The 115,343-nt window shown below is 40.3% G+C and carries 113 protein-coding genes and 2 tRNA genes (1 of these 115 running past the window's edge); 21 read left to right on the top strand and 94 right to left on the bottom strand.

Translation table 11 applies throughout. The features are described from left to right. The 22 genes from glgB to HMPREF1517_RS09860 form a co-directional block, all read right to left on the bottom strand. On the bottom strand, positions 1-551 hold the 5' portion of the coding sequence (glgB, locus tag HMPREF1517_RS09965) for a 1,4-alpha-glucan branching protein GlgB (RefSeq protein WP_037601788.1). 1,330 nt of this gene lie to the left of the window's left edge; 551 of the gene's 1,881 nt are visible here — the first part of the coding sequence; the start codon lies at positions 549-551; its stop codon lies off the left edge, out of view. Positions 552-720: 169 nt separating this feature from the next. Next, positions 721-2,916, bottom strand: a complete 2,196-nt coding sequence (pulA, locus tag HMPREF1517_RS09960; protein WP_051412011.1) for a type I pullulanase — start codon at positions 2,914-2,916, stop codon at positions 721-723. Between the two features lie 213 nt (positions 2,917-3,129). Then, positions 3,130-5,544 (bottom strand): FtsK/SpoIIIE family DNA translocase, encoded by a 2,415-nt coding sequence (locus HMPREF1517_RS09955; protein WP_037601785.1) that lies wholly within the window; start codon positions 5,542-5,544, stop codon positions 3,130-3,132. Between the two features lie 82 nt (positions 5,545-5,626). Continuing rightward, positions 5,627-6,625 carry an NAD(P)/FAD-dependent oxidoreductase gene (locus HMPREF1517_RS09950; RefSeq protein WP_002891413.1) on the bottom strand — a complete coding sequence of 333 codons (999 nt, stop codon included), beginning with the start codon at positions 6,623-6,625 and terminating at the stop codon, positions 5,627-5,629. A 1-nt stretch (position 6,626) separates the two neighbouring features. Next, positions 6,627-7,346 carry a tRNA (guanosine(37)-N1)-methyltransferase TrmD gene (trmD, locus tag HMPREF1517_RS09945; protein ID WP_037601782.1) on the bottom strand — a complete coding sequence of 240 codons (720 nt, stop codon included), beginning with the start codon at positions 7,344-7,346 and terminating at the stop codon, positions 6,627-6,629. Next, complete coding sequence (gene rimM, locus HMPREF1517_RS09940; protein ID WP_037601779.1) at positions 7,336-7,854, bottom strand: ribosome maturation factor RimM; 519 nt, start codon at positions 7,852-7,854, stop codon at positions 7,336-7,338. The genes trmD and rimM overlap by 11 nt, the downstream gene beginning before the upstream one ends. A gap of 220 nt (positions 7,855-8,074) precedes the next feature. After that, positions 8,075-8,146: transfer RNA gene (locus tag HMPREF1517_RS09935), tRNA-Glu, on the bottom strand. Positions 8,147-8,175: 29 nt separating this feature from the next. Beyond that, positions 8,176-8,247, bottom strand: a tRNA-Gln gene (locus tag HMPREF1517_RS09930). Between the two features lie 301 nt (positions 8,248-8,548). Beyond that, the gene (locus tag HMPREF1517_RS09925; protein ID WP_002891417.1) at positions 8,549-9,193 is read right to left on the bottom strand and encodes a response regulator transcription factor; all 645 of its coding nucleotides are present in this window, start codon (positions 9,191-9,193) and stop codon (positions 8,549-8,551) included. Next, the gene (locus HMPREF1517_RS09920) at positions 9,183-10,193 is read right to left on the bottom strand and encodes a sensor histidine kinase (protein ID WP_002891418.1); all 1,011 of its coding nucleotides are present in this window, start codon (positions 10,191-10,193) and stop codon (positions 9,183-9,185) included. Before HMPREF1517_RS09920 ends, HMPREF1517_RS09925 begins: the two co-directional genes overlap by 11 nt. Continuing rightward, positions 10,190-10,888, bottom strand: coding sequence for a cell wall-active antibiotics response protein LiaF (gene liaF / locus HMPREF1517_RS09915; RefSeq protein WP_037601775.1), 699 nt, complete (start codon positions 10,886-10,888; stop codon positions 10,190-10,192). Before liaF ends, HMPREF1517_RS09920 begins: the two co-directional genes overlap by 4 nt. A 162-nt stretch (positions 10,889-11,050) precedes the next feature. Then, a complete protein-coding gene (locus HMPREF1517_RS09910; RefSeq protein WP_037601772.1) occupies positions 11,051-11,809 on the bottom strand; it encodes a potassium channel family protein in 759 nt (252 codons plus the stop codon). A gap of 145 nt (positions 11,810-11,954) precedes the next feature. Next, a complete protein-coding gene (gene pknB / locus HMPREF1517_RS09905; RefSeq protein WP_037601769.1) occupies positions 11,955-13,829 on the bottom strand; it encodes a Stk1 family PASTA domain-containing Ser/Thr kinase in 1,875 nt (624 codons plus the stop codon). Then, positions 13,829-14,566, bottom strand: coding sequence for a Stp1/IreP family PP2C-type Ser/Thr phosphatase (locus HMPREF1517_RS09900; RefSeq protein ID WP_037601837.1), 738 nt, complete (start codon positions 14,564-14,566; stop codon positions 13,829-13,831). The genes pknB and HMPREF1517_RS09900 overlap by 1 nt, the downstream gene beginning before the upstream one ends. A gap of 43 nt (positions 14,567-14,609) precedes the next feature. Then, positions 14,610-15,932, bottom strand: a complete 1,323-nt coding sequence (gene rsmB / locus HMPREF1517_RS09895; protein ID WP_037601834.1) for a 16S rRNA (cytosine(967)-C(5))-methyltransferase RsmB — start codon at positions 15,930-15,932, stop codon at positions 14,610-14,612. Continuing rightward, positions 15,922-16,857: a methionyl-tRNA formyltransferase gene (fmt, locus tag HMPREF1517_RS09890; protein WP_037601766.1), complete on the bottom strand. Its 936-nt coding sequence runs from the start codon at positions 16,855-16,857 to the stop codon at positions 15,922-15,924. The genes rsmB and fmt overlap by 11 nt, the downstream gene beginning before the upstream one ends. A gap of 17 nt (positions 16,858-16,874) precedes the next feature. Beyond that, positions 16,875-19,271: a primosomal protein N' gene (locus HMPREF1517_RS09885; RefSeq protein ID WP_037601762.1), complete on the bottom strand. Its 2,397-nt coding sequence runs from the start codon at positions 19,269-19,271 to the stop codon at positions 16,875-16,877. 142 nt (positions 19,272-19,413) lie between these two features. Continuing rightward, positions 19,414-19,728: a DNA-directed RNA polymerase subunit omega gene (gene rpoZ / locus HMPREF1517_RS09880; RefSeq protein ID WP_002886855.1), complete on the bottom strand. Its 315-nt coding sequence runs from the start codon at positions 19,726-19,728 to the stop codon at positions 19,414-19,416. 21 nt (positions 19,729-19,749) lie between these two features. Further along, on the bottom strand, positions 19,750-20,379 hold the full coding sequence (gene gmk, locus HMPREF1517_RS09875) for a guanylate kinase (RefSeq protein ID WP_002884259.1): 630 nt from the start codon (positions 20,377-20,379) through the stop codon (positions 19,750-19,752). 235 nt (positions 20,380-20,614) lie between these two features. Next, positions 20,615-22,015 carry a signal recognition particle-docking protein FtsY gene (ftsY, locus tag HMPREF1517_RS09870; RefSeq protein WP_037601759.1) on the bottom strand — a complete coding sequence of 467 codons (1,401 nt, stop codon included), beginning with the start codon at positions 22,013-22,015 and terminating at the stop codon, positions 20,615-20,617. A gap of 10 nt (positions 22,016-22,025) precedes the next feature. After that, the gene (locus tag HMPREF1517_RS09865; RefSeq protein WP_037601756.1) at positions 22,026-22,844 is read right to left on the bottom strand and encodes a Cof-type HAD-IIB family hydrolase; all 819 of its coding nucleotides are present in this window, start codon (positions 22,842-22,844) and stop codon (positions 22,026-22,028) included. After that, positions 22,837-23,631, bottom strand: a complete 795-nt coding sequence (locus HMPREF1517_RS09860) for an HAD-IIB family hydrolase (protein WP_037601753.1) — start codon at positions 23,629-23,631, stop codon at positions 22,837-22,839. Before HMPREF1517_RS09860 ends, HMPREF1517_RS09865 begins: the two co-directional genes overlap by 8 nt. Positions 23,632-23,812: 181 nt before the next feature. Here HMPREF1517_RS09860 and HMPREF1517_RS09855 point away from each other — a divergent pair, with 181 nt between their 5' ends. From HMPREF1517_RS09855 to HMPREF1517_RS09845, 3 genes are read left to right on the top strand one after another with little or no spacing between them, the layout of a single operon-like run. After that, complete coding sequence (locus HMPREF1517_RS09855) at positions 23,813-24,190, top strand: GntR family transcriptional regulator (RefSeq protein ID WP_022496273.1); 378 nt, start codon at positions 23,813-23,815, stop codon at positions 24,188-24,190. Positions 24,191-24,194: 4 nt separating this feature from the next. After that, complete coding sequence (locus tag HMPREF1517_RS09850; protein ID WP_037601748.1) at positions 24,195-24,893, top strand: ABC transporter ATP-binding protein; 699 nt, start codon at positions 24,195-24,197, stop codon at positions 24,891-24,893. 11 nt (positions 24,894-24,904) lie between these two features. After that, positions 24,905-25,690 carry a hypothetical protein gene (locus tag HMPREF1517_RS09845; RefSeq protein WP_037601745.1) on the top strand — a complete coding sequence of 262 codons (786 nt, stop codon included), beginning with the start codon at positions 24,905-24,907 and terminating at the stop codon, positions 25,688-25,690. Between the two features lie 50 nt (positions 25,691-25,740). Here the strand turns inward: HMPREF1517_RS09845 and HMPREF1517_RS09840 are convergent, their stop codons facing one another. The 10 genes from HMPREF1517_RS09840 to HMPREF1517_RS09795 all read right to left on the bottom strand — a co-directional run bounded on the left by HMPREF1517_RS09840 (position 25,741) and on the right by HMPREF1517_RS09795 (position 37,971). Beyond that, positions 25,741-26,670, bottom strand: coding sequence for an ATP-binding cassette domain-containing protein (locus tag HMPREF1517_RS09840; RefSeq protein WP_021143812.1), 930 nt, complete (start codon positions 26,668-26,670; stop codon positions 25,741-25,743). Further along, the gene (locus HMPREF1517_RS09835; protein WP_037601740.1) at positions 26,663-27,748 is read right to left on the bottom strand and encodes an ABC transporter ATP-binding protein; all 1,086 of its coding nucleotides are present in this window, start codon (positions 27,746-27,748) and stop codon (positions 26,663-26,665) included. The genes HMPREF1517_RS09840 and HMPREF1517_RS09835 overlap by 8 nt, the downstream gene beginning before the upstream one ends. Positions 27,749-27,757: 9 nt before the next feature. After that, the gene (oppC, locus tag HMPREF1517_RS09830) at positions 27,758-28,684 is read right to left on the bottom strand and encodes an oligopeptide ABC transporter permease OppC (RefSeq protein WP_037601737.1); all 927 of its coding nucleotides are present in this window, start codon (positions 28,682-28,684) and stop codon (positions 27,758-27,760) included. Continuing rightward, positions 28,684-30,177, bottom strand: coding sequence for an ABC transporter permease (locus HMPREF1517_RS09825; RefSeq protein ID WP_013990225.1), 1,494 nt, complete (start codon positions 30,175-30,177; stop codon positions 28,684-28,686). Before HMPREF1517_RS09825 ends, oppC begins: the two co-directional genes overlap by 1 nt. 60 nt (positions 30,178-30,237) lie before the next feature. Continuing rightward, positions 30,238-32,208 (bottom strand): peptide ABC transporter substrate-binding protein, encoded by a 1,971-nt coding sequence (locus tag HMPREF1517_RS09820; protein ID WP_037601734.1) that lies wholly within the window; start codon positions 32,206-32,208, stop codon positions 30,238-30,240. 181 nt (positions 32,209-32,389) lie between these two features. After that, positions 32,390-34,360 carry a peptide ABC transporter substrate-binding protein gene (locus HMPREF1517_RS09815; protein WP_037601731.1) on the bottom strand — a complete coding sequence of 657 codons (1,971 nt, stop codon included), beginning with the start codon at positions 34,358-34,360 and terminating at the stop codon, positions 32,390-32,392. A 236-nt stretch (positions 34,361-34,596) separates the two neighbouring features. Next, positions 34,597-35,580, bottom strand: coding sequence for a phosphate acetyltransferase (pta, locus tag HMPREF1517_RS09810; RefSeq protein WP_037601729.1), 984 nt, complete (start codon positions 35,578-35,580; stop codon positions 34,597-34,599). 15 nt (positions 35,581-35,595) lie between these two features. Next, positions 35,596-36,492: an RluA family pseudouridine synthase gene (locus tag HMPREF1517_RS09805; protein ID WP_037601725.1), complete on the bottom strand. Its 897-nt coding sequence runs from the start codon at positions 36,490-36,492 to the stop codon at positions 35,596-35,598. Continuing rightward, the gene (locus HMPREF1517_RS09800; protein WP_002884507.1) at positions 36,489-37,325 is read right to left on the bottom strand and encodes an NAD kinase; all 837 of its coding nucleotides are present in this window, start codon (positions 37,323-37,325) and stop codon (positions 36,489-36,491) included. The genes HMPREF1517_RS09805 and HMPREF1517_RS09800 overlap by 4 nt, the downstream gene beginning before the upstream one ends. Then, positions 37,297-37,971 (bottom strand): GTP pyrophosphokinase, encoded by a 675-nt coding sequence (locus tag HMPREF1517_RS09795; protein WP_037601722.1) that lies wholly within the window; start codon positions 37,969-37,971, stop codon positions 37,297-37,299. The genes HMPREF1517_RS09800 and HMPREF1517_RS09795 overlap by 29 nt, the downstream gene beginning before the upstream one ends. 95 nt (positions 37,972-38,066) lie before the next feature. Between HMPREF1517_RS09795 and HMPREF1517_RS09790 the strand changes: the two genes are divergently transcribed. The 6 genes from HMPREF1517_RS09790 to HMPREF1517_RS09765 all read left to right on the top strand — a co-directional run bounded on the left by HMPREF1517_RS09790 (position 38,067) and on the right by HMPREF1517_RS09765 (position 42,841). Then, entirely contained in the window at positions 38,067-38,642 is a 576-nt protein-coding gene (locus HMPREF1517_RS09790; RefSeq protein ID WP_002886838.1) for a CYTH domain-containing protein, read from the top strand. Between the two features lie 273 nt (positions 38,643-38,915). Then, on the top strand, positions 38,916-39,887 hold the full coding sequence (locus tag HMPREF1517_RS09785) for a ribose-phosphate diphosphokinase (protein ID WP_002886837.1): 972 nt from the start codon (positions 38,916-38,918) through the stop codon (positions 39,885-39,887). A gap of 3 nt (positions 39,888-39,890) precedes the next feature. Continuing rightward, positions 39,891-41,003, top strand: coding sequence for a cysteine desulfurase family protein (locus tag HMPREF1517_RS09780; protein WP_037601718.1), 1,113 nt, complete (start codon positions 39,891-39,893; stop codon positions 41,001-41,003). A gap of 1 nt (position 41,004) precedes the next feature. Continuing rightward, on the top strand, positions 41,005-41,352 hold the full coding sequence (locus HMPREF1517_RS09775; protein ID WP_002884733.1) for a DUF1831 domain-containing protein: 348 nt from the start codon (positions 41,005-41,007) through the stop codon (positions 41,350-41,352). Positions 41,353-41,493: 141 nt separating this feature from the next. After that, on the top strand, positions 41,494-42,153 hold the full coding sequence (locus HMPREF1517_RS09770) for a redox-sensing transcriptional repressor Rex (protein WP_002884205.1): 660 nt from the start codon (positions 41,494-41,496) through the stop codon (positions 42,151-42,153). Next, positions 42,146-42,841: a gamma-glutamyl-gamma-aminobutyrate hydrolase family protein gene (locus HMPREF1517_RS09765; RefSeq protein WP_037601715.1), complete on the top strand. Its 696-nt coding sequence runs from the start codon at positions 42,146-42,148 to the stop codon at positions 42,839-42,841. Before HMPREF1517_RS09770 ends, HMPREF1517_RS09765 begins: the two co-directional genes overlap by 8 nt. Positions 42,842-42,898: 57 nt before the next feature. Here HMPREF1517_RS09765 and radC read toward each other — a convergent pair whose 3' ends face one another. The 15 genes from radC to dnaG all read right to left on the bottom strand — a co-directional run bounded on the left by radC (position 42,899) and on the right by dnaG (position 60,272). Further along, entirely contained in the window at positions 42,899-43,585 is a 687-nt protein-coding gene (radC, locus tag HMPREF1517_RS09760; protein ID WP_037601712.1) for a RadC family protein, read from the bottom strand. Positions 43,586-43,630: 45 nt separating this feature from the next. After that, positions 43,631-45,625, bottom strand: a complete 1,995-nt coding sequence (locus HMPREF1517_RS09755) for a DUF7657 domain-containing protein (protein ID WP_037601709.1) — start codon at positions 45,623-45,625, stop codon at positions 43,631-43,633. A gap of 17 nt (positions 45,626-45,642) precedes the next feature. Then, positions 45,643-47,070, bottom strand: a complete 1,428-nt coding sequence (locus HMPREF1517_RS09750; RefSeq protein WP_232219575.1) for a DUF2142 domain-containing protein — start codon at positions 47,068-47,070, stop codon at positions 45,643-45,645. An 11-nt stretch (positions 47,071-47,081) separates the two neighbouring features. Continuing rightward, entirely contained in the window at positions 47,082-48,008 is a 927-nt protein-coding gene (locus HMPREF1517_RS09745) for a glycosyltransferase family 2 protein (protein ID WP_037601703.1), read from the bottom strand. Continuing rightward, positions 48,005-49,786, bottom strand: a complete 1,782-nt coding sequence (locus HMPREF1517_RS09740; RefSeq protein WP_037601700.1) for a rhamnan synthesis F family protein — start codon at positions 49,784-49,786, stop codon at positions 48,005-48,007. The genes HMPREF1517_RS09745 and HMPREF1517_RS09740 overlap by 4 nt, the downstream gene beginning before the upstream one ends. Continuing rightward, entirely contained in the window at positions 49,783-50,829 is a 1,047-nt protein-coding gene (locus tag HMPREF1517_RS09735) for a glycosyltransferase family 2 protein (protein ID WP_037601697.1), read from the bottom strand. Before HMPREF1517_RS09735 ends, HMPREF1517_RS09740 begins: the two co-directional genes overlap by 4 nt. A 19-nt stretch (positions 50,830-50,848) precedes the next feature. Beyond that, on the bottom strand, positions 50,849-52,054 hold the full coding sequence (locus HMPREF1517_RS09730) for an ABC transporter ATP-binding protein (RefSeq protein WP_002891458.1): 1,206 nt from the start codon (positions 52,052-52,054) through the stop codon (positions 50,849-50,851). Continuing rightward, a complete protein-coding gene (locus tag HMPREF1517_RS09725; RefSeq protein ID WP_037598308.1) occupies positions 52,054-52,863 on the bottom strand; it encodes an ABC transporter permease in 810 nt (269 codons plus the stop codon). The genes HMPREF1517_RS09730 and HMPREF1517_RS09725 overlap by 1 nt, the downstream gene beginning before the upstream one ends. Further along, complete coding sequence (locus HMPREF1517_RS09720; RefSeq protein WP_037601693.1) at positions 52,847-53,803, bottom strand: glycosyltransferase family 2 protein; 957 nt, start codon at positions 53,801-53,803, stop codon at positions 52,847-52,849. The genes HMPREF1517_RS09725 and HMPREF1517_RS09720 overlap by 17 nt, the downstream gene beginning before the upstream one ends. Further along, entirely contained in the window at positions 53,800-54,948 is a 1,149-nt protein-coding gene (gene cps2T, locus HMPREF1517_RS09715) for a beta 1-4 rhamnosyltransferase Cps2T (RefSeq protein WP_037601691.1), read from the bottom strand. Before cps2T ends, HMPREF1517_RS09720 begins: the two co-directional genes overlap by 4 nt. 102 nt (positions 54,949-55,050) lie before the next feature. Then, positions 55,051-55,902, bottom strand: a complete 852-nt coding sequence (gene rfbD / locus HMPREF1517_RS09710; protein WP_037601688.1) for a dTDP-4-dehydrorhamnose reductase — start codon at positions 55,900-55,902, stop codon at positions 55,051-55,053. 119 nt (positions 55,903-56,021) lie between these two features. Next, positions 56,022-56,948: a glycosyltransferase family 2 protein gene (locus tag HMPREF1517_RS09705; RefSeq protein WP_037601685.1), complete on the bottom strand. Its 927-nt coding sequence runs from the start codon at positions 56,946-56,948 to the stop codon at positions 56,022-56,024. A gap of 10 nt (positions 56,949-56,958) precedes the next feature. Then, complete coding sequence (locus HMPREF1517_RS09700) at positions 56,959-57,294, bottom strand: metal-sulfur cluster assembly factor (RefSeq protein WP_002884757.1); 336 nt, start codon at positions 57,292-57,294, stop codon at positions 56,959-56,961. Positions 57,295-57,347: 53 nt separating this feature from the next. After that, on the bottom strand, positions 57,348-58,457 hold the full coding sequence (rpoD, locus tag HMPREF1517_RS09695) for an RNA polymerase sigma factor RpoD (protein ID WP_002884252.1): 1,110 nt from the start codon (positions 58,455-58,457) through the stop codon (positions 57,348-57,350). A gap of 3 nt (positions 58,458-58,460) precedes the next feature. Continuing rightward, positions 58,461-60,272 (bottom strand): DNA primase, encoded by a 1,812-nt coding sequence (dnaG, locus tag HMPREF1517_RS09690; RefSeq protein WP_037601682.1) that lies wholly within the window; start codon positions 60,270-60,272, stop codon positions 58,461-58,463. A 162-nt stretch (positions 60,273-60,434) separates the two neighbouring features. Here dnaG and mscL point away from each other — a divergent pair, with 162 nt between their 5' ends. Continuing rightward, a complete protein-coding gene (mscL, locus tag HMPREF1517_RS09685) occupies positions 60,435-60,815 on the top strand; it encodes a large conductance mechanosensitive channel protein MscL (RefSeq protein WP_037601679.1) in 381 nt (126 codons plus the stop codon). A gap of 158 nt (positions 60,816-60,973) precedes the next feature. Here the strand turns inward: mscL and rpsU are convergent, their stop codons facing one another. The 9 genes from rpsU to HMPREF1517_RS09640 all read right to left on the bottom strand — a co-directional run bounded on the left by rpsU (position 60,974) and on the right by HMPREF1517_RS09640 (position 69,513). Further along, the gene (rpsU, locus tag HMPREF1517_RS09680; protein WP_002884573.1) at positions 60,974-61,150 is read right to left on the bottom strand and encodes a 30S ribosomal protein S21; all 177 of its coding nucleotides are present in this window, start codon (positions 61,148-61,150) and stop codon (positions 60,974-60,976) included. 192 nt (positions 61,151-61,342) lie between these two features. After that, positions 61,343-62,137 carry a transporter substrate-binding domain-containing protein gene (locus HMPREF1517_RS09675; RefSeq protein WP_037601831.1) on the bottom strand — a complete coding sequence of 265 codons (795 nt, stop codon included), beginning with the start codon at positions 62,135-62,137 and terminating at the stop codon, positions 61,343-61,345. Positions 62,138-62,204: 67 nt separating this feature from the next. Then, positions 62,205-63,314, bottom strand: a complete 1,110-nt coding sequence (locus tag HMPREF1517_RS09670; protein ID WP_037601677.1) for an aminotransferase — start codon at positions 63,312-63,314, stop codon at positions 62,205-62,207. A 244-nt stretch (positions 63,315-63,558) separates the two neighbouring features. Further along, the gene (locus tag HMPREF1517_RS09665; protein WP_037601673.1) at positions 63,559-64,356 is read right to left on the bottom strand and encodes a transporter substrate-binding domain-containing protein; all 798 of its coding nucleotides are present in this window, start codon (positions 64,354-64,356) and stop codon (positions 63,559-63,561) included. An 11-nt stretch (positions 64,357-64,367) separates the two neighbouring features. After that, the gene (locus HMPREF1517_RS09660; RefSeq protein ID WP_037601670.1) at positions 64,368-65,180 is read right to left on the bottom strand and encodes a transporter substrate-binding domain-containing protein; all 813 of its coding nucleotides are present in this window, start codon (positions 65,178-65,180) and stop codon (positions 64,368-64,370) included. Positions 65,181-65,393: 213 nt separating this feature from the next. Beyond that, a complete protein-coding gene (locus HMPREF1517_RS09655; protein WP_037601667.1) occupies positions 65,394-65,858 on the bottom strand; it encodes an 8-oxo-dGTP diphosphatase in 465 nt (154 codons plus the stop codon). Positions 65,859-65,901: 43 nt separating this feature from the next. Then, complete coding sequence (uvrB, locus tag HMPREF1517_RS09650; RefSeq protein ID WP_021143783.1) at positions 65,902-67,893, bottom strand: excinuclease ABC subunit UvrB; 1,992 nt, start codon at positions 67,891-67,893, stop codon at positions 65,902-65,904. After that, positions 67,883-68,509 carry a hypothetical protein gene (locus tag HMPREF1517_RS09645; protein ID WP_021143782.1) on the bottom strand — a complete coding sequence of 209 codons (627 nt, stop codon included), beginning with the start codon at positions 68,507-68,509 and terminating at the stop codon, positions 67,883-67,885. The genes uvrB and HMPREF1517_RS09645 overlap by 11 nt, the downstream gene beginning before the upstream one ends. Positions 68,510-68,577: 68 nt before the next feature. Then, on the bottom strand, positions 68,578-69,513 hold the full coding sequence (locus HMPREF1517_RS09640; protein ID WP_037601663.1) for a CPBP family intramembrane glutamic endopeptidase: 936 nt from the start codon (positions 69,511-69,513) through the stop codon (positions 68,578-68,580). 199 nt (positions 69,514-69,712) lie between these two features. On the opposite strand from HMPREF1517_RS09640, the gene HMPREF1517_RS09635 reads away from it, so the two are divergent. Further along, the gene (locus HMPREF1517_RS09635) at positions 69,713-71,911 is read left to right on the top strand and encodes an ABC transporter substrate-binding protein/permease (RefSeq protein WP_037601660.1); all 2,199 of its coding nucleotides are present in this window, start codon (positions 69,713-69,715) and stop codon (positions 71,909-71,911) included. After that, the gene (locus HMPREF1517_RS09630) at positions 71,911-72,651 is read left to right on the top strand and encodes an amino acid ABC transporter ATP-binding protein (RefSeq protein WP_037601657.1); all 741 of its coding nucleotides are present in this window, start codon (positions 71,911-71,913) and stop codon (positions 72,649-72,651) included. Before HMPREF1517_RS09635 ends, HMPREF1517_RS09630 begins: the two co-directional genes overlap by 1 nt. A gap of 75 nt (positions 72,652-72,726) precedes the next feature. Here the strand turns inward: HMPREF1517_RS09630 and HMPREF1517_RS09625 are convergent, their stop codons facing one another. From HMPREF1517_RS09625 to HMPREF1517_RS09600, 7 genes are all read right to left on the bottom strand, one after another. Then, the gene (locus HMPREF1517_RS09625; protein ID WP_002884415.1) at positions 72,727-72,924 is read right to left on the bottom strand and encodes a hypothetical protein; all 198 of its coding nucleotides are present in this window, start codon (positions 72,922-72,924) and stop codon (positions 72,727-72,729) included. 127 nt (positions 72,925-73,051) lie between these two features. Then, complete coding sequence (obgE, locus tag HMPREF1517_RS09620) at positions 73,052-74,365, bottom strand: GTPase ObgE (RefSeq protein ID WP_002891491.1); 1,314 nt, start codon at positions 74,363-74,365, stop codon at positions 73,052-73,054. Between the two features lie 94 nt (positions 74,366-74,459). Beyond that, entirely contained in the window at positions 74,460-74,588 is a 129-nt protein-coding gene (locus HMPREF1517_RS10400; protein WP_002884629.1) for a DUF4044 domain-containing protein, read from the bottom strand. A gap of 80 nt (positions 74,589-74,668) precedes the next feature. Beyond that, a complete protein-coding gene (locus tag HMPREF1517_RS09615) occupies positions 74,669-75,400 on the bottom strand; it encodes a pseudouridine synthase (RefSeq protein WP_037601654.1) in 732 nt (243 codons plus the stop codon). Further along, on the bottom strand, positions 75,401-76,375 hold the full coding sequence (locus HMPREF1517_RS09610; RefSeq protein ID WP_037601653.1) for a GyrI-like domain-containing protein: 975 nt from the start codon (positions 76,373-76,375) through the stop codon (positions 75,401-75,403). Positions 76,376-76,388: 13 nt separating this feature from the next. Then, positions 76,389-76,772 (bottom strand): PaaI family thioesterase, encoded by a 384-nt coding sequence (locus HMPREF1517_RS09605; RefSeq protein ID WP_002891494.1) that lies wholly within the window; start codon positions 76,770-76,772, stop codon positions 76,389-76,391. A gap of 93 nt (positions 76,773-76,865) precedes the next feature. Further along, the gene (locus tag HMPREF1517_RS09600; RefSeq protein ID WP_037598323.1) at positions 76,866-77,231 is read right to left on the bottom strand and encodes an OsmC family protein; all 366 of its coding nucleotides are present in this window, start codon (positions 77,229-77,231) and stop codon (positions 76,866-76,868) included. A gap of 246 nt (positions 77,232-77,477) precedes the next feature. Between HMPREF1517_RS09600 and HMPREF1517_RS09595 the strand changes: the two genes are divergently transcribed. After that, positions 77,478-77,843 carry a hypothetical protein gene (locus HMPREF1517_RS09595; protein ID WP_037601648.1) on the top strand — a complete coding sequence of 122 codons (366 nt, stop codon included), beginning with the start codon at positions 77,478-77,480 and terminating at the stop codon, positions 77,841-77,843. A gap of 115 nt (positions 77,844-77,958) precedes the next feature. Continuing rightward, on the top strand, positions 77,959-78,849 hold the full coding sequence (locus tag HMPREF1517_RS09590) for a DMT family transporter (protein ID WP_037601647.1): 891 nt from the start codon (positions 77,959-77,961) through the stop codon (positions 78,847-78,849). 36 nt (positions 78,850-78,885) lie between these two features. On the opposite strand, the gene HMPREF1517_RS09585 is transcribed toward HMPREF1517_RS09590, so the two are convergent. The 13 genes from HMPREF1517_RS09585 to HMPREF1517_RS09520 all read right to left on the bottom strand — a co-directional run bounded on the left by HMPREF1517_RS09585 (position 78,886) and on the right by HMPREF1517_RS09520 (position 90,720). After that, on the bottom strand, positions 78,886-79,125 hold the full coding sequence (locus HMPREF1517_RS09585) for a hypothetical protein (protein ID WP_037601644.1): 240 nt from the start codon (positions 79,123-79,125) through the stop codon (positions 78,886-78,888). A gap of 225 nt (positions 79,126-79,350) precedes the next feature. Beyond that, positions 79,351-79,998 carry a phosphoserine phosphatase SerB gene (gene serB, locus HMPREF1517_RS09580; RefSeq protein WP_037601641.1) on the bottom strand — a complete coding sequence of 216 codons (648 nt, stop codon included), beginning with the start codon at positions 79,996-79,998 and terminating at the stop codon, positions 79,351-79,353. Between the two features lie 111 nt (positions 79,999-80,109). Next, positions 80,110-81,834, bottom strand: coding sequence for a septation ring formation regulator EzrA (gene ezrA, locus HMPREF1517_RS09575; RefSeq protein ID WP_037601638.1), 1,725 nt, complete (start codon positions 81,832-81,834; stop codon positions 80,110-80,112). Between the two features lie 96 nt (positions 81,835-81,930). Next, a complete protein-coding gene (gene gyrB, locus HMPREF1517_RS09570; protein WP_037601635.1) occupies positions 81,931-83,883 on the bottom strand; it encodes a DNA topoisomerase (ATP-hydrolyzing) subunit B in 1,953 nt (650 codons plus the stop codon). Further along, entirely contained in the window at positions 83,884-84,444 is a 561-nt protein-coding gene (locus HMPREF1517_RS09565; RefSeq protein WP_037601631.1) for an HAD-IA family hydrolase, read from the bottom strand. Positions 84,445-84,529: 85 nt separating this feature from the next. Beyond that, complete coding sequence (locus HMPREF1517_RS09560; RefSeq protein ID WP_002886784.1) at positions 84,530-85,225, bottom strand: LrgB family protein; 696 nt, start codon at positions 85,223-85,225, stop codon at positions 84,530-84,532. Then, positions 85,218-85,592: a CidA/LrgA family protein gene (locus HMPREF1517_RS09555; RefSeq protein ID WP_014634867.1), complete on the bottom strand. Its 375-nt coding sequence runs from the start codon at positions 85,590-85,592 to the stop codon at positions 85,218-85,220. Before HMPREF1517_RS09555 ends, HMPREF1517_RS09560 begins: the two co-directional genes overlap by 8 nt. Before the next feature lie 280 nt (positions 85,593-85,872). Beyond that, positions 85,873-86,226: an arsenate reductase family protein gene (locus tag HMPREF1517_RS09545; protein ID WP_014634868.1), complete on the bottom strand. Its 354-nt coding sequence runs from the start codon at positions 86,224-86,226 to the stop codon at positions 85,873-85,875. Positions 86,227-86,260: 34 nt separating this feature from the next. Continuing rightward, entirely contained in the window at positions 86,261-86,755 is a 495-nt protein-coding gene (locus HMPREF1517_RS09540; protein WP_014634869.1) for a methylated-DNA--[protein]-cysteine S-methyltransferase, read from the bottom strand. Between the two features lie 52 nt (positions 86,756-86,807). After that, positions 86,808-87,989, bottom strand: coding sequence for a 3-phosphoglycerate dehydrogenase family protein (locus tag HMPREF1517_RS09535; protein WP_037601628.1), 1,182 nt, complete (start codon positions 87,987-87,989; stop codon positions 86,808-86,810). A gap of 18 nt (positions 87,990-88,007) precedes the next feature. Next, on the bottom strand, positions 88,008-88,565 hold the full coding sequence (locus HMPREF1517_RS09530) for a GNAT family N-acetyltransferase (protein ID WP_037601625.1): 558 nt from the start codon (positions 88,563-88,565) through the stop codon (positions 88,008-88,010). 12 nt (positions 88,566-88,577) lie between these two features. Beyond that, positions 88,578-89,672: a 3-phosphoserine/phosphohydroxythreonine transaminase gene (gene serC, locus HMPREF1517_RS09525; protein ID WP_014632766.1), complete on the bottom strand. Its 1,095-nt coding sequence runs from the start codon at positions 89,670-89,672 to the stop codon at positions 88,578-88,580. Positions 89,673-89,826: 154 nt separating this feature from the next. Then, positions 89,827-90,720, bottom strand: a complete 894-nt coding sequence (locus HMPREF1517_RS09520) for an ROK family protein (RefSeq protein WP_037601621.1) — start codon at positions 90,718-90,720, stop codon at positions 89,827-89,829. A 116-nt stretch (positions 90,721-90,836) separates the two neighbouring features. Here HMPREF1517_RS09520 and gloA point away from each other — a divergent pair, with 116 nt between their 5' ends. Then, positions 90,837-91,232, top strand: a complete 396-nt coding sequence (gene gloA / locus HMPREF1517_RS09515) for a lactoylglutathione lyase (protein WP_037601618.1) — start codon at positions 90,837-90,839, stop codon at positions 91,230-91,232. Positions 91,233-91,275: 43 nt separating this feature from the next. Here the strand turns inward: gloA and HMPREF1517_RS09510 are convergent, their stop codons facing one another. The 8 genes from HMPREF1517_RS09510 to folB form a co-directional block, all read right to left on the bottom strand. Further along, on the bottom strand, positions 91,276-92,175 hold the full coding sequence (locus tag HMPREF1517_RS09510; RefSeq protein ID WP_004183097.1) for an SPFH domain-containing protein: 900 nt from the start codon (positions 92,173-92,175) through the stop codon (positions 91,276-91,278). Between the two features lie 309 nt (positions 92,176-92,484). Then, the gene (locus HMPREF1517_RS09505; protein WP_002884479.1) at positions 92,485-93,552 is read right to left on the bottom strand and encodes an ABC transporter substrate-binding protein; all 1,068 of its coding nucleotides are present in this window, start codon (positions 93,550-93,552) and stop codon (positions 92,485-92,487) included. After that, positions 93,545-94,321: an ABC transporter permease gene (locus HMPREF1517_RS09500; protein ID WP_002884421.1), complete on the bottom strand. Its 777-nt coding sequence runs from the start codon at positions 94,319-94,321 to the stop codon at positions 93,545-93,547. The genes HMPREF1517_RS09505 and HMPREF1517_RS09500 overlap by 8 nt, the downstream gene beginning before the upstream one ends. Next, positions 94,318-95,112 carry an ABC transporter permease gene (locus HMPREF1517_RS09495; protein WP_002884253.1) on the bottom strand — a complete coding sequence of 265 codons (795 nt, stop codon included), beginning with the start codon at positions 95,110-95,112 and terminating at the stop codon, positions 94,318-94,320. The genes HMPREF1517_RS09500 and HMPREF1517_RS09495 overlap by 4 nt, the downstream gene beginning before the upstream one ends. Beyond that, positions 95,096-96,250 (bottom strand): ABC transporter ATP-binding protein, encoded by a 1,155-nt coding sequence (locus HMPREF1517_RS09490; protein ID WP_002884517.1) that lies wholly within the window; start codon positions 96,248-96,250, stop codon positions 95,096-95,098. Before HMPREF1517_RS09490 ends, HMPREF1517_RS09495 begins: the two co-directional genes overlap by 17 nt. 46 nt (positions 96,251-96,296) lie before the next feature. Then, a complete protein-coding gene (gene murB / locus HMPREF1517_RS09485; protein ID WP_037601615.1) occupies positions 96,297-97,199 on the bottom strand; it encodes a UDP-N-acetylmuramate dehydrogenase in 903 nt (300 codons plus the stop codon). 188 nt (positions 97,200-97,387) lie between these two features. Beyond that, the gene (gene folK, locus HMPREF1517_RS09480) at positions 97,388-97,879 is read right to left on the bottom strand and encodes a 2-amino-4-hydroxy-6-hydroxymethyldihydropteridine diphosphokinase (RefSeq protein ID WP_037601612.1); all 492 of its coding nucleotides are present in this window, start codon (positions 97,877-97,879) and stop codon (positions 97,388-97,390) included. Beyond that, complete coding sequence (folB, locus tag HMPREF1517_RS09475) at positions 97,876-98,235, bottom strand: dihydroneopterin aldolase (RefSeq protein ID WP_037601608.1); 360 nt, start codon at positions 98,233-98,235, stop codon at positions 97,876-97,878. The genes folK and folB overlap by 4 nt, the downstream gene beginning before the upstream one ends. A gap of 222 nt (positions 98,236-98,457) precedes the next feature. On the opposite strand from folB, the gene HMPREF1517_RS09470 reads away from it, so the two are divergent. Then, positions 98,458-99,909, top strand: a complete 1,452-nt coding sequence (locus HMPREF1517_RS09470; RefSeq protein ID WP_037601605.1) for an alpha-amylase — start codon at positions 98,458-98,460, stop codon at positions 99,907-99,909. Between the two features lie 36 nt (positions 99,910-99,945). Here the strand turns inward: HMPREF1517_RS09470 and folP are convergent, their stop codons facing one another. The 9 genes from folP to HMPREF1517_RS09425 form a co-directional block, all read right to left on the bottom strand. After that, entirely contained in the window at positions 99,946-100,746 is an 801-nt protein-coding gene (gene folP, locus HMPREF1517_RS09465) for a dihydropteroate synthase (protein ID WP_037601602.1), read from the bottom strand. 8 nt (positions 100,747-100,754) lie between these two features. Further along, positions 100,755-101,318, bottom strand: a complete 564-nt coding sequence (gene folE / locus HMPREF1517_RS09460) for a GTP cyclohydrolase I FolE (protein WP_002884345.1) — start codon at positions 101,316-101,318, stop codon at positions 100,755-100,757. Positions 101,319-101,464: 146 nt separating this feature from the next. After that, the gene (locus tag HMPREF1517_RS09455; RefSeq protein WP_037601599.1) at positions 101,465-103,309 is read right to left on the bottom strand and encodes an APC family permease; all 1,845 of its coding nucleotides are present in this window, start codon (positions 103,307-103,309) and stop codon (positions 101,465-101,467) included. Between the two features lie 66 nt (positions 103,310-103,375). After that, entirely contained in the window at positions 103,376-104,638 is a 1,263-nt protein-coding gene (locus HMPREF1517_RS09450) for a bifunctional folylpolyglutamate synthase/dihydrofolate synthase (protein WP_037601596.1), read from the bottom strand. A 162-nt stretch (positions 104,639-104,800) separates the two neighbouring features. Continuing rightward, entirely contained in the window at positions 104,801-105,049 is a 249-nt protein-coding gene (locus HMPREF1517_RS09445) for a KH domain-containing protein (RefSeq protein ID WP_037601593.1), read from the bottom strand. Between the two features lie 11 nt (positions 105,050-105,060). After that, entirely contained in the window at positions 105,061-105,333 is a 273-nt protein-coding gene (gene rpsP / locus HMPREF1517_RS09440; protein WP_002884675.1) for a 30S ribosomal protein S16, read from the bottom strand. Between the two features lie 165 nt (positions 105,334-105,498). Further along, on the bottom strand, positions 105,499-106,878 hold the full coding sequence (locus tag HMPREF1517_RS09435; RefSeq protein ID WP_037601590.1) for a hypothetical protein: 1,380 nt from the start codon (positions 106,876-106,878) through the stop codon (positions 105,499-105,501). Positions 106,879-106,989: 111 nt separating this feature from the next. After that, complete coding sequence (locus tag HMPREF1517_RS09430; RefSeq protein WP_037601828.1) at positions 106,990-108,168, bottom strand: sensor histidine kinase; 1,179 nt, start codon at positions 108,166-108,168, stop codon at positions 106,990-106,992. 311 nt (positions 108,169-108,479) lie between these two features. Further along, the gene (locus tag HMPREF1517_RS09425; RefSeq protein WP_002891534.1) at positions 108,480-109,217 is read right to left on the bottom strand and encodes a LytR/AlgR family response regulator transcription factor; all 738 of its coding nucleotides are present in this window, start codon (positions 109,215-109,217) and stop codon (positions 108,480-108,482) included. A 213-nt stretch (positions 109,218-109,430) separates the two neighbouring features. Here HMPREF1517_RS09425 and HMPREF1517_RS09420 point away from each other — a divergent pair, with 213 nt between their 5' ends. Together HMPREF1517_RS09420 and tehB are read left to right on the top strand one after the other, a co-directional pair. Further along, the gene (locus tag HMPREF1517_RS09420) at positions 109,431-110,639 is read left to right on the top strand and encodes a matrixin family metalloprotease (RefSeq protein ID WP_037601587.1); all 1,209 of its coding nucleotides are present in this window, start codon (positions 109,431-109,433) and stop codon (positions 110,637-110,639) included. A gap of 413 nt (positions 110,640-111,052) precedes the next feature. After that, on the top strand, positions 111,053-111,931 hold the full coding sequence (gene tehB, locus HMPREF1517_RS09415; RefSeq protein WP_037601583.1) for an SAM-dependent methyltransferase TehB: 879 nt from the start codon (positions 111,053-111,055) through the stop codon (positions 111,929-111,931). A gap of 82 nt (positions 111,932-112,013) precedes the next feature. On the opposite strand, the gene HMPREF1517_RS09410 is transcribed toward tehB, so the two are convergent. Next, complete coding sequence (locus tag HMPREF1517_RS09410) at positions 112,014-112,766, bottom strand: DUF4767 domain-containing protein (RefSeq protein WP_037601580.1); 753 nt, start codon at positions 112,764-112,766, stop codon at positions 112,014-112,016. Between the two features lie 730 nt (positions 112,767-113,496). On the opposite strand from HMPREF1517_RS09410, the gene HMPREF1517_RS09400 reads away from it, so the two are divergent. The 3 genes from HMPREF1517_RS09400 to HMPREF1517_RS09390 form a co-directional block, all read left to right on the top strand. Continuing rightward, the gene (locus tag HMPREF1517_RS09400; protein ID WP_037601577.1) at positions 113,497-114,324 is read left to right on the top strand and encodes an exodeoxyribonuclease III; all 828 of its coding nucleotides are present in this window, start codon (positions 113,497-113,499) and stop codon (positions 114,322-114,324) included. A 73-nt stretch (positions 114,325-114,397) separates the two neighbouring features. Next, positions 114,398-114,877 (top strand): QueT transporter family protein, encoded by a 480-nt coding sequence (locus HMPREF1517_RS09395; protein ID WP_037601574.1) that lies wholly within the window; start codon positions 114,398-114,400, stop codon positions 114,875-114,877. A gap of 129 nt (positions 114,878-115,006) precedes the next feature. Beyond that, on the top strand, positions 115,007-115,343 hold a 337-nt coding region (locus HMPREF1517_RS09390; RefSeq protein WP_037601570.1), incomplete at its 3' end, for an ISL3 family transposase.

The raw sequence follows: 115,343 nt of genomic DNA, 5'->3' as shown, positions 1-115,343 counted from the left end.
ATGAATTCCACGTGAGTATAGTTCATCTCAACCAAATATGGAATCAACTCTTCTTTCAATTCTTTGAAAGTATAAGGTTGACCATCCTCTTTTAGTTTCCAAGATGATGCATGAGCTTCATAGATATTAACCGGACGTTTTTGGAAACCAAAGCGTTTACGACGACCCATCCAAAGGCCATCCTTCCACTTCTTAGTTTTCTTCTTACGAATCACAGCTCCTGTTCCAGGACGAGGCTCTAAGTAAGTCGCAAAAGGATCCATCTTTTCGACGACTTGACCTCCCTTACGTTTCACCAAGAACTTATAGAGTTGTCCTTCCTCTGGGAGAGCTGAAGTCGCCTCCCAAACACCGATATGGTTTTTGGTCATATCCAGAGGTTCATCAAACCAACCTGTGAAATCTCCAATTACCTGAATCTGCTCAGCATGAGGGGCCCACACACGGAAGATAAAACCTTCTTCTCCCTCTAATTCATGCACACCCAAATAATTCTGAAGGTGGAAGTTCTCACCTGTTCCAAATGTGTACATGGCTTCATCGAGATTCATACCATCACTCCTTTCTTAAACTAGCCTTGATAGTTCTAACTATCAAGAAATTAAAACATTGAAATATATGTAAATACACTAGAAAACCCTTCAGACCGATAGGGCTTACAAGTAAACAAAACCACTTATGTAAGCGTTTACTGTATTATAGCATTTTTTGACATTCTTGTCAGTAAATCTCCAAATCTTTTTTCATATTATCGAACACAAAAGTCTTACGTAATTTTCCAGAAATATGTAATTCAACAATACCTGAATCGTACTCAGCTTTTGCGACATAGAGATTATCGTAAATATCTGCATATGAACGATATGAAAATTCTTGTACGGTTTGCTTACGCTCAATTAATTTGGCAACTTTAGCAACCAAGTCTTTCTTAAGAGTCACTTGATTCCAATCCACCTGATTAACAGCATCAGGGGCATTGTAGCTATTCATGGCACGCTTAACATCCGCTTCCGTGTAATTTCCATCTTCACCTGTTGCAACCATCTTACTACGCTGGAATTCTTGTCCCAACTGCATGAAACACATCCCTTGCATACTTAGATTAAGAGCATTTGCCAAGTAAATACGTTTTTCAATATCTTCTGGCGAATCATGTGGATGCAAATGATGCATAAGGTCATTCAAATTGTAGTTGTCGTGCGCTTCGATATAGTTGAGGACCTGACCTGGCATGAGGTAGTTTACAAAACCACGGCTACCAAGCAGACTCTTGGCAATCTGGTCTTCCAATGGGGCTCCAGACACATAGCCGTTATTGATGTACCCATAGACCTCTGCCCCCTTGACCGCGTCACGCGCATTGTCATTGAAAAATCCGATTCTAGGCATCAAGGCTGCATTATCCTTCTTGCCCTTTTGGTCTACAGGAAGTCCAATTCCCATATCCCATCCTTCACCATAAAGAAGGATCCTAGGATCAATATCATCCATGGCCGAACGAATGGCATTCATCGTAGCAACATCATGTAAGCCCATAAGGTCAAAACGAAAACCATCCACTCCAAATTCTTCTGCCCAATAGGTTAAGGAATCAATCATATACTTACGGTACATTTCCTTTTCACTGGCTGTCTCATTTCCACAGCCTGATCCATCTTGGAAAGACCCATTGTCATGCATACGGTAGTAATAAGCCGGCACAGATAGTTGGAAAGGAGAGCTGTAAGATGAGTAAGTATGGTTATAAACCACATCCATGATAACCCCTATTCCTGCTTCATGGTAGGCCTGAATCATTTTCTTAAGCTCTAAAATTGGTGCCACGGGATTCTTTTGATCAGCAGCAAACTGACGATCCGGAACATTGTAATTTTCAGGATCGTACCCCCAGTTGTAGAGAAGCTTCCCACCTTTATCGTAGGTTTTATGGTGATCAAAGACCGGTTGCAGTTGGACATAGTTGTAGCCCATACGTTTGAGGTAATCAAAACAAGTCACATCTCCATGGGCATTTCTAGTCCCTTTCTGACAAGCACCTAGATAGGTTCCTCTATAGGACTTCTTAACCCCAGATGTCTCTGAGATTGAGAAGTCACGGAGGTGCATCTCACAGATAACGGATGAGCAAGCATTTGCCTTACGCCAGCTCGCTTTTTGCTTGGTAACCTTTTCATACCCTCTTGGAACAAGTCGCTGTGGATTGACCACCAAACTTTTTTTATTATCTAAGCTAAGGGCGATACTGTAGGGGTCTCTCGTATCCTGATAAAAACTTTCCTCATGATACACACGAAACTGGTAGGCTACCCCATCCAAATCCTTTTTAACAGTGGCACTCCAAACACCGTGAGTATTCATCTCATGACGGTCTTTATTGACACTGGTTCCTCGGCTCATCTTAATGATCTTAGGATTTTTACTGCCCTTTTTAAAAAGTAAGAGCTGCACACGACGAGCTAGAGGTGACCAAAGGCGAAACTCTGTGGCCCCTTTTTCATACTTATGACCTAACCAACCTTGAAAGCCCCACTTCTGGTCAAATTCCTGTCTTCGGAGAGCCATATCAAAGGCATGCTGGTCGCGACCTTCGAAACTATGGCTAGTCAAGGCTGCCTGTTTAGAATAATAAACAGTTGGATCACCTTCAACTATCCAAATAGCATTGGGAGCATCCCCTAGGAAGCGTCGGACACGGTAATCATGTGTTTGCCTCGACCAGTCTTCCGTTTTGACCAAAAGATTGACAGAATCAATAAAACGATTGGAGGGAGAAGTAACCTGACCAACAAGACCAAAATCATCCTCACGTGAAAAATGGGCTTCTTCGCCCCAATAACCATCTAGCCACTTCCACATACTGTATCTGGAATAGTCGCCATGCATACTATGAAAATGAACGGTTAATAAATTGTCCATTTTTTACTCCTTAGTTTTTGTTACTCACTTTTTCTCCTATTATAGCAAAAAATGTTCGTTTTGTAAGCGTTCTTATGGAATATTTTGCAATTTTTTGGTCTATTTTGAACATAAAAAAAGAATGAGAAAATAAATGGCAAAACACTCATTTTTCTCATTTCTTTTGTCGATTTTAATTCCTTTAGAACTAGGCTTGAGACTCTTTCCAGTCCATTATTCTTGAGTCATCAAAACCTTACGTGGTTTGGTACCTTCAGCTGGTCCGATAACACCTGCTTCTTCCAATTCTTCCATCAAACGAGTGGCACGGTTGAAACCAACTGACAGACGGCGTTGAATCATGGAAGCACTAGCTTTTTGTGTTTCAAGGACCAAAGCCTTGGCCTCTTCAAAGAGTGGGTCACCTTCTGAGCTACCACCATTGGCAGAGGAACCTCCACCAAAATCATTTTCAGAAACTTCACCAGGATCAAAGCTCTCATCATAGTCAGCTGAAGCCTGATCCTTGATAAAGGTCACAATACGTTCCACGTCATCATCAGAGATGAAGGAACCTTGTAGACGAACAGGGTGGTTCTCATCAATCGGTTTGAAAAGCATATCCCCACGTCCGAGTAGCTTTTCTGCCCCATTTTCATCTAAAATGGTACGACTATCTGTTCCCGAAGACACGGCGAAGGCCACACGAGATGGCACATTGGCCTTAATCAAACCGGAGATCACATCAACCGACGGACGTTGAGTGGCGAGAATCATGTGAATTCCCGCAGCACGCGCTTTTTGTCCCAAACGAATAATAGCATCTTCCACTTCCTTACTAGCTACCATCATCAAGTCAGCCAACTCATCAACGATAACCACAATTAAAGGCAAGGGAATCTGTTTTTCTTGCGACTGGGCATTCCAATCTTCCACCTTGGCATTGTAGCCAGCAATGTTACGCACGCCAAACTTACTAAAGAGTTCGTAACGATTTTCCATCTCATCTACCACTTTTTGAAGAGCCTTGGCGGCCTTACGTGGGTTGGTCACTACAGGGATAAGGAGATGAGGAATATCATTGTAAACCGAAAGTTCAACCATCTTCGGATCGACCATGAGGAACTTCACCTGGTCAGGACGAGCCTTCATAAGAATACTAGAGATGATACCGTTAACCGCAACCGATTTACCAGAACCTGTTGATCCAGCGACCAGTAAGTGAGGCATCCGACCCAAATCAAAGCTACGAGCCGAACCATCAACCGCCTTACCAAGAGGAACTTCCAAGAGCTTATTAGGGTCCGTCTTGGACTGTTCCCATAGTTCTCGGAAAGAAACCGTCGCAATCTCTGAGTTAGGCACTTCGATACCAACCAAAGATTTTCCAGGAATAGGTGCCTCAATACGGACATCTTTCGCAGCTAGAGCCAGAGCTAAGTCATCAGCTAAATTTGAAATGCGATTGACACGGACCCCAACAGCAGGCTTGACCTCATACTTGGTCACTGACGGTCCAATTTCAGCCCGCTCAACCTTGACATCAATATTGAAACTCTTGAAGGTATCTTCTAAGATTCGAATATTCTTTCGAACGATGTTCTTCTCTTTAGATTGACTCTTAGGCTTATCAGGTGCAAAGAGATCTATATGAGGTAATTTATACTGCAGGAGTTCCTTAGGCGTGAAATCAACCTCGACTGGTGCGTCATCTCCCTCAACCACCATAGATGGGGGAAACTCATCGCTTGGCACATCCTCTGGATAAGGTGCATAATCTTCTTGGAAATCCTCATAATCCTCTGGAGGCAGATTATCATAGTAATCCTCAGAGGCATAATCACTGATTTCAGGTTCAGGTGCAAAAATCTCAGCTTCTTGTGGCAAGGCCTCTGCCGCATCATCTAAGATTTCTCCCGTCTCCTCGTCAACAGTCAAATCAGCCAGACGCTCAGCTTCGGCACGTTCTTCTGCTTCACGTTCTTTCTGAGCCTGACGTTCTGCCTTCTTCTCCTGACGCTGAACCGTCCGTTCCAAACGCTTTTCAGCCCCTTTCTGCCAAGCTTCCTTAGCATACTCCATGATATCCAAGACATCCCAAGGGCTAAGAATGAAAGCACCCAGGAGAATGATCAATACCCCAATCATGAAGCTACCGATATTTGAAAAGAGGAAAGAAATAGGCTGATACAAAAGAGCCCCTAGCATACCACCACCCGCAAAACGAGCGACTTGCACACTCACAAGTTCCCCAAAAAGCAAGTCCTTGGTACCAGGGAAAATATCCAGACCACTCATGCGTTCTAGACTAAAGAGATAGGCGTGAAACTCCAACAAGAGCCCCGCAAAGACCATCCAAAATCCTGTGACATAGTTACTGTGTTTACGTAACCATTTAAAGCCAAAGAGATAAACATAGATAGCAAAAATTAAAGGGTAAGCCATACTCCCCACAAATACTCGAAAGATATTATAGAGGGTAACCCCAAAGAAACCCAATCGAAAGACTGGGAAAATTAAGACAAAGGCAAAAAAGAAGGTCCATAGCATTCGCTTAATCGCCTTCTGTCTGTCTAATTCTGCTTTTGTAAGACGCTTCTTACCGTTCTTAGAAGCCGCCCCTTTTTTCGTTTTTTTCGTTGTAGCCATAGGTGTATTATACCACGTTTTTAGACATGAAAAAAGAGAGACAAGTCTCTCCTTAGATTGAAGACAAAGTCTTCTTTTGACATTATTCTTCGATTAATGATGTTGAGTGAACCGGACGATTCTTACCATCTGGATCAATATATTGAATAGCTTGGTTGATAGCGATAGGGGCTTCACCCATTCCCACAGCAATCAAGTCAATCTTACCTTCATATTCTGCTGCATCACCGATCGCATAAACACCTTCTTGTGAGGTTTCAAACTGCGCATTAACAGTAACGCTAGAGCGTTTGTAATCAACATTCCAGTTACGAAGGTTTTTATTGTTGGTTGAGAAGCCAAAGCTAACAATAAGGGCATCAAGTGGCAATTCCACAACCTCGTCTGACTTCACTTTTTGAACTGTCAAACTTTGGGCAAGACCATTTTCACCCTTGATTTCAAGCGGCACATAAGGCGTCATCACATTAACTGACGATTGATGAAGAAGCTCTACACTATGCTCATGGGCACGAAAGGCATCACGGCGGTGAATCAAAGTCACGCTCTCAGCAATCCCATCCAAGTGATTAGCCCAGTCAACAGCTGAATCTCCACCACCAGCAATCACAACCTTCTTGCCGGCAAATTGGTCAAGACTATGCACATTATAGAACAAGTTATTGTCCGCATAATCTTCTTCATTGTCCACACCCAAAGGACGGGGAGCGAAGGCACCATTCCCACAAGCAATGACGATAGCCTTAGACAAGTGTTGGCCCTTACTAGTGGCAATTGTGAAGATGCCTTCTTTCTTTTCAAAGGTTTGCACTTCTTCTTTCAAATGAATGCTGACACGATCTTCAAAACGCTTAAGTTGAGTCAAGAGATTTTCTGTCAATTCCGCACCTGTCGTTTGCGGAAAGGCTGGAATATCGTAGATCTTCTTCTCTGGATAGAGAACGGCAGGTTGTCCACCAAGCTCTGACAGACTCTCAATAATATTAACAGTCATACCACGTAGACCGGCGTAAAAGGCAGCCCAAAGTCCTACTGGCCCACCACCGATAATGGTAATATCGTAAATCTTTTCTTCTGACATTTTATTTTCCTTCTGCTTTTATCTCTTCTAAAATCTGACGTTCTTCATCCGTAAAGTCATAGTTTTCCAAGAGGTCTGGTCGACGCTCCCAGGTCTTACGCAAACTCTGTTCTATACGCCAACGTCGAATATTGACGTGGTGCCCTGACAAGAGAACATCTGGCACCTTCATGCCACGAAACTCAGCTGGGCGCGTGTACTGTGGAAATTCCAAAAGCCCTGATGAGAAACTATCATCCTTATGACTAGCTTCCTTACCTAAAACTTCAGGAATCAAGCGGACAGTCGCATCTACAATAGTCATTGCAGCCAACTCTCCCCCAGTTAGGACAAAATCTCCCAAGGAAATCTCATCTGTCACTAAGGTTTTGATGCGCTCATCATAACCCTCATAGTGACCGCAGATAAAGACCAATTCCTCTTCTTGCGCCAATTCTTCTGCATAGGCCTGATCAAAGGTACGACCCGCAGGATCTAAGAGAATAACGCGAGGTTTTGTGACGTCTAACTTGTCAAAAGTATCAAAAATTGGCTGGGCACGTAGCAACATACCTTGACCGCCACCGTAAGGTTCATCATCTACGTGACGAGCCTTCTCCGCATTTTCACGAAAATTGTGATAGTTGATTTCTAGAAGGCCCTTATCCTTTGCCTTACCAACAATGGAATGCTCTAAGGGAGCAAACATATCTGGAAATAGGGTCAAGATATCAATCTTCATCGTCTAATCCTTCCATGAGCTCAACCTCAACACGTCCAGCTACAACATCAACATCGAGAACTACAGGTGGGATGTATGGCAAGAGCAAATCTTTTTTGCCTTTACGTTTTACTACCCAAACATCATTAGCGCCCGGTTGGAGAATCTCTTTGACCTGACCAATCAAAGTATCACCTTCGTAAACATCAAGGCCAATAATTTCATGGTAGTAAAATTCCCCATCATCAAGGTCTGTTAAATTTTCCTCAGCAATCTTGAGGCTGCAGCCCTTATACTTCTCCACATCATTGATATGGTAAAGCCCCTTAAACTTAACGATATCAAAGTTTTTATGTTTACGGTGACTCGCAATCTCAACATCCATGATGTAATTGTCTTTGTCATCAAAAAGGGCTAGGACACTCTTCTTCTTAAAACGCTCATCCGCAAAATCTGTTACAGACAAAACACGAAGTTCCCCGTGCAAGCCCTGTGTATTCACAATCTTTCCAACGTTATAGTATGTCATTGAATTTCCTTATTATATGTTTTCTTATTCAAATGAAACCACGACTCGACCAACTGCTTAGCATCATCTGATAACCATCACTAAACAAAGTTATTTCTTCGGGTCAAGGTCTTGTCATTTATGATTTTAAAGTGGTATAAAATGTCTGGCTTAGGCCAGTCAACCCCTCTATTTTATCAAAAAGGACACAAAAAAACCAGCTTTCTCTAGCTGGCACTCATAGTCCGTACGGGATTCGAACCCGTGTTACCGCCGTGAAAAGGCGGTGTCTTAACCCCTTGACCAACGGACCATAATCTGTGTCTCTACCCTCAGGTAGAACTGGGGTAGCTGGATTCGAACCAACGCATGAGGGAGTCAAAGTCCCTTGCCTTACCGCTTGGCTATACCCCAAAAGACTCTTATTATTCTACAGAAAAACTAGTTGGCTGTCAACACTTTTTTAAACTTTTTTCAAAAAAAGCAACCGGAAATACCGATTGCTAGGAGTTAGGAGATTTCATCATCTAAGCGAACTTAGATAGATGATATGAGGTCGCTTCAACCTCATATGAAAAAAGAAAAGTTTTAGGATAATTTCATTATATGTTTTGCTAGAAATAAAGTCAAAAGATTTGACTCGCAAAATCCGAGTAAGGGGTAAGAATTACGATAACTCTCCCTAGCCTCTAAATAACAAGGTTAGTTGATAACTTTATTCATCATCCTGTGAAACCAAATGATGTCTAAAGGCATAAACAACAGCCTGAGTACGGTCATCAACATTGAGTTTTCCTAGGATATTAGACACGTGAGTTTTAACGGTTTTCAATGAAATGAATAGCTCGTTAGCAATGGTCTGATTGTCATAACCCTTAGCCAAAAGTGCCAGGATATCACGTTCACGTGCCGTTAAGTCATCGTGTAGGTCCGGATGGCTATCGTGGTATTTAATCTTATTGTCCACCTCTGTTTCGATAGCTTCTTCACCACGGTAAACCTTACGGATACTATTGAGAATCTCTGCCGCACTGCTAGTTTTAAGCATATAACCTTTAGCACCAGCTTCAATGACTGGATAAATTTTTTCATTGTCCAAATAGCTAGTCAAAACCAAAATCTTGGCTTCTGGCCATTCTTTGAGCAATTCCAAAGTCGCTTGAACACCATCTAATTCAGGCATGACAAGGTCCATTACGACGACATCTGGACGAAGTTCCAGGGCAAGGTCAACACCTTCTCGGCCATTGCTCGCTTCTCCAACCACTTCGACATCTCCTTGGAGATTCAGGAAACTCTTAAGGCCCAAACGGACCATCTCATGGTCATCGACCAAAATCACATTTATCTTATTCGACATTGTCTTCTCCTCTTAATATCGGCACACGAACATCAATAGATGTTCCTTTACCTGTAGCAGATAGGAACTGCACAGTTCCCGCCATTTCATCGACACGCTCCTGGATATTTTTCAGTCCATAACTCATCTCGTCAGTCGACGCATTTAAATCATAACCAACACCATTATCCAACATTTTCAATTGAATTTCCTGACTATTTTGATAGAGATAAACCTCTATCTGGCTAGCCTTGGCGTGTTTAAGAGTATTAGAGATAAACTCTTGGGCAATCCTAAAGAGATTATTTTCAATACGCTTAGGCACTTTCTTAACCATATCCTTGTAGACGACATGGATATTGGATTTATCGGTTAATTCCTTAAGAATCATCTGCAAGCCTTCTTGCAAGGTCTTGTTCTCAAGCTCTGTCGGACGAAGATGCAAAAGCAAGACACGCATATCATTTTGAGCATCCGTCAGCATGGCCTCAACCGCCTGAATTTGATTATGCAAATCTTCTTTACTTAGCTGGTCCGCCATCTGAGAGACACCAGAAAGAATCATACTAGCCGCAAAAAGTTCCTGACTAACGGTATCGTGAAGGTCACGAGCAATACGTCCTCGTTCCTTCTTAATAATATCACGGCTTTGAAGAGCTTGAGCATTCTCAGTTTTCTGCAAGTCCTTAGTCAATTTACGCATCTTATGAGATAAGCGCATCATATTCTTGTCTAACTCAATATCTCCCTGACGTTTGACTGGTTGATTATTGATAATGCGGCGCAAATCCTGATTGACTGATCGCATACTGTTATCATTGGCAATGGCCCAAAGAATATAAAGCAAAATGAGCAAACTCAGAACCACAAAAAACATGTTAAAAAGAAAATGGAAGACCTGAGATAGATTACCAAAAACCAATGAAAAGTTAAGGTTAAAGCTATCCATAACCACTAGGGTAACGCCAACCAGAACAACAACTGAATAAATCAGAATCAAAAATAGGTACTGTTTCTTCATTTGCGACGTACCTCCACTGGTCCAGCTCCCACATTGAGAATCAATTTCACTGTTCGATGAGCATGTTCATACTCCGCCCCCTGCAAGGTCAATCTTTCGTAACGGAGGTCGTACTCATCTTCATTGAAGAAGGTGACAGAGCTATAAATCGCTGATATATTGAGCTTGACGGAAACATCAATTGGTACCAAGATAGTCGTCGGACCATAAAGTTTCTGCAAAATCACAACATTATCTCGCCCCGAGACGATAACCTGGGTCAAATCAATCACATCTGTTCCAAAGAAACGGATGATATTGATATCATCAAAGTCATAACGATCACTGACAGGTTCCATCCGAGTTCCAATCCACTGATTTCGCACAGCCTGAGGATCCAAGTCGTCTTCCTTGAATTGAATGAGAGCGTAGCGATTCTTTTTCTTAACCTGTGAAAAATGGTTAATCATGACATAGGCCACACCCACTAAAATCGCAAGTACCACATAGATATTCCACATGGAAACCAGAAAAAGTGAGATCAAACAGATGGTCAAGACAAAGTCACTTTTGGATTCCTTATTAAAAAAGCGAACCGCTAACAAGGTCAAAACCAGAATGAAAATAAAACTGGTAATATCATTATTAAAAATGGTAATCAGGCCCAGAGTCAAAAACAGGGCTTCCACCACTAAGAAAAAATTAAATTTGGTCATAAGGACCTCTCAAATAAAAGTATACAGGCTTCATTCTATCAAATTTTAAGGCAATTGACAAAAAGACCCAGTTTGAGCATTGAGTAATCAAGATAGAAAAGGGGCAGAAGAAAGCAAAAAAGTGCCTCCATTACAGGAAACACAGTCTTTCATTCAAAAATCTTAATCGTCAGTATCGTCCATTTTGCTTCTTATCATTAGCACTGTACTTCTGATTTCCTCCAGTATGACACGCTGCTCTGCTAATTCTTTCTTAAGCTCGGCTAATTTTCGTTCAGTCTGACGACCTGACCGCACAAAAATATTATTAAGAGAGCTAGTTAACAACCCTAGAGTGGCAATCCCACTAAACATGAGAATAACAGCGACTGCCTTACCTACAAGCGTTTTAGGGACGATATCTCCATAACCAACCGTAGTCACCGTTGCTACAGACCACCAAATAGCATCTATAAAATTATGGTGTTCTACTCGGGCAATAACAGCACTACTGATAGGAATGATAATACTATTAACCGAAAGTAGAAAATAAAAGCCATTTCTGCGATTGATACGATTGGAAATATGCTTGAGTTTGCTACTCAAACCAATTAAACGTGAGAGTTTGGCCAACCTGGCAAAGCGTCCCACTCTTGAAAATCGGAGGAAGGTAAAGACTTCATTATAGGGAATAATAGCCAACAAGTCCAACACATGTGTTTTAACAAAGATTCGCTTACGAGGTGCTAAGGAGAAACGAATCGCATAATCAATGGCAAATATGAGCGTTATAGACTGATCTATCACTCTAAAAGGTCGCCTTCCAATTGAAATTAAGCCAACTAAATCAAAGATAACCAAGCCAATGGAAATCAGGGCCAGGACTGTTATGACAATATCGTAGGTAATGATATACCTTCTCAGTTTTCTACGGTTTCTCATAGCGTCTCTCCTATATGTGATGTCTTCATTATAAAAGAATCTCTGACCTCTGGCAAGCAGGCTTTTTAGGCTATCGATAAGATCTCTAGGTAGCAAAAAAGAGAGATTAAATAACCTCTCTTTATTATGTCTAAGTTTTTTTAATCTATTGTAGTTCTGTGTGAGTAGCCTCTGTCGAGGTTTCAGTGCTTGAAGTTGTACTGTCAGTACTTGAGCTCGTTGATGACGAATGTGTCGTACTACTTGAGCTTGACTGAAGGTTTGAACTTGCTGTTGCAACCGAAACATAGAGAATCACTGTACCATCAACACTTGTACCAGCTTGTGGATCTTGATAAAGGACCTCCGTACTGCTAGGAACCTTATCCTTATCTAATTTGGCACCAGTATTATAGTCGTGGTACTCGATGCTACTACTTGAGATATTCTTACGATTCAAGGTTTGAATCGCTGTTGAAACCGTCAAACCAGTCACATCAGGCATGGTAACTGTCTTAGGAGTTGCCACACGGAACTTAATCTTAGCCTTACTATCCTTAGGATTGAAAGACTTGTTTTTCCCTGGACTTTGAGATAGGATTTCTCCCTCTTCAGCACTGTCGTCTTCGACATGCTGAATATCAATTTGGTCCTCAGAAACACCATAATTCGAAGTTAAGTCCTCAATGGCATCCTTATAGTTTTTACCCTTGTAGTCTTTCAAAGCGAAACCTTTACTACCAGAAGAAACATAGACATCAATGCTTGATCCTTCTTTTCGTGTGGTTCCAGCTGTAGGATCTGTCTTGATGACCTTACCCGTATCGACAGAGTCATCTTCCACTTCTTTGACTTCTCCTACCTTAAATCCAGCACCCTCAATTTTAGTCTGAGCTGTGGACAACTCCTGACCGACCACATTAGGTACTTGGACATTATCAGGATTGGTAAAGACTAAATAAGCAAAGATGATAATACCAATAAAGACAAGTCCTAGGAAAACCTTGAGTAAGGTTGAGAAGAAGTTCTTCTTCTTTTTCTTCTTAGCTGGTGTCGTTTTTTTCCTTGGTTGTTTACTTGGAGCAGGTGTAGGCTCTGATGGTTCAGCAGCAACGGCTTTTTTCTCAAGACTTGCTGATGGAACTGGATCAACCTTCGGCAAGGTCTTGGTATCCGTCATATCATCAAAGACTACCTTGGCATCACGTCGATGACTAGGATGCAAACTCGTTACCAAGTCACGGCTCATTTCCAAAGTACTATTGTAACGATTTTCTAGTTTTTTGGCTGTTGCTCGAATAACCACATTTTCCAAAGCTTGGGGAACGTTACGGTTCTCTGCCAAAATCGATGGTAGTGGTTTTTGGAAATGTTGGAGTGCAATGGTTACTGCACTATCGCCATCATAAGGAATATGACCTGTCAACATTTCAAAAAGCATAATACCCATAGCATAGATGTCACTTTGGATAGTCGCTTTAGATCCACGAGCCTGCTCTGGTGAGAGGTAGTGGACAGAACCCAACATAGAGTTCGTTTGAGTTAGACTAGTCTCTGCAAAGGCAACCGCAATTCCGAAGTCTGTGACCTTGGCTGTACCGTCCTTAGTTAAAAGAACGTTTTGTGGCTTAAGGTCACGGTGGATAATGCCCTTTTGATGGGCAAGAGTCATGGCGGAAAGGACCTCCCCCATGATACGCACAACATCTTGGTTAGAAAGTGGCGCATGGTCTTGAATGTATTTCTTCAAGTCCGAACCGTCCACATACTCCATCACCAAGAACTGCTGGCCGTCTTCTTCGCCAATATCTCGGATAGCAACGATATTAGGATGACTGAGTTCTGCCATGGCACGCGCTTCACGTTGGAAACGGGCCACAGCCACCTGATCAGTTTGGTAATTGGTACGAAGTACCTTAATAGCCACTTTTTCATTATCCAGAATCAGGTCATTAGCCAGATAAACATCCGCCATACCACCACGTCCGATAGATTTAAGGATTCGATAACGTCCAGCAAACAATTTGCCAACTTGGATCATTATCCTTCCTCACTTTCTACCTTAATGAGAGCAACGGTAATATTATCAAGTCCACCTGCCTCATTGGCTGCAGCTACCAAACGACTCGTTTTTTCTTCGACGAAACCAGGGCTGTTGACAATATGAACAATCTGTTCGACTGAAACCATGTTGGTCAAACCATCTGAATTGGCCAAAATATAGTCCCCTGGTTCCAATTGTTGAACACCAAGGTCAGCCTCAATCGGAGCAGCTTGCCCAATAGATTGCGTAATGATATTACGTTGTGGGTGAACTGCTGCTTCTTCTTCGGTCAACTGACCAGCCTTGATAAGAGCATTGACCAAAGAATGGTCATTCGTCAATTGCTTATACTCACCATTACGGATAAGGGCAATACGTGAATCCCCAACATGGGCAAAAATCACAGCATTATCAACAAAGGCAAGAACCTCGATAGTTGTTCCCATTCCCTTATATTCTTCGTTTTGGCCAAGTTCATAAATTTTACGATTTTCTGCATCAATGGCAGCAATCATCCAATCACGAATCTGACTCAACTCACGAAAATCAGTGTTAATCCAGTCACGACCAAGATCAGTCACTGACATCTCACTGGCAATATTTCCAGCACGGTGTCCGCCCATCCCATCTGCAACAACGACAAGGATAACACCAGCTTGGTTGACAAATTTATTAACAAAATCTTGGTTATTTGACCGTTTTTGGCCAATGTCCGTTAATAATGATATTTCCATAGTTTTCTTTCTGACTTGCGTCAGCATTTCCTCCTCTGTAACCCTAAGCTTTTTTTCGCAACTGTGCGATGAAAAAACCATCAGTTAGATACTGTTCGGGGGTAATTGCCAAACAGCCATTGACCACGATGTCTTTACATAGATGGTCTAAGGCAACTTGCTCAAAATCAGGATGGCTCTCAAGAAAGGCTTGAATCACCTCTTGATTTTCTTCTGCTATGATGGTGCAAGTACTATATGTTATTATACCACCTTTTCGTAGGGTTTGACAAACGCTGGATAGGATATCCAACTGCACAGCCTTAAGGGACTCAAAGTCTTGGAGATCCTTGTTATATTTGATATCGGGTTTCCGACGAATGAGTCCAATTCCTGAACAAGGTGCATCCACTAAAATCTTGTCAAAACTATCAGCTGGAAAGACTTGATGTACCTGACTAGCATCCAGTTTCTGAGTCTTAACCTTATCAGCTAAGCCAAGACGTTGTGCATTTTCTTCGATAAGAGCAAGCTTATGATCATAGAGGTCAAGCGCCGTCACATGTCCACTCGTCAAATATGAGGCCATATGGACAGTCTTACCACCAGGTGCCGCACAGGCATCCAGGATTTCTTCCTCACCTTGAATCCCTAAAGTTGGCGCAACCAGTTGACTGGTCTCATCCTGAATGGTCAACAAGCCCTCTTTGAAATAATCTGTCCCAGCAAAGTAACCTGAAGACTTAACAAGCCCGACTGGGGATAATACTGAACACTCAGCCCCAGTGGCGTCCGCAATCTCTTCCAAACGTGACGCATCCGTTACACGCACACTAGCCTTGTTTCTCACAAAAAGGCTTTGGAAAATAGCAAGGGCACGATCCTCTCCATACTGGTCGATAAGTTTTTTAACCAACCATACAGGTAGAGAATACTGAACAGAATAGCGTTTATTGACACGTTTGATTGTGCTTGGATCTGGCAAAGGCTGGCTAGATAGTTTACGAAGAACCGCATTGACCAGCTTCTCAGCCCCCTTTTTATTGCCACGATTTTTAGCAATAGAAACGGCATCATTAACCACCGCATGGGCTGGAATCTTATCTAAATAGGCCAACTGATAGAGGCTCAAAAGCAATAAGTCATAGACCCAAGGTTCAAGCTTGTCACGGTCCTCGATGACATGGGCTAGGACCCACTCCAACGTAATCTTACGAGCTACGGTCCCATAGACAATTTCCGTCACCAAGGCCTTGTCCTTATCTGTCAGATGCGACTTGCTCAGATGGGCATTGAGAGCAATATTTGAGTAAGCTCCTTCCTGGAAGACTTCTTCTAAGACTTCAAGTGCCTGTCCACGGGATGTTTTTTTCCAATCATTGGCCAAATGCATCACCTACTTCAAGATTGCGTCCGACCCCATTAAGGAAATCAGCAATAGCCATACGGGGTTTTCCTGCAGGCTGAACTGTCTTAAGTGAAATGGCTCCTTGACCAGTCGCAACTACCAAACTCTTCTTGGTCTTTTCAATGATATGACCAGCCTGTCCTTGACCTTCTACCAAGTCCGCTTCATAAATTTTGAAACGTTTGCTGTCAAACAAGGTATGTGCCACAGGCCATGGGTACATACCACGGATTTGATTGAAGATGTCACGAGACGATTTATTCCAATCAAGACGCTCCTCTTCTGGACTAATATTTGGCGAAAATGTTACCTGACTGGCATCTTGAGGAACAGGTTTGATTTCGCCAGCAATATAGGCAGGCAAGGTCTCAAGCAAAAGGTCACGACCCAAGACGGCCAATTTTTCAAACATGGTACCAACATTATCCTCGTCAAGAATTGGCAAGGCCTTTTGGCTAACCATGTCACCAGCGTCCATCTCCTTGACCATTTCCATAATTGTCACACCTGCTTCTGCATCCCCATTGATAATGGCATAATGAATAGGTGCCCCACCACGGTATTTTGGCAAGAGAGAAGCGTGGACATTCACCGCAAAATCCATGCTATTAAGCAACTTGCTTGGTAAAAATTGTCCATAAGCTGCAGTAACAATCCCATCAGCACCAAGTGCCATCAATTGCGCCATTTCTTCTGACCCTGACAATTTTTCCGGTTGATAAATTGGCAAGTCATGCACCAAGGCTACTTCCTTGACCGGTGTCATGCGAATTTCTTTTTTACGGCCGACAGCACGGTCTGGTTGCGTCACCACAGCAACAATATCGTAACGCTCATCTGTCAAAAGTCCTTCCAGCACTGTCGCTGAAAAGGCAGGCGTTCCCATAAATACTAATTTTGTCATATTCTTCCTTTTCTAGATTAGGTAAAATTCTGAGGTTCGTGATCGATAATCAAACGCAGGTCCTTGTTTTCAGGTTCCTGAGTCATGTCAAGGACCCTATTAAGCGTTTCTTCCAAGTTATCCTCAAAACGGTATTTGATAATAATCTGATAATGATAAAGGTTATGTGTTCGAGCAATAGGCTTAGGCGTTGGCCCTAGGAAGGTCACCTTGTCTGACAAGTGCTCTCTTAAATAAGCCATAACCTCATAGCTCTTGCGGACGACAAACTCTTCATCCTTGTGAGAAAGCGTGATTCCTACCGTATAAAAATATGGCGGATAGGCCAACTGACGTCGAATCCCCATCTCATATGCATAGAAAGCTTCATAATCCTGTTGTTGCGCAAACCGAATGGCATAATGACTAGGATTATAGGTTTGAATAATAACTTCCCCTTCCTTGTCAGCACGACCAGCACGACCAGCCACCTGAGTCAAAAGCTGGAAGGTACGCTCAGCCGAACGAAAATCTGGTAAATTCAAGGACGTATCTGCATTCAAGACCCCTACCAAGGTGACATTGGGAAAATCCAAGCCCTTGGCAATCATCTGAGTCCCAAGCAAAATGTCAGCCTTACCATTTCCAAAAGTCTCTAAGAGTTTCTCGTGAGCACCTTTCTTACGTGTCGTATCAACATCCATACGAATCACTCTGGCTTCTGGCAAAAGATCCGTTAACTGGTCATAGGCCTTCTGTGTCCCAGTCCCATAATAGCGAATCTGACGACTCTGACAGTTGGGACAGACATGTGGTATTGCTTTTTGAAAATCACAATAGTGGCAATTCATGGTCTTGGTATCCATGTGCAAGGTCAGTGAAATATCACAATTCGGACAATCATCCACATAGCCACAGTCACGACACATGACAAAAGAGGAATACCCACGACGGTTCAACATCAATACGACTTGTTCCTTACGTGCCAAACGTTCCCTGATTTTTTCCAAAAGAGGTGGTGTAAAATCACTCGCCTCTTGACGGCCCACAAAATCCTTGAAGTCCACCACTTCCACCTGTGGAATTTTAGCATTAGGATTAGCCCTTTGTGTCAACTCAAGAAAATGGTAAACCCTTTTCTGAGCTCTCGCCCGTGTCTCAATAGAGGGTGTTGCCGACCCAAGGACAAGCACAGCTCCATGACTCTTAGCCCTAAGCAAGGCAACATCTCTTGCATGATAGCGAGGATTGGATTCCTGCTTATAGGTCGCCTCATGTTCCTCATCGATAATGATAGCTCCGATATTGTCCAAAGGAGCAAAGATAGCCGAACGCGCTCCTACCACAACTTTTGCCTGACCAGATTTAACCTTACGCCACTCGTCAAATTTTTCACCGTCTGACAAGCCTGAATGCATAATCGCCACCAAGTCCCCAAAACGCGAAATGAAACGATTGGTCATTTGGGGTGTCAAGGAAATTTCTGGCACCAAGACAATAGCAGTTTTACCCATTGCCAAGGTCCTCTCGATAAGATGCAGGTAAACCTCTGTCTTACCTGATCCCGTCACTCCTTCCAATAAGAAAGGTTTGCCACCTTGTCCAATTTGGCGCGTCATTTCTTCAACAGCATGTGCCTGTTGAGCATTAAGCTCAAGAAAATCTGTCTTTTCTACCTTTTCAAAGTAGCTATCGGCACGATTGACCTCAACTTCGGTGATGACCAAGGCACCAGCTTCAATGAAAAACTTAACCACATCTCGTGAAAAAAGCTTGTGGAGATCCGTCAACTTGCCAGACTCACTCTTTTCTAGCAAGAAGTCTCGCAACTCCAATCGTTTCTTAGCCCTTTGCGAAATAGCCAAAGTCTCGAGAATACCCTTTTGAACACTATAGTGCTTCTCAGTCTTGATATTCTGCTTATCTTTAGCCAGGTAATCAACCGTTACACGCCCCGATTGGACCAGACGAGGAATGGCTTGACGTTGTACCTCTGACAACTGCGAGAAAAGAATATGATTCTGCCCTTGAAGGAGAGTCTCTTTTTCCTCTTCACCCAGTTTATCAGTTGCCATGATAACCTTATCGTACTGCGAATTAAGGAGACCAGGTAGCATTGACTTCAAGATGGAAATCTTATAAGAAAAGACCGTATGTCGCATCTGATCAGCCAAATCCAGCTGTTCCTGATTAAGCACTGGCTCATAATCTAAAAGCTCAGCGATGGGTTTTAGTTCAGGAAAATCTCTTAAATTTTCCTGCTCTTCCAAGCCAATAATAAAACCTTGAAGTAGACGATTTCCTTTACCAAAAGGCACATGAACCCGCATACCGATGGCGATTTGTTCTTGCATGGCTTCCGGTACCAGGTAACTATAAGGTCTGTCCGTCTGCATCAGAGGAACGTCGACAATAATATGTGCTACTAAAACCATAAATTCCCTCCTGTCACTTCCTTAAGACCAGTATCTTCCAAGCTCAAGAAAATATGAGCTGTCTATTATCGTCATAAAGAAGGAAGCTGAGACACTATGCCTCAGCTCCCCTCTCCTCATAAACCAAAGCATGACTTTGATTTTAGATTTTATCGCCTTCTTCTTTTTCTTTAGCGATTTGTTCTTTGATTTTACGTTCTTCTTCCTCAGCAGCAAGACGTGCTTGAATCACTTTCAAACGTGCCAATTCACGTTTAGATTCTGGATCTGGGTGGATAGTCACATTACCAGATTCAATTTCTTCAAGGGCTTGAAGGGTTGGTTTTACTGACGTAAACTCTTGAGTTGGTTCAGCACCAGCGGCTAATTCATGGGCACGTTTGGCTTGCAAAATAACCAATGAATATTTTGAAGGCACTTTATCCAAAAGTTTGTCAATAGAGGGTTTCAACATCATAATTCTATACCTATTTCTAATTTATTTATCTGATAATTTCTTTTCTGAAATCATATTACGATAGCGACCAATCACACGGTCAACTCGGAAGTGTTCTGCTTCAATAACACGTTTGACACGCTCAGCAGCCAAAGGCACTTCGTCATTAACAATGGCATAATCGTATTCGCTCATAAGAGCAATCTCTTCACGCGCACGCTCGATACGTTGAGCAATAACTTCCTCAGAATCTGTCCCACGACCAACCAAACGTTCTTGAAGCTCGTTCAAATCCGGTGGTGTCAAAAAGATGAAGACAGCATCTGGGACCTTTTTCTTAACCTGAAGGGCACCTTGAACCTCGATTTCAAGGAAAACATCAATACCTTTATCCAAGGTTTCATTAACATAAGTCAAAGGTGTTCCGTAGTAGTTACCCACATACTCAGCATATTCCAACATTTGACCATTACGAATAAGCTCTTCAAATTCCTCACGCGAACGGAAGAAATAATCCTTTCCATCAACTTCACCAGGACGTTGAGCACGTGTGGTCATTGATACTGAGTATTCAAATTTATGGTCAGGTGTTGAAAAAATCTCCTGACGAACAGTTCCTTTTCCGACACCAGAAGGCCCTGAAAAAACAATCAAAAGTCCACGTTCAGACATGTCTTCTCCTTAAACTAAGATTAAAAATCTTCTTATGACTCACCTTAAAAAAGAGAAAACAATCATCTCTTTTTTTTGGTTTAGGGGTTGTTCAGTGATTAAGTTACAGCTCACTTTTCAGAGCATGCGTTTTTCCTTACTATTTTACCAATAAAAGCGACTTTTTTCAAGGTGAGGACACCATTAAAAAGAGTGAATTCCTTTTCTCAGTACTCACTCTTTTTTAAATACTCTTTTAAACCAAACCAGTCAAGAGACCTTGCATGAATTCTTCTGAATGGAACTCACCAATGTCATCAATTTTCTCACCAAAACCAATTAACTTAACTGGAATATCCAACTCTTGGCGAATGGCTAGAACCACACCACCCTTGGCACTACCGTCCAACTTAGTCAAGACAAGGCCTGTGAGAGGTGTGATTTTTGAAAATTCCTTAGCCTGACTAAGGGCATTTTGACCTGTTGAGGCATCCAAGGCCAAGAGGGTTTCATGAGGTGCTTCTGGAACCACACGTTTGATAATACGACCAATCTTTTCAAGCTCTGCCATAAGATTGTCTTTATTTTGCAAACGCCCCGCAGTATCAATCATAAGGACGTCAACTCCCTCAGCAAGGGCCTTTTCCATACCGTCAAAGACCACTGAAGCTGGGTCAGCCTTCTCAGCACCAGTCACTACTGGCACATCAACACGGCGTCCCCACTCAACCAACTGAGCGACAGCTCCCGCACGGAAGGTATCGGCAGCAACAAGCATGACTTTTTTGCCTGCTTCTTTGTATTTATGTGCCAACTTACCAATAGAAGTTGTTTTACCAACCCCGTTAACACCAACAAAAAGCATGACTGTCAAACCATCTTGGAAATTAATCTGCTCCTTGTAGACATCATCCTTCTCGTAGATATCTACAAGTTTTTCAATAATCAAGCGTTGCAAGTCCTCAGTCTTTTTGACATTTTCAAGGCGGGCTTCATAGCGCAAATCTTCCGTTAATTGCGTTGCAACATTAACCCCAACATCGGAAAGAATCAGCATTTCTTCCAATTCTTCGAAGAACTCCTCATCAACACGACGGAAATTCGCAAAGAATTCATTCAAGCGAGCAGCAAAACCAGTACGCGTCTTCTTGAGGGTACGGTTATATTTTTCTTGTTCTGTTTCAGTTTTTGAAACCTGAACTTCTTCAGGTTTTTCCTCAACTTTACGGGTTTGAACGGCTTCAAAAGTGACAGTTTCACCTTTTTCTGCAGCAGCAGCTACTTGAGCCTTCTTAGCATAGTAATCAGCCATGACATCCGCAAAGTGGTTATCCACAGCAACTTGACTTTCTTCTGACTCTGAAACACCTTCTGCTTCGCTTGAAGCCTGATTATCAACAGAAAGGTCTTCGTCAGAAGACGCTACTTCACTTCCTTCTGTCACAGTAGAATCACTTGATTCAACAGATTCTTTGGATGAAATCTCTTCTACTTGAGTCTCTGACTCGCTAAGCTGTTCTGTTTGACTCTCGCTTATCCCTTCACTTGTTGACAAGTCTTGATTATCAAGAGCCTCAGTTTCTGAAATTTCGTGATTTGCTACAGTTTCCTGTGACTGGTTTTCCTCTTGTCCAAATAATCGATCAAATAGACCCATTTGGTTCTCCTTATTTCTCTAGAATATATTTGTGGATGGCCTCAGCCACTCCAGATTCCTCATTAGTTTTTGTTGTTACTGCCTTGGCAACAGCCTTGACCTTGGGAACAGCATTCGCCATAGCCACACCAAGACCAGCCCACTCCAACATTGTCAAGTCGTTTTCCTCGTCTCCCATAGCCATGACCTGACTTTTATCCAGAGCAAGGTAATCAGTCAAGAGTCTCAAACCTACAGCCTTATGAACACCTTTAGGCATGACCTCTAGGATAATTTCACGAGACTTAAAGACCTCAAACGCTTGGTGTAAATGGTCAGGTATTTTTGGAATTTGAGCATCCAAAAACGCTTCCTCACAGACCGTAACTACCTTATTATAGACGATATTTTCAGGAATGTCATCAATACTCTCCACATCAACGAAGGTCAAGGTAGGATTAGCCTGACGATAGAGAGAATGATTGCCTTTACTTGGCACACCATAGACAATGCCATCACTGATAACATCCATCGGAAGCCCCAGAGGCTCAAAAACAGCATAAATCTGCTTTAAATCTTCTTGACTCATCTCTTTCTTTATGAGGATATCCCCATTATTACGCTGAACTAAGCCACCATTGAAGGTCACACTATAGTGCTTATCATCCAACAAGCCCAAATCTTCCAAAATATGAGTAATGGCTGGCAGAGGGCGACCAGTCGTAATGACCACATGAACCCCCTTAGCTTCTGCCGCTTTCAGAGCAGCTCTATTTTCAGCTGTTACTTGCTTATCCTTAGTGAAGAGTGTCCCATCTAGGTCCAAGGCCAATAATTTAATCTCAGACATCTGAGTCCACCAATCCTTCCATGTAGTCAAAGACTGCACCGTCTTTATGGTGACCAATCACTTCGTCAGCTACTGCCTTAATCTCATCGCGGGCATTTTCCGTAGCAACCGCATGCCCAGCAAAGGTCAACATCTCCATATCATTGAGATTATCACCAAAGGCTACAACATCTGAAGCTTGACGCCCCAACTCTTGACAAAGATGGTAAAGACCAAAGCCCTTGTCCACACCTTTAAGGATAATATCCATAGAATCAAAGCCAGTTGTCACAGCTGTCATATCCTCAAAAATCGTGTTGAGGTAGTCACCACGTTCCATAATGGTATCCCCTTGGAACTTAGCAGTTACCTTGAAAATATCATCTGTAACCGCTTCAAGGTCCGTTGTCATAACATTTTCATAGTAACGTTCCATGGCCTTAAGATAGGCTGGATCTGCATCGTTTGGAGCATAGGCACCACGACGTCCCGACAAGAGAATTCCCTCGCAAGTTGGCAAGGCTAAAGTCGTATCTGCAATTTCCAAATAATCTTTAGGTTCTAGCTTGGACTCAAACAGGACTTCACCCTTGTACTGAACCAAGGCCCCATTCTCCGCAATAATAGCAATGCGGTCCACAAACCCATCAAAAAGCTCCTCCAAGGCCAAGAGAGCTCGACCAGAAGCTACTGTAAAAACGTAATCTTCAGCTTCACACGCATCCAAAAGGTTTTCCAAACGTGCCTTATCATAGGCACCAAGATGGTCTAGAAAGGTACCATCCATATCTGTTGCTAAAATTTTCAAAATAATCTCCCTTCAGGTCGAATATACTTGCCCCTATTGTACCAAAAATAGGAATATAAGTTTGGGAAAAGCCAAAGAAATTAGAGAAAATATGGCATTTTACTTGCAAATCCAGCATTTTAGTTGTATCATTATGGTAGTACAAAAATAATGCTATTATACTTTTAGAAAGGAGTCTCTTATGGCTTGGACATTTGATGAAAAATCACCAATTTATCTCCAAATCGCCTATCGCGTCAAACTGAAGATAGCTTCCAAGGAATTGAGTATGGGACAACAACTCCTACCCGTTAGAGAATTTGCTCAGGAAGCTGGGGTCAATCCTAACACTGTACAAAGAGCCTTCCAAGAACTTGAAAAAGAGGGGTTGGTCTACTCTGCCCGTACCTCTGGTCGCTTTGTTACCGAAGATGAAAAACTAATTGATCAAAAACGACACGAGATTGCCCAAAGTCTCATGAAAAACTTTGTCACTGAGATGACAGCCATTGGTTTTAGCTCACCTGAAATCAAATCTATCATCACTGACTACATCGAACAAACAGGAAAGGACTTGTAGACCGATGACTGATATTGTAACTTTAACAAATCTCACCAAGACCTATAATGGTATTCCAGCCCTTAGAGATGTGACCATGTCCATCCCTTCTGGTAAAATCATTGGTCTCTTAGGACCAAACGGTAGTGGTAAAACAACCCTAATCAAAATTTTGAACGGCCTCCTTCAACCGACTTCAGGTTTAGTGACCATTAATGGATTTCAGCCGTCACCTATCACTAAGGCGCAAGTGGCTTATTTGCCTGACACAACCTATTTAGATGAAAGTAAGACAATACAGTACTACTTGGATTTCTTCCAAGACTTTTACGCTGACTTCCGCTATCCTCTTGCCTTGCAACTCTTGCAGGATTTAATGCTCCAGCCTGATTTGCGCCTTAAAGACCTCTCAAAAGGTAACAAAGAAAAAGTTCAGTTGATTTTGGTTATGAGTCGTGAGGCTAAACTCTATCTCCTCGATGAACCTATTGGTGGTGTCGATCCCGCGTCACGTGACTACATTCTTAAAACCATCATCAACCAATACTCTGAAGATGCTTCTGTGATCATTTCAACCCATTTGATTGCAGATATTGAATCCGTCCTAGATGAAGTTGTCTTCTTAAAATACGGTCAGATTGAACTTCAGGGTGATGCTGATAATATCCGTCAAGCCCATGGCAAATCTATCGACAAACTCTTTAGAGAGATGTTCCACAACTAGGAGGTATGAGCATGTTTTGGAAATTAGTTAAATATGAATTACAATCGGTCCGTAAATGGTACCTTGGCATCTATGGTATTGCCATCCTACTCTCTATCCCCTTGGGTTTAATGCTTCGAAAATCTATTTTTGTAACTGAACAGAGCCACCAAGAACCTAGTCTACTCTTCTTTGCTTTCTTCACACTGATGGTTTTTGCTACCATTATCGTATGGGGAACCATTTATATAGCGACAATAGTCCTCATTGTCAGACGCTTTGCAAAGACTGTCTTTGGGAGAGAAGGTTATCTAACCAATACGCTCCCAGTTTCTGCTCACCAATTAATCTTGTCTAAACTCTTGGTAGCCTTTATTTTAGATATCATTTCATCACTCGTTATACTCCTTTCGATTGGAATTATAGCTGCTTTCTGCCTTGATATGAAAGATATCCTACTAGCTACCAGCTACTTTGGCCAGATCCTAAAAGAGATAGGCGCTTTCTACCTCTTCATCCCTTCTACAATCTTGTCAATGATTGCTGGTATCCTTTTCTATTACCTCTGTATTAGTATCGGAAATCTCTTCAACACTAACAAAGTTCTTATGGGATTTGTCGCCTATTTTGCCATTCAGGCTATCCTATTCTTTATTGGTTTCTTCTTTGGAATCGGTGCAGCCTTGACCGGAGATGCAACAAATACTGCAATTAATAACTCGTCATATATCTTTAGTCTAGTTCAGTCTCTCATTCTCATCGGAGCAAGTTACTTTGGTACCTACTATATCATGACCAAACGCTTAAATTTAGACTAAAGAAAAACCGTGTTCCTTCTGGAACACGATTTTTTTTGCATTGAAAAGACTTATTTACTTTGTTCTTTACGATAAGTCTCGATTTCGGCCTTGTTACCCCAAACAAAGTGTCCTGGACGTACTTCAACCATTTCTGGTTTATCGACAGAATAGTCGTGTTGGTTTGGATCATAAACCTTCAAGACTTTCTTACGTTCCAAGATTGGGTCTGGAATAGGAACAGCAGACAAGAGTGACTTGGTGTAAGGGTGGATAGGATTGTTGTAGAGTTCTTCTGTCTCAGCAACTTCCACGATTGTCCCCTTGTAAATAACAGCGATACGGTCAGAAATGAAACGGACCACTGACAAGTCGTGAGCGATAAAGAGATAGGTCAATCCCAACTCTTTTTGGAATTTCTTAAGCAAGTTCAAAACTTGGGCACGAACTGACACGTCAAGGGCTGAGATGGGTTCGTCAGCGATAACCAGATCAGGTTGCATGACCAAGGAACGTGCAATCCCAATACGTTGACGTTGTCCCCCAGAAAATTCGTGAGGGTAACGTGTCAAGTGCTCCTCAAGAAGTCCCACTTCTTTGATGATTTTCTTGATTTTAGCTTTACGATCTTCCTCATCCTTATAGAGATGGAAGTTATGCAAGCCCTCAGACAAGATATAATCGACTGTTGCACGTTCATTCAAACTAGCCGCAGGGTCTTGGAAAATCATCTGGATACGACGGATAAGGTCGTTTTTCTCAGAGTGAGACAAGTGTCCATTGATTTTCTTACCGTCAAAAATAATCTCACCATTACTTGTATCATTTAGACCAATAATGGCACGCCCGATAGTAGTTTTACCACTACCAGACTCACCAACGAGGGAAAAGGTTTCACCCTTGTTGATGAAAAAATTAGCATTGTGGACAGCAACGAATTTCTTGCTTCCTTCACCGAAGGAAATCTCCACATCTTTTACTTCAACTAACTTCTCAGGCATTGCCTTCCTCCTCATCTCCTAAATGTGCAAATCCCATATTAGTACGGATTTTTTCATGTAGATTTTGGATAACCTCAGGTTTTTCAACTTTTGGTGCATCCTCATGTAAGAGCCAGGTCTTAGCCCAGTGAGTATCTGAAACTTGGAATTGTGGTGCTTTTTCCTCGAAGTCAATTTGCATGGCATAGTCTGAACGCAAGGCAAAGGCATCTCCAACAACTGGTGTATAAAGTGATGGTGGTGTCCCTGGAATAGAGAAAAGCTCACCCTTATCGTCAGCCAACTGTGGCAAGCTTGAAAGCAAGCTCCAAGTGTATGGGTGACAAGGCTCATAGAAAATTTCCTCAACCGTTGCGTACTCGATGATTTCACCAGCATACATAACAGCAACCTTGTCAGCGATACTTGCTACCACACCAAGGTCATGGGTAATGAAAATCACTGAGAAACCATACTCCTCTTTGAGTGATTTCAAAAGGTCAATGATTTGAGCTTGAATGGTCACATCAAGGGCAGTTGTTGGCTCGTCACAGATAAGGACATCAGGACGACAAGCCAAGGCAATGGCAATGACGATACGTTGACGCATCCCACCAGAGTATTGGAAAGGATATTCGTTGAAACGTTTTTCAGCATCAGGAATACCAACCTTGTCCATGTAATCAATGGCCATTTTTTTAGCTTCTTTGGCTGATTTTCCTTGGTGTTTGACAATGACTTCAACAATTTGGCTACCGATAGTCTTAATTGGGTCAAGACTGGTCATAGGATCTTGGAAGATAGTTGCAATCTTAGCTCCACGAATTGCTGCCCAATCTTGGTGACTCTTAAGCTTGGTCAAATCTTGGCCACGATAATCAATAGAACCACTAGCGACACGACCATTTTCTTCAAGCATCCCTGTGAAGGTCTTGGTCAAAACTGATTTACCTGAACCAGACTCACCAACCAAGGCTAAAACTTCACCTTCAACCAAATCAAGGGAAACCCCTCGAATAGCTGTCAAAACACGGTCACGAACGTCAAATTCCACGACGATATCGCGAGCCGATAATATTACATTTTTATTTTCTGTCATATTGGACTCCTATCTATGCGTACGTGGGTCACTGGCATCCGCCAAGTTTTGACCGACAATAAAGAGAGAGAGGGAAACGAGGATCAAGGTAGTCAATGGAATCCAGAAGAGGTAAGCATTGACTGTAACGTTCTGTGCATAGTCTGAAATCAAACGACCAAGACTAGGCGTCGTAACGGGAAGCCCCAAACCAAAGTAAGAAAGGAAGGCTTCGTAAGAGATAAATCCTGGCAAGAGCTGACTAGCCATAGTCACGATAACTGATACAAGTTGTGGCATGATATTTTTAACCACAATCTTAGGAGTTGGTGTTCCCAAAGTACGAGAAGCCAAGTTGTACTCCAAATCACGGTAACGCATGATTTGAATACGGATAGTATAAGCAATACCAATCCAACCTGTGACAGTCATGGCAAAAATCATGTTCCAGAAACCTGCACCCAATGAGTAAGTCAAGACGATAACGACAAGGAGGGCAGGAATGTTTGAGATGATGTTGTAGATCTCCATCATAATCATATCAAAGGTCTTAGAAATCCCCCAAACAGCACCAACGACTAAACCAATAACAACGTTAAGGAAGGTAGCGATAACAGCAATAAGGATAGAATTACGAGCTCCAAACCAAACACTGTCAAAGAGAGACTTACCATTACTGTCCGTACCGAACCAGTATTGAGCATTTGGATGCACATAACGTACACTAAAGTCATTAACCTTAGACACGTCATTAAAGTCAAATTTTGAAAACATTGGGTAGATAAAGCTCATCAAAATGATAGCAATCAAGATTCCCAACATGACAGTTGTTGACTTTTTCTTGAAGAACTGACGCATCACCGATTTCCAGTATGAATAGGCCGGCGCATCAATTGTTTCAGAGGCAAAATCATCGCGCTTTACAAATTGGAACTTACTTTTATCAATTGAAGCCATTATTTACCTCCTTTAGATGTCAATTTGATACGTGGGTCAATCATAGTCATAAGGATATCACCCACAAGCAATGAGAAGATGGTGAGGGCTGTGAAAATAAATACAAGACCCACAACCATAGCGTTATTTGAAGCACGGACAGAGTCAATCAACATTTTACCCATACCAGGGTAGGCAAAGATTGTTTCTGTCAAGGTTGCCCCTGTGATAACACTAACGATAGATGCTGGGATCCCTGAAACCAAGGAAACCATAGCATTTTTGAAAATGTGTTTATTCGAAATTTCTTGTTCTGACAACCCTTTGGCACGTGCAAAACGAACGAAGTCTTGTGACTGCAAGTCAATCATGTAACGACGAATCCAAATGGCAAGACCTGGTGTAGACAAGAGACCGAGAATTACAGATGGCAAGACGTATGAACGCCAGTCACCCGCACCCAAGATAGGGAAAGAATCTGGAAGACCAATCTCAGAACCAATCAAACGAATGATATAAACCAAGGCGATGGTTGGTAGTGAAAGCAAGAAAGTTAAGATACCAGTTGACACACTATCAAAGAGTGTGTTTTTAAAGCGTGCCATGTATGATCCCAATGGAATTGCCAAAGCATAAGACAAGACCAAACCAATCAAACCAGCAATGGCAGAACTTGTCACCATTGATGGGTACTGGTAGCGACTCTTAGTAGCTGTGTAAGGGTCGTCACCATAGTAAGAACGATCCCTAGCATCAGCCTGACTTGGTGATTTATAAGTACGAGAGTAGATATCTACTGAAGATACTTTCTTACCAGTAGGGAAGTTGACCTCAGAGCTTTGTGTTTGCCCTTGTCCTTGTGTAATAACATCAAGAACACCCTGCTCAGCATAGGTTGGGTAAGATGTACCAAGGTTCATCTTCACAAAGTTTTGGTGAACAAATGGGAACTGACTGTTAAAGTAAAGCAAGTATTTATGCTTAGTCCCTGATCCGACAACTGACCAACCGATAGCTGGGTCATTTTCAATACGGATGTAACGCTTCAAGTTTGGATTTGTTTTATCTTTAACCCATCCAGTATTGTCAAATTCAAAGAGGTGCGTATAGAAGCCAAATACACGTTCAAGCACTGGAACATCACGTGTTGCATAGAATTGTTTACTTTGCTTGAATTGATGCAAACGCCAGCCATGTCCTAAACTATCCACATATTTTTGGTAAATAGCTTTATTTTCTTTTGTTGGCTTAGTGGTTACTGACTTATCAAGGGAGCTAGCTTTCTCCTGCAACTCCTTGGTGTCATAGTAATCAATGTAACCCATACGTTCATAGATTGTATTTTCATAGTTAGCCTTAGAATCAGCTGTCTTAGCAATCTTGTTGTAGTTAGGGTCCTGTCTGAAAATCAGACGCCTCGGCACCATGGTATAGATAATCGTGTAGGTCAAGGCCGTCACGACAAATATTGACAATAGAGAACGGAGGGTTCTCAATAAAATGTATTTTTTCATGTCTCTTCCTTTAATTCCAAAAGAACTTTCCCAATCTAATGAGAAAGTTCCATCGTCCTTTTATTTAACGTGTTTCTCAAGGTCTTTTTGAGCTTTTTCGTTGGACTTAGACTTTTCTTTAAGCCAGCTTTCACGGGCTTTATCATAGTTTTTCTTAGTGACAACATCTTTTTGAGGCTCAAGGTACTTGAAGTATCTGTCAGAACCCTTAGGTCCCACTTGAGAGTAAGCACCTGAGAATGGTGTCAAACGAGCTACCATTGGAGCAGCACCCTTGTTAACCATAAGTGGCATGAAGAGTGAGCTATCTTCCAACCAAGCTTGTGCCTCTGCATAACGTTCATAACGTACATTGAGGTCGCTTGTTTCTTTAGCTGCATTATCAACCAAAGCATCAAAGTCTTTAAGACCTACTTGAGCTGCTGCTGCATTGTTAGGATCGTCAAATCCCATGTAAGTTTTTGTGTTCTCACTAGCTGTTGTCTTGAAGATATCAAGGAATGTTGATGGGTCTTCGTAGTCAGGCGCCCAAGCAACTGAAATATTGATATCCCAGTCTTCTGCTGCTGCGTTAGCTGCATACAAAGTACTGTTAAGAAGATCATCTTGAGACATTTGATGAACGTCTACAACCACATTTTCTTTACCGAGTGTCTTTTCAACAGATTGTTTCAAAGATTGTGCACGTGCTACAGTTGGTTTTGCAGCTTGGTCAACTGGAAGGTCCAAGTGAATTGGGAATTGAACACCTTGTGCTTGGAGAGCTTCCTTAGCTTTATTAAATTCAGTCTTAGCCTTATCAGCGTTGAAGAGACCATCTTGACTGTCTTTAAGGTTAACACCTGACCACTCGTCACCATATGAAGGCATCTTTTCAGTTACCAAATCACCGAATGACTTGTCACCAGCATAAACAAAATCAGGTTTCACAAGAAGGTTACGAACAGCAAGTGCTGCACCTTTTTCACCATTAAGTTGTGCTGAATAAGCTGTACGGTCAATAGCAAAGTTAACTGATTGACGGAAGTCCTTGTTAAGAAGAGCTTTCTTAGTTGAATCTTTTTCAGCATCAGTCTTCTTAGATGTATGGTTGTAAGACTGACGGTCAATATTAACACCAACCCCACCAATATCTGCAGATGGTTGTGTATAGAAGATATTATCTTTATATTGTTTTTCTACTGAATTAAAGTTTGAGCTTGTTGGATATAAACGTGCTTGACTATAAGCGCCATCAGTGAAATTACGGACAAGTGATTCTTGGTCAGATGCATCGTAGAAAGAAAGTTTGATGCCATCAAAGTGAACATTCTTCTTATCCCAATAGTTTTCATTTTTAGTCAACTCAATAGATGATTTAGCTGTCAATGACTTAAGGATGTATGGACCATTATAAAGGATAGATGATGGATCTGTTGATTTACCAAAGCTATCCCCTTTTGACTTAAGGAACTCTTCGTTAACAGGCCAGAAGAGAGAATAAGTCATCTTAGAATTCCAGTATGGTTCTGGTTGTTTAAGAGTGTACTGAAGAGTGTAGTCATCAAGTGCTTTAACACCAACTTTAGAGAAGTCTTTATCAGTACCGTTGAAATAATCAGCAAGACCTACTACAGAATCTTTTGCCAAATAAATTGACTCTGTCTTCTTATCAGCAGCATGCTTAAGACCTGTTACGAAGTCTTTAGCTGTTACTTCCGCATACTCTTCACCGTCTGAAGTATACCATTTAACTCCCTTACGAAGTTTGTAAGTATAAGTCAAACCATCAGCTGAAACAGTCCAATCCTTGGCAATAGCAGGTACCAAGTTTCCATATTTATCATTTTCCAAAAGGCCATCGACACCATTTGTCACAGCATCAGTCGTTGAACCTTTATTGGAAATAAGGTAATCCAATGTCTCAGGATCAGCAGTATAAACATAGTTATAAGTATTGCTTGAAGTGTTTGATTTTGATGAACAAGCCACTAAAACCCCAACACTTAGGAGGGAAACACCCGCAAGGGCCAACCATTTACTTTTTTTCATAAGCATTCTCCAAAAAATCTTTTTTTATATGCCTACATTATACCATAAAAAATAAGATGAGTACAATTTTCAGAATATTTTGTCTTATACTGACTTTCTCACAATTATACCCCTTATGAACACTAGGAATTAGCCCTTTTTGGACAAAAGAAAAAGGCTAACTGCCTTCTCCTCAAGAATATTATTTAACGTGTTTCTCAAGATCTTTTTGAGCTTTTTCGTTAGATGCTTTCTTTTCTTTAAGCCATTTTTCACGACTTTGTTCATATTCTTTCTTAGTAACTACTTTTTCTTGTGGTTTCACGTATTTGAAGTAGTCTGATGAGTTCTTATCACCCACTTGCATGCTAGCACCCGTAAACGGTGTCAAGCGTGAGATAACTGGTGCTGCACCGTTACCAACAGTCAATGGAATGACAAGTGAGCTATCTTCCAACCAAGCTTGAGCTTGAGCATAACGGTCGTAACGAGCATTGAGGTCTGTTGTTTCTGAAGCTGCTGAATCAAGCAAGGCGTCATAATCTTTAAGACCCACTTGAGCTGCGGCAGCATTGTTTGGATCATCATACCCCATGAAAGTCTTGGTATTTTCACTTGAAGTTGTCTTAAAGATATCAAGGTAAGTTGATGGATCTTGATAGTCTGGACCCCAAACCACACCGTTTGAAATATCCCAGTCTTCTGCTGCCGCATTAGCCGCATTAAGAGTAGCATTTTGCATATCATCAGATGACAATTGGTTGATATCGATAACGACATTTTCGCTACCCAATGATTTTTCAATCGTTTGTTTCAATGATTGAGCTTGAGCAACATTAAGTTTAGAACTTTGATCAACTGGAAGGTCCAAGTGAATTGGGAATTGAACGCCTTCACCTTGAAGAGCTTCTTTGGCTTTGGCAAACTCAGTCTTAGCTTTTTCCGCATTGTAGAGACCATCTTGACCATCTGCAAAGTTAACACCAGACCACTCATCACCATAAGAGCTCATTTTTGCTGTCACAAGATCACCAAAGGTCTTATCGCCTGCACTGACAAAATCAGAAGGAACAAAAAGGTTACGTAGAGCAAGAGCTGCGCCATCTTTACCGTTTACTTGTGATTGATAGGCAGTACGATCAATAGCGAAGTTGATTGATTGACGGAAGTCTTTGTTTAGAAGAGCCTTCTTAGTTGATGTCTTTTCAGCATCTGTCTTCTTAGCTGAGAATTTATAGCTTTGGCGGTCAATGTTTACACCAATAGCCGATGTAGATGCACCTGGTGCTGTGTAATAAATATTATCTTTATATTTCTTTCCTACCGATGCATAGTTTGAACTCATAGGGAAGACACGTGCAATGCTGAGACCGCCGTCAGAGAAACTACGTTCTTGTGATTCTTGATCCGATCCATCATAATATGACAATTTGATAGAGTCAAAATGCACGTTTTTCTTATCCCAATAATTCTCATTCTTAGTCAACTCGATAGATGATTTAGCTGTCAAAGATTTAAGAAGGAAAGGACCGTTATAGAGGATAGAGGTTGGGTCCGTTGACTTACCAAAATCTTTCCCTTTGTTCTTAAGAAAGTCTTCGTTAACTGGGAAGAGCAAACCATAGGTTGTCTTAGAGTTCCAGTATGGTTCCGGTTTTTTAAGTGTGTATTGCAGAGTGTAATCGTCGATTGCTTTAACGCCAACATTTGAGAAATCTTTATTGGCACCAGAAAGGTAGTCAGACAATCCAGCAATAGAATCTTGTACCAAATAGAGGGCTCCAGCTTTGGCATCAGCCGCATGCTTAAGACCAGTCACAAAGTCCTTAGCAGTCACATCAGCATACTCTTCACCATCTGAAGTATACCATTTAACACCCTTACGGATTTTATAAGTATAAGTCAAACCATCTTGAGACACAGACCAATCTTCAGCTACTGAAGGAACAAGGTTCCCATATTTATCAGCTTCCATAAGACCATCTACACCATTAGTTACAGCAGTCTTAGTTGGTCCAGTATTTGATGTAATATAATCCAAGGATTCTGGATCTGAGTTATAAATATAACTATAAGTCGTTCCACTAGTACTTGACTTAGAAGAACAAGCCGCTAACACACCAACACTTAGAAGGGCGACACCCGCAAGGGCTAACCATTTGCTTTTTTTCATAAGATTTCTCCAAAAAATAAAATTTTACTCTTTCATTATAGCATAAATAATCAAGAAAAACAGTCACTATCAGAATATTTTGCACAAGCAAAGTACATAATGAAACACGGCAAACTCAACAGTCCATTGTATTTCCTGGATTTCTAGCTACTTTAATCGATTTATTTTTAATCACCAGTCATGCATAAAACAAAAAGGCCTAACCCCTTGGTTAAACCTCTGTTTCTAAGTTAAAATTAGCCATTAAGAGCTTGAGCAGCTGTGATAATCGCCAAATTGTAAATATCTTCAGCACTAGCACCACGAGAAAGATCGTTTACTGGTTTATTAAGACCTTGTAAGATTGGTCCGATAGCTTCGAACATTCCCAAACGTTGGGCAATCTTATAGCCGATATTACCAGCCTGCAAGCCAGGGAAGACAAAGACATTAGCATGTCCTGCTACGTCACTATCTGGAGCCTTAATAGCTGCTGTTGCTGGAACAAATGCTGCATCGAACTGCAACTCCCCATCAATAGCCAAGTCAGGACGCATTTCTTTAGCAATATTTGTTGCTTGAACAACCCTGTCAACTTTTGGCGATTTAGCAGAACCTTTTGTTGAGAAGCTAAGCATGGCCACTTTAGGATCAATACCAAAAACTTTAGCTGTTTCAGCAGTATTAATTGCAATTTCTGCCAATTCTTGAGCATTTGGTTCAATATTGATAGCACAGTCAGCAAACATCAAGCGATGATCGGTATTTTCACGGTTCATAAGGAAGACACCTGATGTACGAGAAATACCAGGTTTTGTTTTGATAATTTGAAGGGCCGGACGTACCGTATCCGCTGTTGAGTGAATAGCACCTGAAACCATCCCATCAGCAAGACCAAGTTTAACTAGCATAACACCGAAATAGTTGACATCATGAAGCAACTTTTCCGCATCTTCCATTGTCGCTTTCCCTTTACGGATTTCAACAAATTTTTCCTTCATTTCCTCGAAATCTTCATAGGTTTCAGGATTAATAATTGTATAGTTAAAGTCTGCAAAACCAAGATCGTTCAAGATTTTGTGAACCTCTGCTGGGTCTCCCAAAATAATAGGATCAACCAATCCTTCAAATTTCAAACGGGCTGCTGCACGAACCACACGGTCGTCGTTACCCTCAGGGAAAACAATCTTAACACCTTTCCCTGAAATATGTTCACGAAGTTCACCAAATAGACTACGCATAAAAAAATTCCTCAATCAATCTTTTTTAGTTTGTAAGTTCATGATAACGGTTTCAAAATCATCTGTCAAGGAAGATGCATGGACCATCTCTTTTTTGGTAAAAGGATCAACAAATGCAAGACGGTGACAATGCAAGGCCTGGCGCTCAATACCATAGTCTAGAGAACCACCATAAAGATCATCTCCCAAAAGGGGAAGGCCTAAGTGGGCAAAGTGGACGCGAATCTGGTGAGTACGCCCAGTATGCAAATTGATATCAACCAGTTTAACCCTACCATAATCACCTACCAAACGATAACTAGTGTGGGCATATTTCCCCGACTTATGGACTCGACGTGTGATAATGGAATCCACATCACGCGCAATCGGTGCAATGATTTCACCTTGCTTCTCAAGTTTGGTCTCACCTTCAACCAAGGCATAGTAATGTTTCTTGATAGACTTCTGTTGTAACTGTTTATCCATACGAGCATGGGCGTAACCATGCTTAGCAAACAGCATGAGACCAGAGGTGTCCTTATCCAAACGTGTCACAATATGCACACGCTGGTTGGGATAATTATTGCTAACGAAGTGATGTTTAACGAAATTAGCCATGGTATTGTCATGGTTAACACTTGGAATACTAGCATAGCCATAGGGTTTATTAATCACCAGGAAGTTATCATCCTCATAGACGATATCCAAGTCAAAAGGAATTGGCTTCAAGGTTTCATGCGGTGCCTCGTCAGGGATTTCAATGGCAACCACATCTCCTTCATGGACAGGATAAGTCGCAAACTGCTCCTCGCCATTGACCCAAATATGACCACCTTCAAACTTAATCTTGGCTAGAAGTCCTTTTGAAATATCGTGCTCCTTCAAAAAGGTCTTGACCCGACAGGAACGCCCTACGGTAAATTCATATCTCATTCTTCCATGTCTCCAATAAAGGAATCACGTACGCGTTCCCAGAAACTTGTGTGACTGGCACTAGCAACAAAAGAAATCTTACGTTGGTCGATTGAAAATTCTACCTTTTTCACATTACGGTTGGTATAGGTTTTATTATCAACGGATAGAGTGTAGCTTCCCATTCGGGTAGGATAAACGGTAATCTTCTCATGCTTGGGCACAATAAGGGGACTTCCTAAGGTCCGGTACACACGATTATTAAGACTGGCAATCTCTGTCAGTTGCAAGGCTTCAATGGTAGGATGAAGGACCGCACCACCCAAGGATTTATTGTAGGCCGTTGATCCTGTAGGCGTCGACACTGACAACCCATCTCCACGGAAGCTCTCAAACAAGACATCATTAAGGCAAACATCTGCTGCCATGGTTTTCTCATTACGCTTGATGGCTGCTTCATTGAGGGCAATCGACGTAAAAGAACGACCATCAGCCAGGGTCAATTTGACATTCAAAAGAGGGTAAGAAATCTTTGCACCACTATCTTTTCGAAGCGTCTCGATTAATTGATCCACTTCACTGTCCAAATAATCCGTATAAAAGCCTAAATGACCCGTGTGAATCCCTACAAAACGCACACGCGCAAGCTCTTTTTCATACATATGAAAGGCCGATAGCAACATGCCATCACCACCAATTGAGATGACCACATCTGGATTTTTCTTGGTCAAATAAAAATCAGGATCATCTCGAAAGGCATTAAAAAGTTTCGAGGCAACACGCCTACTTTGGGGTTTGCCATTGGCAATAATAGCTACCTTCATCTCATCCGAAGAGGTCTTCATCTGTGTCATCACTATTTCCTACACTATCCTTCAAAGTTCTATTAATTGGATCAAAGAGCAACTGGGCTTCTCTAATATCATCACGTATCTTCCGCATTTCTTCGTCAAGCTCATAAGCCATGCGGGCCGTAGTTTCCAAGCGAAGTTTAATCTCCTCAGGAAAATTCCCCTGATACTTGTAATTAAGGGAATGTTCAATGGTGGCCCAAAAGTTCATGGCCAAAGTCCTAATCTGAATCTCTGCAAGAATTTCCTTACGACCACCTATGGTATCAACGGGATAAGATATAATAACATGATAAGAGCGATAACCCGAATTTTTACGGTTTCTGATATAGTCTCGCTCTGAAACAATAGTCATATCACTACGATGACGAAGCAAAGCCAAAACCTCATCCACATCATCGACAAATTGGACCATGACTCGGAGACCAGCGATATCCTGCATATCTTGAGCCAAATTTTCAATCGAAAGGCCACGAAGGGCGATCTTCTCTTCAATGGAAGCCACTGACTTCACACGTCCCGTCACAAACTCAATGGGCGAGTGACGATTTTGCTTACGAAATTGTTTACGAATGCCTCGGAGCTTGATTTTGAGCTCACCTACGGCCTGAATATAGGGGTCTAGAAATTCTTCCCAATCCATGGTCAAGATAGGACTCCTCCTTGTCAAAAGCTTTAGTTTTTTATAAAATAAATACAATCTGTTATATTATACCACATTTGAAAGCACAAGGGAGGACACACATGAACCATTTAGAGATAGAGTACAAGACTCTACTCACCAAAGACGAGTACAATCGTTTAGCGATGCTTTTCTCCCATGTGACACCTGTTACGCAAACAAACTACTACATCGACACTCCTCAGAGTGACATGAGAAATAAAAAGTTGTCTTTGCGTATTAGGACACTTCCCACTCATGGTGAGCTGACCTTGAAAATCCCTGAAAAAGTCGGGAACATGGAGTACAACGTTACCATGGATTGTGCGGATGCTAAGGCTTTGACTAAGTCGCTGGACTTTCCTGATTGTCAAATCAAATCCATTCTTTTAGAACGTGGGGTTAAACTAGAGGACCTAACCATCCTCGGACATTTGACCACAACTCGTCGCGAGTACCAGACCAACATCGGCCTCATGGCTCTTGATGTCAATGTCTATGCTGACAAGAAAGACTACGAGCTTGAACTAGAAGTTTCGGATGCTGAGAAAGGTAAAGACGACTTTGATGCCTTTCTTAAAGAAAATAATATTGACTTTAAGTATGCCAAGAGTAAGGTTGCACGCTTTGTAGCTACCCTCAAGAGAGACAAAGACTAAAATTTAGACAAGGAGCTGGCTCCTTGTTTTTTTATTTTAAACACATGTAGCTTCAAATGCCACAAGTATTTAGAACTTCAGAGGGTAATAGATTTCTCTAAAAACGCATACAAAGGAATTTTATCTAACAAAGGTTCGGTATTTTTCACTAATATCATACTTTGATGGCTGAAATTTCTGCTTCTTTTTGCTAAAATAGAACTATCTGTAGTTTTATTACAATAGCCCTAACTGGGCTTAGCATCTTATTTTTTTAAAGGAGTCACCATCGTCATGGTACATCAAAAAGCAAACCCACAATTGAAATTGTTCTCGCTCAGCTCAAACCCAGAAATTGCTGAAAAAATTGCTGAGGCTACTGGATTGCCACTTGGTAAAGTATCTTCACGTCAATTTTCTGACGGTGAAATCATGATCAACATTGAAGAGTCTGTTCGTGGGGACGACATCTATATCATCCAATCTACTAGCAACCCTGTTAACGACCACCTTTGGGAATTGCTCATCATGATTGATGCCTGCAAACGTGCCAGTGCTAACTCTGTCAACGTTGTTATGCCTTACTTTGGTTATGCACGTCAAGACCGTATCGCTGCGTCACGTGAACCAATCACTGCTAAATTGATTGCCAATATGCTAGTTAAAGCTGGTGTCAATCGTCTCTTGACGCTTGATCTTCACGCTGTCCAAGTTCAAGGATTCTTCGATATCCCAGTAGATAACCTCTTCACAATGCCTTTGTTTGCTGAATACTACAACAAAAAAGGATTCACAGGAAGTGATGTTGTCGTTGTTAGCCCTAAAAACTCAGGTGTTAAACGTGCTCGTAGCTTGGCGGACTACCTTGATGCACCAATCGCTATCATTGACTACGCTCAAGATGATTCAGAACGTGAAGAAGGTTACATCATCGGTGAGGTTGAAGGAAAAACAGCAATCTTGGTTGATGATATCCTTAACACTGGTAAAACGTTTGCTGAAGCTGCTAAAATCCTTGAACGTGGTGGCGTTAAAGACATCTATGCAGTAGCTAGCCACGGTCTCTTTGCAGGAGGTGCTGCTGAAGTCCTCAACGCTGCTCCAATTAAAGAAATCTTGGTGACAGATTCAGTTGCAACTAAAGAAAAAGTTCCTACAAATGTTAAATACATTTCAGCAAGTAAGCTAATCGCTAACGCTACTACTCGTATTTTCGAACGTCAACCACTTAGCCCACTCTTTGCTTACACTGCAAACGAGGACTAAGCTATGGTTTATTTGGACAACGCAGCAACAACTCCTTTAAATACTGCTGCTATTTCAGCTATGACACATGTCATGACTGAAACCTTTGGAAATCCATCCAGCCTCCATGCTTATGGTCGTCAAGCTTCCAAGGAACTTCGTGAAGCCCGTGAAGAAATGGCCAAACAATTTGAAGTCCCTGCTCGTAAGCTCATTTTCACTTCTGGTGGGACTGAAGGAAACAATACAGCTATCAAAGGTTACGCCCTAGCCAATCAAGCTAAAGGTAAGCACCTGATTACAACTGCTATTGAACACCACTCTGTCCTTCACACCATGGCCTACTTGGAAGAGCGTTTTGGTTTTGAAGTAACCTATATTCAACCAGAAAATCAGGTTATTACTGCTCAACAAATCGCTGAGGCCTTACGTGACGATACCATTCTAGTTTCTGTTATGTATGCCAATAACGAGACCGGCCAATTGCTTCCTATCAAGGAAATTGGTGACTTGCTTGCCAATCACCAAGCTGCCTTCCACGTTGATGCCGTTCAGGTAGCAGGAAAACTTCCTATTCATCCAGAGGAACTTGGAGCCGATTTTCTCTCTATTAGTGCCCATAAATTCCACGGACCTAAAGGTGTCGGCTTGCTCTATCATAACGATTTGCATTTTGACAACCTACTCCACGGTGGTGAGCAAGAAGAAAAACGCCGTGCCAGTACTGAAAACCTGGTCGGGATTGCAGGTATGACCGCTGCTTACAAGCATGCTAGTGACCACTACCAAGACAATTACCAACATGTTGAAAAGATTCGTCAGGCCTTTCTAGATTCCCTTACCATTCCTTATGAAATCAATGGTGGAGGACCTAGCCTACCTCACGTCATCAACATCAGTTTTCCTGATAAGGAAAACGGCCCTCTCTTAACCTTGTTAGACCTAGCAGGCTTTGCTGTCTCAACAGGTTCTGCTTGTACTGCTGGAACTGTTGATCCAAGTCATGTCATCCAGGCCCTCTATGGCAAGGATTCTGACAAGCTAAAAACAGCCATTCGCATTAGTTTATCAGAGGAAAATACCGCTGAAGAACTCCAGGCCCTAGCAGAAAAACTTAATCAAATCATAGGAGACTAACATGGCATTTGAAAAAAGCATTCATTTGACTGACTGTAAGTACCGTTACACCATCAGTCCTAATGTCAAAAAATTCACTCTACGTGATACGACTTTTGTGCAAAATAAAATCGGAAACTACGAGTTGCACCGCCTTCTCGAAAAAGTGCCTAACTCAGGCGAAGGTTTCCCACTCAAAATCACTATTAACAAAGACTTGACAGGCTTCAAATTGTCTATCACAGACAAATCTGGCCTTCGTAACGTTAATATCTTTAAAAATGAAGATCACCACATCTTGCAAGAAAAATTCTACTTCTTGATGCAGAGTTTGGTTGATCGTAACGTTTTCGAGCAAGAAGAAGTCTAAATTTTTTCTTACTACATATAAATAGCCTATCCATGTGATAGGTTTTTTATATCGCCTCATCTACACTATTTTGTTGCAATCTTCACAAACTTTTCTTAAAATATAAGAGAATCATACTAATTGAAGAAAGGAAAGCGATCAATGACATTTGAGAAAAACATCCCAAACGCCACTGCCAAACGTCTCTCTCTCTACTATCGTATTTTCAAACGATTCCATCGTGAAAATATCGACAAAGCAAGCTCTAAACAAATTGCTGAAGCGATTGGGATTGACCCTGCTACTGTTCGTCGTGACTTCTCCTATTTTGGTGAGCTAGGTCGCCGTGGTTTTGGTTATGACGTAAACAAGCTGATGACATTTTTCGCTGAACTCCTAAATGACAATGCGACTACCAAGGTACTCCTCGTAGGTGTTGGTAATGTCGGGCGTGCCCTCCTCCACTACCGTTTTCAAGAGCGTAACCGCATGCAGCTGGTCATGGCTTTTGATACAGACGATAACGAATTGGTTGGAACTCAAACCGAGGACAAGATTCCTATCTATGGGATTTCCCAGATTAAGGACAAGATTGCCCAAGAAGATATCAAAACAGCCATCCTGACAGTGCCATCAGTTAAGGCCCAGGAGGTGGCTGATCTTTTGGTTGATGCTGGAATTGAAGGCATTCTCTGTTTCTCTCCGGTCAACCTCAATCTTCCACGCCATGTGGTAGTCCAATACGTAGACTTGACTAGCGAACTACAAACCCTACTCTATTTCATGAAAGAAGAAGAAAAATCAAGGAGAAACAATGACTAAACCAATTATCGGAATCACTGCCAATGTAAGGCCTAATCCAGCCCATGAAGACATCAACTGGTCTTATGCCCCATCTGGCTTTGTAGAAGGAGTTCAAAGAGCCGGTGGCCTAGCAATCCTACTACCAGTATCCGATCCTTCGGAAGCCAAGACCTACATCTCCATGATTGATAAGCTTATCCTGATCGGTGGGCAAAACGTTGACCCTAAATTCTACAACGAAGAGAACCATGCCAGTGAAGACGACTTCTTCCTCGAACGGGATATCTTTGAAATGGCACTCATCGAGGAAGCCACTAAGCAGAAGAAACCCATCTTTTCAATCTGTCGTGGAACCCAACTAATGAACGTCGCACTAGGTGGTAGCCTCCATCAAGATATTGAAAATCACTGGCAGGACAAGCCTTCTGATTACCTCTACCATGAGATGATTGTTGATGAGAACAGTAAGTTAGCAGAAATCTACGGACGTGGAACCTCTATCAACTCCTTCCACCATCAAAGTATCAAACACTTGGCCTCTGACCTTCGTGTCATTGCGCGTGATCCTGAGGACAACACAGTCGAAGCTGTTGAGTCAAATAGTCCAGACCTTCGCTTTCTTGGTGTACAGTGGCACCCAGAGCTTCTCCTAGACAAACGCGAAGAAGACCTCAAACTCTTTGAATACGTCGTTAACGAACTTTAAAAGCAACTGAGACTGCACTCAGTTGCTTTTCTCTTGTCTTTATCACATAGGTTCAACCTAAAGATCAAAATCCTCCCTCTCCTCACGAAAGGAATAATAGGTTGATTTTCCAACAATCAGATGATCAAGCAGACAAATCCCTAAGTCATCACAGGACCGCTTAATCTTTTGAGTAAAATCAATATCATTACGACTAGGATAGGCTTCCCCCGAAGGATGATTGTGAACCACAATCAAAGACGTTGCCATCAGATGACAGGCATAATGTAAAATCTCACGTGGCTCAGCAATCGAACGACGAACCCCACCAATAAAGACTGTCTTTTGCTGAATAATACGGTTCTGCGTATCCAAATAGATAGCCACCAGATGCTCCTGAGGCTTGTCTCCAATATCCAACATCATACGACGAGCCACCTGCTGACTGGACATAATCTGCTCAGAACGAGACAACTCAGCCTTCTGAATCCGCTTAGCCAACTCCACCATAGCCTTGAGCTCAATAGACTTCACACGTCCAATACCAGGAATCTCCTGAAGCTCATTCAAGGACAAACGAGACAAATCCGCCAAGCTCGTCATCCCTTTCAAAATACGATTGGCCATAGATAGAACCGACTCAGACTTGGTCCCTGTCCGCAGCACTATCGCCAACAGCTCTTGGTCAGACAACACCTCTGCTCCCTTCTGTAAGAGTCGTTCACGAGGCAAAAGCCCCGACTCCTCAGCTACAATACTATACATAAGAAAAAACCTCCTACTTACTTATTCGTAAGTGGGAGGGGGAAGTTAATTCAAATATTCAAAGATTCTATTATTATCATTATCCTGATAAATCTCTGTAAATGACGAACCAAATTCTTTATTTAAGTCTCTAGTTGTCAAAATATATTTTACATTTAAGTCTTTTAACTCATTTATATTTAAGTTAATATTTACATTATCGGGAACTGGTGTAGTCATAGATGTGTTCTCGTTCGTTAATGAATATTTTAAGTGTGCATATCTATTCCATACATCTTCATATTGATTTTGCTTATCAATTTTAGACATAAGTTGTCTATCGGGATAAAATCTAACACCATCTATACTTTTAGCACCAAACATTTGAACAAAGTGATAGAGATTTGTAGAGTCAGACATCCAAATCGCATTAGGATTTTTTCCTACAATGCTTTCAACTTCATGAGATAGTAATTTATTTTCAATAGCACCTATGCCATGTGTGAGTGGATTAACAGTCAATCCACTCACAGTTATAATGACTAACATAATAGGATAGAATACACGTTTTTTTCTATAAAGAATACAAATAAAAGCAATTAACATAATCACAATTAAAATAACGGATGTAAACCTTCCTAAATAATTCTTATAGATATCATCTGTTAGTCCTCTGTATAAGTAGAGTATAGTGACAATGAATAAAGATGGTAAAATTTTAGTTAACTTTACTCTCTCTAATTTATCCCATATAAAAGATATAAACCATATCGAAGCAAAAACTGCAATTACTGACATCGATTGCCACGACCTAGAAAATGGTACATAGCTAAACAATGTTAATTTAGATAGTACGGTTGGTATACCAACTATACTATAAAGCATCAGCATTAGTGAATAAACTACTAAGACAATCCCAAAGATGTTTTTATTGATATCTTTCCTTTTAATAACAAAAGGCAAGATTAGGAGTATGTAAAGTAAGAAATTAAATGAACTTGATAGTTCAACTTGGTTACTTACTTGAGGAGCCTTAAATGGCAGAACGATATTAAATAAGAAATCACTTAAATTTTTCCAAGTATATTCCCCACCAACAGAAATTCTTTTTCCCGGATATACAGTATGAAGAGTTGCTGATATTGCATCCCAACTCTGATAAATGGTCAATGCATCTATCGTAAGCGAAACAAATAAAGTTAATGTAATCACAATCACATCAAATAGTGTAACCTTTTTATTTCTTAATGCCTTGAAAAACTGTATTACTGTAAATAATAGAATAATATAAGCAAATGGGACTTGGAATGCTGGATATATAATTAATGGGAACCCAATAAGAGCAATTATCAAATTTATTGCCATTAATATTTTGAACATTTTCTTTTCAGAGTTAAAATAATGATATATAGACACCATTATCAATAATGAAAAGAATACCACATCGCCAAGATGTTGCATGAACCACCATTGTACTGTTGGTGTGAAAGTTATCCAAAAACTTGATACAGCTGATAATAGCTTACGCCTAGAGGTTAAAATCATAGCAAATTCATAAGCTAATAGTAGCATTGCTATAATTTTAAAACTCCAATACCAAGATAACCCTCTAGAGGCTCCTAAGAAAAGAAATCCCCAGTTAAATGGTTTCCCTATCGTTGAAATATGCCAGGATGAAACATTATAAGCAAGCATCATATTCTGACCTGTAACTTGATAGGATTTATTTGTAAAATGATTTCCTGTTTTTACCTGAGATAAGTAAAAAGGTGTTTGGACTAACCATTCATCAGATCTGATTGGTCTAGGACTACCTATGATAGTATCATCCGTACGATACAGTGATGGAACCCATAACTTTAATTTTTGAAAGCCTTGATAATCGTCAACTGTCTTTGTTTCAGACTGAACACCTGACACGGTTTCTCTAACACCAAAGTTATTCCAATTAGCAATTGAACTACCATTAAGATTCAGACTTACTGAACAAATAAGAGCAAATAGAGCGATTACGTAACGCCACTTGATAAAAGATATCCCAAAACTACGAGCTTTTTTCATAAAATTATTTTCCATTTCTAGAGTTGATTAAAAAGAATTAACCAGTAAGAAATCGCTGGTAAAATTGCCAATAACGAAATTATAGTCAGGTATAATCCAGATGATATTTTTCGTTTAGGAATTATGCTTAATAAAATGAAGTAAATTGGGATAAAATATCGTTCTTGAACTCCATCAATGGTATGACTACCAATTTCTGAGAACTGTAAGTAAAGTATGATAAATACCGAAACAATAAAAGCAAAAGAAATTAAATACTTTGAAATCTCAAACAACTTAAAATAAATATTTCTTTGTGCTTTCAGATAGTTTTGACTATTGTATTTAGCAAATACTGATAACACCAGTGCTGTAGCACTCAAGTAGGTAAACAACTTTGGAATTGCATGTACAGCTAAATCATTCGTATACCCAATAGTATATACAAAAAAATTATAGCCCAATAATGTACGAACAAGTAGGGTTAAAAAACTTGGAATATCTGATAAGATAAAACTCAACTGCTTGAACGTATCTACATTTCTACCAAAATAAGCACCTGTATTAATGTTCTTAACAATCAGTACCCACCATATAGTTACCAAAAAACTAAGACCAAAAAGAAGCAATAAATAAAAGTATGCCTTATGTTCAAAATTTGATCTTTTTTTAAGTAAGAACGCAAGCGGTAATAGCAAAAATAAATATAGGAATATTGGAATTTTTCCCATTGATAATAATATCGTTACAATCGAGACAGCTAGTACATCATTTAAAGTAATGTTTTTTCCTTGCTTTAAGGAATAAACCACTCTCAATATTACAGCAAAGAATAAAGCTGAGATTGCAACCATATAACCATCGGCAGAAATATTAGTCCAACTAACTATTACAGTCGGAATAGTAGAAATAAATGCTAAAGTAAACTTCCCAACTGGTGTAATTTTGATAGCAAATATAAACAAAAGAAAATAGGTTAAGAAACCAATAAGTCTCATTAACAAATATTCTGTAACAGGCTTTATTCCAATAATTTTCGACAAATAAGCTGTAAAAACATATGGTAAGTAAGAAAAAGGTGTATAGGGAACAGTATTTGTATTCACATAAAACCTTTTCTGATTAGTAAAAGGAATTGAAGAAAATTTATGATACCAATCTTTATCCGTCGCTTTATACTTAGTAGAATTACCCGATTGAACTTGCTTAGCTTTTTCTATAAATTCATATTGTGTATATGAAATTTTTCCTCCAGCAAGTGCAGGATTCCCATCCTGTAAACTAAGCAAATTACCATTTGAAAGTTCAATACTCCTTGCGTAATGCCCCATTTCATCTAATCCCACCATAGGGCTCCTCAAAGTAATAGACACTAATCCCGTAAGTAGAGTAACCATCAGAATGATCGTGAGTACAACATTACTATAACCTTTTCTACTAAAAAAATTATCTTTTATCGTTTCCATAATAGATTCTATCAATCCTTATAAAAGTCGTAGATTTTCAACTCATACTGCATTCTATTTTGTCTTACTAGTGTATCTAAAATAAACCCTGCAATAAAAGATAAAGCGGCAAGAATCATCACCCCCGTTGCTAAAATTGCTGATGGCATCTTAGCAATTAATCCTGTTTTAGCAAATTCAGTTACTACAGGAATTCCTACACATAGACCTAAAATAAATAATACAAGACTAACTAAGCTAAAGAACAAAAGAGGTTTATAATCTTTAAAAAGGTTAAAAATCATTTTAAGAACTTTGAAACCATCTGAGAAAGTATTTAACTTAGATTCACTGCCTTCTGGTCTATCTTGATAGGTAATCGGAACCTCGACCAATTTAAAACGTTTATCTAATGAGTGAATAGAAAGCTCTGTCTCAATTTCAAAGCCAGGGGAAAGAACTGGAAAGGTCTTAACAAAAAGTCGATTAAAGCCCCGGTAACCAGTCATAATATCTTGATAATTACCCTTATATAATTTATTCACTAGAAGTCTGACTAAATTATTACCGAAACCATGAAAACCTCGTTTATTTTCTTCAGCATAAGTACCATTTGATAATCTATCACCAATGGTCATATCAGCCATACCTGAACGTAACGGCTCTAAAAGTTTTTCTACCTCATCTGCGGGATAAGTGTCATCAGCATCAACCATAATATAGTAATCAGCATCAATTTCACGGAACATAGATCGAACTACATTTCCCTTACCCTGTCTAGGTTCAAAACGGACAATCGCCCCTGCTTCTCTTGCTAATTCATTAGTTTTATCTTTAGAGTTATTATCATAAACATAAATATCCGCATTTGGAAGTACCTTCTGAAAATCAGCAATAACCTTTTGGATAGTCACTTCTTCATTGTAAGCTGGTAAAAGCACCGCAATTTTTTCTGTCATAATTTCTCCTTCATATTATTAGATTTAAATTTTCTCTTTATTCTTCTCAAAATATACTTCACAGCGGTTCCTGGACCTACAATAATATACTTGAGAGCACCTTTTATACCACCGATATTATCAAAATTAATATAGGTATTTGGTAAAGTATCAGGTCGGATATTCAATACAACATTATCTACAAAAGGCGTAATATAGATATCATTTTTTGCAATGGCATAATCATAACGTCTTGCCCATGCAAGGTAAACCAGAATACGCTCAATTGAATGCAAAATGGTATGTTGAGGAATTGGTTCTGCTGGGATTTCTTCATCTTGCAAATCAAGGTCAAACAATGGTTTTAAAGCATCGTACTTGAACCAAATAAATGTTCCATAACTCATGATAAAAGTATTCATCTTATCAAAGTCAATATCTCGACCAAGATTCATACGCTCCCATAAATCATTCATCCCCTCAGCAAAACGATTCTCATTCCAAGGATCCACAATTTTAGTATAACGGAAGAAACTTGGAATATCAGCAATCACTAGACCTAGTCTATCATCACGTTCTAAGTTCGCAATAATGTTATCAGCAGGTTGAATTAACATTGAGAAAAGTTCATTTCGCCATGAATCTCCAACCCAATAAGGGTATTCTGGTGATTTTTTAGTATGGAAATGTCCAATATAATCATAAGCAGAAAGTTCATCTTTCAACTTAAGCATTGGAATAACATCACGTCCACGATTTCCAGTAATAAAGATTCGAGCTACTTTTCCATTCTTATCAAGGATAGACTGAATCTCTTCCTTCTTCTCTTCTGAATCCGTAGTTAGGAAGAGGTCATAAGTAAAATGAAAATTCTCAAATTGGTTTAAAAAGTCCTCAAGTAAATCAACATAGTAAGTATGGAGATGTACAGCAATTTTTTTTGTGTCTGAATATGTCTGTGAGCTTTCCTCAATAACTTTGCGATCAAGTAAATAAGGTGGAGTTGGTAAACTCATATCCGACATGTGAGACAAAATGAATTCTACCGGATAGTCTGTTCTATTCTCGATTTCCTTAAGCAAATAAGGAGCGAGGTGCTGGGTTAAATCGAATGTCTTAACCTTAATGAACGGAACCCCTGCATCAAGCAAAACATGAGGATAATGAATTGTAAAATTACTATGGAAAAACTTATCATTTAGTGGGATCGTATTAAGAATCGATTCATACTTAAATCCAGCATCCATAAATCTCTTGGTATAAAGAGTTTCATAATTATCAATTACCTTTTGAACATCTTCAAAACTCTCAACTGACTTCCAAAACTTTTGGAACACACTAGATTCAACTAAACGTTTTTTAAATGAAATAAAGTAAGATTGCAAATGTTCATGAATATAAATATCACCAGCCTTGATTCCTTGATGATTAGTCATACCCCAAAAATCTACATTTGAATTTGATTCATATTTATCATAGATTGGTGCCATATCCCATAGAGGACCAAAACAGGTATCATTCATAACAGTGACAGAATCATACTGTTTCAAGTTATCAAATCCAACAAATTCCATACCATCATGCCAAGCAGCAAAATCGTAACCTTTATTCTCACGTTGGATAAAATCATCAATCAAGTATTTATCACGAAGTTTCTGTACTTCACTTTCACTAAGACGACTATTTGAAATAAAAACCAATTTATCAAACAACGGTCTCATATGTTCAAGTTGATAAAATACATGTCGACTAATATGATCATATTTATTGAAATGAACATAAAGCAATAGACGTTTCATTTACTTCTCCTAAAGAAATTAATAATTTTAGTTGGTATTGTCCATCTTCTCGAAGTAACAACACTGTTATATTGGATTTGTAAGTCATCATATAGACTTTGTATACGATTCAACTCACTAGTCAAATTAGAACGTAACTCTTCTTTCTCTTTTTTCAAAACTTCAATATACTCGTTTTGGTCATGAGAAATCTGTGATACTTGATTTAATTTCAAATTCAAGTCTTCTATCTGACGATCTTTTTTAAAAACTAAGATATCCAAATCACGATCCTTAACAAGCGCTAAGTGTGAAATTCTTTGAATATCCTGATCTGGATACTTGTTGAGATATTTAATTTGAGAATCTAAGATACCTGTGAACCGCCTTTCAGCAGTCTCCAATGTCATGGGTTTTGAATCAGATCCCAAATTCATACGATATACAGTAGTGGAATCACTCAAAAAAGAAATTTTAGTGCGTTTGAATAATTCAAGTTGCAACTCAAATGTATCGTCTGAGGCTGTATCGCTAATTTGAGCAGATACATCTTGCATAAGAGTGGTATCAACCAACCAGGTTGAAGCCATTGTCATTCCTTTCATGACAAGCATCTCTTCGTAAGAATCAATTAAAGGAAGTGCCTTATTAGCAAAAGCATCTTTTTGGATAAGATTTCCGTCTAGGTCTACCATGTCAAATTCGGTATTTGACCATAGTGAATCTGTTGAAGCATCTAGCAAATCAACTTGCTTTTGAAGTTTTAATGGGTCCGTCCAAAAATCATCACTATCACATCTCGCGATGTACTGACCCTTAGCTTCTTGGCAAACTTTTTTCCAAGTTCTAGTAATGCCAAGATTCACTTCATTACGAAAAGTTCTAACTTTTTCAGGAAACTTATTTTGATACTCTTGAATAATCTCATACGAATGATCTGTCGAAGCATCATCAATGATAATAATCTCGAAATCAAAATTTGTTTTCTGATTGAGAAAGCTATCCATAGCTTCTCGTACCCAATCCCCCTTATTATAATTGGTACAAATAATCGATACTTTCATTCAAACTTTCCTTTTTCTCTTAAGAAAAACTCCACTTCCCATTTCTTTGAATAATACCAGTTGCAGAATCTTTGGCTGACTCGTCATCTTCATCAATATCATCCCTATTTAGAACAATAACTGGAATCTCATCAGCCGGAAGAAAGGCTAGAACTTGATTATTCGCATCCCTCACAGTAATTTCGAGTTTTAACTTAATATCGTTTAACCCTGCTAGTGAGCACTGGTAGTTTACTTTAACATCACCCTTGCCACTTGTTAAGTTGTCCATCGTATTATCATTGTAAATCCAAATATTACGATCAATATCTGTAAATGAGATAGCAATATAAGTAGGCACATCTTCTAGCAAAGTATACGTCAAATCAAATGAAATTGGTTCATTTGGTGTAGCCCTCTTAGAAGACAACAGTGATAACTTCAGATTTTCCACAAGCGAACCACTTCTTTCAATTCCTGATTGTTCTGAAGTGATTACTTGTTCTGTATTGTCAAAACTATATTGATTGGCAACGTCTCTTGGCTCGCCTTTGGCTTTAATGTAGCCATCCTCAATTAAAATAGCCTTGTTACAGTACTTCTTAACAGCCCCCATATCATGAGTTACAAGAATTGTTGTTTTCCCTGATTTCTTACGTTCCATAAAGTAGTCATTACACTTACGTTGGAAAGCCTCATCACCTACTGCAAGAACCTCATCAAGGATAAGAACATCACCCTGTGCCTTGATAGCCACAGAGAAAGCCAAACGGACCTGCATACCAGACGAGTAGTTCTTGAGTTTTTGGTTCATGAAATCTTCAAGTTCTGCGAACTCAACAATCTCATCATACATGGCGTCCACTTCTGCTGTCGTAAAGCCAAGCATTGCTCCGTTCATATAAACATTCTCACGTCCAGTTAATTCAGGATTAAATCCGACACCAAGTTCAATAAATGAAACCATTTTACCATTTACTGTAACCGTCCCTTGTTCAGGAACATAAATTTGAGAAATAATCTTCAATAATGTCGACTTTCCTGAACCATTTCGTCCCACAATTCCGAAGAAATCACCTTCCTCAACTTCGAAGTCAATATCCTTCAAAACATGTTGTTCTTTATAGCCTTTGATTCCTTTAAATCTATTTACTAAGGCAGTTCTAAGACTTTGAGTAGACTCAACCGGTAATTTGAAAAACTTACTTACATGGTCCACTTTAACTGCAATTTTCTTTTCTGTCATTAGAGAATCTCCGCGAATTTTTTAGCTTGATGATGGAAAATGTAGTAACCAATAGCAAAGATAACAAGTGGTAGGAAATACGGAATAATAGCAATAGCTTTATGTCCAATTAAATCCCAACCACGTAAGCTACCCGAGAAGACAATAAAGTGTCGCAAGTCCTGAATAATTTGTGCTAAAGGATTCAACATCATCAGTTTTGCAATCTTAACTTGTCCACGTTGCAAAATAAAGGTCAACGAATAGATAATAGGTGTCGCATACATACCAGCTTGCATCACTACTTCCCAAATCGGACCGATATCACGGTACTTAACAAAGAGTGTTGCTAAGACAAAGGCTATACCAGCTGAAAAAAGGAAGAGTTCTAGGAACAATGGAATAACAGTTAGCCATCCTACTGAAAAATTAACACCATTTACCAAGGCAAAAACGAAGACAACCAAGAGGTTAATCACATAGTTGATTGAAGCCCCAACAACAGATGAAATAACGATAATCTCTTTCGAAAAATTCAATTTTCGTAACAAGTCTCCCCTTGATACAATTGACATCATCCCCATACTTGTCGCTTCTGAAAAGAAACTCCATGTAACCATACCGATTAAAAGACCGATAGCATAATGCGGTGTCCCGTCATCAAAACGCAAGAAGCGAACAAACACTAGGTACATAATTGTAAAGAGCATAAGTGGTTTCAAAATCGACCACAAATGACCGATTAAACTACCTTGATAGCGCAATTTGAAATCGGTTTTAACCATTTCTCGTAACAAAATACGATTTTTCTGACTAAAAAAGTCTAACATCTTTCTCTCCTCTATATGCAAACTTTGTAAGAATCAATGTCGTAAACACAGTTGTGTGAAATGCTCTATTTTTTCGATAACCGTATTTTCGAATACGTGCTAAACGTTCTCTAAATGGAGCATCCATAATTGTTACAAAGTTTTCAATGATTTCCTTATTCTGTGAACTTAACGGGAGTTCCAGCAAATTTTTAGCCTGGTCTTGGCTAGCTTTGATAAGACTCCAATATTTGGCAAAAAGGATATGGGGTCTAACCCAATTTTTCATCCGCTTTCGCAAAGTTCGAGCTCCAAGGACATTACTACTATGTTGACGATAGAGCTCAGTTGCCTCATCAATATAGACTAAGTTACCAAAGGCAGAAGCTAGCAAACCTAGATACCAGTCATGCATCAGTAAATCATACTTTTCCTCACCAGTCCATAGTTCTGCTAAAGCGTGGTTAATCATAGCAACACCACCAGTAACTGTATTTTCAGTCAACTCTTGAATCAGCTCAGTATTGGCATGGTCAGACTGAGTACGAATCATACTATCATGAAGGACAGATAAATTTTCATCCACTACCTTTAAATCAGTGTAAATGAGTAAAGGCTTATCCTGAGAATACTTTTTTGCTTCTGTCACTTGAAGTGAGATCTTTTCAGGAAGCCAAAAATCATCTTGGTCACTGAAACAATATAGGTCTGCCTTACTATACTTAAGAAGTGCGTGGAAACTTTTGATAACACCAACATTCTCAACATGATTCTCATTAATAAAGCGAATACGTGAGTCTCGTGTAGCCAGTTGTTTAATAAGTTCAACTGTTCCATCAGATGAACCATCGTCACGTATGAGAAGTTCCCACTCCTGATAGGTTTGCTCTTGGATACTCTTAACCTGTTCCTCTAAATACTGCTCACCATTGTAGGTTGACAGTAAGATATTTACTTTCATGATAAAAATAACTCCTCGTACTCACCCACAATTTTTTTCCAAGTAAAGTTCTGTTTCATATTCTCCTTAGCTAACCTACCTAGTTCAGAAGAATCAAAAATACCGTCTACTTGGTCAATCAAATGAGACAGATTTCCCACTTCTTTTTTCCAGTAACGAGCCGTATCTTGAGCTACAGACTTGTTAAAAGAGACACCTAATACTAAATTCAAATCAGTTTGTGCCATGGCTTCCAGTAAGCCTGGGTTGGTTCCTCCAACCTCATGACCATGAATATAAGCAAAAGCTTCTTTGCGTATATATTTTAATAGGTCTTGATCATAAACTGTTCCAACAAACTTCACACGTGAATCCGTATCAAACTGTGTTTTGGAGCGCAATTCCTCAAAATAAGCATTGCCCTCATGATTACAAATAATAATTAAATCACGTTTTGTTGAGGAACTCATAAACTCACGAATAGCCGTTTCATAGTTATTTTCTGGAACAAAACGACCAAGAATCAAATAATAGTTTTTCTCGTAAGTATTCCATGTCTTGTAAATATCTCTAACTTTAGCATCCTGATTTGTTAGTGTTGTCGGTGATAAATCTGTTCCATAAGCAATATAAGTTGTCTTAGACCACGGATAGGCATCTTGAATATAAGTTTCAATTCCTGGATTATCCGAGATAACCAAGTCAGCATGTCTTGTCATCACTTTCTCAGAATACTTTAGATAAGCTTGTACTGGCTTGGGCCACTTAGCTCGTTTCCACTCCAAACCATCTGGATTAATGTAGAATTTACCACCAATTTTATGAATCTTGCCAGCAAAGGGAGCTACAAAGGCACCTATAGTATTTCCTAAAACATAGAAAATCGGTTCTTTTATATTTTCCTTACGGATTATCTTCAAAGCGTAATTAATAGCCATCATATCATAGGCAATAACGCGAGCAGGTCCTAATTTGGGTGCCTTAATCGTGAAACAATCTACACCTTTATATTCGAAATGCTCATAGGCCTTTTTATCAGAAAGGCAGGCAACATGGTATTTAATTTGAGATGAAACTTGGTTGGAGACTAATTGATCTACAAATGTCTCAAAACCACCGTATTTTGCTGGAAGTCCACGACTTCCGATGATGAATACGTGTTGCATAAATCCCCTTTCTAACAAGTCTATAATCTAATCAATTATACCATTTTACAAGGCTTTTGCCTAATACAAACAGAACAGCAGCCACAAAGGACTGCTGTGTTTTTATTTCACTTCTTGTTTGTAAAACTCTTTCAAAGCATCTTGCCAAGTTGGGATGACAAATCCTGTAGCTTTAGCTTTAGTCAAACTCATTGTTGAGTTAAGTGGACGTTTAGCCTTAGCTGGGAATTGGCTTGAATCAACAGGTTTCACTTCAACATCAGTATCTTTGAGGATTTCAACCGCAAAGTCATACCAAGTTGTATCTTCTGTTGCATCATTTGACAAGTGGTAATAACCATATTCCTTACGATTTTCAGCCAAATAAGTCATAAACTCTGCCAAAGTACGTGTCCAAGTTGGACGACCGTGTTGGTCATTAACAACTGTAAGTGTCTTGTGAGTCTTAGCAAGGTTTTGCATGGTGAAGACAAAGTTCTTACCATAGTTACCGAACACCCAAGCAGTACGTATAATGTAGTAGTTTGACACATGTTTTTCAACTAGCTCTTCACCCATACGTTTTGTACGACCATACTCTGTCTGTGGATCTGGTTTGTCATCAACTTCCCACTCTTGACCGACTGGTTTTTCACCATCAAAAACGTAGTCTGTTGAAATATAAACCAGCGTTGCACCATGTTTTTCAGCAGCCTTAGCGACATTTTCAGTACCAGTCACGTTGATAGCATAGTCAAGTTCTTTACCTTCATCTTCAGCAGCATCAACAGCTGTGTAGGCAGCACAGTGATAGACCAAGGTTGGTTTTACTTCCGCAAACACTTCATCTACTTTTTCAGCATCTGTGATGTCCATTTCTGCCACATCTACTGCTACATACTCTTCGTTACGCTCGTCAAGAAGGTGACGAAGCTCGGTTCCGAGTTGGCCATTTGCACCTGTTACTAGAATCATATTTTTCTCCTTGTAATTTTCATTAATAGCACTTTAATTTTATCAAAAAAAGCAGAAAAAATCTGCTTTCATTTATAATTCTATACAACAAATTTATTTGTATAAACAGCTGGTTATCTTCACCCTTTTTCTTTAATAACATACACTGGTCGTTTCTTGGTTTCTAGGAAAATCTTTGAGATGTAGTTCCCGATGATCCCCAAGGCTAAGAGTTGGATTCCTCCGATAAAGAGGATGATTGAGACGAGGCTTGCCCAGCCTGCAACACTCCCACCTATAGTTAGTTTTCGGATAACGACAAAGACAATTCCAACCAAAGAGATTAAGAATGAGAAGGTTCCTGCCCATGTGGCAAGCTTCAACGGTACTTCGGAGAAGTTAATAAAGCCATCAAGTGAATAGCTCAATAGGCTCCAGAAAGACCATGAGGTTTCTCCTGCCACACGTTCACGATTTTCATAAGAGACGTAGGCCACATCAAAGCCAACCCAAGAAAAGAGGCCTTTTGAAAAGCGATTCACTTCCTTGAGCTCAAGGATGGCGTCAACAACCTGACGCGTCATCAAACGGAAATCACGCGCCCCGTCTACCATTTCTGTGTCAGAAACTTTATTAATCAACCAATAAAATGCCTTAGCAAAGAGTGAACGAATAGGTGGTTCACCTTTGCGGTCTGCACGTCGTGTCCCGACAACGTCGTAACCTTCTTGGATTTTGGCATACATCTCGATAAGAAGTTCAGGTGGATCCTGAAGATCGGCGTCCATAACTGTGACGTAGTCGCCTTCAGCTGCTTCAAGTCCTGCAAGTAAGCCTGCTTCTTTCCCGAAATTACGAGAGAAAGAGAGATAGTGAACATTTTCAAATTGTTTTGAAACCTGTCTCAAAACCTCTAAGGTGCGATCTTTTGAACCGTCATTGACAAAATAATAGTTGAAAGTCAACTGATTGGTCATTTGTCGTTCAACTGCCTGACAAACCTCTAAAAAAGGATGGATGGTCTCTTCCTCGTTATAACAAGGAACAACGATAGCCAGTGTTTTCATAAGCCTTCTCCTAACGAATACCTAGGGCGATACGGGCATAGCGGCTCATCTTTTCGATAGTCCATGCTGGTGTCCAGACCAATTTAACCTCAGTCTTAGTGACTTCAGGCACTTCTTTCATAGCGTCATAAATTTGGTCTGTCAAAAGATCTGCCAAAGGACAGCCCATAGTCGTCAAGGTCATGTCGATTTCAGTATAGCCATCTTGCTGGAAACGGATATCGTAAATAAGGCCTAGGTTGACAATATCAATCCCCAACTCTGGGTCAATGACCATTTCTAAGGCTTCCAAGATACGGTCTTTGATTTTTTCAATTTCTGCTTCAGTGTATTTTACTTCAGACATAGCTTTTCCTCCAAAATCAGGGCCTAATAATCAGGCCCCTTCCATTTACTATCTTAGTCTTCAATAAAGTCTTTAAGTTGTTTACTACGGCTTGGGTGGCGTAATTTACGAAGGGCTTTAGCTTCAATCTGACGAATACGTTCGCGAGTGACGTTGAAGACTTTACCAACATCTTCCAAAGTACGCATCTTCCCATCATCAAGACCGAAACGAAGACGAAGAACATTTTCTTCACGGTCTGTAAGGGTATCAAGCACTTCGTCCAATTGTTCACGAAGAACTACACGAGTTGTGTAATCTACTGGATTTTCGATAACTTCATCCTCGATAAAGTCACCCAAATGGCTATCATCTTCTTCACCGATAGGTGTCTCAAGAGAAACTGGCTCTTGAGCAATCTTAAGGATTTCACGAACCTTATCTGGAGTCATATCCATACGTTCAGCGATTTGCTCAGGCGTTGGATCTTGTCCCAACTCTTGCAAGAGGTTACGTTGTTCACGGACCAATTTATTGATAGTTTCAACCATGTGAACTGGGATACGGATGGTACGTGCTTGGTCTGCGATAGCACGTGTGATTGCTTGACGAATCCACCATGTCGCATAAGTTGAGAATTTGAAACCTTTAGAGTAGTCAAATTTATCAACGGCTTTCATAAGCCCCATATTACCTTCTTGAATCAAGTCCAAGAACTGCATACCACGTCCCACATAACGTTTTGCGATTGAGACTACCAAACGAAGGTTAGCTTCTGCCAAACGTTGTTTAGCTTCCAAGTCACCATTTTCAACAGCGATAGCCAATTCTTTTTCTTCTTCGTTACTCAAGAGAGGCACTACCCCAATCTCTTTGAGGTACATACGAACAGGGTCATTGACCTTAGCTGAGTTTGAACCAAGAAGCTCCTCGTCTGTCAACTCTTCTGGTTTTGGGGCTTCAACAACATATTTAGATGAAGGATTTCCGTCCTTATCTGTGATAGAGATACCACCGTCTGTCAAACGTTCCAAAAGGTCATCAATCCCATCAGCATCAAGAACAAATGGGATAACTAGTTTCTCTGTGACTTCATCATCAATTGCTGTACCAGCCTTTTTGTGGTTACGGATGAAATCAGCGACTTGAACGTTAAATGCTGTATTTTGTTTTTTCTTTGCCATGTGTTACTCCATATCTCGTTTTTGGTCGATGAGCATTTGCAGGGCTTCCACCGCTGCATCCACATCACCGTGGTTACTTGATTCTCTTATTTGTTTACTTTGCCTACGAAAGTCCTGTTCCCTCAGAAAATGATTTCTACGCTCTTCAATAGCCTGGACTTCCTCTAAACTGGTTTCAGGGGGTAAAATCTCCTCTAAAACCTGATAATAGGCTGTTTGCACCTCTTGAGAAAGTACAGACAAGGCCACCGTATCGATTTGACCATCTTGCTTCAGAATATGATAGAGCTCCTCTAACTCAGGTGTTTGGAAGAAAAACTCCTCTCTCATGCGATAGTCATTCAAAATCATCGGATGATTTAACATGCGATGGAAGAGTTGGTTTTCCGCGCGACGAAGGCCTGTAATCTTAGGTGTAGAAGGTAGTTTGACCGTCCCTCTGAATCCTGGCGCTGAAGACTCATAAGCACCATTACTAGCAGCCGATAATTGAGCCGTCTGCTGATTCCTCATAGTCAATCGTTCGTTATTGACCGCTTGCTCGACTTGGAAAAAATCAAAATCTGGCAAAAGGTCAGCCACCTTAGAAATGTAGGAATTTTGTGCCGTCACAGAAGGGGACTTGGCAATAATCTTAGCAATCTGCTCGACATAGGCAATCTCTGCTTGAAGATTGTCTACATTGGCAGGCTTGAGCTGTCCTATCCAAAACTCCACATCTGAAATGCGGGATTCGACCAAGAGTTTACCCAAAGCCTCTTCAGATGTTTTCTGTAGATATTCATCAGGATCCATATTATCTGGAATTTTAACAATATCGACTTGAAAATCCGATAAAAGCTCAAGAGACTTGGCAATCGCATTTTGCCCAGCCTTATCACCATCATAGGTAAGAACAATTTTCTTGGTTAACTTACGAAGGCGATTGACATGCTCAGGGGTCAAAGCCGTCCCCATAGAAGCCACAGCATTAACATGCCCAGCTCTATAGGCAGCAATAACATCCATGAACCCTTCCATCAGATAGACCTCATGGGTTTTCTGTATCACTGGCTTAGCCTGATCGAGGTGGTAGAGTTCATAGGACTTATTGAAAATACGAGTAGCCCTTGTATTTTTGTACTTGGCTTGTCCTTTTTCAACATCTTCCTTAGTCCAAACACGCCCTGAAAAACCGATGGTCTTTCCAAACTCATTTTTAAGCGGAAACATGATTCGATTTTTAAAGGTATCGAAAAGACGATTACTTTCAGAAAGATTAAAAAGTCCTGATTCTGTCAGTACCTCTTCGTCATATTTTTTTGATACAGACTGATAGAGGTAATCTGGTTCGTCAGGGGCTAGACCAATCTGGAAGGTCTTAAGTAAATCGTCAGTCATGCCACGTTCATAGAGGTAGGCACGCGCTGCTTCTCCTATCTTAGTCGTCATCAAGACTGCGTGATAAAACTTAAGCGCATCCTCATGAAGATCATAGAAAGGTTGATTAGGAGAATTCTGCTGCTGAGCCTGTCTTGGTGCGTCTATCGTAACTGCAATACCTAAGCGGTCTGCCAGAACCTTGACACTTTCTTGGAAAGAAATCTGACGGTATTCCTCTAAAAATTTAAAGACATCTCCAGACTTTCCACAACCAAAGCAATGGTAAAACTGCCTATCCTCAATAACGTTGAATGAGGGAGTTTTTTCCTTATGGAAGGGGCATAAGCCAAGGTAATTACGACCTGCGCGATTAAGACTGACAACTTCACCAATCACGTCGACGATGTTGGTGCTGCTCTTAATATCTTCTATTAAAGCTTTATCAATCACCATCTAATCGCCCCCTATCTTACCATAATTGCATTACCCCTAATTATAACACGATGAAAAATGAAAGTAAAATAAAATTGATTTTACATGAGCAAATCTCTTGTCAAGATTTACAAAATCAGATAAAATATTAAAAGTAAATAAAAGAAAGGATTCATTGTCAAAATGATTAAAGAACTTAAAGACTTTTTGTTCAAGGGTAACGTCCTTGATCTTGCTGTAGCCGTTGTTATGGGGGCTGCTTTCAACGCTATCATCACTTCACTTGTTGGTGATATCATCACACCACTTATCCTTAACCCAGTTGTTAAGGCCGCTAACGTTGAAAACCTCTCTAAATTGTCATGGAACGGTATCGCATACGGTAGCTTCTTGAGCGCAGTTATCAACTTCATCATCGTTGGTACTACTCTCTTCTTCGTTGTTAAAGCTGCTAGCAAAGCAACTGCTCTTAGCAAAAAAGAAGCTGAAGATGCTGCTGAAGCAGCAGGTCCATCACAAGAAGAATTGCTTACTGAAATCCGCGACCTTCTTGCAAACAAATAATCTTTATTTGTTCAACTAAAGACATATGAAACTTAAGACGTCTGAAATCTCAGACGTCTTATTTTTTATATCTCATACCTACTAACCGACTTCTTTATTCGATGAAAAGAAAAAAACTTGAGAAGACTCAAGCTTTTTTCTGTTAATTTCATTCTTAATTAGAATTTTTTACGTTTGCGAGCTGCCTCTGATTTACGTTTACGTTTTACAGAAGGTTTTTCGTAATGTTCACGTTTACGAGCCTCTTGAAGAGTACCAGCTTTAGTCACAGAACGTTTGAAACGACGAAGAGCGTCGTCAAGTGATTCGTTTTTACGTACTACTGTTTTTGACATTGAATTCACCTCCTCAAGATAATGTAACATTTTACACGTTCTATTCAAGTATACAAGACTCGCCTTTTTCTGTCAAGAAATATATTTAAGTTTAGGAATTTTTGCTATTACAGTTGACTTCTAAGTCTACTAAAACTATCCAAGTTTTTTCCTATACAAAAACTAGAGGAGGCATCTCCCCTAGCTACTGATTTATTCAACTGCTGTGTATTTAGAAGCATCCTTGATGTACTCGTCGTAAGTACCATCTGCTTTCAATTTCTTGACGACTTTGTTGACTACTTCTTTCAATCTTTCGTTGCCTTTAGCCATAGCGACTGCTTTTGCATCGCCATCATCAACTTTGAGGGCAACGCTTGCCAAAGCCAAATCTGAATTTTGTGCCACGTAACCTTCTGCTACTGGTTTTTCAAGGTCAACAGCATCAACTTGGCCAGATTTCACCTCGTTAATCGCCTCACCCATTGCTGTAAGTGATACGACTGTTGAATCTTTCAATTGTTTCTTAGCAAGGCCTTCTTCAATGGTACCTTTTTGAACTGCTACTTTCTTACCTTTGAAAGCATCAAGACTTGAGTAAGTAGACTCTTGATCTTTGCGAACGATGATAGCATTTTGTGTTTCGTAGTAAGGATATGAGAAATCAAAGGTTTTCTTACGTTCGTCTGTTACTGAGATACCTGAAATAGCAAGATCAGCCTTACCTGATTGAAGGCTAGAAAGGACATTGTCAAAGCTCATTGTTGTAACTTCAAGCTTAACACCGAGTTCATCAGCGATAGCTTGTGCCAACTTGATATCTGAACCAACTACTTGGTCTTTACCATCTACCAAAGTTTTGAACTCAAATGGAGCATAGTCTGGGCTGACAGCCACGACAAGTTTTTTATTTTCTTTAATGGATAAGTAAGCATCCTTTTTTGACCCACAAGCTACTAAAGTCACAGTAGCAAGGAGAGCCATAGCCCCAAGGAAAAGTTTTTTCATTTTCATAAGAAACTCCTGTATAAATATAATTTTTCGCTTGTTATTTTACTTAAAATTAGTAGCATTGTCAACATTTATTAAGAAATTGCGACAGTTTTTCCAAGCCCTTTTGAAGGACCTCCTTATCGCAACAATAACCAATGCGGACATGCGACTCCTTGTCAAAACGGTTACCTGGAACCACAAGCACACCGTACTCCTGAAGAAGCTCTAAGGCGAACTCTTCAATGGGACGGTCAACATCTAATTTGACGAAGGAAGTTGACACACTGGCAGGACGAATCCAGCTAGCCTTAGGCTCTTTGGCAATCCACACGTCCATAAGAGCTAGATTTTCCTCTACAATCTGACGATTACGTTCCAAGATGGCTTCTTTATTTTCTAAAACAAGGGTAGCCACCATATCGTCGAAGACACCTGCACAAATCATTGTGTAATCGCGGTAGTCCCGCAGAATGTCTGCCACCTCAGTATTAGAAGCTACCCAACCAACTCGAATACCAGGAATCGAATAGGTCTTTGACAGACTATTGACGGCAATGCCCCTTTCATACAAATCCACAATAGAAGGCGTAGGCTGGTCAAAACTGAGATAGACCTCATCTGAGAAGATATAGCCGTCTACTTCTTTAGCGATAGCCACCAGCTCCTCGAGGTAAGCAGCGTCCATAAGGGCACCGGTAGGATTGTTGGCGTTGTTAATACAGATCATCTTGGTATTAGGGCGAATCAGACGACGGAGTTGGTCCAAATCAGGCAACCAGCCCTTGTCCTCTTCAACCTCCCAGAGATCCACGTCTGCCCCTAGCGACTTAGGAATGTCATAGAGCTGTTGATAGGTCGGATACATGGAAATGACATGGTCGTCAGGCTCAATAAGAGCGTAAAGAGCTAGCATCGTCGCTCCTGTAGCCCCATTGGTTTGGAGGATATTATCAACCGGCATGTTCTTGTATAAGCTAGCCACTTGAGTCTTGAACTCTGGTGACCCCTCAATCCAGCCGTAATCCATCTTTTTCTTTAGTAGTTGGGCAAAAAAGGCGTCCTTATCAAGGCCTGACAGGTCAAATAATTCTTCCATTGTGAGGGCCTTAATTGAAACTCCTGCGATATCATATATGGCAGATTTTTCATGGACATTAAGCCATTCTTCAACACCAAAACGTGGTAGCTTCATAGTTTCTCCTTGCTTTTCTTAAGCACTCTATACGATGTCATTTGTCTATTTTGACAGACTTACCTACTTTGATAATAACTGTTTTTAACAGAGAATTCAATAAAAAATGGGGGATTGCCCCATTTTAGATTTAAGACTATTTTTGAGACTCTCTTTAGTGGGCAAAGCGAGTGTCAAACGAAACCTTCCACCGTGATAAAAGCACCTGAAATTTACTATTTTCAGGTGCTCGGAAGTTTTAAATTTACTTACTTTGTTTGTAGGTTGATGCTTCTTTCAACCATTGGTCAAATTTTCCAGAGTCCTTAGTCTCTTTGATGACGGCATTGATTTCTTTAAGCAAGTCATCTGAACCCTTACGTGTTGCGACGGCATAAGCATCTGTGCCATCTGACTTGAGATTAAAGTTGGCAAGGGTTAAATCATCATTTTGAGCGATATAACCTTCTGCAATGGCCTTCTCAAGTACAACTGCTTGAAGCTGACCTGACTTGAGTTCGTTAATCATTTCACCATTTGAAGACAGTGATACGACACTTGCCTTAGGGATTTGTTTCTTAGCAACGGTTTCTTGGACAGACCCTTTTTGCGTACCGACCGTTTGTTTTGCGAGACTATCAGTGCTTGTGTAGTCATTTACCTTGTCTTTTTTGACAATCACTACATTTTCTGACGTATAGTAGCTGTCAGAAAAATCATAAACCTTCTTACGTTCGTCTGTCACCGAAATCCCTGCAATGGCGATATCGGCTTTACCACTTTGCACGTTAGCAAGAACATTATCAAAAGACATCACTGAAAATTCAACCTTTACACCAAGTTTTTCACCGATAGCTTTGGCCAATTCGATATCTGCTCCAACCAGCGTATCTTTGCCGTTAACCAACGATTTGAACTCAAAAGGCGCAAATTCAGATTCTGTTGCCACGACAATTTTCTTCTTTTCCTTAATCGTTTTGGGACTTACTCCCTGACTTCCGCTACAAGCAACTAGAAAGCACGTGGCGACTAGAGCTGTAAGGATAAACCAAACTTTCTTCATATAATAACTCCTTATTTGCTAGAACTCTTAAGTGAAAGAGTGTAGGCATCTTGAACATAGCTGTCAATCTTACCTTCTTTTTTGAGTTTAGCGATAACCTTATTAACCTTTTCTTTTAGCTTATCGCTTCCTTTAGGCATTGCTACAGCATAGGCATCTTTTGAATCAGACTTGAGCGTGATGTCTGACACAGCTAGGTCACTGTTTTGATCTACATAACCTTGTGCAATGGCTTTTTCAAGAACCACTCCTTCAACTTGACCAGACTTCAATTCATTGATGGCTTCACCAGGTTGTGCCAAGGATACCACATTAGCATCTGACAAGTTTGCTTTGGCAATATTTTCTTGAATAGAACCTTTTTGAACGGCTACAGATTTTTTAGCAAAATCACCTGTTTCTTTGTAAGTTCCTGTCGCATCTTTTTTGACAACAAGAACCGTTTCAGACTCATAGTAGGTATCTGAGAAATCAAAGATTTTCTGACGTTCCTTAGTGGCAGAGATTCCGGAAATGGCGATGTCTGCTTTACCAGATTGAACATTTGCTAAGACATTATCAAAAGACATTTCAGAGAATTTGACTTTTACGCCAAGCTCATCTGCAATAGCCTTGGCAATTTCGATGTCTGCTCCAACAATAGTATCCTTACCATCTTGGATTGTTTTAAACTCAAAAGGAGCAAAGTGCGGATTAAGAGCGACAGTCAAAGTCCCCTTATCTTTAACTTTATCTAAAGTGTTAGTCGATGAAGAACAAGCCGCTAAAGCTGTCAAAGCAAAGACACCTGCAAGTCCCAATAAAAGTTTTTTCCATGGTTTCATAATCAATCTCTTTTCTATATTTATTAACTATGTAAGTATAATAATGCATTATTATGCATTTGTCAACGAAAAAATGGACTTTTATTGATTATAATTTTTATTTTTATTAATATTGGCATTGCTATAAATCTTGTAATTCGTTCATTTTAAAGCCTTCTATCTGATTTTAAGACAAAAAAACTATTCATTCATTTGAATAAATAGTTCATTTTATTACCAAAATTCTCGGACGAAGTCATCTTCAAGGCGCTCCCGATAGAAAAGTTCTGAGAGATTGTCTTCTTCAAAGACACGTAGCAGATTGAGCATGTCATAAGCCAAGTCCATCTTAGGCACATCCTCCCTGGCAACCCAGCGAACTTCGCCCTCCTCTGTTGAATGGATTTCTCCTTCAAAATCTGAGGTCCTATAGAGGAAAACCAAGTACCGTTCGTTATCTGTCGTGTAAAAATGCTTCATACCAACTAATTTAGGGTTTTTGATGGTCAAGCCAGTTTCTTCCTTGACCTCACGAATAACTGACTCCACTAGCCCCTCGTGTGCTTCAATATGGCCACCAGGTAGGGCAGCACCCGACCAAGAATAACGCTTGGGATCGCGGATTTGCATGACAATATTTCCATGACCATCTTCGATGAGACACATATTGGTCAGAATAGTTGCTTGTGAACGTGACATATAGTTCCTTTCTTATTACATTTCCTAAGTGATGTAACTAGCCTTAATCCATACTCTTCAGCTCCAGCACCATGTCACGGATTTGAGCCGCCAATTCAAAGTCAAGTAGTTCTGCTGCTTCGTGCATTTGTTTTTGAAGTTTCTTGATGGCTTCTTGGCGTTCTTTCTTGTTCATGGCACTGTAGTCCACAGTATCCTCTGCTACCTCTGCTTCATTAGCCTTGGTAATCGAAATAAGGTCACGAATTTCTTTCTTAATCGTTTGTGGAACAATACCATGCTCCTTATTATAGGCCATCTGGATTTCACGGCGACGAGCTGTTTCATCCATGGCTTTTTGCATAGACTCCGTAATCTTATCTGCATACATAATAACGTGACCTTCGCTATTTCGGGCAGCACGTCCGATCGTTTGGATAAGTCCACGTTCGTTACGAAGGAAGCCTTCCTTATCCGCATCCAAAATAGCAACCAGACTAACCTCAGGAACGTCAATCCCTTCACGAAGAAGGTTAATACCGATAAGAACATCAAAGACACCTAGACGCAAGTCACGGATAATCTCCGTACGTTCCAAAGTCTTAATGTCAGAGTGCATGTATTTAACCTTGACACCCATTTCCTTGAGATAGTCAGTCAAGTCTTCAGCCATCTTCTTAGTCAAAGTGGTTACAAAGACACGCTCGCCTTTTTCAGTTCGGGCATTGATCTCACCAAGGAGGTCATCCATTTGTCCCATAGTTGGACGCACTTCGACTTCTGGATCAAGAAGCCCTGTCGGACGGATGATTTGCTCAACGACAGTCTCAGTTTGCTCCATCTCATAGTCCCCTGGAGTGGCAGACACATAGACAATCTGATGAACATGACTCTCAAATTCTTCACGTCGAAGTGGACGGTTATCAAGCGCTGATGGCAAACGGAAACCGTAATCAACCAACATCTTCTTACGGGCCTGGTCCCCGTTATACATTCCCTTAATCTGACCCATGGTCATGTGACTTTCATCAATCATGATAAGGAAATCTTCTGGGAAGAAATCAAGCAAGGTGAAGGGGGGCTCGCCTTCTTTACGTCCATCCATGTGTCGTGAGTAGTTTTCAACACCATTGGTGTAGCCCATTTCACGAAGCATTTCAACATCGTATTCAGTCCTCTGGCGGATACGTTGAGCCTCGATGAGCTTACCCTCAGCTTCAAATTGCTTAACCTGGGCTTCCATCTCTTCCATAATATTCTTGATGGCTTCTTCCATATGCTCTTCATTGGTCATAAAGTGAGTCGCCGGGAAAAGAACAAGGTGCTCAACCTCGCCGAGATTGCGTCCTGTCAAACTTTCAATCTCACAGATACGGTCAATCTCATCACCGAAAAATTCCACACGAAAGGCGTGTTCATCGCGGCTGGCAGGGAAAATCTCGACTACATCACCGCGTACACGGAATTTCCCACGTTGGAAATCAATGTCATTTCGCTCAAACTGGATATCAACTAGGTCATTGAGCAACTTGTCTCGAGAAATCTCTTGCCCTGGACGAAGACTAACCGCTGAATCGGCATATTCTTTTGGCGAACCCAAACCGTAAATACAAGAAACGGAAGCCACAACGATAACATCATTACGCTCAAGGAGGGCAGATGTCGCTGAGTGACGGAGCTTATCAATTTCATCATTTACAGAACTATCTTTTTCGATATAGGTATCTGATGACGGTACATAGGCCTCTGGCTGATAGAAATCATAGTAGGAAACGAAGTATTCTACAGCATTGTCTGGGAAGAACTCCTTGAACTCTCCATAAAGCTGACCTGCCAAAGTTTTATTGTGGGCAATAACCAAGGTTGGTTTATTGACGCGCTGGATGACCTGACTCATGGTATAAGTCTTACCTGTCCCTGTCGCCCCCTTTAGAATTTGAGCCTTCTCACCACCTTCAATATTGTCCACCAAGGCTTCGATGGCCTGAGGTTGATCCCCAGAAGGTTCATATTTAGAAACCAAATGGAATTGGTTGTCTTCTTTTCTATCTATCATTCTTTTTCCTTTCATTTATGTAATCATTCATCTCTTGGTCGGAGAAGATTTCCCCACTTGTAAGCGGAATTTGAATCATTCGCATCTTAGCGACATAGGCACGTTTCTTCCGTGATTGATGACCAAGTTTTTTGTCATAGGTAACAGCTGTCTCACCATTTTTGAAGAAGATAAGCAACACCTGATATCTCTTTTTATCATCAACCTCGGCATCATAGTCGAAGACATGCTCGATGCGTTTCAAAGAATATCTCACTGTCGAAGAGCGTCCAATATCCTCCATCCGTGTTGTCCAAGCTTTCTTGACAAATTCAATCTCGGATAAGGGAATGTCAAAAGTTTTCCGTCCAAATGCTTGGCCATAGTAGGTCAAGGAATTGTCATCCAGTTCCAAGAGCTTTCCATGACCTTTGAGATTTACGATACCGTCTATAAGGTGAACAATGGATAATAAAAGCCAAAATAAAACAATGACAGCAAGGAACTGCTTGACTGGATTATCACGAAGAGAACCTCTAATTAGCTCAGGACAAAGAATCCATAAAGACAAGACAGAAAATATAAGGCCAACGACTATTTTCAATTTCAACATGACCCTATCAAGCTTAACTATCATATTGTCTCCTCCAAGTGTTTCTTCTATTTTAACACAGAAGTAAAAAGACCGAGTCTTTGAACTCAGCCTTAAAAGTTTTCATTCTTCAATTGTAATCGAAGAATGATGATACCTACCACCAGAACCACACAGGTAACAATATTCCCTTCTAGGCCAAAGGCCCCACCTGACAACCAATCAGGCACACCTGACCTAGCCTGAAAATGCAATAAGCTGCCACCTGCATTCTGGCCACTAACTGACACGCCAACTAGATTTCCTTGTGCAAAGTTCCAAGCACCGTGAAGGGCAGCGACCCCCCATATATTATCTGTCTTGAGCATGTAAAGAGCCATGAGAACCCCTACTAGAACAATACTGATGAGAGACAAGGCGGTAACACCTTGATTTCCTAGGTGTAATATTGAAAAGAAAGAACTTGAAATAGCAATTCCCCAAGAAAGGTTGAATTTATTAGTCACCGTCTGAAGCAACCAACCACGTGTCACCAGTTCCTCGGTTCCACCTTGGATAAACCAGAAAGGTATTAGGGATAGTATATATAGGATTGTTCTCTGAGAAAAGTCCACTTTTACAAATTCTAACCCTCCAAGTAAATAAGTTCCAAGGAAACTAACTAACAAGAGTAGAGTCCCAAATCCCCACCCCTTAAGCAAGTTCAACCAAATATGACCCTTAAAAAATCCTAGTGTACGAATGGGGCGTTTTTCAACAACTTTAACCCAGAAAAAGATAGCTAAGGCAGTAAAGGCAAAGGTTCCCAACTGAAAATACAAGGTTGAAAACAATTTATAGGAAATCGTATTTATATCTTGGAACTGAATGTTGCCATTTAATACTAAGAACCAAAGGACAATAGCCATTGGAATTCCCACAACAATCCCTGATAGAAATCCACTTATAAGGAAATAACCAAAGGCAATAAAACAGGACAGCATAATCATCAGCCAACTTGGGACTTTATCATATAGGCTAGTATATTTCTCAAGCATACGTTTCTTCATTTTTTTAGCTCCTGTAACAAATCTTACATGTATTCGATTACAGTGTAACTAATTGACACAAGCTTGTCAAATTCTTCTAAAACTCTTCTCATATCTAACGAGCTTTGTTAGATTTTCTAACATCAAACTCCAAGAAGTTTGATAACAAGACCTTTTTTTGATAGAATAGGAAGGTATTTTATAAAGGAGACTTTTTATAATGAAGAAAAAACTTCTGACACTCTTCTTGAGTGTCATGTCAGTTTTCTTTGTTTTCGGAGCTAAGGTATCTGCCGAGACTATCTCAGTCGTTTCAGATACAGCCTATGCCCCATTTGAATTCAAAGATTCTGATCAGACCTACAAGGGTATCGACGTTGATATCATCAACGAAGTTGCCAAACGTAAAAATTGGGACGTTAACCAAACCTTCCCTGGTTTCGACGCAGCTGTCAATGCTGTTCAATCAGGCCAAGCTGACGCCCTTATGGCCGGTACTACTGTTACCGACGCACGTAAGAAGGTCTTTACTTTCTCAGACACTTATTACGACACCTCAATTGTTATCTACACACGTAGTAGCGATAAAGTCAGCGACTACAAACAATTGAAGGGTAAAACAGTCGGTGTTAAAAACGGTACCGCTTCTCAAACTTGGCTTGATAAAAATGCTAGCAAATATGGTTTCACTGTTAAAACTTTTGACACTAGCGACTTGATGAACAACAGCTTGGATTCTGGTTCTGTCGATGCAGCTATGGACGACACACCAGTTGTTAAATACGCTATTGGTCAAGGAAAAGACTACGCTATCAACATTAAGCCTGAATCTATCGGTAGCTTCGCTTTCGCTGTTAAAAAAGGTGGAAAACACGAAGATCTTATCAAAGATTTCAACGAAGCTCTTAAGGAAATGAAGAATGACGGCACCTATGACAAAATCATGAACAAATGGTTGGGTGACTCATCAAAATCTTCTTCATCAAAACCTTCAGCAGATCTTAAATTGACTGGTGATGCCAACGCAAAAGCCACTCCTGCTAAGGAAACCTACACTATCTCAATGGACTCATCTTTTGCTCCATTCGAATACCAAAATGGTTCAGGTAAATATGTAGGTATCGATGTCGATATCATCAATGCCATTGCTAAAAACCAAGGTTTCAATGTCAAATTGACAAACCCTGGTTTCGATGCATCACTTAATGCTGTACAATCTAGCCAAGCTGATGCCGTATTGGCTGGTATGACCATCACTGATGCTCGTAAACAAATCTTTGACTTCTCTGATCCTTACTACACATCAAACATTCGTTTGGCTGTAGCTAAAGGAAGTAAGGTTAAATCTTACAAGGATCTCAAAGGTAAGACTGTAGGAGCTAAAAATGGTACGTCATCTTACTCATGGTTGGAAGACCACGCTGATGAATATGGCTTTACTGTTCGTGCTTACGATGAAGCTTCTACTATGTACGACAGCTTGAACTCTGGTTCAATCGATGCTCTTATGGATGATGAAGCCGTTCTTCTATACGCTATCCAACAAGGGCGTAACTTTACAACACCAATTGAAGGTATTGCTACTGGTGAAGTCGGCTTTGCTGTTAAAAAAGGTGCTAATCCTGAGTTGATTGAAATGTTCAACAATGGTTTGGCTGCTATCGTGAAAGATGGTACTTACGATAAGATTATCAATAAATACCTCGATAGCAACAAATCAAAAGAAGGAAGCACAAAAAAAGCTACCGATGAAACAACCATCGTAGGCTTGATTAAAAACAACTACAAACAACTTCTCCAAGGTCTTGGAATTACCCTTGGTTTGACTCTTCTTTCATTTGCTATTGCCATGATTATCGGTGTTATCTTCGGTATGATGGCAGTTGCACCAAACAAGACACTTCGTGTGATTTCACAAGTCTTTGTTGACGTGGTTCGTGGTATCCCATTGATGATCGTTGCAGCCTTCATCTACTGGGGTATTCCTAACTTGATTGAAAACATCACTGGTCACCAGTCACCAATCAATGATTTTGTGGCAGCGACAATTGCCCTTTCACTTAACGGTGGTGCTTACATTGCCGAAATTGTACGTGGTGGTATCGAAGCTGTCCCAATTGGTCAGATGGAAGCCAGCCGAAGCTTGGGTGTTCCTTACAATACAACAATGCGTAAGGTCATCTTGCCACAGGCGGTCCGCTTGATGTTGCCAAACTTCATCAACCAATTTGTTATCTCATTGAAAGATACGACTATCGTATCAGCTATCGGTTTGGTTGAACTTTTCCAAACTGGTAAAATCATCATTGCTCGTAACTACCAATCATTCCGTATGTATGCAATCTTGGCCATCCTTTACTTGGTCATCATCACATGCTTAACGAAATTGGCTAAACGACTAGAAAAGAGACTTAAATAATGGCTGAATTGAAAATCGATGTGCAGGACTTGCACAAATCATACGGCGACAATGAAGTCCTTAAAGGCATTGACGCCAAATTCTACGAAGGTGACGTTGTATGTATCATCGGTCCTTCAGGTTCAGGTAAATCAACCTTCCTTCGTACGCTTAACCTACTTGAGACAGTGACATCTGGTAAAGTAGTCGTTGATGGCTATGAATTATCAGATCCTAAGACAGACCTTGACAAAGCCCGTGAAAATATCGGGATGGTCTTCCAACATTTCAACCTCTTCCCACACATGACAGTCCTTGAAAACGTAACATTTGCACCTGTTGAACTTGGACGTATGAACAAGGAAGAAGCTGATAAATTAGCTATGGATCTTCTTGATCGTGTTGGACTTGCTGACAAAGCCGATGCTACACCTGATAGCTTGTCAGGTGGACAAAAACAACGTGTAGCAATTGCACGTGGTTTGGCGATGAATCCTGACATCATGCTCTTTGACGAACCTACTTCTGCCCTTGACCCTGAAATGGTCGGAGACGTTCTTAACGTTATGAAAGAATTGGCAGAGCAAGGTATGACCATGATTATCGTTACTCACGAAATGGGATTTGCCCGTCAGGTAGCCAACCGAGTAATCTTTACTGCGGACGGTGAGTTCCTCGAAGATGGTACGCCAGATCAAATCTTCGATAACCCACAACACCCACGTTTGAAAGAATTCTTGGACAAGGTTCTAAACGCTTAATCATCACAACAGTTACTCTTGCTAGAGTAACTGTTTTTGCTTACCAATTTGGATAAGAAAAAAACAGAGCAAGTGCTAGACTTGCTCTGTTTCTTCATTTAATTCAGGGTGTTTTGCTGCTTCTTCCCTTGCCAAACGTTCACGCTCAAGACGGAGTTTTCGGTTAGGATTTAAGCGCGTAAAGAGTTCCTCAAGTTTCTTTGGATTCCAAACATCGGCCGCAGAAACAAAGTTCCCATCTTTATCCCTGAAGGATATCGGTTTATCTCCCATTGTAAACCTCTTATTTCAATATTTTTATATTTCAATGACCTTACGCAGTTAGTGAGGTTGATAGGCAGTCCGCCATAGCGGCTGCCGTAGACTATCAAGTGCTTGGCACTTAGAGAGTCTTTCAACGTCAATCCACAAACTCAAATTCGAAGTTACCGATACGAACGATGTCGCCATCCTTAGCACCACGTTCACGAAGTGCTTCATCAACTCCCATTCCACGCAATTGACGTGCAAATTTCATGATTGATTCGTCACGTTCCATGTTGGTCATAACAAAGAGTTTTTCAAGTTTCTCACCAGAAAGTACCCATGAGGCATCGTCGTCACGGCTAATTTCAAATGGACGTTCATCCTCGTTAAAGCCGTAGTAAACTTCTTCTTGTTCCATATCATCTTCGCTATAAAGCAAGAATTCGTCTGTCTCATCAAGCAATTTTGCAGTAGCTTCTAAGAGATTTTCCAAACCTTGGTGAGCCAAACTTGAAATTGGGAAAATTTGTGGCAACTCATCGAATTCATCGTAGTTAGCAGCCAATTTTTCCTTAAACTCTTTCAAGTTTTCCTCAGCCTCAGGCATGTCCATCTTATTAGCTACAATAATTTGTGGGCGTTCCATCAAGCGTAAGTTGTAAGTTTCCAACTCTTTATTGATTTGAAGATAATCCTCGTAAGGATCACGTCCTTCGCTCGCTGACATATCAATCACATGAAGGATAACACGTGTACGCTCAATGTGGCGAAGGAACTGCGTTCCCAAACCAACACCCTGACTAGCCCCCTCAATCAATCCTGGAAGGTCAGCCATAGCAAAGCTCTCACCTGACTTAGTACGAACCATTCCCAAGTTAGGAACAATTGTCGTAAAATGATAGGCACCAATCTTTGGTTTTGCTGCCGTTACCACACTGAGAATCGTTGATTTACCAACAGATGGGAAACCAACCAAACCAACATCAGCCAAAATCTTCAATTCCAATTGAAGTTCACGTTCTTCACCTGGTTCACCATTTTCAGCGATTTCAGGAGCAGGGTTACGAGGTGTTGCAAAACGGATATTTCCTCGACCACCACGTCCACCGTGAGCAATGACAAACTCTTGGCCATCTTCAACCAAATCAGTAATAACTTTGCCGGTCTCAGCATCACGAACTGTCGTACCTGGCGGGATGCTAACGATGAGGTCTTCAGCACCTCGACCGTGCATTCCCTTGGTCATCCCTTTTTCGCCATTCTTAGCCTTGAATTTACGGTTATAACGGAAATCCATAAGGGTACGCAGACCTTCGTCAACCTTGAAAATGACTGAGCCACCCTTACCACCGTCACCGCCCCAAGGACCGCCATTGGGTACATATTTCTCACGACGGAAAGCGACCATCCCGTCACCACCACGACCAGCTTTGACACTAATCTTGGCTGTATCTAAAAACATACTCATCTCTATATCTCTCTTTCTGACTAGTGCGTCCTATATCAAGACATTCTCATATAAAAGAATTTCTGACAGACACAAAAAAACGCTTGATAGCGTCTTAAAGGACAGCTGCGACTGCTTGGAAAATCAATGCCCCAACTGTTACTAATAGCATAATCAAAACGACCAATACTGTTAGACGTTCAAAAAATGATTTCTTACGTGGTCCGTTATCTCCAAATGCCACTTGAATTTACCTCGTTTTTTCTTCTATTATTTCACAATAATAGTAACAAAAATCTGCCCATTTCGCAACTCTTAACTAGCTTAAGCCAAAGGAATTCCAAAAACAGCTAAAGCTTCCAACTCCTCCTCGCTTAAACGTCGCCAAGCACCAAGTTCTAAATCATCTGGCAGACTTAAAGGCCCCATACTCATACGTTGTAACTCTGTCACTTCCTTACCACAAGCAGCTACCATACGCTTAACCTGATGGAATTTCCCCTCAGCAATGGTAATCTGAACCAAGCTAGTCCCAGCATCCCTATCTACGGATACAATCTCTAGTTTAGCTGGTTGGCAAGTGTGGTCTTTGAGTTCAATACCTTTTTCAAAAGCCAGAATATCCTCCTGATCCATGATACCATCCACCTTGGCTTGATAAATCTTGTCCACATGTTTCTTTGGAGATAGCATGGCGTGAGCTAAGTCACCATTATTGGTCAATAGAAGAAGACCATGAGTGTCAATATCCAAGCGACCAACTGGAAAAATTTGCTTATGTCTTGCTGTGTCATCGAGTAAATCGAGCACTGTCTTGTGACGGGCATCCTCTGTTGCTGAAATGACACCCTGAGGCTTATTTAAAAGATAGTAAACAAAGGTCTCATGTGTCAGCTCCTGACCCAAGTAAGCAATTCGGTCTTTATTCTCATCAATCTGAGCCTTAGGTGACGTCTCCACTTGACCATTTACAGTCACTTGCTTCTTTTTAAGAAAGGTCTTGACCTGACTACGACTCCCGACACCACAGTCTACCAAAAACTTATCCAGACGCATCTAAACTTCCTCCTTTATTGGAATCCAAACTTCCATTTCATAATCTTCAGCCTGACGATTTCCTGGGAGATAAACCTCTACAGTGGGCTGGTCAATCATTTCAAAATGGTTCTTAGCATAGTGAAAACTCTCCCAAACAGCTGCCGTTGCAGGCCCTCTAAGTTTAAATACCGCATAAGTAGCTGGTGCTAGAGCAATCATTTCCATACTATCATCCTCACCAGCCAAGGCTGTTACATAAGTCTTGCGACTGCCATCATTGATCCGAATGCCATAGGTAGGAACAGCCAAATCATCTTGTTCTGCTAAAAAAGGTACCCAAAGGAAGTCTGTTGGCTTACCTAATTCCTCGCCTTCAAAAGCCATCCCTGAAAAACTCAAAAATCCCTTCCGAACAACCCTCACATCATAACGAACGGTTACTAAATCCAACTTTTGAATCACCTTTTTCAGTTTTGTCAGCTCAACTGGAACCTCGTCCGCTAGGACATAGGAAATCTTTTCTACAAATGCTTCTTTTTCGGCATTACCAGAGCCTATAGGAACCAAGACCCAATCTTCTGCTGCAACACTTTGATCTTCACAAAGGTAGGTAAAGTGCTTTCCTCCTTCATTAAAAGACACATCAGCTAAACGAAAAAGAGGTTCAGGTAAATCGACAACCACCATCTCAAGCCCGTTTGCCTTAAACAAGAGCTCTTGATCCCTTAAACGAGCCTTCATAGCCAAGCTATCACTATCAATAGAAAAGCTGTTATCCGAGTCCATTACAGACTGAAAGAAGGCCTGGTGTAAACCTGAAAAAGTCCAGACAGTATGCCAACGACACATCATCTCATAATCATCAATGGTCACCAGAAGAGAGAGCTCCTGCTGGTCAGAAGCATAAGAATAGGCTTGAACGCTCAGTTGGTTTGGTGTCAGGTAGTCATTAACAAAGACCGCAAAGTCATCCATGGTTTGAAAATCTGACATAAACGCTCCTTTTCTATTCCTCGACCGAGCCTGTCACATACATAGTAAATGTAGCCCTTGTAAGAATTTTCTCTTCCTGATTAGTAATGACAACTTCCACCACCTTGGTCGTCTTGCCATTATGAACACACAATCCCTCAATCTTGAGTTGGTCAGACAAATGACCTGCCTTGAGATAATTGATATTAGACTGAAGCGTCACCGCATAGTCACCTGTTGAAATGGCCACGAGCCCTGCGATCTGGTCACAAAGCGTAAACAGATATCCCCCATGAGCATTACCAAAATAATTCAGGGACTTCTCGACTACCTTAGTTGTCACGATAACATGTCCCGCTTCAAATAGTTCTTCTTGAAAATTCTCAAATACACGGATCTCATGTAGTTTGTCTTCCATAGCAAGCCCTCCTATCGTTGCTCATTCCACACCTAGTGAAATGACACGTCTTTATCTACTAGTATAACACGAAGTTCATAAAGGATAATAAGCTTATTTGGCTAAGCTAATATCAACCTTAATATCTTCACGAAAAAGCTTCTTCACTCGACAATAATTATCCACAAAAGCCAAGAGTTCTTGTTCATTTTCCAAAATCAGATCCTTAGGTAAATGAATAGCAAGTGTGAAATGCCCTTCTTCATAGTTGGAATCAACCTGAATAGCAAGCTCCTCAATTCCCTGATACTTGGCAAAATAACTCTGTAGACACATGGTCACACAAGAAGCCAAAGCAATATTCACCAGGCTCATAGGTGTTTCCCCATCTTCCGTATAGCCAAAAAGTTCCACAGGTGCTCCATACCCCTCTGAAAGTGAATGGAATCGTTTGTCACCTTTAATTGTTGTTTGATACATCATGTCACCTCAATCTATTTTTTATTATTATAACAAAGAGAGGGCTAAGGACCGAGCTGAACGATTTGAAATATCTATCAAAAAACAGAAAGCGTAAGGGTTTTTAACTCTTATTTTCCAATAGATTAGTCTTGTACAACACTGAGATTACCAAGGGGTTACAGTTGAGTAAAAACGACTGGAAGCGCTTTTAATATTATGGTTTTTCATTTAAAATGAATTTACTAAGAAAAAAGGGAGACTATTATGAAAACATTTTCTAAATTAACTTTAGCCTCTGTCTCAGTTCTTGCCTTGTTGACCTTAGCAGCATGTGGCAACTCTAAAGACAAAACTGACTCATCATCTTCAGCACCATCATCAAGCAAGGTGACCAAAGAATCTTCTTCAACTGATTCAAGTGCTTCAGTAAAAGTCAACAAAGATGGATCATCTGAAGTCAGCGACGGAAACGCTAACTCAGCAAAAACAAACGGCAATAACACTGTAGAAGCTAACGATAGCGAAGGTAACAGCGCAACAGTTGGTCAAGATGGTTCAGTCGATGTTAATAGCCAAGACGGTACAAACGTCAAAGTCGGATCAGACGGAACTGTCTCAATTGGTAACTAAATAAGATAAAAAAGGCTAGCTATTCTGCTAGTCTATTTTTTAGATTTAGATTGATGTAAACGCTTCCTGAAAGTGTTATAATAGGCGTGGAAATCCAAATTCAGGAGGTGAGACAATGAAAAATAAAATCATCTTGGGATGTTTGGCTGCAGCGACTTGTGAGATTCTCTTTGGGCTCAGTTTTATCTTTACCAAATCTATTACAGTACAGGTCAGTGACCTGGCTTTAATCTCTTGGCGTTTTGTCACAGCCTTCCTTTTTATTAACCTCTATTTTCTCATCAGTCGACGTCGGATAACAATTAATGGTAGAAATCTTAAACCTCTGACACGTATTGCCATCCTCAATCCGATTATCTATTTTATCTGTGAAACGATTGGCATTCGTATGACGACGGCTTCTGAAAGTGGAGCCTTTCTCGCCTGCATCCCAGTCGTTGCCCTTATCATGTCTAGCCTTATTTTAAAAGAATGGCCCAGCCGTTGGCAGGTGGTCGGTGTCATCACAACCCTCGTCGGTATCATCATGGCTGTCTTTGCTGCTGGCGGTTCTACCCACTTCTCCCTGGTGGGCTACTTGATTCTAGGTCTAGCAGTTGTCTCCTACGCCCTGTATTGCGTTGATGTTGAAAGGGCTAGTCAATTCAGTAGTCTTGAGATTACTTATTTTATGCTTGCCAGTGGTTGCCTGACATTTGGACTCTTTGCACTCAGCCAAGGCTTTCTAGCAGGCGATTTGAAAGAGCTCTTGCTACTCCCTGTGACCAATACAAAATTCACTATCACCATCCTTTATCAAGGCTTGGGATGCAGTGTTCTGGGCTATCTTCTATCAAATTTTGCCATCGCAAATATCGGGGTTAACCGAACAGCATCCTTTATTGGGATTTCGACAATTATCTCAATTCTAGCGGCTGTCGTCGTCTTAGGAGAACCCTTCTCGTATTTACAAATTTTTGCAGGTATTTTAGTCGTCTTGGGCGTCTATGTGGCCAATAAAACCTAAAACTCTCGGGAATTAATCTTCCGAGAGTTTTTAGTCTTAATCAAGCTCTGTTTGGATTAACACGACGAGTTCTTCCTCATTAGGAATGCTGCTTACCGCAGTCGGCTTAGGTAAAGCCTTATCTCCATACCCCTTAATAATATGTGATAAGAACACAGACGCTTTTGTCATGGCAAGAGGTAAAGAATCTGCCCTAATGCTACGACCAAAGTCAGGAAAACTAATTTGATAACCTTCCTCAATCGTGTGAAAAATCGCTGGATATTCGTATAACATGTCTCTTCCCCCATTTCAATACTAGACTCCTCTATGATAGGATGTGTTTGAGGATAAGTCAACCAAAAATTGTTACAAAGAGAGAGTGAAACCATTCGAAACAAGGCAGCAAAGTTAAAATAAGGCTTAGTCCGTAATCAACTTGAGAAAGTGGCACCGATTCGGTGCTTTTTTTGATATATAAATAGTCCTTTGGATGATTCCAAAGGACTATTTATATATCTACTATTTCTTGACCTCATCCAAAATCTCGATTACCTTATATAAATCTGGTTCTGTGATTTGGTAGGGAGCTTGTTCACGAACAATTGGTTTGGCACAAAAGGCGATGCCGATACCAGCTGTCTTAATCATAGGCAAATCATTGGCACCGTCACCCATTGCAATGGTTTGCGAGAGTTCGAGACCATTTTCTACCGCCCAATCTTTGAGTTTGGCTACCTTGACATCTTTGGTAACAATCTCACCATACACCTTACCAGTTAAGACACCATCAACAACCTCTAGGTGATTAGCCTTGACATAATCGATTCCTGCTTCAGCTGCTAGTCTATCCACAGTCTCATGGAAGCCTCCAGAAACCAAGCCTACCTTAAAGCCACGGGCGTGAAGTTCATCCACAAGTTCCTTGGCTCCCTTGTTGAAATGAATACGAGCATAGACCTTATCAAATATACTCTCTGGCAATCCCTTGAGGGTCGCTACACGCTCATTTAAGGCCTGTCTAAAATCCAATTCTCCACGCATGGCACGCTCTGTGATTTCAGCAACTTCTTGACCAACGCCTGCTTCTTCTCCCAATAAATCGATAACTTCTTCTTGGACTAGCGTTGAATCTACGTCCATAACTAATAAACCCTTAATTTCTGACATAATTACCTCGATTCTTTGATGCCTATCTAAGCCTTCACTAGATTTAATTTTAACATGAAATGAAAAACGGACCTTACAAAAAATTCTGGACCCTAGTCCAGAATCTTTCTCTTACATACGAATTTGTTCGCGCGTCTTCTCGTAAGATGATACAAAACGATCTGTCACACCTGGTTCAACTGTTTCCAAGGCGTAAGAGATTTCTTCCAAAGATGCATCATAATCATGATCAACTTCAAACAACTTAAGCGCATGCTCAAAGCTGCTTTGAACAGCAGGTTCGAATGAACGGTAGCGGTTTGAGTATTGCAAGAGTTGCTCAGTCAAGGTTGCATTTTGAACAACCAAGTAGGCAGTCTCTTCCAAATGATCAATGGCATTTTTAGATGTTTCTGTCAAACGCATTACCGCATCGATATTGATACGTCCACGGCTGAGTTCATCCATAAGGGCCTCAATTTGAGCACTTGTTGAGAAGAAGACACTCAAGAAGGATTGAGGAATACCTGGCAGGTTACGTTTTTCCATGTAACGTTTGATAACATGCAATTTATTAACATAAACATCAAGCTCTTCACGTGCCTTAGCTTCGTTTTTCTCAATAGCCTGAAGTTTTTCAAAGACCTCAACCTGACCATTTTCAACAGCAGACAAGGTATTGAGACTCTTTTCAAAGATCTTTTCAAGTTCTGAGAAAGGTTTCACCTGAGTTTCAAAATTTTCAAGGGTTGGAAGCACAGCTGTCTCCACACCTGAGATATCAGATGCAAAGCTACGAACATCTGCCGCATAGGTTTCATCGAAAATGTAAGTCAACATGAGACGCTCAAGCTCTTCTTGAAGTTTCTTGTTGTTTTCTTTAGCATGCTTGAGATAATCTGGCAAAATTTTCTTTTGACGCATAACAACCTTGTATGATGCAATTTCACGTTCGAAAATGCTATATAAGTTGTCAATTTTTTCTTGAATCTCAGCGTTTTCTTCTTCCGCACGGTCCAAATCAAGAGAAACCAACTCACTTGAGTTAGAACGGATAGCTTCACGAATTTCTTGGAAGCGACGTTCGATATTTTTTTCAGGGAAGTGATAATTTTGCTCAATCAACTTGCGGTAGCCAGACTCCAAATCATCCAACTGATCTGGGAAATCATCTTCCAACTTAGCTACAATAGCAGGAATCTTCTCTGAAATTTGCCCCAATGCAATGGTGTGCTCTTCTGCACGATCCAAAATACTTGATGCCTCAACAGGGTCACCTGATGAGTTAAGCGTCACAAATTCTGCAAACTCAGCTTCAATGTTTTTAAGCTGTTTATTGATTTCGGTCATGGTAGAACCGAAATTATCAGAGTTTTCCTCGATTGAGTTTTGCAACTCTTCGTACAAGTCTAATGCATGCTTAACGCGAGCACTGTTCTTTTCTTCTTGTTCTTTCAAGGTTGAGAGTGCTTCGCGGATAGACTTGATGTCTTCTTCCACAAGATCCAACTGGCTCTCAATGTTATTGATTTCACCACTAGCCTTGAAGAAATGGAAGGTATCGTTCATATTTTCAGCTTCGAAAATATGATTCTCAATATCTGCGAATGAATTTGTCGAGATATCTATCCATTTCTGATTCCATTCACGGAAGGTTGTCTGACTTTGTCCAATCAAGTGAAGCTTTTTGACTTCTTCAATTTCTTCATTGACTGGCAAGTCAAATAATCTTTGCTTGCGTTCTTCAAGCTCTGCAATCCGCGAATCATTTCGTTTTCTAATAAGAATACCGACTAAGTAAGCGATAATTACGAGCATAACTACCACTACAATCAGTAAAACAATTCCGCTAGACATAGTTTCTCCTTAATCGTCTATTATGTTCATAAATGTAGAATAACATTACGATTATATCATAGTTATCCTAGCATTGCACCCTTTTCTAAAAGAATATTAGATATCTAGAGTACTGTAAACGGCATTTTCTTCGATAAATTCGCGGCGAGGTTCAACCTTGTCTCCCATCAGCATATCGAAAATCTTATCTGCTTCTGCAGCATCATCCACAGAAACACGTGCCATCAAACGATTTTCAGGGTCCATGGTTGTTTCCCAAAGTTGGTGGTCATCCATTTCACCTAAACCTTTATAACGTTGTACCGTAGGTTTTGAACGTCCCACACTATACTTTTCAAGAGCAGCACGCAATTTGTCTTCTTGATCTGCACCAGGTTGGATATATTCTTTAATCTCAGAGCCAACCTTAACCCCATAAATTGGTGGCTGTGCAATATAGACATAGCCTGCTTCCAAAACAGGACGCATAAAGCGATAAATCAAGGTCAGAAGCAAGGTACGAATGTGAGCCCCATCGACATCGGCATCGGTCATGATAACCAACTTATGGTAACGAGCCTTGCTGACATCAAATTCAGCTCCAAAACCGGTACCCATAGCTGTAAAGAGCGAACGAATTTCTTCATTGGCTAGAATCTTATCCATGCTAGCCTTCTCAACGTTCAAAATCTTACCTCGAATTGGCAGAATGGCTTGGAATTCACGGTTACGACCTGACTTAGCAGAACCACCGGCTGAGTCCCCTTCGACGATGAAAAGTTCATTCATTTCGGCATTATTTGATGAACAGTCTGCCAACTTCCCTGGAAGGTTAGAAATTTCAAGACCTGACTTCTTACGTGTCACTTCACGGGCACGTTTAGCAGCGATACGGGCCTTAGAGGCCAAAATCCCTTTTTCAACAATCTTCTTAGCGATGGCAGGATTTTCCAAGAGGAATCGGCTTAGAGCTTCGCTGAAGAGACGATTGGTAATCTTAACCACTTCTGAGTTTCCAAGCTTGGTCTTGGTTTGTCCTTCAAACTGTGGGTTTGGATGCTTGACAGAGATGATGGCAGTCAAACCTTCACGAACATCATCCCCAGTCAAATTATCATCTTTTTCTTTGAGAATCTTATTCTGACGTGCATAGTCATTAATAACACGCGTTAAGGCTGTACGGAAACCTTGTTCGTGGGTACCACCTTCATGGGTGTGAATGTTGTTAGCAAAACTCATCACCGTTTCATGATAGCCAGTTGTATATTGCATAGCAACTTCAACTGAAATACCATCCATCTCACCATCAGTGTAGATAGGTTCATCAAAGATAACATCCTTGTTTTCATTGATGTATTTCACATAAGATGTGATACCACCTTCGTAGTGATAATGTTTCTCTTGTTCGAGACCCTCACGCTTATCTGTGATAGAGATACGGAGCCCCTTGTTCAAAAAGGCTAGCTCTTGGATACGTTTAGCCAATTTTCCAAAATCAAACTCAGTTGTTTCTTGGAAAATCTCTGGGTCTGGCGTAAAGTGAACAGTCGTACCATGTTTCTCTGTTTCACCAATTACTGCTAAATCTGCTACCACGACCCCACGTTTATACTCTTGGAAGTGGATATGGCCATTTTTATAAACCTTAACATCAAGTTGTGTTGAGAGGGCATTAACGACCGAAGAACCAACCCCGTGCAAACCACCAGAGACCTTATAACCGCCTCCGCCGAATTTACCACCAGCGTGAAGTACTGTAAAGACCGTTTCAACTGCAGGACGGCCAGTTTTTTCTTGGATATCGACTGGAATACCACGACCATCATCGACAACCGTGATAGAATTGTCCGGCTCAATAAAGACCTGAATATGAGTGGCGAAACCAGCCAAGGCCTCATCAATTGAGTTATCGACAATCTCCCATACCAAATGATGCAACCCTTCTTTTGAGGTTGACCCAATATACATACCTGGGCGCATACGTACCGCTTCAAGCCCCTCTAGGACTTGAATCTGGCTGGCATCATATTCTTGCGCTTTTTCTTCAAGATTTTTTAATTCATCAGTCATTTATGTCACAATCTCCAATAATGATTTATGGCCGTCAACAAGCAAGGTATCCAGACCTGCTGCTTTTCCTGCCTCTATATCTATCTGGCGGTCACCAATGACCAAGCCGTGTTTAATATCGTATTTGTTAATTAAATAAAGGAAACTATCTGGACTCGGCTTTCTAGCAAAGCCATTTTCAGAAGTTACAACCTCTGTAAAATAAGAGGCAATTTCTGCTTTGTCAAGGATTTCTAGCACCAAGTGATTACGGTGGCTAACCAAAAAATTACGCCCACCCTCAGCCACAATCTTAGCTAGGACAGCCTTAGCACCTTCAAAAAGAACAGGTTCCTGTAGATGCTTGGCTTCCTCCTGCTTATATAGGGTTCGAAAATCAGCTATATCAGGCGCAAACATAGCAATGGCAGTACTCGTTGATACCTTAAGGGCATCATAGACTGCTTGAGGTTCTGCTGTACGCTCAAATTGTTCTAAAGTTGCTAGAAAGGCTTGGGTTGATACCTGGTAATTATCCAACAAGGTACCACCCAAATCCCAGATATAATCTCCATAATTCATAACCTTAATTATAACATAAAAGGTCAGATTTTGCTTGTTTTTCACAGCTAAAAAGGCTTGGAAAACCTATCCAAACCTTAATTTTTTATTTCAGAATCAAACTTGCCACAATAGGACTAATAAAGACATATAATATCCCTGTTACAGCGATCGAAAGACCACCCATGGCACCTGCAACCTGACCATATCTGAAGGCAGCTCCGGTACCTACGGCGTGTCCAGTTCCTCCTAGTGAAAGTCCGATAGCAACTGGATCTTTAATGCCAATCATTTTTAAAAAGACAGGACCCAAGACAGAAGTTAGGATACCCGTAATAACAACGACAACTAAAGTCACTGTCGTAATCCCCTGCATTTTTTCCGAAATCCCTACAGCCATGGCAGTCGTTACAGACTTAGGAAAGAGAGAGATGGCTAGGAAATAATCCATACCAAAAAGCTTAGCAATCAAGGCCGTATAACTCGTATTTAGAACACAGGCAACAGTTGATCCAATTAGAATACTCTTATAGTGATGGCGCATGAGGTGTAGATTCTTATAAAAAGGAACTGCTAGCGCGACTGTTGAAGGAATAATCAAACTGTTAAGGTAAGAACCACCTACATAGTAATCCTTATAGGAAATACCTGTATAGTGCAAAATGACGATAATCAAGGCAGTCGATACAAGAAGAGGCGTTGTCAAAGGATTAGGAAAACGGCGATAAATCAAAAGCCCTATTGTGTAAGCTAGTACAGAAAGTGTTAGCCCAAACAAGGGTGTATTAAAAAAATTAGCCACGTTTAACCTCCTCGTAATCACCTTCAAAATGTTTTTTGATGAAACCGACAACTACTGCAATCACTACAATATTAAGAACCAAGGCTCCCATAATAATCAAAATAATAGGGACAATATTCGCTGAAATAGCATTCCATCGTTCCATAATACCGACACCTGCTGGCAAAAATAGAATGGTCATATTGGTAATTAAAAACTCTGCTACTGCATGAATATGACGTAGACGAATCCACTTAAGCTGAAGAGCAATAAGAAGCAAGAATAAACCAATAATGCTTCCAGGAATAGGTAATTTGAAGAATGTTGAAATAGCTTCACCAATAACGGCAAACAAACAAATCAACATGAATTGAACGTAGTATTTCACGACTTGCCTCCTAGGTTTAATCACCTATTAGTCTACTCCTTTTTTTTTGAATTTCAAGAGTTTTCAGTAAATTCTTTTGAAAAATTGAGAGGTATAAATCAGCCTCTTTGAACATAAAAAAATCCAACCCTAAGGCTGGACTTTATCACAGATGCCACCACCGAGAATTGAATTCGGAACGGAGCATTACCATTGCTCTATTATACCATTTAACTATAGCGGCAACTGTTTTAATCTTACCATACTTCTATTTACTGTGGCAAGATTTTTTGCTTATTTTTTATAAATTTAAGTCTTGGTAAGGGGTACGGTAACCAACCTGTAAAACCTTACCATCTTTAATCAAGATAGGACGTTTAATCAACATACCATCTGAAGCCAAGAGTTCAACAGCTTCATCAAGAGATAGGGTTGGCAACTTATCCTTTAGACCTAGAGAGCGGTAGGATTGACCACTCGTATTGAAGAATTTCTTAAGTTCTAAATCTGACCCTACCAAAAGCTCTTTTAAAAATTGAGCTGAAGGTGGATTTTCCTTAATATTAATAGATTCAACATCTAAACCTAATTGATCGAGTTCTGCCTTTGCCTTACGACAAGTGCTACATTTGGGATATTCATAAAAAGTGTACATAATTTTCTCCTTTTTTCTAGCATAAGATATCTATCTAGGGATTGTCAAACCTAATGCCTTCTAAATGAAGTAAGAAACGCTTGGCGTCTTCTCCTGCGGCGTAATTTCCTATATGACCACTACTAGGAAGAACCCGATGACAAGGGATCAGAATCAACCAGGGATTCTTACCAACAGCAGTTCCTACAGCCTGAGCTGATTGACATGAAATCACTTTACCAATCTGACTATAAGTTATGCTCTGCCCCGCAGGAATGTCCCGTAAAGCTAACCAAACCTTTAGCTGGAAGGCCGTCCCTCTATCAGCTAGAGGCAGTTTATCTGGATTTGGATGTTCTCCTTTAAAATAAGCCTCTAACCAATTCTTGGTCATTTTCAAGATAGGATTTGAGGTGTCTACTAACTCCTCTTCCTTGATACCTGCCTGAAAATGTTTTTGCCCCTCCAACCAAATACCATAAAGCGCTTGGTCACTTGCCACCAAGCACAAGCGTCCAATAGGAGATAAATAATACTGACGATAAAGCATGTCTTTATTATAACAAAAAAGACAGGAATCTCTTGTTCCTGTCAATTAACTCTTATGATTTACCTTTAATCAAACGCACACGAACGATATTGTCACTAGCTTCAAACTTAGCAACCAATTCATCAATCTTAGACTTGTCTGTTTCATCAAGGTCAAGAAGTGTATAGGCATAGTCACCCTTAGAACGGTTGATGATATTATCGATATTGATATTAAAATCAGAAACCGCAGTAGAGATACGAGCCACAATATTAGGCACGTTTTTATTAATCAAAGTGATACGGTATGGGGCACTCAAGGCCTGTTGAACACGTGGGAAGTTGACAGAGTTAACAATTTCACCTGTTTCCATGAAACGACGAATGGTTTGACCTGCCATAATCGCACAGTTAAGTTCTGCTTCACCTGTTGATCCACCAACGTGTGGGAAGACAGTCACCTTAGGTTTGTTAAGGAGATCTTCTGTACCAAAGTCTGTGATATAGCGTTTAACCACACCTGTTTCCAAAGCATCAAAGAGGACATCGTTATCTACCAACTCTGCACGGGCAAAGTTAATGATAGTTGTCCCTTTTTGCATGAGGTTAAAGGCATCCGCATTGAAAGTACCTTTTGTATCTGGTGTCAATGGAACGTGAACAGTGATATAGTCACAGTTTTCAAAAATCTCTTTAAGATCAGAAACACGTTTTACATGGTGAGAGATATTCCAGGCAGCTTCAATAGAAACATATGGGTCGTAACCATAGACCTTCATTCCCAAACGGTAAGCATAATTGGCAATACGTGCACCAATCGCACCAAGCCCGATAACACCCAATGTCTTACCAGTAATCTCGCTACCTGCAAACTGTTTCTTACCTGCTTCAATTTGTTTAGGAACATCGTCACCACTAAGTGTGTTAACCCAAGCATTAGCCGCAATATAGTCACGTGCTGAGAGTAAGATAGAGGCCAAAACAGCTTCTTTAACAGCGTTAGCATTGGCACCTGGAGTATTGAAGACAACAATCCCTTTTTCAGTTGCTTCGTCAACTGGGATATTGTTAGTACCTGCACCAGCACGCGCAATAGCTTTCAAGTTGTCAGGGAAGACAGTATTATGGAGATTTTGACTACGAATGATAAAGGCATCCGGATTTTCCGCTAAATCACCATCAATTTGGAAATGATTTCCAAGTTCCTTCAAACCAATCTGGTTAATATTGTTATACGTTTTTACACTAAATACCATAATTTTATTCCTCTTAAATCAATGTATCCCGTGGTGAACTGCTTCATCAAGTTCTTGATAAAAGGCTTTCTCTCGCTTAGTTTTGATTTTCTGATAAGCAAGACGTTCACCATCAATAGGAACCTTGCCACAATAGACATAGCCAAGCTTCTCCAAAATATGCTGCATGACAGCATTCTTTTCATGCGTATCGCAACGGAAATCATGAGCATCAGTTCCCTCAATAAGACCCTGAATGAAGGTTTGAGCAATGCCCTGACCCGAAAATTCACTTAAAACGGCGATTCTATGAAAAGTAATGTAGCGCTTATTGTGGTGTTTCCAGTCCCCGTCATAGATTTTGTCGTAAGCAGGGTCTCCATCAACAATCACCGCAGCATAAGAAACGATTTGACCATCAACAATTCCTACATAGGCCTGCCCATTAAGGACATCGTCAAAGATAGTTTCTTCAGTAGGGTAACCATCAGCTCCTTGCCATTGGGTACTCCCCGTTTCTGCTAAAGCAGTTCTAGCACTCTCAATCACAGTCATGATAGCCCCAATTTCATTTGGGAAGGCTTGTCTAATTTCCATCTCTTTACCTAATTATTTATTTTCGGCTTCAAATTTCTTCATAAAGTCAATCAAGTCAAGTACACCCTGACGTGGGAAAGCGTTATAAACACTAGCACGCATACCACCTACCGAACGGTGTCCTTTGATATTCTTGAAACCAAGAGCATCTGCTTCTGCTACAAATTTAGCATCCAACTCTTTACTTGGTGTTACAAATGGGATGTTGCAGACAGAACGATCCTTAGCATCTTTGACAGGATTTGTGTAGAAATCAGATGATTCAATGTAGTCGTAGAGAAGACCTGATTTCTCACGTTGAATTTCAGCCATCTTGTCCACGCCACCAATTTCATTTTTAACCCAGTCAAAGACGAGTTTTGAAATATAGATGTTGAAACATGGTGGTGTATTGTAAAGTGATCCTGCTTCAGCTTGAATACGGTAATCCAACATGGCAGACAATTGTGGTTGGTCGTTAAGGAAGTCTTCACGAACGATAACCACTGTCACCCCAGCAGGTCCAATATTTTTCTGAGCACCAGCATAGATAAGGGCAAAGTCCTCAACATTGTAACGAGCAGCCAAAATATTTGAAGACATGTCAGCTACAATTGGCACACCATTAGTATCAGGCAAATCGTAGATAGATGTTCCTTCAATGGTATTGTTCGTTGTCAAGTGAACATAAGCAGCTTCTGGATCAATTGTTGCTGGGTCAAAGCTTGGGATGTGATCGTAAACAGTTTCTTCTGAAGAAGCCAAAAGGATTGGTTCAAAAGGAATAGTTTTTGAAAGTTTAACAGCTTCTGTATAAGCTTTTTTACCCCATGAACCACCTACAAGGTAGTAAGCTTTCTTACCTTGAGCGAGGTTAAGTGGGACCATTGTAAATTGTGTTGAAGCGCCACCTTGCAAGAAAATAACCTTATAGTTATCAGGAATGGCCATAAGCTCACGAAGTGTCGCTTCCGCATCTTTAACGATTTTGTCAAATTCTGGAGAACGGTGGGACATTTCTAGCACGGACATACCGGAATCTTGATAGTTAAGCAATTCAGCTTGGGCTTTTTCAAGCACTGGTTTTGGTAATGTAGCAGGTCCTGCTGAGAAATTATAAATTGTCATAAAGACACCTCCAAAATTTTAATGGTCCTATTATAGCGAATTTTCTGAATATTGTAAAGTGTTAACAGTAAAAAACGAACGGGATTAACCGATCGCCTCAAAAAAGTTAGGTATTTTATGTATATTTTCATCAGTAATTGATTTTAGTATCCGTTTATTTTTGCTTAAGAAAATAGGCTGCCCCAATTAGATTAGCTCCATTATGATGATGACAAGCAACAATCTTGGGACGTTTAATAATTTTACCGATAAAGTCAATCTCATGGTGAACCTTATCAAACTGGCGGTTGACCTCCTCGATAAGTATCGGCTGGGCTGAAATACCACCTCCAATAACAAAGGTTTCCATATCAAAGATGGTTTGAAGATTCAAAATGGTGATGGCTAGGTTACGGCAATAGTTTTCAAAAAGCGGATAGACTGTCTCATCTCCTGCATTTATGGCCCTAAACGCCGCTAAACCATCCTTTAAATCAGAGTTACCCAGCACTTCATTTACCTTGGTAATTAAACCAACAGCCGACAAAGTCATGCCTCGCATCAATGAAGGATCAACTTTTTCCATTTGAACTGGTAACAGAAAGGTCAACTCACCCGCTTGAAAGTGGCTTCCTTGAAAAAGTTTACCATTAATAATGAATCCACCACCTAGACCTGAACCCAAAACAAGGGCTGCACCATTGGTCACTCCTTGCAAATGACCTGTGGCTAGCTCTGCCAAGGCCGCTGCTTTACCATCATTAAGAGCCATCACAGGCAGATGGTACTTGGCTTCGAGGACCTCTTTAATACGAAAGCCGTGAAAGAATCTCAATAAGCCACCATGATAAATGACACCCTCCTCAGTATCAACCGTCCCTGGAACACTAATTGCAATACCTGATAGGTCTGCTTCAACCGAAGTAACTATCTGATCAATCACGTCAATTGCTTGTTCCAAGGTTTGTGGTGATGACTGCGTCGGCAGACTCTTTTCAATAGCAAACTCCTCCGAAACAAGTGCGGACTTCACCTGTGTTCCCCCAAAATCAATCGCTAAAATCGTCATAAGCATCCTCCACAGATTGTTATTCGTCATTATAACACAAAATAGCAAAAACTAGAAAAAACGGTTCCAAAATGCTATCATAAACTTACAGAATTAGATAAAAGGAGTTATCTCACATGACTAAATTTCTACACACTTGTGTCCGTGTCAAGGACCTAGAAGCCTCACTTAAATTTTATAAAGAAGCTCTTGGTTTCAAAGAAGCTCGTCGCAATGATTTTCCAGAATATAAGTTCACCCTTGTCTACTTGCAACTCGAAGATGATCCTGATTATGAGTTGGAATTAACCTACAACTACGACCATGAAGCTTATGATCTCGGGGATGGATATGGTCATATCGCCGTTGGTGTTGATGACCTAGAAGCTACACACCAAGCTCACAAAGAAGCTGGCTATACTGTTACAGACCTCTCAGGTCTTCCTGATAAACCAAAAATGTACTACTTTATCACTGATCCAGATGGCTATAAGATTGAAGTTATCCGTTTGACGCAATTCCTAGAAAAATAAAACAAAAAAAGTCAGATCGTATAGATCTGGCTTCTTTTTGTGCTTAATTTTTATTATCTGTCTTTAAGGCTGACAAAATTTGGGTACGAATATCATCCACACCGTTTGGATTATTTGGTAGGAATAAGGTTTGATTGCCTTTAGCCGCAAAAGTATTAAGCGTATCTAAGTATTGGTTAGTCAAAAGAATAGACATAATCTGCTCTTCAGACATACCCACATTGGCCTCTTTAAGTTCTGCGATTGATTCAGCCAATCCATCAACGATTGCCTTACGTTGTTGGGCAATACCGACCCCGTGGAGACGATCTTTTTCAGCTTCGGCTTCGGCTGCTGTGACAATCTTAATCTTATCAGCTTCTGCCAATTCTTGAGCTGCGACACGCTTACGTTGAGCAGCATTGATTTCGTTCATAGACTGTTTAACTTCAGCATCTGGTTCAACTTTGGTAATCAAGGTCTTAACAATGATATAACCATAAGTTGTCATTTCTTCGGCCACTTGGTGTTGAACCTCAAGGGCAATTTCATCTTTCTTCTCAAAGAGTTCATCAAGCGTCAATTTAGGAACTGATGAACGGAGAGCATCCTCAATGTATGATTTAATTTGAGCTTCTGGACGCATGAGTTTATAGTAAGCATCTGTAACATTTTGCTCATTAACACGATATTGAGTGGCCACATTCATCATGACAAAGACATTGTCCTTTGTCTTAGTCTCAACCACAATCTCGCTTTGAAGTAAACGTAGTTGAATACGAGCGGCAATTTTATCGATACCAAATGGTAAACGCATATGAATCCCACTCGTTGCAATTTTTTGATAACGTCCAAAACGTTCAACGATAGCCACTGACTGTTGACGTACAACGTAAAGCATACTGATGAGAATTCCCAAAATAATCAGGAATGAAAACAGTAAAAAGAGAAGTGCTGCTTGCATGTTAAGTCCTCCAAAATAAACATTAAAAATTTCTTTGCTTTATTATAGCACAGTGATACAATTTTTCAAGAAAAATAGCATAGCTCGTTCGAAATAGTGTAAAAGAGACACTTTCTTTATCGCTTATATGTCAGCACTCTTGAAAACTTGGAAACTCCTGTTAATCGAGAGAGTTGTACTCAACAGGCGAGACTTTTCGATATAAGAAAAAGGCTGAAACGAAATCGTTTCAGCCTCTTAGTATTTTCGAAAATAAAATCGTTTGAAGAATCATTCTAGATGGCATCCAAAACTCAAATCTCAAAAGACTTACTTACGATACATTTTAACTTGAAGGTAAATATCGTTATAGATTCCGAGCCATTTTTGACCTAAGTTGTTATAGACTTCAAGGTTTTTAATGGTTGATTCTGATGGGTAAAAGGCCTTATCATCAGTGATACTCTTTGGAAGCAAGGCTTTAGCTGCTTGGTTAGGTGTGGCATAACCGATATATTCAGCATTTTGGGCTGCATTTTCTGGTTTAAGCATGAAATTGATAAAGGCATAGGCCTCTTTTTCATGCTTTACAGTCTTAGGAATCACCAGATTATCAAACCAAAGATTTGAGCCTTCAGATGGGACAACATAACGTAGGTCCTCATTTTTATCAAGCATCTCACTGGCTTCCCCTGAGAAGGTTACTCCAATGGCCGCATCACCTTGAACCATGTAGCCCTTCATCTCGTCACCAACAATAGCCTTGATATTTGGTGTTAGACTATTAAGTTTAGTTTCAGCCAAACGTAATTCAGTCATGTTCTTCGTATTCAAGCTATATCCCAGGCTATTGAGTGAGAAACCAAGGACTTCACGCGCGCCATCCACAAGCATAATCTGATTTTTGTAATCTGGTGACCAAAGATCATCCCAGTGCTGTGGTGCTTTTTTCACCAATTTTGTATTATAAACAATGCCGACAGTTCCCCAGAAATAAGGGATGGAATAGTCATTGTGAGGGTCAAAACTAAGTCCTTTAAAGCTTGAGCCAATCTGGTCAAAACCTTTGATTTTAGATTTATCCAACTTCACCAAAAGGTCTTCCTTAACCATTTTATCAATGGTATAGTCTGATGGCACAGCAATATCGTAGGTTGTTCCACCCTGCTTAATCTTGGTATACATGGCTTCATTGGAATCAAAGGTTTCATACTGGACCTTGATACCCGTTTCTTTTGTAAACTTGGTCAAGAGGTCTGGGTCAATATAATCACCCCAGTTATAGATAACTAATTTGTCCGACACATTTCCTGTACGACTCTGCATGTAGGCAGAGATGCCCCAAAGGAAGAAGATAATGGCTAAGATACCTGCCAGAAATTGATAGAGTCTACGCATCCTGCTCCTCCTTCTCCTTGGTAATCGCATAATAACCTATCACTAAAAGAATAGAGAATAGGAAAACAACGGTTGACAAGGCATTGATTTCCAGAGAAATCCCTTTACGTGCACGTGAGTAAATTTCCACAGCAAGTGTTGAAAAACCATTCCCCGTTACAAAGAAGGTTACTGCAAAGTCATCCAATGAATAGGTAAAGGCCATGAAATAACCAGCAATAATACCAGGTGTCAAGTATGGCAACATGACCTCACGTAACATCTGCCATTGAGTTGCACCTAGGTCATAAGCGGCATTCACCATATCTCGATTCATTTCCTTGAGACGTGGCAACACCATGAGAACCACGATTGGGATTGAAAAGGCAATGTGACTCAATAAGACAGATACAAAACCTAGTTGGAAACCAATCAAGGTGAAGAGAATCAAGAAACTTGCACCAATCATAACGTCCGGTGCAACCATGAGTACGTTATTTAGGGATAAAATCCCAGTCTGTTGCTTCTGTTTACTCTCATAGATAAAGATAGACCCAAAGGTACCAATAATCGTTGCCAGAAGAGCACTAAGGAAAGCTAAAAAGAAGGTTTGAGCCAGAATTAACATAAGACGGCTATCTGAAAACATGCTTTGGTAGTTATCCAGAGTAAAACCTGTGAAACTATTCATATCGCCACCACTATTGAAAGAATAGGCAATTAAATAAAAGATTGGCAGGTAAAGGATAACAAAGACAAGAGCTAAATAGAGATTTGCAAATTTTTTCATTGACGTCTCTCCTTTGTTAACCACATTGTCGCAATCATAGCAACAATAAGAACAACACCAATGGTTGCCCCCATTCCCCAGTTTTGTGTCGTGAGGAAATGCTGTTCAATAGCTGTCCCTAGGGTGATAACTCGGTTACCACCAATCAAGCGTGTCAGCATAAAGAGGCTGAGACTAGGAATAAAGACCGACTGGACACCAGAGCGTACCCCATTAAGCGATAAGGGAAAAATAACCTTGGTAAAGGTCTGCCAATCATTGGCTCCCAAATCTTTACTTGCATTCACAATATTTTCATCCAAATCATCCAGTGCATTGAAAATCGGTAGAATCATAAAAGGAATTTCAATGTAGCTAGCTACGAAAATAAAGGAGAAGTCCGTAAAGAGGATTTGCATGGGTGCAATCCCAAAGAAACCGAGAAAGGCATTAATACCACCTTGTTGGCCAAAAATCCCCATAAAAGCATAGGCTTTCAGAAGGAGATTGACCCAGGTTGGCAAAATGACCAACATTAACCAAAGTTGCTTATGCTTCAGTCTGGTTAAGAGATATGCCGTCGGATAAGAGATGAGAAGCGTTACCAGAGTAATGATGGCTGCATAAAGAACCGAGTTAAAACTCATCCTTAAGTAAGTCCAACTGGAAAAGAAGGTGCCATAATTATCCAATGTAAAGTTGCCACTGATATCAAAGAAAGACTGATAGAGTAGCATGAGCACTGGAGCAACCACGAAGAGTAGAAGCCAAAGGAGGTAAGGTACCGAGAAGAGGCTAGCTGTTTTCTTCATAGCGCTCCTCCTCAATAGCATTAATCAAGCCATCTTCATGTTCTTCCACTTCCACGTATTCTTCAATACGCGCATCGAATTCTTCTTCTGTCTCATTAAGACGCATGATATGGATATCCTCAGGCGTAAAATCAAGACCGATAATCTCACCCTCAATCGCCTTACGGGTTGAATGAATCATCCATTCATTACCAAGATTGTCATAGGCAATGATTTCATAGTGGACCCCACGGAAGAGCTGAGTTTCCACGCGAACTTGCAATTTGCCTTCCTCAGGAAGTGTAATCTGTAAATCTTCAGGACGAATCACCACTTCGACAGGTTCATTAGGACGCATTCCTCCATCAACAGATTCAAAACGTTTCCCATTGAACTCAACCAAATAATCCTCAATCATAACGCCTGGTAGGATGTTAGATTCTCCAATAAAGGTTGCAACGAAGTGATTGATCGGTTCGTCATAGATATCAACCGGAGTTCCTGATTGAACAATTTCACCATCATTCATAACAAAAATCCAGTCCGACATGGCCAAGGCCTCTTCTTGGTCGTGAGTGACAAAGACAAAAGTAATCCCTAAACGTTGTTGCAATTCGCGCAACTCGTATTGCATTTCAGTACGTAGTTTCAAATCCAGTGCTGACAAAGGCTCATCCAAAAGGACTACACGTGGTTGGTTAATAATCGCACGAGCAATAGCCACACGTTGACGTTGACCACCTGATAATTTTTGAATCGAGCGCTTTTGATAACCATTTAGTTGAACCATCTTTAAGGCTTCTTCTACACGCTCTTCAATTTCCTTTTTAGGCACCTTTTTCAATTTAAGAGCAAAAGCCACATTGTCAAAGACATTCATATGTGGAAAGAGGGCATAAGATTGGAAAACGGTGTGAACATCCCTTTTATTGATAGGAATATCATTGATACGTTTTCCATCCAAAAGGACGTCACCACTGGTCGCATCTAATAGACCTGCAATGATGTTCAAAATCGTTGATTTACCAGAACCAGAAGCCCCAAGAAGGGTATAGAACTTACCTTCTTCTAGTTCAAAGTTGATGTCTTTTAAAACTTGTGTGCCACTGTCTTCAAACACTTTTGAGACATTTCGAAAGGCAATAATCGGATTAGTCAATTGTCATAAATCCTCCATGTATAGCAAATATAGGGATAGGGTTTTATTAGTTTAATTCGTCGCCAATGATACGTACTTCAGGCTCTAGTGTAACACCTGAATTTTCCTTAACCTTAGCGATAACATCTGAGATAAGGTCTTCATAGTCTTTTGCTGTTCCTTGATCGACATTAACCATGAAACCAGCGTGCTTAGTTGACACCTCAACACCCCCGATACGATGTCCCTTGAGGTTAGCTTCCATAATCAGCTGACCTGCAAAGTGACCTGGTGGGCGTTTAAAGACCGAACCACATGAAGGGTATTCAAGAGGTTGTTTAAGCTCTCGCAAATGATTGAGACGATTCATCTCATTCTTGATTTGCTCGTAGTCTCCTGGTTTGAGGTTAAATTTAGCTGAAATAACCACTTCACCTGTTTCTTGGAGCACCGAACGACGATAACCAAAACGCATATCTCTTGCATCAATCGTACGAATATCACCGTCTTTTGTAAGAACCTGAGCAGAAACCAAGATATGGGCAATCTCACCACCATAGGCACCCGCATTCATAAAGACGGCACCACCAACACTACCTGGAATCCCCGCTGCAAATTCAAAACCAGCCAAACTTTGGAAACGAGCCACCTTGGTTGTCGCAATCAAATTAGCCCCCGCTTCAGCTTCAATTTGATAACCATTAACTGCAATACCATTCAGTCTGTCAAACATAATCACAAAACCTCTGATACCACCGTCACGGACAATCAAATTACTGGCATTACCGAGCACCATCCAAGGAATGTCATGCTTATTAGCAAATTTGACAATACGAGAGAGTTCATAGCGGTTACGTGGAAAGGCCAAATAATCCGCTGGACCACCAACCTTGGTATATGTATAACGTTTTAAGGGTTCGTCGAAACGAATATCAATCCCCACTAAATCTTCTTTAAGTTCATCTAACATGTTATTTTCCATACTTTTTCTATACATTTATTTCTTTGTAGGTATCGTGATAGACTTCCCCATATTACTATCACTACCTAAAAATGAGTTAGCATTTTTCCTAAAAATTAAAAGAAAAATACGGCAAAAAGCCAAGATTAATTATAGCAAAAAATCCCCATCTTGACGACAAGGAATTTCACGCAAAGCTAGTCCATAACTTCCAATTTACGGACATCACTAGTGTTTAATTGACTTAAATATTTTTTGTAGGCTTGGCCAGTTTTAGGGTCAACCAAATCATCTGCTATTTCTATCAAGGGAACCAAAACAAAAGCTCTCTGACTCATATAAGGATGGGGCACTTTAAGGTGCTCAGTCTCCCAGATTTCCTGCCCATATAGAAGAATATCAATATCTACTGTCCGAGGCCCCCAATGCTCATGACGAACGCGATCAAGGTCTTTTTCAATTTGCTGACATGACCTTAGTAAGGTTTCAGCTGGCAACTGAGTCTCTAAGGCCAAGGCAAGGTTCAAAAAATCAGCCTGATTTGTCAGTCCCCAAGCAGCCGTTTCATAATAGGAAGATACTGCTTTAACCTCTGTCTCAGGTAAGTCATTCAAGGCCTCCACAGCTTTTTGGAGATAGTCCTGACGATCACCCATATTAGATCCCAAACTCAAATAAACTCTTGTCATCGGCTACGCTCCAATTCAATACCAACACTCTTATAATGCCCATTAATTGGTGGATTTTCCTTGGTAATTCGAACTTTAATAGATTGAATTGGCGTAAATTGGGCAAATAGATTCTCACAAATCGCACCCGCCAAACGCTCAATCAAAATGTACTTTTTATCTTCCACTTGTTTTTGCACGGCTTCGAAAACCAAACCATAGTGAACCGTATCATCTAGATTGTCACTCTGTGAAGCCTTAGTTAGATCAACAGTCAATTCCAAATCAACCACAAAAATTTGCCCTAGGGTCTGCTCCTCAGCAAAAGCCCCGTGATAACCATAAAAACGGCAACCATTTAAAATAATTTTATCCATAGTTTCTCCTTAAGACACTAGACTCTTCTTTATTCTAGCACAAAACAGTTGAAAAGTTGGTCTCTAATTAGTATGATATTTTAGACAAATCTGAAATTAGTGTATTTACACTTTATGCAATCGATTGCATAATTCTTCTGATTTGGTAAAATATAGACACAGGAGCTAAAAAGAAACTCCTGAATTATAAGCAAGACTATCTCAACTAATAAGGAAAAAACTATGACAAATCAAACCGCAATGCAATATTTTGAATGGTATCTCCCAAGTGACGGTCAACACTGGAACAATTTGGCTGAAGATGCCCAACATTTAGCAGACCTAGGCATCAGCCACGTTTGGATGCCACCCGCTTTTAAAGCTACAAACAAAGATGATGTTGGTTACGGAGTCTATGACCTCTTTGACCTTGGAGAATTCGACCAAAAAGGAACAGTCCGCACCAAATACGGCCTCAAAGAAGAATATCTCAATGCTATCAACCAACTCAAAGAAGTTGGTATTGTACCTATGGCCGACGTTGTGCTTAATCACAAGGCGGCAGCGGATAAACTTGAGACCTTCGAAGTGGTCGAAGTTGACCCAGAAGACCGTACCCAAGAGATCAGCGAACCATTTGAAATCGAAGGCTGGACACATTTCACCTTTGACGGACGCAATAAAGCCTACGACGATTTTGAATGGCACTGGTACCACTTTAACGGAACTGACTTCGATGCCAAACGTAACAAAAGTGGTATCTATCTTATCCAAGGTGACAACAAAGGCTGGGCAGACAACGACTTGGTTGACAACGAAAATGGTAACTTCGACTACCTTATGTATGCCAACCTAGACTATAAACACCCTGAAGTTATTGAAAATATTTACGAATGGGCAGATTGGTTCGTTGAAACAACAGGCGTTCAAGGATTCCGAATGGATGCCGTTAAGCACATTGATTCTTTCTTTATGCGTAATTTTATTCGCGATGTCAAAGAAAAACAAGGCCAGGATTTCTATGTCTTTGGTGAATTTTGGAATGGTAACGAGGAGGATAACAATACCTATCTTGAAAAGATTGAAAAACGTTTTGACCTCGTCGATGTTTCCCTCCACAACAATCTACACAACGCTAGCACAGCGGGAGCTGATTATGATTTAACAACAATTTTCGATCATTCCTTGGTCAAAAATCATCCTGAACATGCCGTGACCTTCGTAGACAACCACGACACTCAACGCGGACAAGCTCTAGAATCTACTGTTGAAGAATGGTTTAAACCAGCTGCTTACGCTCTCATCCTTCTCCGTGAAGACGGTCTTCCTTGCCTATTTTATGGTGACTACTATGGTATTGAGGGTGAATTTGCCCAAGAAAATTTCCAAGAGAGCCTAGATACCTTGCTCTACGCTCGTAAAGACCTAGCTTACGGTGAGCAAACAGACTACTTTGATGATCCAAACTGTATCGGGTGGACACGCTCTGGCAACGAAGATGGGGCTCCATTAGCTGTAACGATTTCTAATGATGCTGCTAACAGCAAGTCTATGGAAATTGGTAGTGATTGGGCTGGACAAACCTTCTATGACATTCTTGGAAACTGCTCTGATACTGTAACCATTGATGAAGAGGGATGGGGAGACTTCCCAGTTTCTGAAAAATCTGTCAGCGTTTGGGCAATTCAAGACTAAGAAAAAAAGCTCAGTTGAACTGAGCTTTTTTTAGTATCATAAAATTCCTGAAATAGTCTTAACGATATCACGATTGGCATCAACATTATGCACACGTACAATCTGACATCCTTTGGTAACAGCATAGCCAGATAAGGCAGCTGTCCCCTGGTCGCGATCCTTAGCTTGAGTATGCCCACCTAGTAGGTAGTCCACAACTCGCTTACGAGAAATTCCAAAAAGAACAGGATAGCCCAAGGTAACGACCTTGTCCAAGCCTTTTAGCAGGTCAATATTGTGTTGGACATTTTTAGCAAATCCAAAACCTGGATCAATCCAGATATTGTCCTTGGCCACACCTGCTTCCAAGGCAGCCTGGGCACGTTGACTGAGGAATGTACAGACATCTTCTGTGACATCATTGTATACTTCTTCTTTTTGATTATGCATAAGGATAATCGGCACATTCTTTTCAGCTGCTAAAGCTAACATCTGACCATCATAAAGTCCAGCCCAGACGTCATTTAGAATATCTGCACCTGCTTCAAGAGCAGCTCTAGCAGTGGCTGTCTTATAGGTATCAATACTGATGAGCACATCATATTTTGCCTTGATAGCCTGAATAACTGGAACGATACGAGCAACCTCTTCTTCCTCAGTAACAAATTCTGCCCCTGGTCTTGTAGATTCGCCACCGACATCGATAATAGCAGCCCCCTGGGCAATCATGCGCTCAACCTGAGCCAAGGCATCCTCTACTGTGTCAAAATCGCCACCATCTGAGAAAGAATCAGGGGTGACATTCAAGATTCCCATAATACAGGCCTTACCTGTAATCTCATGTTTACCGATAAACATCTTAACTCCTAAAAATCACGCATCAATGAAAGAATTTCCTTGCGTTCTTCACGGTCTTCTTTATAAAGGCCCTTAGCGACAGTTGTGATTGTCTTACTTCCTGGTTTCTTAATGCCTCGCATAGTCATGCACATGTGCTCTGCTTCAACCATGACAAAAACTCCTCGAGGATTCAGAGCTTCTTCAAGTGCTGTAGCAACTTGATCTGTAAGACGTTCTTGCAACTGCGGACGACGAGCAGCTACTTCAACCGCACGCGCTAATTTGGAAAGTCCTGTCACCTTGTCTCCACTTGGCAAATAAGCCACATGGGCCTTACCATAAAATGGAACCAAATGGTGCTCACACATAGAGTAAAAAGGAATATCCTTGACAAGGACAACTTCGTCATGAACTTCTGAAAAGACAGCTGTAAATTGATCCTTAGGATCTTCATTTAGACCTGAAAACATTTCAGCATACATCTTAGCCACACGTTTTGGTGTATCCAAAAGTCCCTCACGCTCAGGATTTTCACCTAGAGCTTCCAATAGTTGATAGACTGCTTGTTCTACTTTTTCTTGATTTGCCATAATTTCCTCTTGCAACGTTATAATACTATCTATTATACCTTATTTTGCTGGATTTTTCTTGCAAAAAATAAGATTTCCTAGCTACCTAAATCTCAAAAAAAGCGAAGACCACCTTTCATATAGAGGTTATCTTCGCTTATATTTTTTTAGTCTTTCAAGTGGTAAGAATAAGATGAAACAACAATATTCTCACGCCATTTGAGATAATATTTCAATCGTAAACTCATTTGGTTGTGAAGCATGGTTTGCCATGATTTTTTAGGTACAAACTGAGGAATCATGACTGTCAGAGTCGCATTATCCTTCTCAGCATGAGTGGCGACCTCGTCCACATACTGAATGGTTGACTGAGTGATTGAGCTATATGGTGATTGGATATGAACCATCTCAATTTCAGGGAAATATTTTTTAAACTCTTGTTCAGTTTCCTTGTCCTTGTTCTCTGTATCTTTAGTAGATACATGCATGGCGATAACCTTGTCACCAATAGAACGTGCATAGGAAATAGCTCCGATATTAGCCTTGGTAACATTCCCAACAAGGATAAGAACAATATTTCCTTGATAATGGTGTTCTTCTACCGCTCCATCAATACGCAACTGTTGAGCAACACCATTATAGTGTTTTTTAATCTTAAGGAACATCCACATCAAGATTGCAATAATCGGGAAGAATGGCCAGATATCTCCTAAACGGAAAAGGAAGAGAATGAGAACGATAGCATAACAAATGAGGGCACCTAAGATATTTGCTAAAGAGTGTTTCCAGAATCCCTTACCATATTCACGAATCCAATGGATGACCATCCCCGTTTGAGAAAGAGCAAATGGAATAAATACACCGATGGTGTAAAGCGGAATCAACCGTTCCGTATTTCCTCGGAAAATAAACAAAAGGGTAATGGCACCAATTGCAAGTGTCAAGATCCCATTAGAGTATCCCATACGTGCACCTTTTTCAAGATACATGTGAGGCATGTATTTATTTTTCGCCATATTAAAGGACAACATCGGAAAGGCTGAAAAACCTGTGTTAGCTGCTACTGCAAGAATCATAGCAGTAGAGAATTGGAAAATGTAAAATAGAATACTACCAATCCATGATTGACCAAGAATTTCTCTAGCCATTTGTGACAAGATAGTTACTCCTGCATGAGGTGTAATACCTGTCCACCAGTTGAGGAAGGTAATTCCCGCAAACATAGCCCCCAAAATGCTAGACATGATAAAGAGGGTTGAAGCTGCATTTTTGGCCTTAGGTTTTTGAAAGAAAGGCACCGCATTAGAGATGGCTTCTACCCCTGTCAAAGAGGCAGAACCTGAGGTAAAGGCCCTTAAAATAAGAATCAATGACACACCTGTAATGGGTTGTCCTAAATGTGCTGTGGCTGCGTAAGGCATATGACCAGTTAAAATTTGAAAGAAACCAAATCCCAACAAGAACAGCGTCGAAACAATGAAGAGATAAACCGGTATCATCAAAGATTTTGCCGACTCACGCATTCCCCTAAGATTCATAACCATCAAAACAAGCACCAAAATCATTGATATCTCAAGATTGAAAGGATGAAGGAAGGGAAGGGCTGAAGTAATGGCATCTGCACCTGAGGCCACTGAAACAGCAACTGTCAACATGTAATCGACCAAAAGACTGCCACCAGCTATCAAGCCAAACTTAGGAGACAGATTTTCCGTCGTTACCATATAGGCACCACCACCTTGAGGATAGGCCTTGATAACCTGTCTATAAGAGATGGTAAGGCTGGCCAAAAGGACGAGAACCAAAAGCCCAATAGGGATTGACCACCAAATAGCCGCACTAGATACAGCTGTCAGAACCAAGACGACTTGCTCTGGACCATAGGCGATAGATGAGAGTGCATCACTCGACAACATGGCCAGGGCCTGAATCTTGGACAATAAGTGTTCATCACCACTATCATCATGAGTTAAAGGTTCACCGATTAAAATGTTTTTCAGACGTTGAAACATTGCGATCTCCTTGCTTTTAAAACATACGATGGTTATTATACGCCCCTAAATGTCATCTTTCAAGTCTTAAACATCACTTGCCTGCTCTAAAACCCATTTTCTGACCTGAGAAATAAAGTATAGAGATCCCGTAATCACATAAAGTTTCTTATTGTCAGTCGTTACATGTTCTTTAATCCATGTTTTGAAATCTGGTACCTGCTTATAAACTTCTGGGTATTTATCTAATTTAACACTGTTTGGATAGTCAAAACTCGTTACAGTCAAGTCACCAACCGATTTTAGTTGAGCCAGCATACCATCAATAGGCTTGGTGTCAATAGCCGCAAAGAGAAGTTCAATCTCCTTATCTGCATGTTCTGATTGCAGCAAGTCAATCAAAACTTTAACACTCTCATTATTATGAGCACCATCAATCATGAGATTAGGTCTTAAAAATTCTGTTCGACCTCGCCAATTGGCATGAGCTAGTGCGTCCTTTATGAGTTTAGGAGTTACTTTAGGATAATCTTTTTGAAGCAATAAAGAAGCCATAATAGCTAAACTAGCATTTGCTACTTGATGTTGACCAGCCATGGCCAAGGCTATATCATCTAACCTTTGCTCCCCATAGGTAAAATCAAAGGAATGACTAGACCCTTCAGCTGTGAAATCTCTCCCCAATTCATAGGTCTTGGCCCCTTCTTCACGCGCCTTCTTCTCGAATACATCTCTAACATCAGTACGGTCAGTCGCATAAATAAAAGGAGCCCCATTCTTCAAAACACCAACTTTTTCTGCTGCAATTTCAGCATGGGTATTTCCCAAAATAGCCTGATGGTCCAAACCAATCGAAGGGCAAAGAACTGCCAAAGGCTTAAATAGATTAGTCGAATCATGAAGGCCGCCCATTCCAGCTTCAATGAATGCGATATCAACAGGATGGACCTGACCAAAATAGAGGAACATCAGGACTGTGATAATTTCAAACTCTGTCGCATTTTCATGCTCTGTCTCTTTTGGTAGACGTTCAACAACAGGCTTCACACGACTAACCAAGTCAAGTAAGTCCTCTTCTGAAATCATCTGACCATTAAGAGAGATTCGTTCCTTGAAGTCAATAATATAGGGCGAGGTAAAGGTTCCAACTTCATAGCCTGCCTGGGTAAAAATTGTTTGTAGGGCATTGACTGTAGACCCTTTGCCGTTTGTTCCCACGATATGCACAGCCTTGAGATTATCTTGTGGATTTCCCAATTCTTTGAGCATCCAAGCCATACGCTCCAAGCCAGGCTTGATGCCAAATTTTAATTGCCCATGAATCCAATCCAATGCTTCCTGATAAGTCATAATTACTCCTTTTTTGGCTAATGCTTCAACTTAGTCATTAAACTGACATTTAAACTAGATTCCTAGTTTTTCCTTGAGCTTAATGAGTTGACGTTCTTATTATACCAAAGACTTCTAGTCTATAACCAAAATATGCAAAAAAGGCAACCCTAGGGTCACCTCTTAAGCTTTCTCTTTTTCGTCAATAACAAGACGAACTTTTTTACCTTGAGTAGGTACCGAATAGACAATCGCTCTTATCGCCGTAATAGTACGTCCTTTTTTCCCGATAACACGCCCAATATCGGCTGGGGCAAGATCAAGATGGTACTCCAAAAACTCAGGACCGTCAATGATTTTGATGATCAACTGATCTGGTGAAGCAATTAAAGGTTTAACGATAGCGATAATAAGATTTTCAATGGTATCCATAGGCTAAAAAATTATTTTGAGAATTTTGATTCGTGGAATTTCTTCATAACGCCTTCTTTTGAAAGGATGTTACGAACTGTATCTGAAGGTTGTGCACCTTTAGACAACCACTCAAGAACACGCTCTTCTTTAAGTGTTACTTGGTTTTCTTCAACGAGTGGGTTGTAAGTACCAACTGTTTCGATGAAACGTCCATCACGTGGAGCACGTGAATCTGCAACGTTAATACGGTAGAAAGGTTTTTTCTTAGAACCCATACGAGTCAAACGGATTTTTACTGCCATTTTTAATATCTCTTTTCTTTAGTTTTTTTATTATGGTGAGGGCTCTTATCGCCCCTCGACCTTAACTAGTATACCATATCATTTTTATGTGTCAAGAAAAAAACTTGACAGACTTGAATTTTCTACAAAAAAAAAATTAGAGTTTGACTCTAACTTCCTTTTAGACTATTTCTTAGTTGTGGTCTTATGATTTTTTTCATAAGCTACTTTTGCTTCAGCATATTGAGCTTCTAAACTCTTAGCCGCTGCCTTTGACACTTTCTCATAAGTATCACGACTAGTCAACTTGCCATCCTCGTTGTATGTAGAAACAACCAAGGTATCTTTATTTACAGTATAAGACTTGGTGCGTTTTCCTTTACGGTAGAGTCGGTAGTTATCTACGTTATCCGAAATATAGTAATCTACTAGATTCTTATCTGCATTTGGATAAAGTTGCGAGACAACTTTAGTCAACTCACGCTTAAATTCTGAAACTTCTTTAGTATAGGTAATAGATTTATTCCACTGATCAACAACTTGATATTCCTTCAAATAATCTGAAGCTGTAAAAGTAGGCTGATCCTCCTCACCTTCTTTATAGAAGTAAGAATGCGTTTGTAAATTATTAGAATGATCAACTTTAAGGAAAGAGACGTAAATTTCATCTTTATCTTCATGTTCTTTCAGAGTATTGGTTAACTTACCAGAATTTTCGTCCAAGACCTTAGACGATTTTAATTCCCAAGTTCCCTCAATGTTCCCCGAAGCATTACGCCAAAAACCGTATACACCACCGACAAGCAACATCAAAACAACAGCAACAAGACTAGAAATCAAGGCTCCTTTGCCCCAATTTTTGGCCTTTTTCGACTTTTGATTAGCGTTTTGAATCGTTTCTAGAAGACGAACCTGACTTTCCAAACTCTTTTCCAATTTGGCAACTGTCTGTTCTTCCTTAGATTTAGCTTTGGCAGCTAGCTTTTCGGCTTTTTTCTTATCACGAGCAGCTTGACGAGCAATCTTCTTAGCTGCCTTTTCTTCCTTACGATCAAGTTTTGTCAAATCCTCAGATAATCCAAGATGCTGTGCTTGGTTACTGAAAACTGGAATAGCTTGATTAGGTTCACTCGAGGTATTAACAGAATGATTTCCTGCATCTGGACGGGTTGGCGCATAACTTGCCAAACGTTCCTTAGCCTCTGCGACGCGTTTGCGCTGTTCCTCTTCCTTTTGAATATCCTCAGCCTGACGGCCCGACTGAATGGTTCTTACTTGACCAACAGTCTCTTGAGATAGGGCCTTTCTCTTTTCCTGGGCCGCATTTACCATAGCTTCTTGAGCGTTGTCACGCTCTTTCTGAGACTGAGCTAGTGCTCTGGCGGTTGCGGTTCCTTCTTCAAACTGTTGGTCAGCTGCTGATTCACCTTGATCAGCTACTTGGTTAGCCTCTGTACCTTCAGAGAGAACAAACTCTCCTCGTTCCAAGGCCTCTTTAAAGTCGATTGGTCTTGGTTTTCGGCCATTAACAGCCTCAAAGTACTCTAACCATTCGTCTTTCAACATAATAAATCCCCCTGAATTAAAAAACACATGATTAACTTCCCTATTTTACCATACTTTTTAACATAAAAATAGGGATTAACAAGAATTCTAAAAATTCTTATTAAGTCCCCATTAATCTTCTTTTGGTGTAATAGACAATAATTGAACAAAACGGTGTTGTGCTGATTCTGTTTCAAGCGTGACGTTGTCGTATCTGAAGAGAATCTCCTCGATATTTGCTAAGCCCAAACCACGACCTGTTCCTTTCGTTGAAAATCCTCTTTGTTTCAAAGGAGCTACATCAATAGAAGCTTCCTTAGTTGAATTTTCAACAACAATAACTGATTGATTTTCCATCTTAAAGATAGCAATAGATAATTTTGGTTTATCTGCTAATACAGTAGCTTCAATAGCATTATCACAAAGAATTGATATGATTGTAATCAAGTCGAGTGGACGCATATCTGTGAAGAAGACCCCCTCTTCAACCTCCACATGACATTGAATACCTTTATCAAAAGCCTCAGCCACTTTAGATGATAAAAGACTCTTAAGTGGCATATTGGTCACACGAGTTAATTTTGCCAAATCAAACTTTTGCTGCTTCAAATCTGATGCCGAATCTTTCAAGACACTATCATAAATCATCTTGATTTGATCGATGTCTTTCATCTGGATGGCTTCATTAAGCGAAATCATAACATTAGTATAGTCGTGACGGAAACTGCGTAGCGTTTCGTAAAGACTTTCGACCTGCTCAGAATACTTCTCTAAATCATCCAAGTGACGTCGATTTTCTTTTCTACGCTCATTTTCAAAGAATTCATCTGCATATTTATTAACCTTGTAAACAGCATAAAAAATAGCTACAAACCCCACTAAGGTTATCACATGTCCAGCATAGTACAAGGCAAAAAATCGCGAGGCCACGACGACAGAATAGTTCAAAATCACATAGCTAATCAAGATAAAGTTAGTGAAAAACATAATCCGACCAAATTTACGATCTCGCTCTAAGACCCTCAAATATTTAAAATCAATGTTAAGGAGCTTGGATAGAGCGACAAATGTTGGAATAATTAAAAGGTCAAAGAAAATGAAATAAAGATAACTTCTGTTTAGAAAATCCGATGTGATGCCGAACCCTGGCATCAGGAAGTAGGCATAACCATTAAAAATCAACAGATAGAGAACTAGAGGATAGAAGGCATAAAAAGCCAACATATTGGTGGTTCTCTCCTTGCCATAGAAATAGGCATAGAAAAGAAGATAGAAGGGTGTCATAAAGGACAAACCGACATTATATGACATCCCCAGTATTCCCCCTATACATTCAACCAGGAACGCAATAGGAAGGATCATACGTGGTACCTTGACCAAGCTGGTCCTTTCGTAAATCCACTGTATGACAATGAAATGCAAAAGATATTCTAATGCAATTTGCAAATTGAGCATCATTTAATGGTCAGCCACCTCCTTCTAGTCATCTCTAAATATACGGCAAAAAGCCATAACACTATTCTATCACAATTCCTGATAATAGATGAGATAAAATTAAATAATTATCTCGAATTTCAGAAAACTTTCATTAATGATTAGAGAAGAAGGGGAAAATCTAAGACCTAACGATTTTTCAAACGTTCCAAAAGTTCCTTTTTACGTGTCCGCGATAGGAGGCATGACTCGTTTCCCTCAAAGAAGACCATATTAGCTGTACGATCCACACTTGTCACATTATTCACATTGACAACAAAAGAGCGGTGCGTTTGGAAGAAAATATCATCCAATTTTGCTACTTCTGCAATTTTCCCATAGAATTCCACTAGGTTTGACTTGGTATGAGCGATTAACTTATGTGGCACAGGGGCTGTCTCAATGTATAAAATATCATCATAAGGAATATTAACATCATTTTTATCCGTTTTAACAGTTAGACTCTGTGCCTTGGTTTCTTGCTCAACCTGTGAATAAGCAAAATCTAAAAGTTCTACTAAAGCTCTCTTAAGATCCACATCTTCCATGGATTTATCGACAAAATCTAGAGCTTGAATCTTATAACGGAAGGTCAAGGGCATAAACTCCGAGTAAGCTGTAACAAAGGCAATTTGTGCTTTCAAGTCTTCCTTACGGATTTCAAGCCCAATATCTAGTCCCTGCTTAGTTTGATTTTTAAGGTCAATATCCAAAAGATAAACCATGGATTTACCCGAACCTCTATCAGCATCTAACAATTCCTGACCCTGTTCATAAAAAGTAATCCCATCAACAACGGCCTTCGACTCCTCAACTGCTTCGTCCAATAAACGACCAACACGATGACGCTGCAAGGCATCATCTTCAAGGACGATAATAGAAAGCATCTTATATCCCTCTTTCTTTCTAATATACTTTAATATACCTATCTAATATTTTATCATAATTAATTGGATAATATTCCTTTTTTTACAGCATAAAGTCTTTTTATCTCACCTAATTTCATTTATAAAACAATTGTTATCTCATTGTCACTTTATATTCATTTTTAGGTGTTATCATGAGAACTGTTTTTGTTTTAAATTAAAAAGGAGAAAGTTATGTTACATTCTTTTAAAACGCAAGGGACTAAGACAAAGACCTTGTTGAGCCTTGCAACTGTCGGTATAATTAGTGCTTTTCTTGTAGGAAGTCCTCAGCATGCCTCTGCGGATCAAACCTATGTTTCAGACCCTAACCAAGCTCTGACATTTTCCGAACTTGAAACAGGTACAACTACAAATACCATCGCTCAAACAGGTGTTTCTACTGAAACACCTACTACTGTGACTACTATATCACATACCTCTGTGGATGATCTTCATACACATGAAAATGACTATGAACAAACTCCCACAAACACTCCAACTTTTGAGGAATTGAAACAAAATAGTCAAACAGCTAGCAGTACTGTCGACAGCCAGACTGGAAGCAAAACCTATGAGACTAGAATTCCGACAAATACAGATAGCAATCATAAGGCTGTAGAAAACCAGTCTGAACCAAAGACCGAAACTGTCGCTCAAGCACAAACCTGGTCAAAAGATGGTGCCACATGGGTTTCAACAGAAATTAATAATGGTAATGTTCATAAGATTCTATCTACTTATATTCCAAAACCATTAACACCTTCTACAAAACCAACGACTGTTGTAAACAAACCAGCGACTTCTAGAACGACACAACCTAAGAAGCCAACAACGACTGTCACTAAACCAACAACTCCTAAAGCTACTCCTATCCAACCTGCTAAACCAGTGGACCGAGTTGCTCAAGTATGGCAAAAGAATAACGAACTCGTAAAAGAGAATTACGATACTCCTCACTGGTCAAGTAAGGAAGCGACGGTTTTCATCAATGCTAAAAATCCTGAAATCGTGAACGCCTACAAACAGGCTATCACTTCTTGGAATAACACTGGTGCCTTTAATTTCTTGCTCACTAACGATAAACAAAAAGCCAACATCATTGCTGATGAACGTTATGAAGGTAATGTGGCAGCTCCTCTTGGAGTTACCTACTCTACTTACTACCTCCCAACTAAGCAATATAGTAATGCTACTGTTTACTTGAACACCTTCCATGTTCAAAACAATTATTACCAAAAGAACGGTGGGAAACTCCTTAACACTGCGCAACACGAATTAGGACACTCAATTGGACTTGAACACAACAGTGCCGTTGCCTCTGTAATGGAACCTAAAGGTGGTAAGACAAGTATCCAACCTGTTGATATTAACAATGTTAAGAAACTCTATAGCAAGATTTAACTTCTTACACCATCACTACAAATATAAGCAGACCTATCAGGTTCTGCTTTTTTTATACAAGTGAGATGACCATTCAAGACCAGAAAATGACTGTTCATGATTTTTTCTTACACATTTTTTGATTATGTAAAGTTTTCTTCATTTTTTTTGGTAAAATAGAAAATGTAAAGAGAGACCGGATGAGTTGGAAGACTAAACTTTGTTAGTTTTTGCTCATTATTCTCATAAACAGAATAAAAATAGTCTAGGAACCCTTCTTAACATTTATACCTATCTTCCCCAAACACTTTTCCCCCATTCCTAGATTATCAGATCTCTCATAAGAAAAGCGTCTAGCTCACCCGGCTAGGCCTTTTTTCTTTTTCCATACTTTTGCTATAATAGAGTCATACCGTTTGAAAGGAACTCATAAAATGACTATAAATCAGCAACTTCTTTGCTACAAACGTTTACCAAACTGGACAGCTACAACACTTCCAGAAATGGTGACGCAAAAACACAATACTAAGGTAGGAACTTGGGCTAAATTGACCGTTCTATCAGGATCTCTCCGCTTCTACGAATTAGATGAACAAGGACAGGTTACTGCAGAGCACCTTTTTACCCCCGAGACAGAGATTCCTTTTGTTGAACCACAAGCTTGGCATCGCATCGCTGCTGCATCAGATGATTTGGAATGCTATCTTTCTTTTTACTGTAAGCCTGAGGACTACATGACTAAAAAGTATGACACTAAGGCTCACTCCGAGGTTCTTGAAGCAGTCCAATCTGGCCATATCAAACCTGGTCGCACCCTCGACCTAGGCTGTGGTCACGGCCGTAATGCTCTTTATTTGGCATCTCTTGGACATGATGTTACAGCCGTTGATGTTAATAACGAAGCTACACAACGCATCCAAATGATTGCAGATGAGGAAAATTACAATGTTAGAGCTGGCTACTACGATATCAATGCTGCTGCTCTTCCTGAGTCTGAGACCTTTGATTTCATCCTCTCAACAGTCGTCTTTATGTTCCTTGATCCCGATCAAATTCCGGCTATTATCAAGAATATGCAAGAGCGTACTGTTGTCGGTGGCTACAACCTAATTGTTTGTGCCATGGACACTGAGGAGCACCCTTGTACCATGCCTTTCCCATTTACTTTTGAAGAGGGTGAGTTGAAGAACTACTATAGAGACTGGGAGTTAGTCAAGTATAACGAAAATCTTGGTCACCTTCACCGTTTAGATGAGCATGGCAATCCAATCGCCCTTCAATTTGCGACCATGTTAGCCAAGAAGGTTAAATAAGAGAGAATGATTGTAAAAGAACTGATTACAACTTGACTTGTCATCAAATTAAAAACTAGGATTCCAGTTGGAATCCTAGTTTTTAATTGTTTACAATATCTGCATATCCCGATTTAAGGTCTGCATTTTCTGTTTCTTTGACATAATAGACACCACCATTAGTAGTTGGTGAGTAGAGGACAAATGGAGTCCCATCTTTTTTTATGGTAAAGAAATAACGGTGAACAGAGACATTTTCCCATCTCTCGTAAACCGAAACAATGGTATACTCCGAATTGCTATTACCATTTGCAGCATAAGTAGCATCCACAGTCTGGTTATGGTCCGACATCCAACGGATAGGCAAGGAAGAGGCTTCATTGGTAATTTCTTTGTATCCTGGCTGATTCATCTGATTGCCCCAAGAAACCATCAAACTAGCAAGTCGACTAGCTTTGTCATTGGTCCAACGTGGATTTTCAGTATAGGCTTCCTTAGCATGGTTAGCGTCAGGTGTATCAATACTTGCACTGCTAGATTCACTCGCCTTCGCATTTTCGATTGATGACGTACTTGACTTGGCATTAGCCTTATCTGTCGATGAGAATATCGAGCTAGCCACCGTGGTAGACGACTTAGTCTGTTTGACGTTCTTCATTGAACTAGAGACTAGAGTTAAGCCAATACCAACGACGATCGCTACTAGAGCCCCCAGAAGAATATAGATATAATTATAATTTTTCGAGATTCCAATAAGGCCAGACTGATAAGCCAATTGTAGTTCATCAGGTTTCGGTTTACGCCCTTGAACTTGCTCAAAACGACTTATCCATTCTGCTTCTGACAGCTTTCGCATAATTTTCCTCTTCTCTTTATCAATTATCTTCCATCCTATCATAGAACAGGGATGATGACAATAGTAGAGAGAACTTGAGGTTTACCTTCAACCTATTATCCTTTATTTTCAAAATAACGACGAACAAGTCGATTCTAGGAGGGTTGTTTCTCCAAAAGTTGAAATGCCAAGTTCAATCGTCATAAATCTTTCCTCCAGTAATTCTTTATTTTTTATTAGAATAACATTATCTCTAATTAGTAATAATTACCAATAAAAAAGCCTAAGACTCTATTTTCCAAGAAAGGCTAATAGGGTTAGGCAGAAAAGGAGAACTAAAGCACCCATGACCACTAGGAGACTAATCTTATAGCCTAGGGGATTTTTGGGATTTAAACTAGTTCCAAGGCCATACCTACGGAGAACAAATAAGGGTTCTGAGGGAGATTGCTTAAGGTTGTAGCCTAAGAGATACCTTAAGTAAAATAAAAAGAAGACACTCATCCCTGGAAAAATGACAAGTGGAAGAATAATTCCCTGTGACCACCAAATCATGATTGTAAGAATGATTTGTATCAACAAGAGAACCCAAAACATGTAATAAATGTATGATTGCTTTTTCATTAATATGTACCTCTCAATCTAAGATTAGTATACTCCTCCTAGCTTCTCTTATCAATCCCATAACTCGCCTGACATCTTATTTTCTGCTACAATAGATAGGAACAATTCAAAGAAGGAAACTGTACACATGAAATTAATTTCTTGGAATATTGATTCCCTAAATGCCGCTCTTACTAGTGACTCTGCTCGCGCTCAACTATCACGCGCAGTTATCCATACCTTGGTCGCTGAAAATGCAGATATCATTGCAATTCAAGAGACAAAACTATCTGCTAAAGGTCCGACTAAAAAACATTTGCAAATCTTAGAAGACTACTTCCCTGACTATGACAATACCTGGCGTTCATCTGTGGAACCTGCCCGTAAAGGTTACGCTGGAACCATGTTCTTGTATAAAAAAGAATTGACACCAATCATCACATATCCTGAAATCGGAGCACCTTCAACCATGGACTGTGAAGGACGTATCATCACTCTCGAATTTGACCATTTCTTTGTGACACAGGTCTACACACCAAATGCCGGTGACGGCCTCAAACGTCTACTAGAACGTCAAATCTGGGATGAAAAATATGCGGATTACCTAGCCGAATTGGACGCTCTGAAACCAGTCCTTGCGACTGGTGACTATAACGTTGCCCACAAGGAAATTGACTTGGCAAACCCTTCAAGTAATCGCCGTTCACCAGGTTTTACAGATGAAGAACGTGCTGGCTTCACTAATCTCCTCGCTAAAGGATTTACAGATACTTACCGTCACCTCAATGGTGATGTTACAGGTGCCTATACATGGTGGGCCCAACGTAGCAAAACATCTAAAATCAATAATACAGGCTGGAGAATTGACTACTGGTTGACTTCAAATCGTATTGCCGATAAGGTCACAAAATCAGATATGATTGACTCTGGTGATCGCCAAGATCACACACCTATTGTCTTAGAGATTGACTTATAAAACAACTCTAGACCTAAATCCCTAAAAAGAGTAGAACTACTACTCTTTTACTTTGCCCAACTAAGGAGAAATAATGAAAAATAAACTTAACCCTACACAAAAGCTTGTTCTCTCAGCTATTATCATGGCCCTATATATCGCTATCCTCTTTGTCTCTCAAGCTATTTCCTTTGGTGCTGTTCAGATGCGTCTGGCTACGGCTTTATATGGATTAACCTATATCTTCCCATTTTTGGTTGTCCCACTCAGTCTCGCCAATGCTATTGCTAACTCTTTTGGTGGCCTGGGATTGATTGATGTTGTCGGTGGATTCTGTGCCAGCTTTCTGGCAACTGGTAGCATCTACCTCATCCGCAAAGCCAAGTTGTCAAGCTGGTTTATCGTACTCCCAATCCTACTCGTTCCATCCTTAGTGGTACCTATCTGGCTTAGCGCCTTACTTAAACTTCCTTATCTTGCTCTCGTTTTCAATTTGCTATTAGGACAATTAGTACCTTCAATCTTGGGAGCCGTCCTTGTAAGAGAGTTGTCCAAACGTGGATACAAAGACTGACAGACAAAGGCTCTATAATTTCTGTAGTGGGTAAAACCACTGTAGAGATTATAGAGCTTTTTGAGTGTACACAAAAAGTCCCATAAGAACTATAATGAAAAGCGACCAAACTATCATTAGGAAGAACTTATGAGACTTATTAAGAATACCACAGAATTAATCGGAATTAAAGACCAAAATATCAAGATTTCACTTGTTTTTGAAACTGACACTCATATCGAGATTCAAGCAAAACTTGATTATCCTGCACCACCATGCCCTCATTGTCAAGGAATAATGATCAAATATGACTTTCAAAAATCTTCTAAAATCCCTCTTCTCGAGCAAGCGGGAACTTCAACACTACTACGTCTGAAGAAACGTCGCTTCCAGTGTAAAGGCTGTAGACGAGTCACGGTGGCTGAGACATCAATCGTTGAGAAAAACTGCCAAATCTCAAATCTTGTCTGGCAAAAAGCTGCACAAC

The organism is Streptococcus sp. ACS2 (assembly GCF_000525585.1).
Lineage (GTDB): Bacteria > Bacillota > Bacilli > Lactobacillales > Streptococcaceae > Streptococcus.
This window is presented reverse-complemented; position numbering and strand designations above follow the sequence as displayed.

What these genes read in the sequence shown, in the direction of transcription:
- rpsU (WP_002884573.1), bottom strand. Translation starts at nt 61,150, where the DNA reads ATGTCAAAAACAGTAGTACGTAAAAACGAATCACTTGACGACGCTCTT.
- rimM (WP_037601779.1), bottom strand. Translation starts at nt 7,854, where the DNA reads ATGACATACTATAACGTTGGAAAGATTGTGAATACACAGGGCTTGCAC.
- HMPREF1517_RS09445 (WP_037601593.1), bottom strand. Translation starts at nt 105,049, where the DNA reads ATGGATACCATTGAAAATCTTATTATCGCTATCGTTAAACCTTTAATT.
- uvrB (WP_021143783.1), bottom strand. Translation starts at nt 67,893, where the DNA reads ATGATAGATAGAAAAGAAGACAACCAATTCCATTTGGTTTCTAAATAT.
- HMPREF1517_RS09730 (WP_002891458.1), bottom strand. Translation starts at nt 52,054, where the DNA reads ATGACAGAAAAGAAAATTGCAGTTAAAGTGGACCATGTAAGTAAGTTT.
- HMPREF1517_RS09615 (WP_037601654.1), bottom strand. Translation starts at nt 75,400, where the DNA reads ATGCGTCTGGATAAGTTTTTGGTAGACTGTGGTGTCGGGAGTCGTAGT.
- HMPREF1517_RS09950 (WP_002891413.1), bottom strand. Translation starts at nt 6,625, where the DNA reads ATGTCAGAAGAAAAGATTTACGATATTACCATTATCGGTGGTGGGCCA.
- HMPREF1517_RS09540 (WP_014634869.1), bottom strand. Translation starts at nt 86,755, where the DNA reads ATGCTTTATCGTCAGTATTATTTATCTCCTATTGGACGCTTGTGCTTG.
- HMPREF1517_RS09455 (WP_037601599.1), bottom strand. Translation starts at nt 103,309, where the DNA reads ATGTTTCAACGTCTGAAAAACATTTTAATCGGTGAACCTTTAACTCAT.
- rpoZ (WP_002886855.1), bottom strand. Translation starts at nt 19,728, where the DNA reads ATGATGTTGAAACCCTCTATTGACAAACTTTTGGATAAAGTGCCTTCA.
- HMPREF1517_RS09825 (WP_013990225.1), bottom strand. Translation starts at nt 30,177, where the DNA reads ATGAAAAAATACATTTTATTGAGAACCCTCCGTTCTCTATTGTCAATA.
- HMPREF1517_RS09670 (WP_037601677.1), bottom strand. Translation starts at nt 63,314, where the DNA reads ATGAAGCTACCACGTTTTGGTGTTGAAGAATGGCTTAATGTCCATGAA.
- serC (WP_014632766.1), bottom strand. Translation starts at nt 89,672, where the DNA reads ATGACAATTTATAATTTCTCAGCAGGACCTGCTACATTACCAAAACCA.
- folB (WP_037601608.1), bottom strand. Translation starts at nt 98,235, where the DNA reads ATGGATAAAATTATTTTAAATGGTTGCCGTTTTTATGGTTATCACGGG.
- HMPREF1517_RS09535 (WP_037601628.1), bottom strand. Translation starts at nt 87,989, where the DNA reads ATGGTATTTAGTGTAAAAACGTATAACAATATTAACCAGATTGGTTTG.
- HMPREF1517_RS09740 (WP_037601700.1), bottom strand. Translation starts at nt 49,786, where the DNA reads ATGAAACGTCTATTGCTTTATGTTCATTTCAATAAATATGATCATATT.
- pknB (WP_037601769.1), bottom strand. Translation starts at nt 13,829, where the DNA reads ATGATCCAAGTTGGCAAATTGTTTGCTGGACGTTATCGAATCCTTAAA.
- HMPREF1517_RS09780 (WP_037601718.1), top strand. Translation starts at nt 39,891, where the DNA reads ATGGTTTATTTGGACAACGCAGCAACAACTCCTTTAAATACTGCTGCT.
- HMPREF1517_RS09425 (WP_002891534.1), bottom strand. Translation starts at nt 109,217, where the DNA reads ATGCTTTCTATTATCGTCCTTGAAGATGATGCCTTGCAGCGTCATCGT.
- radC (WP_037601712.1), bottom strand. Translation starts at nt 43,585, where the DNA reads ATGTATAGTATTGTAGCTGAGGAGTCGGGGCTTTTGCCTCGTGAACGA.
- HMPREF1517_RS09900 (WP_037601837.1), bottom strand. Translation starts at nt 14,566, where the DNA reads ATGGAAATATCATTATTAACGGACATTGGCCAAAAACGGTCAAATAAC.
- HMPREF1517_RS09505 (WP_002884479.1), bottom strand. Translation starts at nt 93,552, where the DNA reads ATGCGTAGACTCTATCAATTTCTGGCAGGTATCTTAGCCATTATCTTC.
- gyrB (WP_037601635.1), bottom strand. Translation starts at nt 83,883, where the DNA reads ATGACTGATGAATTAAAAAATCTTGAAGAAAAAGCGCAAGAATATGAT.
- HMPREF1517_RS09590 (WP_037601647.1), top strand. Translation starts at nt 77,959, where the DNA reads ATGAAAAATAAAATCATCTTGGGATGTTTGGCTGCAGCGACTTGTGAG.
- HMPREF1517_RS09725 (WP_037598308.1), bottom strand. Translation starts at nt 52,863, where the DNA reads ATGTTAGACTTTTTTAGTCAGAAAAATCGTATTTTGTTACGAGAAATG.
- folE (WP_002884345.1), bottom strand. Translation starts at nt 101,318, where the DNA reads ATGGCAAATCAAGAAAAAGTAGAACAAGCAGTCTATCAACTATTGGAA.
- gloA (WP_037601618.1), top strand. Translation starts at nt 90,837, where the DNA reads ATGACTAAATTTCTACACACTTGTGTCCGTGTCAAGGACCTAGAAGCC.
- HMPREF1517_RS09955 (WP_037601785.1), bottom strand. Translation starts at nt 5,544, where the DNA reads ATGGCTACAACGAAAAAAACGAAAAAAGGGGCGGCTTCTAAGAACGGT.
- cps2T (WP_037601691.1), bottom strand. Translation starts at nt 54,948, where the DNA reads ATGCAACACGTATTCATCATCGGAAGTCGTGGACTTCCAGCAAAATAC.
- HMPREF1517_RS09400 (WP_037601577.1), top strand. Translation starts at nt 113,497, where the DNA reads ATGAAATTAATTTCTTGGAATATTGATTCCCTAAATGCCGCTCTTACT.
- HMPREF1517_RS09495 (WP_002884253.1), bottom strand. Translation starts at nt 95,112, where the DNA reads ATGAAGAAAACAGCTAGCCTCTTCTCGGTACCTTACCTCCTTTGGCTT.
- HMPREF1517_RS09845 (WP_037601745.1), top strand. Translation starts at nt 24,905, where the DNA reads ATGTTTTGGAAATTAGTTAAATATGAATTACAATCGGTCCGTAAATGG.
- HMPREF1517_RS09660 (WP_037601670.1), bottom strand. Translation starts at nt 65,180, where the DNA reads ATGAAACCATGGAAAAAACTTTTATTGGGACTTGCAGGTGTCTTTGCT.
- gmk (WP_002884259.1), bottom strand. Translation starts at nt 20,379, where the DNA reads ATGTCTGAACGTGGACTTTTGATTGTTTTTTCAGGGCCTTCTGGTGTC.
- HMPREF1517_RS09395 (WP_037601574.1), top strand. Translation starts at nt 114,398, where the DNA reads ATGAAAAATAAACTTAACCCTACACAAAAGCTTGTTCTCTCAGCTATT.
- HMPREF1517_RS09520 (WP_037601621.1), bottom strand. Translation starts at nt 90,720, where the DNA reads ATGACGATTTTAGCGATTGATTTTGGGGGAACACAGGTGAAGTCCGCA.
- HMPREF1517_RS09605 (WP_002891494.1), bottom strand. Translation starts at nt 76,772, where the DNA reads ATGGAAGACAAACTACATGAGATCCGTGTATTTGAGAATTTTCAAGAA.
- fmt (WP_037601766.1), bottom strand. Translation starts at nt 16,857, where the DNA reads ATGACAAAATTAGTATTTATGGGAACGCCTGCCTTTTCAGCGACAGTG.
- HMPREF1517_RS09805 (WP_037601725.1), bottom strand. Translation starts at nt 36,492, where the DNA reads ATGAGATATGAATTTACCGTAGGGCGTTCCTGTCGGGTCAAGACCTTT.
- HMPREF1517_RS09735 (WP_037601697.1), bottom strand. Translation starts at nt 50,829, where the DNA reads ATGAAAGTATCGATTATTTGTACCAATTATAATAAGGGGGATTGGGTA.
- HMPREF1517_RS09450 (WP_037601596.1), bottom strand. Translation starts at nt 104,638, where the DNA reads ATGACTTATCAGGAAGCATTGGATTGGATTCATGGGCAATTAAAATTT.
- HMPREF1517_RS09675 (WP_037601831.1), bottom strand. Translation starts at nt 62,137, where the DNA reads ATGAAAAAACTTTTCCTTGGGGCTATGGCTCTCCTTGCTACTGTGACT.
- HMPREF1517_RS09510 (WP_004183097.1), bottom strand. Translation starts at nt 92,175, where the DNA reads ATGCAAGCAGCACTTCTCTTTTTACTGTTTTCATTCCTGATTATTTTG.
- HMPREF1517_RS09750 (WP_232219575.1), bottom strand. Translation starts at nt 47,070, where the DNA reads ATGGAAACGATAAAAGATAATTTTTTTAGTAGAAAAGGTTATAGTAAT.
- HMPREF1517_RS09630 (WP_037601657.1), top strand. Translation starts at nt 71,911, where the DNA reads ATGGCTGAATTGAAAATCGATGTGCAGGACTTGCACAAATCATACGGC.
- HMPREF1517_RS09820 (WP_037601734.1), bottom strand. Translation starts at nt 32,208, where the DNA reads ATGAAAAAAAGTAAATGGTTGGCCCTTGCGGGTGTTTCCCTCCTAAGT.
- HMPREF1517_RS09865 (WP_037601756.1), bottom strand. Translation starts at nt 22,844, where the DNA reads ATGTCTGAGATTAAATTATTGGCCTTGGACCTAGATGGGACACTCTTC.
- HMPREF1517_RS09775 (WP_002884733.1), top strand. Translation starts at nt 41,005, where the DNA reads ATGGCATTTGAAAAAAGCATTCATTTGACTGACTGTAAGTACCGTTAC.
- HMPREF1517_RS09720 (WP_037601693.1), bottom strand. Translation starts at nt 53,803, where the DNA reads ATGAAAGTAAATATCTTACTGTCAACCTACAATGGTGAGCAGTATTTA.
- HMPREF1517_RS09635 (WP_037601660.1), top strand. Translation starts at nt 69,713, where the DNA reads ATGAAGAAAAAACTTCTGACACTCTTCTTGAGTGTCATGTCAGTTTTC.
- murB (WP_037601615.1), bottom strand. Translation starts at nt 97,199, where the DNA reads ATGTTAGATGAACTTAAAGAAGATTTAGTGGGGATTGATATTCGTTTC.
- HMPREF1517_RS09765 (WP_037601715.1), top strand. Translation starts at nt 42,146, where the DNA reads ATGACTAAACCAATTATCGGAATCACTGCCAATGTAAGGCCTAATCCA.
- HMPREF1517_RS09855 (WP_022496273.1), top strand. Translation starts at nt 23,813, where the DNA reads ATGGCTTGGACATTTGATGAAAAATCACCAATTTATCTCCAAATCGCC.
- HMPREF1517_RS09885 (WP_037601762.1), bottom strand. Translation starts at nt 19,271, where the DNA reads ATGGTTTTAGTAGCACATATTATTGTCGACGTTCCTCTGATGCAGACG.
- pulA (WP_051412011.1), bottom strand. Translation starts at nt 2,916, where the DNA reads ATGGACAATTTATTAACCGTTCATTTTCATAGTATGCATGGCGACTAT.
- HMPREF1517_RS09840 (WP_021143812.1), bottom strand. Translation starts at nt 26,670, where the DNA reads ATGCCTGAGAAGTTAGTTGAAGTAAAAGATGTGGAGATTTCCTTCGGT.
- tehB (WP_037601583.1), top strand. Translation starts at nt 111,053, where the DNA reads ATGACTATAAATCAGCAACTTCTTTGCTACAAACGTTTACCAAACTGG.
- HMPREF1517_RS09920 (WP_002891418.1), bottom strand. Translation starts at nt 10,193, where the DNA reads ATGAAGAAACAGTACCTATTTTTGATTCTGATTTATTCAGTTGTTGTT.
- HMPREF1517_RS09700 (WP_002884757.1), bottom strand. Translation starts at nt 57,294, where the DNA reads ATGTCTGAAGTAAAATACACTGAAGCAGAAATTGAAAAAATCAAAGAC.
- HMPREF1517_RS09595 (WP_037601648.1), top strand. Translation starts at nt 77,478, where the DNA reads ATGAAAACATTTTCTAAATTAACTTTAGCCTCTGTCTCAGTTCTTGCC.
- HMPREF1517_RS09430 (WP_037601828.1), bottom strand. Translation starts at nt 108,168, where the DNA reads ATGTCATATAATGTCGGTTTGTCCTTTATGACACCCTTCTATCTTCTT.
- HMPREF1517_RS09910 (WP_037601772.1), bottom strand. Translation starts at nt 11,809, where the DNA reads ATGAGAAACCGTAGAAAACTGAGAAGGTATATCATTACCTACGATATT.
- liaF (WP_037601775.1), bottom strand. Translation starts at nt 10,888, where the DNA reads ATGACCAAATTTAATTTTTTCTTAGTGGTGGAAGCCCTGTTTTTGACT.
- HMPREF1517_RS09705 (WP_037601685.1), bottom strand. Translation starts at nt 56,948, where the DNA reads ATGAAAACACTGGCTATCGTTGTTCCTTGTTATAACGAGGAAGAGACC.
- HMPREF1517_RS09565 (WP_037601631.1), bottom strand. Translation starts at nt 84,444, where the DNA reads ATGAATTATGGAGATTATATCTGGGATTTGGGTGGTACCTTGTTGGAT.
- serB (WP_037601641.1), bottom strand. Translation starts at nt 79,998, where the DNA reads ATGTCAGAAATTAAGGGTTTATTAGTTATGGACGTAGATTCAACGCTA.
- HMPREF1517_RS09420 (WP_037601587.1), top strand. Translation starts at nt 109,431, where the DNA reads ATGTTACATTCTTTTAAAACGCAAGGGACTAAGACAAAGACCTTGTTG.
- HMPREF1517_RS09435 (WP_037601590.1), bottom strand. Translation starts at nt 106,878, where the DNA reads ATGTTGAAAGACGAATGGTTAGAGTACTTTGAGGCTGTTAATGGCCGA.
- obgE (WP_002891491.1), bottom strand. Translation starts at nt 74,365, where the DNA reads ATGAGTATGTTTTTAGATACAGCCAAGATTAGTGTCAAAGCTGGTCGT.
- mscL (WP_037601679.1), top strand. Translation starts at nt 60,435, where the DNA reads ATGATTAAAGAACTTAAAGACTTTTTGTTCAAGGGTAACGTCCTTGAT.
- HMPREF1517_RS09470 (WP_037601605.1), top strand. Translation starts at nt 98,458, where the DNA reads ATGACAAATCAAACCGCAATGCAATATTTTGAATGGTATCTCCCAAGT.
- HMPREF1517_RS09835 (WP_037601740.1), bottom strand. Translation starts at nt 27,748, where the DNA reads ATGACAGAAAATAAAAATGTAATATTATCGGCTCGCGATATCGTCGTG.
- dnaG (WP_037601682.1), bottom strand. Translation starts at nt 60,272, where the DNA reads ATGGTGATTGATAAAGCTTTAATAGAAGATATTAAGAGCAGCACCAAC.
- pta (WP_037601729.1), bottom strand. Translation starts at nt 35,580, where the DNA reads ATGCGTAGTCTATTTGGTGAACTTCGTGAACATATTTCAGGGAAAGGT.
- HMPREF1517_RS09585 (WP_037601644.1), bottom strand. Translation starts at nt 79,125, where the DNA reads ATGTTATACGAATATCCAGCGATTTTTCACACGATTGAGGAAGGTTAT.
- HMPREF1517_RS09545 (WP_014634868.1), bottom strand. Translation starts at nt 86,226, where the DNA reads ATGTACACTTTTTATGAATATCCCAAATGTAGCACTTGTCGTAAGGCA.
- HMPREF1517_RS09530 (WP_037601625.1), bottom strand. Translation starts at nt 88,565, where the DNA reads ATGGAAATTAGACAAGCCTTCCCAAATGAAATTGGGGCTATCATGACT.
- HMPREF1517_RS09640 (WP_037601663.1), bottom strand. Translation starts at nt 69,513, where the DNA reads ATGAAGAAACGTATGCTTGAGAAATATACTAGCCTATATGATAAAGTC.
- folK (WP_037601612.1), bottom strand. Translation starts at nt 97,879, where the DNA reads ATGACAAGAGTTTATTTGAGTTTGGGATCTAATATGGGTGATCGTCAG.
- HMPREF1517_RS09645 (WP_021143782.1), bottom strand. Translation starts at nt 68,509, where the DNA reads ATGATAGTTAAGCTTGATAGGGTCATGTTGAAATTGAAAATAGTCGTT.
- HMPREF1517_RS09655 (WP_037601667.1), bottom strand. Translation starts at nt 65,858, where the DNA reads ATGTCACGTTCACAAGCAACTATTCTGACCAATATGTGTCTCATCGAA.
- HMPREF1517_RS09410 (WP_037601580.1), bottom strand. Translation starts at nt 112,766, where the DNA reads ATGCGAAAGCTGTCAGAAGCAGAATGGATAAGTCGTTTTGAGCAAGTT.
- HMPREF1517_RS09610 (WP_037601653.1), bottom strand. Translation starts at nt 76,375, where the DNA reads ATGTCAGATTTTCAAACCATGGATGACTTTGCGGTCTTTGTTAATGAC.
- HMPREF1517_RS09625 (WP_002884415.1), bottom strand. Translation starts at nt 72,924, where the DNA reads ATGGGAGATAAACCGATATCCTTCAGGGATAAAGATGGGAACTTTGTT.
- folP (WP_037601602.1), bottom strand. Translation starts at nt 100,746, where the DNA reads ATGTTTATCGGTAAACATGAGATTACAGGTAAGGCCTGTATTATGGGA.
- HMPREF1517_RS09755 (WP_037601709.1), bottom strand. Translation starts at nt 45,625, where the DNA reads ATGAAAAAAGCTCGTAGTTTTGGGATATCTTTTATCAAGTGGCGTTAC.
- HMPREF1517_RS09790 (WP_002886838.1), top strand. Translation starts at nt 38,067, where the DNA reads ATGAACCATTTAGAGATAGAGTACAAGACTCTACTCACCAAAGACGAG.
- ezrA (WP_037601638.1), bottom strand. Translation starts at nt 81,834, where the DNA reads ATGTCTAGCGGAATTGTTTTACTGATTGTAGTGGTAGTTATGCTCGTA.
- HMPREF1517_RS09600 (WP_037598323.1), bottom strand. Translation starts at nt 77,231, where the DNA reads ATGTATCAAACAACAATTAAAGGTGACAAACGATTCCATTCACTTTCA.
- HMPREF1517_RS09850 (WP_037601748.1), top strand. Translation starts at nt 24,195, where the DNA reads ATGACTGATATTGTAACTTTAACAAATCTCACCAAGACCTATAATGGT.
- HMPREF1517_RS09770 (WP_002884205.1), top strand. Translation starts at nt 41,494, where the DNA reads ATGACATTTGAGAAAAACATCCCAAACGCCACTGCCAAACGTCTCTCT.
- ftsY (WP_037601759.1), bottom strand. Translation starts at nt 22,015, where the DNA reads ATGGGTCTATTTGATCGATTATTTGGACAAGAGGAAAACCAGTCACAG.
- rpoD (WP_002884252.1), bottom strand. Translation starts at nt 58,457, where the DNA reads ATGGCAAAGAAAAAACAAAATACAGCATTTAACGTTCAAGTCGCTGAT.
- trmD (WP_037601782.1), bottom strand. Translation starts at nt 7,346, where the DNA reads ATGAAGATTGATATCTTGACCCTATTTCCAGATATGTTTGCTCCCTTA.
- HMPREF1517_RS09665 (WP_037601673.1), bottom strand. Translation starts at nt 64,356, where the DNA reads ATGAAGAAAGTTTGGTTTATCCTTACAGCTCTAGTCGCCACGTGCTTT.
- rfbD (WP_037601688.1), bottom strand. Translation starts at nt 55,902, where the DNA reads ATGATTCTAGTAACAGGTGCAAATGGCCAACTCGGAACCGAGCTTCGT.
- rpsP (WP_002884675.1), bottom strand. Translation starts at nt 105,333, where the DNA reads ATGGCAGTAAAAATCCGTTTGACTCGTATGGGTTCTAAGAAAAAACCT.
- HMPREF1517_RS09800 (WP_002884507.1), bottom strand. Translation starts at nt 37,325, where the DNA reads ATGACACAGATGAAGACCTCTTCGGATGAGATGAAGGTAGCTATTATT.
- HMPREF1517_RS09745 (WP_037601703.1), bottom strand. Translation starts at nt 48,008, where the DNA reads ATGACAGAAAAAATTGCGGTGCTTTTACCAGCTTACAATGAAGAAGTG.
- HMPREF1517_RS09815 (WP_037601731.1), bottom strand. Translation starts at nt 34,360, where the DNA reads ATGAAAAAAAGCAAATGGTTAGCCCTTGCGGGTGTCGCCCTTCTAAGT.
- HMPREF1517_RS09500 (WP_002884421.1), bottom strand. Translation starts at nt 94,321, where the DNA reads ATGAAAAAATTTGCAAATCTCTATTTAGCTCTTGTCTTTGTTATCCTT.
- oppC (WP_037601737.1), bottom strand. Translation starts at nt 28,684, where the DNA reads ATGGCTTCAATTGATAAAAGTAAGTTCCAATTTGTAAAGCGCGATGAT.
- HMPREF1517_RS09925 (WP_002891417.1), bottom strand. Translation starts at nt 9,193, where the DNA reads ATGTCGAATAAGATAAATGTGATTTTGGTCGATGACCATGAGATGGTC.
- HMPREF1517_RS09785 (WP_002886837.1), top strand. Translation starts at nt 38,916, where the DNA reads ATGGTACATCAAAAAGCAAACCCACAATTGAAATTGTTCTCGCTCAGC.